A 114,465-nucleotide genomic window follows, 5' to 3' on the forward strand; every position below is an offset into this window, starting at 1 on the left:
CCGAGCGCGATCGGCAGCATGCCGGACGCCAGCGGGTCGAGCGTGCCGGCATGGCCGGCCTTTTCCGCCTGGAACAGCCATTTGATCTTGGAGACGGCTTCAGTCGAGCCCATGCCGACCGGCTTGTCCAGTACCAGCCAGCCCGAGATCGGGCGGCCCTTCTTCTTACCGCGACGCGCCACTATTCGCTGTCCTTCCGGTCGTCTTTGTCTTTGTCGTCGGCGCTGAGATCGCGCGCCACTTCGGGCGAGTGCAGCAATTCGTTGATCTTCTGGAAATTGTCGTAGCTGGTGTCGAGCCGGAAGCGGAATTCCGGCATGTACTTCATCTGCCGCAGCGCGCCGGAGACGCGGCCGCGCACGAACTTCGCATGCTTGTTGAGCGCCTCGATCACCGCCCCGGCATCCTTGGCGCCGAGCGGCGAAACGAAGGCGGTGGCGATCTTGAGATCGGGCGACATGCGCACTTCCGAGACCGAAACCACCGTGTTCTCGATCAGCGGATCGAGGATCTCGCCGCGCTGCAAGGTCTCGGACAGCGCATGGCGCACCTGCTCGCCGACGCGCAGCATGCGCTGGGATGGGCCAGCCGTTGATGGTCTAGGCATGAAAATTCTTCCTTCGCGCGGGTTCGAACCGCCTCAAGCCGCCCACTTAGCGCTGTTGAACTGGCTTGGCTACCCTTGGGAACCTGCGTTAATTGGTCCTCATTCTATGACCGAGCGTCAGCTACCCAGATTTTTATTTTCGCAAGCGCATCGGCGGTAACGACATCTCTCGGGACAAAAACGAAACGGGTGCCGTCGTCAATAACGAAGAATAAATAATCGTGGCTGAGATGCATCCGTTCTATCTTTCGATTCTTTATCGAGCTCTCGTCCAAAAACTGGATAATATACCCGTCGAAAATCTTAACTGATTCAGCGATATTGCCAAGCTTCTTATTACCTGCCTTCCTTTTTAAAGGAACCAAAAAACTACGAGCTATTATTATATATATTGTCCCCATAGCAATTGGGGCCAGAGCGTAAATTGTCTCACTGGAAACCACGCCCTTTGCAAGGTACTCCAGCAGAGCGACGGCCAACGCAGATGTCCAGATAATCAAAAGAATTGCGGCTATCAAAATCAGCCAAGCAAGCCCTGTAAGAATCCAACGCCTGGATCGACCATACCTCAGATCGGAAAACGAACGCGCAGCACGTTTAAGCTGCGTATCATTTGTCTGGAAGGTATACTCCCATAGAGGGAACATACCTTCCAAATTTGGAACGTCCTGGCCCATATCGGTGCCAAGCGCTTTATAGTGTCCTGGTCACCATCTCGACGCGGAAGCACTCGATGACGTCACCGACGCGCATGTCCTCGTAGTTCTGGAAGGCCATGCCGCATTCCTGGCCGCCCGGAACTTCCGAAACCTCGTCCTTGAAGCGCTTCAGGGTCTTCAGCGTGCCTTCGTGGATGACGACGTTGTCGCGGATCAGGCGCACGCCCGCACCACGCTCGACCTTGCCTTCGGTGACACGGCAGCCGGCGATCTTGCCGACCTTGGTGATGTCGAAGATCTCGAGGATCTCGGCATTGCCGATGAAGGTCTCGCGACGCTCCGGCGAGAGCAGGCCGGAGAGCGCCGCTTTCACATCATCGACCAGATTGTAGATGATCGAATAGTAGCGGATCTCGATGCCTGCCGCAGCCGCGGCTGCGCGGGCCTGCGCATTGGCGCGAACGTTGAAGCCGATGATCGCAGCCCCCGAAGTTTCCGCCAGCGACACGTCGCTTTCGGTAATGCCGCCAGCCCCCGCATGGACGATGCGGGCGCGCACCTCGTCGGTGCCGAGATTGTCGAGCGCGGCGTTGATCGCCTCGATCGAGCCCTGCACGTCGCCCTTGATGACCAGCGGGAATTCCTTCAATCCGCTGGTCTGCAACTGCGACATCATCTGTTCAAGCGAGCCGCGCTGGCCGGCATGCCTGGCCACCGCCTTCTCACGCGCCAGACGCTGGCGATATTCGGTGATCTCGCGGGCGCGGGCTTCGTTGTTGACCACGGCGAAGCGGTCGCCGGCCTGCGGCGTGCCTTGCAGGCCGAGCACCTCCACCGGCATTGCCGGCGGCGCTTCCTTGACCTGCTCGCCGCGATCATTGACGAGCGCGCGTACCCGGCCCCATTCGTTGCCGGCGACGAGAATGTCGCCCGGCATCAACGTGCCGGTCTGCACCAGCACGGTAGCGACTGGGCCGCGGCCCTTGTCGAGCTGGGCTTCGATGACCACGCCTTCGGCGGTGCGGTCCGGATTGGCCTTCAGGTCGAGGATTTCGGCCTGCAGCAGGATCGCTTCGAGCAACTTGTCGAGATTGATGCCCTTGGTCGCCGACACCTCGACATCCAGCACCTCGCCGCCCATGGATTCGACGAACACCTCGTGGCGCAGCAGTTCCGAACGCACCTTCTGCGGGTCGGCGTCATGCTTGTCGATCTTGTTGATCGCCACAATGATCGGAACGCCGGCCGCCTTGGCGTGATTGATCGATTCGATCGTCTGCGGCATGACGCTGTCGTCAGCTGCCACCACGAGGATGGCGATATCGGTCGCCTGGGCACCGCGGGCACGCATCGCCGTGAAGGCGGCGTGGCCGGGCGTGTCGATGAAGGTAACCTTGTGACCGTTCTTCTCGACCTGATAGGCGCCGATATGCTGGGTAATGCCGCCGGCCTCGCCGGAGACGACGTTGGCATTGCGGATGGCATCGAGCAACGAGGTCTTGCCGTGATCGACATGGCCCATGATCGTTACCACCGGCGGACGCGGCCGCAGGTCCTCGGGACGATCGGCGATGTTGAACAAGCCCTCTTCGATGTCTGACTCGGCGACGCGGCGGACCGTGTGGCCAAATTCGGTGGCGACGAGTTCGGCCGTGTCGGCGTCGATGACGTCACCAGGCTTCAGGATCTGGCCCTGCTTCATGAAGAACTTGACCACGTCGACAGCGCGCTCGGACATGCGCTGCGCCAGCTCCTGGATGGTGATGGTTTCGGGCAGGATCACTTCACGCATGACTTTCTCGCGTGGCTCGTTATGCAACGCGCGCTTGAATTTCTCCTGACGGCGGCGCATCGACGAGAGCGAGCGGGCGCGCGCATCCTCGTCGGAAAGCGCCGAATTCAGCGTCAGCTTGCCGCGGCGGCGGTCTTCCTCGCCCTTGGTCGGTTTGGCCGGACGCGCCACTTCCGGCGTGACCAGACGGCGCACTGGTGCGCCGGCACCGGTCCGCTTCGGTTTGACCTCTTCCTCGTCATCGACTGTTGCCAGTTCGGCGGCGAGCGGCGCACGGCGGCGCGCCTCTTCCTCGGCACGGCGGCGGGATTCGGCCTCGGCTTGCAGCCGTGCCTCTTCCTCGGCCTGACGGCGAGCCGATTCCTCGCGCTCGCGGCGGCGGCGCTCTTCGTCCTCGCTGCGGCGCTTGGCTTCCTCGATGGCGCGCTGGCGATCCTCGACATCGCGGACCTTCGAGCCCTCGAGAGCCCGGCGGCGCGCTTCCATTTCCTGGCGCGACAACTCGTTCAGCACCATGCCGCCGCGTTCGACCGGCGGCGGAGGGGGAGGCGCCTTGGGAGCTTCCTGCACGGCAGGCGCTGCCGCGACCGGCTTCGGCGTGAAGACGGAAACAGGCGCTGCCGCCGGCTCCGGCTTGTCGCCGGGCAGCGAGAACTTGCGCTTCTTGGTCTCGACGACCACCGACTTGGTGCGGCCGTGCGAGAAGTTCTGGCGCACCGTGCCCTGTTCCATACCGGGGCGCTTCAGCGTCAAGGTCTTCTTCGGCGTAACACTCAGCGTCTTGTCGTCGCCCGATTTCGTATCGCTCATTCCATATCCTCTGCGGCATCATCTTCGTCAGCAACGGCCGCAAGCATTGCCAGATCGTCCGGGGAACCGCCCCGATATCGGTCGAGCGCAACCATGCGCTTCTGGACCGCCCTGCCCGCGTCTCCCGCGAGAACGGCAGCATGTATCACATTTGTACCCCCCAATGCCAAGCTCAACTCGGCCTCGGAGAAAAGTTTGTAAGCGCGGATCGCAGGCCCGCCAAGGTGGACGGTTGCCCGTCGCGCCTGGCTTATCTTGCGGACGCCATCGTCGGAAGCCTCGGTCGCGTGGAGCACGAAAAGTGCAAGTCCGCCGCGCACGGCGCTCTCGACCTTGGTTGCTCCGAGCGCTATGGCGCCCGCCTTGCGGGCCAGGCCAAGCATGCCCAGAGCGGACCTGGAAAGCAGCGCGTCGACCATGCCGCCAAGATCGGCCGGCACGCTCACCTGCGCCTTAAAAGCACGGGCAAACAGGTTTTTGGCCGCTGCCTTTTCTATATGTAGGCGGTCGGCCGTCACCCAGCAACCGCGGCCGGGCAGGTTTCTCTTGATGTCCGGAACGACGGCCGAATCCGGGCCGACGACGAAACGGATCAGTTCATCCGGTTCGGCTTGCCTGCGGGTGACGATGCAGGTGCGATCGTTCATCTCGTCCAAGGGCGGGTTCGGTGCGATGCGGTTTCACCTCACGCACCGACGGTTTCGTCAGCCGGCACGCCCTCGGCGGCAAGCTCGTCTTCGGTGATCCAGCCAGCCTTCAGGCGAGCGGCCAGGACCATCTGCTCGGCATCGGCGCGTGATACGCCGTGGTTGGCGAGCACACCCGGGAATACCTTCGTCTCGCCGTCCTTGCGTTCCTTCCAACCGGTCAGGTCGTCGGCGGCGTAGCCGGCGAAATCCTCGATCGTCTTCACGCCGTCCTCGCCGAGCGTCACCATCATGGCGGTGGTGATGCCGGGAATCTCGCGCAGCTCGTCCTTGACGCCGAGCGCCTTGCGCTTCTCGTCATGCTCGGCTTCGATCTTCTCCAGATATTCGCGGGCGCGGGTCTGGATTTCCGAAGCCGTGTCCTCGTCGAAGCCGTCGATCGACGCGATTTCGCCGGAGTCGACATACGCGACCTCTTCGACGCTGGTGAAGCCTTCGGAAGCGAGCACCTGGCCGACCATCTCGTCGACGTCGAGGGCTTCCATGAACAGCGACGACCGTTCGACGAATTCCTTCTGGCGGCGTTCGCTCTCTTCCTGCTCGGTCAGGATGTCGATATCCCAGCCGGTGAGCTGCGAGGCAAGACGGACGTTCTGGCCGCGGCGGCCGATGGCCAGCGACAGCTGATCGTCGGGAACGACGACCTCGATGCGCTCGGCATCCTCGTCGAGCACGACCTTGGCGACTTCCGCCGGCTGCAATGCATTGACAATGAAGGACGCCGCCGAAGGCGACCAAGGAATGATGTCGATCTTCTCGCCCTGCAATTCACCGACGACCGCCTGGACGCGGCTGCCGCGCATACCGACGCAGGCACCGACCGGATCGATGGAGCTGTCGCGCGAGATGACAGCGATCTTGGCGCGCGAACCCGGATCGCGGGCGACCGACTTGATCTCGATGATGCCGTCGTAGATTTCCGGCACTTCCATGGTGAACAGCTTCGCCATGAACTGCGGATGGGTGCGCGACAGGAATATCTGCGGGCCGCGCTGTTCGCGGCGCACGTCATAGACATAGGCACGGACGCGATCGCCATACTTGTAGTTTTCGCGCGGAATCAGCTCGTCGCGGCGGATGATCGCTTCGCCGCGGCCGAGATCGACGATGACGTTGCCGTATTCGACGCGCTTGACGGTACCGTTGACGATCTCGCCGATACGGTCCTTGTATTCGTCATATTGCCGGTCGCGCTCGGCCTCGCGCACCTTCTGCACGATGACCTGCTTGGCCGACTGGGCGGCGATGCGGCCAAAATCCATCGGCGGTAGCTGTTCGGCAATGAAATCGCCGAGCTGGGCGTCCGGATTGCGCTCGCGCGCCGAGGAAATGGCAATCTGCGTCGCGTAGTCATCGACCTTCTCGACCACTTCCATCAGCCGCTGCAGCTTCATCTCGCCGGTGTTGGCATTGATGTCGGCGCGGATATTGGTTTCCTGGCCGTAGCGCGAGCGCGCGGCCTTCTGGATCGCATCGGCCATGGCGGCGATGACGATCGACTTGTCGATCGACTTTTCACGCGCGACCGCATCGGCGATCTGCAGCAGTTCAAGCCTGTTGGCGCTTACAACCATCTTCTTTCTCCCGAGCTTGTTGCCGACCTTTACGGCCGGCAGCCCAATCACATTTCCTGTTCGGTTTCGTCTTCCGCACCCTCTGGTGCGTCTTCGGGTTCGCCGCGGCGTTTCCTGGCTTCCTTGCGCGCCCGATTGTCCTTCGACAGCGCATCGCGGATAAGGTCGTCGGTCAGAATCAGCCGCGCTTCGGCAATCGCATCGTAGGGAACACGTACCGTCGGCTCCTCGCCGTAAGCGGCCTTGTCACGCTCGATCAGCACACCGTCCGCGTCGCTTTCGGCGATCTTGCCCTTGAAGCGCTTACGGTCGGCGACGAGAACCGACGTTTCCATCTTCACCAGATGGCCGGTCCAGGCTGCAAAGTCCGATTTGCGGACCAGCGGCCGGTCGATGCCCGGCGACGACACTTCGAGATGATAAGCCTTCTCGATCGGATCATCGACATCGAGCGCCGGCGATACCGCCCGGCTGACCTCTTCACAATCCTCGACCGTCATGGTGCCGTCCTCGCGCTCGGCCATGATCTGCAGCGTCAGCCCGTTCTGGCCCGACAGGTGCACACGTACCAAGCGGAAGCCAATGGCGCGCAGTACCGGCTGAACGATCAGCGCGATGCGCGCATCGATGCCGCTTTCGCGGATGATGCGGTCGTCGCCTTCGCTTGCCGTCACTGTCATTCGGTCCTGTCACTCGATTTCTGTCGGTCGGCAGGTAATAAAAAAGAGCGGGACCGGGTGGACCCACTCTTCGTCATACCGACCAAGAATTTGAAGCTGATATAGACGATCGTGGTCCTCGTTTCAAGCCCGTCCTGCATGACGGCAAGGCTCCGAGTCCGCAGCGCTGCTCCAAATGCATGGCGCCCATGCAGTGATCACCGTTTGAGCACCGGCCACGCACGACTATCTACGTTGCATTGCACAATTGGAGCGCTCACTGCGCTCGAAAGGGTCCCATCATGAACAATCGTGGATTTTTTTCAGCCATAGGCGATGTCTTTAGCGTGTTCGGCAGCGCCGTAGCCGCGTCGCGGGCTGTGGAACGCGGTCGCAAGCCGCGTGCGCATGATCTGCGCAATCTCGGCATGGAGCCGGCAGCCTTCAACAAGATCCGTCGCTTCTGAGCCAGGTGGCCGCCGAGAGCCTTCGGCCCGCTCGCCTTGTGCTCAGCTCTAATTTCCCGCTTATTTCCGCACGAAGGTGAGATAGGCGGGCCGTCGGCCTTCGCGAATGGCCTTGGCCTCATAGCGCGTCCCCGGCCAGCCATCATAGGGCCGGTGCCAGTCGGCTGCTTCGCTTGCCTGCCACGTGAAGGCGTCGTGCGCCCGGCAATGCAGGAGCGTCCAGTTCACATAGCTGTCGATATCGGACGCAAAGTGGAACTTTCCGCCGTGCTTCAGGACGCGCGCGAAGCGGTCGAGATTGACCGGGCTGACGAAGCGCCGCTTCCAGTGCTTCTTCTTCGGCCACGGATCCGGATAGAGAAGGTCAATGCCGTCAAGCGAAGCCTGCGGCAGCCAGTCCAGCAGACGTGTGGCGTCGTCGTCATAGACGCGCAGATTGGCAAGCGGCCGCTCCCGGACCGCCATCATCATCTTGGCCATGCCGTTGACGAAAGGCTCGACGCCGATAAAGCCGGTCGCCTGGCTGGCCGTAGCACGGTGCAGAAGATGTTCGCCGCCGCCAAAACCGATTTCGAGCTGGACAGCCGAAACTTCGGCTTCGAAAAGGCTGCGCAAGTCGGCCGGCGGTTCAACCGTCAAATCGAGCCTGTAGGCGGCGAAGCCGCTCTCCAGCGCCGCTGCCTGTTGTGGTCGAATGGTCTTGCCGCGCCGGCGACCGAAAAAGGCCTCGGTCGCACGGCTTGGCCGGTCCTTCGGATCCATAGGCGCCGCGGTTAGGCGGCGACCGCTTCGGCGACCGGTTCGGCGAGAGCGTCCTTGAGCGCCTTGGCGAGGTCGGTCTTCTCCCAGGAGAAGGATCCGTCGCGGCCGGCCTTGCGGCCAAAATGGCCGTAGGACGACGTCTTGGCATAGATCGGCTTGTTGAGATCGAGGTGGCGGCGGATGCCGGACGGCGACAGGTCCATCACGGCGCGCAGTGCACGCTCGAGTTTTGCCTCGTCGACCTTGCCGGTGCCGTGCAGGTCGACGTAGATCGACAGCGGCTGGGCGACACCGATCGCATAGGAAAGCTGGATGGTGCAGCGATCGGCGAGCTTTGCGGCAACCACGTTCTTGGCGAGATAACGCGCGGCATAGGCCGCCGAGCGGTCGACCTTGGTGGTGTCCTTGCCAGAAAAAGCGCCGCCGCCATGAGGCGCAGCCCCGCCATAAGTGTCGACGATGATCTTGCGGCCGGTCAGGCCGGCGTCGCCATCAGGCCCGCCGATGACGAACTTGCCGGTCGGATTGATGTACCAGTTGCAATTGTCGGCAATCTTCAGGTCGCCCAGTGCTTCGCGAATATAGGGCTCGACGACGTTGCGCACCTTCTTCGAATCCCACGTCTCATCGAGATGCTGGGTCGACAGCACGATCTGCGTCACTTCCGCCGCTTTGCCGTCGACATAGCGGACGGTGACCTGGCTCTTGGCATCCGGCCCGAGCCTGCCGGCATCACCGCTGCCTTCATGGCGCGCAGCCGCCAGCAATTCGAGGATCTTGTGGCTGTAATAGATCGGCGCCGGCATCAGGTCCGGGGTTTCGCGGCAGGCATAGCCAAACATAATGCCCTGGTCGCCGGCTCCCTCCTCGCCTTGCCGGTCGGAGGCGTTGTCGACGCCTTGGCCGATATCCGGCGACTGGCCGTGCAGCAGGACCTCGATCTTGGCTGTCTTCCAGTGGAAGCCGGCCTGCTCGTAGCCGATTTCGCGGATCGCCTTGCGAGCGACCGACTTGAACTTGGCCGGGTTGACGATCGGATGGCCGGCCGCATCCTTCAGGACGTTGCCCTCCTTGTCCTTCTTGAGCAGCGTCTCGGGGACGCGCACCTCGCCGGCGATGACAACGCGATTGGTCGTCGCAAGCGTCTCGCAGGCAACGCGGACCTTCCACGGGTCCATGCCGGTCTTTCTGGCTTCGCGATAGACGAGATCGACAATCTCGTCGGAGATGCGGTCGCAGACCTTGTCGGGATGGCCCTCGGCAACGGATTCCGAGGTGAAGAAGTAATTGTGCCGCGTCACGGGTGTCCCCTCTTGAAAAAAATATCGGCAGGCCGCCGATTTTGGCGCGCCAGTTGTTAACGGTGCCGGGCGTCGCTCGTCAAGCCATGCAGCCGTTCTGGCATGAATTTTGACGTCATTATCTTTGCATCCCGAGACGGCGGCAGGGCGCACTGCGATCAGCCCTTGCACCAACAGATAGAGGAAAACGGCTCCCAGGAAGCGAGTCGAGCGAAATCGATCTGCGCTTTAGCGCATCTGCGGAATGAACATCCCTCAATGCGCGCAGCCGCGAGAAATTGCATGCCCAGCTACGACGAGCCCTTCCTTGTTGGACTCTTCACGGGCCAGTCAATCGACTTCGTCGGTGGAAAGCGACTTCACCAACTCGATGATCTTGCGGCGCACTTTCACATCGGCGATCTTGACGAAGGCGCGATTCAGCTGGAGGCCTTCCGGGCTGCCGCAGAATTCGACGGCGGAGGTCATCGAAGCATCCTCGGCAAATCCACGGTTGCCCACGGGCTCCTGACCGGGCGCATCCTCGAAAAAGAAGGCGACGGGGACGCCGAGTATGGAGGCGATTGCCTGCAAACGGCTGGCGCCGACGCGATTGGTGCCCTTTTCGTACTTTTGGATCTGCTGGAACGTTATGCCGAGGTTTTCACCCAGTTTTTCCTGGCTCATTCCCAGCATATTGCGGCGAAGCCGGATGCGGCTTCCGACGTGGATGTCGATCGGATTCGGCTTTTTCTTGTTTTCTTCTGTCATTTTTTCCTCGCCGAATTTTTCCGGCTTTTTCTATTTTGCTGCCCAAACGACGCCGCGGCCCGTGCCCCAACAGAACGACCTTATCGACTTCGAAAATTTTCAGGCGCTTACAGTATGAGTTTCTAATGTGTCGGCTGTCAATTCGCCCGTAGCCTTTGCCTTACGTTCAAAATGCATGCCGCAACGGCAAGCAAAAACATGATCAGCATTCCGTTAATGCGTCGTTGGCCGGAGGAAACCATGGCTTGGTTGGAGATCGGCACACGCACATCGATCGCGCCGCGTGCATCGATTGCCAGCGCGTCGACGATGCGACCGCGCGGGTCGACAACGGCCGAAATGCCGTTATTAGCCGCGCGCAACAGGGGCACCCCATTCTCCACCGCCCGGATCTGCGCCTGCCTGAAGTGCTGGTACGGCCCCGGCGTGTCGCCGAACCAGGCGTCATTGGTGACGTTCACAATAAGCTCGGCTGACGTTGCGTCAACTGCGACCAGATCGGGAAAGATGACCTCATAGCAAATAAACGGCAGCGCCCGGATACCGCCGGGCAGCGCGATCGGATGCCGCTCATTGCCCGCCGCGAAGGTCATTGGACCGGCAACAAGCTGCTCAAGCCCGAAGCGGCCGAGCAGATCGGCGAAAGGCAGGTATTCGCCGAAGGGTACCAGGTGGACCTTGTCGACGGCATCGACGATTTCGCCTTTTTCGTCGATCGCCACCACAGAGTTGTAGTAACGGCTGCCGGCCGCCGAGCCGCCTTCTTCGCGAACGACGCCGGCGACCAGCATCTGGCCATCGCCGAGCATCTCTCCGATCGCAGGCAGGGCATCCGGACGTTCGGTGAACAGAAACGGCACGGAGGTCTCCGGCCACAGGATCAATTGCGGCCTGTCATGGCCGGGTTCCGGCGCCTTGGCCGAAAGCCCCATCATGGTGGCGAAGATACGGTCACGCACCGAGGTATCCCATTTTTCGGTAAGGTCGACGGCAGGCTGCACTATACGGACGTCAAGGCTGCGGGCGGCCGGCTTTTCGGGGGCGGCGAGCCGGATATAGCCGAAGCCGGCATGGGCGGCGACGAGCACGACAAGCAATGCCGCGCCGAGGCGGAGATGCCGGCGCGCCGCAAGCAGCGCCGGCAGCGCAAAGACGAAGACCGCAAGCGCGTCCATGCCGACCATGCCGGTCACCGAGACGCTCTGCATCAGCAAAGGTACCGGCATCGCCGCATAGCCGACGGCATTCCACGGAAAGCCGGTGAACAGGAAGCCGCGCAGCCATTCCGCCAGCGCAAAGCCGAAGGCGAGCGCGGCGATGCGTCCGATGTCGTTGCTCCACAACAGCCGGGCGACCACGGCGGCGAAACCATAGAAGAAGGCGAGCGCGAGGGGGATGCCGACCACCGCGAACGGCAAGGCCCAGGCAAAGCTGTCGGCCTCGACCAGAAGCGCCGAGCCGACCCACCAGAGACCGGCAAGAAAGTAGCCGAAACCGAACCACCAGCCGATGGCGAAGGCCGGACGCAAGCGCCGCAGAAAACCGTCCGAGGCTTCGCCGGTCGCGCCGTCGAGGAGCCACACCAGCAGGGGAAACGAAACGAAACAGACGGCGAAGAAATCGTACGGCGCCTGGGCAAGAACCGCCAGCGCGCCGGCAAGAAACGCCACCAGCGCGCGCTGCCAGCCCCAAAGCAGAATTATCCGGCCGGCCTGGCGCTCCATCTATGCTTCCGAGTCGTGCGAATCAGGAAGCAAGATTTATCAGGCCGCGGCCTTGGCTCCAAATGGCGCCCAGCTGGGGCTGCCGAGCATTAACTTCGGCCTCGACCTTGGCAGACCTTGCCCAGCGATGCGATGATGCTGGTCATCACGGGAGCACAATTCACTTGAGGCGACATTCGCTGCTCAATGGCGTTCTGGCCATGCTGATGGTTTCCGTCCCAAGTGCAGTCCTGCTGTTCGCGCTGGCTCGGCCTTGGAAAGGAACCCTTTCGGTGTCGGATCTTTGGACCGCATTCGCTGCAAGCCATGGTCCAGGGTTGGCTCTAACGGCCAGCTAAGACGCTAACCGGTTTCCACCGCTTGCCGAAACTCGACGTCTAAGCCTGCTCGGTGCGGACGGCGCGGCGGCGGCGCTCGCCCTTCAGGGTCTCGACGATGCGCACGCGCTTGACGCGGCGCGGATCGGCGTCGAGCACATGGAACTCGAAGCCGGGTATGGCCTGCACCACTTCGCCGCGCGCCGGCACCCGGCCAAGCGTGTTGAAGATCATGCCGCCGATCGTGTCGACATATTCGCCGTGCTCGCCGGCGGCGAAATCCTCGCCGATCATCTTGGCGACGTCGTCGATCTCGGCCTTGCCGTCGACGATGAAGACGCCTTCGCCGGCCTGGGTAATCATCGGCTCGTCCTCGTCATGCTCGTCCTCGATGTCGCCGACCACCATCTCGACGATATCCTCGAGCGAGACGAGACCGTCAGTGCCGCCATATTCGTCGATGACCAGCGCCATCTGGGTGCGCGTCGTCTGCATTCGCCCCATCAGGTCGGAGGCGAGCATCGACGGCGGCACGAACAGCACCGGTCGGATCAGGCTGAGATCGCCGATGGTGCGCGCCAGATCGACCTGGGCGAGATCGAGAACCGTCGCGACCGGAGTTTTCCTGGTCGTCCTGCCCTTTCTAACGCGGGCGACCTTGGTGATGTGCGCCAGCACGTCGCGGATATGAACCATGCCGCGCGGATCGTCGAGCGTCTCCGAATAGACTGGCATGCGGGAATGGCCGGACTGCTCGAACAACCCCAGAAGGTCGCCGAGCTTCGTGGTGATCTCGACCGCCTCGATGTCGGCGCGCGGCACCATGACGTCCTCGACCCGCACTTCGCGCAGGCGCAGGATGTTGTTGAGCATGGCGCGTTCGCCGGGCGAGAAGGATTCTGCATCGCTCGCCGTTTCGGCAAGCGCACCGGCAATCTCCTCGCGCAGGCTGGTGCCGTTGCGGTGCCTGAAAAGCCCGAGCACGCGATCGAACAGGGAAGGACCGGCAGGCGATGCCTCGCTGGCGAAGCTGCCGGTCGTGGTACTCGGACTCGAGCCCTCTTCCGTCGTTTCGGAAGGCTTGATCACACTGCCGGCGTCGGAGCGGGCGGCAGTCTCTGGTTTGTCGTTCATCATCGTCCGGTCAATTGGTCTTTTGTAATTACGTGTAGGGATCGGGAATGGCAAGCCTCGCAAGTGCTGCGCGCTCTGTCGCTTCCATCAGTTCCGCTTCGGCATCCGTTTCGTGATCATAGCCCAGCAAATGCAGCAGGCCATGGATGACGAGATGGGAGATATGGTCCTCGATGGGCTTGTCTTCCAGTGCCGCCTCGCGCGCGACAGTCTCGGCGGCCAGCACGATGTCGCCGAGCATCGGCGGCAGAGGCCCTCCCCTGGCAAACGGAAAAGCTGGAAAAGACAGGACGTTGGTCGGCTTGTCCTTGCCGCGCCAGCCGGCATTGAGCGTGCGGATACGGGCATCGTCGGAAAAGACGATGCTGAGCTCGGAACGGCCGTCGGCACCGGTTTCGGCAAAGGCGGCCGAGACGGCGTGGTCGACCAGTCGCATCAGCACCGCCTCGTCGGGCCAGTCGCCCGCCTCGATCGCGATATCGATTTCGACGGGAAGCGGTCCCCCCGCCTTTTGCTCCTCAGCCATGCGGCCGCATAATCGTATCAGCTTTCGACACCCAAACCCCTGGCCAGCTTGCCGTCACGGTCGTAGGCCTTGACGATCTCGGCGACCAGCGGATGCCTGACGACGTCGCCTTCATTGAAGCGTACGGTCACCATGCCGGTGACGCCGTCGAGGATTCTCAGCGCCTCGACCAGGCCGGATTTGGTGTTTGGCGGCAGATCGATCTGGGTCGGATCGCCGGTGACGATCATGCGCGAGTTCTCGCCGAGCCGGGTCAGGAACATCTTCATCTGCATCGGCGTGGTGTTCTGCGCCTCGTCGAGGATGACGGCAGCGTGCGCCAGCGTACGGCCGCGCATGAATGCCAGCGGCGCGATCTCGATGACCTCAGCAGCAATCGCCCGCTCGACCTTGTCGGCCGGCATCATGTCGTAGAGCGCGTCATAGAGCGGCCGCAGATAGGGATCGACCTTCTCCTTCATGTCACCCGGCAGAAAGCCAAGCCGTTCACCGGCCTCGACCGCGGGGCGCGACAGCACGATCCGTTCGACCATGCCACGTTCGAGCAGCATTGCCGCATGCGCCACCGCCAGATAGGTCTTTCCGGTGCCGGCCGGGCCGATGCCGAAGACGAGTTCCGACCGCTCCAGCGCGCGCATATAGGCGTCCTGGTTGAGCGAGCGGGCATAGATGGTCTTCTTGCGCGTCGATATCTGGGCGGCGGACACCTTGCCCTTGCGCTCCAGCGTCGGCAGCGTCAGCTGGTCGTCGGTGGCGATCGCCATGCGCACGGCGCCGTCGACATCGGACTGGCCGATATCGGTGCCTTTCTGCAGAATGCCGTAAAGATTGTCCAAGGCGCGGCGCGCCTGCTCGGCGGCCGAGGAAGAGCCCTTGATGGTCAATTGGTTGCCACGCGAGCGGATATCGACGCCGAGCTTCTGCTCGAGCCTGGCCAGATTCTCGTCGAACTGGCCGTAAAGGGCGCTGGCAAGCTTGTTATTGTCGAAAGTCAGTACGATGTGCGCGATATCCGAGGCCCCGGAGGGTAGGTTCTGGGGCAGGTTCTTGACTTCAGCAGCGCTCAACCGTCTCTCCTCATCTGCCGAGGCCTTCAGGCCAATTCGGCGAACAGGCTGTTGTAGCCCGTCTTCGTGATTCGTACCTGGATAATGTCACCGATTTCGCCGGCCTTTTCATCAACAATAACCGGCTGCAGCCACGGCGAGCGGCCAACCTTCTGGCCGGCCTGGCGGCCCGGCTTTTCGATCAGCGTGTCGATAGTCCTGCCGACCAGGCTTGCGCCGAAATGCTGCTGCTGTTTCAGAAGCAGCGCCTGCAGCCGCTGCAGGCGCTCGTCCTTGACGGCCTCCGGCACGTGATCGCCCATCTCCGCGCCCGGCGTGCCGGGGCGCGGAGAATATTTGAACGAGAAGGCCGAGGCATAGTTGACGTCTTCGACCAACTGCATCGTCGCCTCGAAATCCGCTTCCGTCTCACCGGGAAAGCCGACAATAAAATCGCCGGACAGTGCGATGTCGTTCCGTGCGGCACGGATGCGGTCGATCAACGTCAGATAGTCCTTGGCCATATGCCTGCGGTTCATCGCCTTGAGTATGCGGTCGGAGCCGGATTGCACCGGTAAATGTAGATAGGGCATCAGCGTCGGCAAATCACGATGGGCGGCGATCAATTCATCGTCCATGTCGCGCGGATGGCTGGTCGTGTAGCGCAGCCGCGCCAGACCTGGAATCTCTGCCAGCCTGAACAGCAGCCGGCCAAGGCCCCATTCCTCGCCGTCTTCACCTCTTCCGTGCCAGGCGTTGACGTTCTGGCCGAGCAGCGTCACCTCGCGCACGCCGGCATCCGCCAGGCGCTCGGCCTCGGCGACGATCTGTGCGACCGGCCGCGAGACTTCCGAGCCGCGCGTATAGGGCACGACACAGAAGGTGCAGAACTTGTCGCAGCCTTCCTGAACGGTCAAGAACGCCGTCACGCCGCGCCTGATCAGTTCGGCGCGCTTCGGCTGCGGCAGATGCTCGAACTTGTCCTCGACGGCATAGTCGGTCTCGACGATCTTTTCGCCGCTCCGCGCCCTCGCCAGCACCCCGGGCAGCCGGTGGTAGGTCTGCGGACCGATGACCAGATCGACGGCCGGCGAGCGGCGGATGATCTCGGCACCCTCGGCCTGCGCCACGCAGCCGGCGACGCCGACCAGCATTTCGCGCCCGGCCTTGGCACGTTCCGCCTTCAGCTCACGGATGCGCCCAAGTTCGGAATAGACCTTTTCCGCCGCTTTCTCGCGGATGTGACAGGTGTTGAGCAGCACCAGATCGGCCTCGCCGATGGCGTCTGTCGCGGCATAGCCGTCGGCCGCCAGAGCATCGGTCATGCGCTGCGAATCGTAGACGTTCATCTGGCAGCCATAGGTCTTGACGAAGACCTTTCTGGTCGCGGCAGGCGGAACGACCAGGTTTTCGGCGGCAGCGCCGATGTCGTCACGTTCTATCGTGTTCAATTCCATTTCGCGGCTTCTAGCGCCTTTCCCCGACAAAAAACAGACGAATCTGGCCGGAACCTGCTCAGCCTACCGGCTCGGACGCGGTTCGGCGAGCGCCGCTTGTACCATCTCGCGAACCTGGCGTTCCATCTGCTTTGCCGTCTCCTTGCGGCTCGAGCCCCTGGAGAAAGCAATCGCCTCGCCAAAATGCACCTCGACGTCGACGGCGCCCTCGGCCATCAGCACCTTGAGGTGCGGCATCAGCTCCTCATCGCCGATCCAGGCGGCAACCGGCCGATGCCGACGGCCGAGAGGCACGCCATGCAGGCGCGTATAGACGATCGCCACCGGTTGGATGAAGACCTGTTCGGCCGCCCCTTCCGCAATCGCCATTGTAGCGGCGCCGAACAGCGTGCTCTTGAACGGCAGGATCATGTTGCCGTCGCCGGTCGAGCCTTCGGCGAACAGCACCATGGCGTCGCCCTTGGCCATCCGGCGGGCGATCTCGCTCGCCTGGTCGCCCGACGAGCGTTTGCGCTCACGTTCAATGAAGACGGTGCGTTGCAGCTTCGACAGCATGCCGATCAGCGGCCAGCCTGCCATATCGGCCCTGGCGATGAACGTCACGTCGACCATCGACCCCAGCACCATGATGTCGGTCCAGGAGATGTGGTTGGCAGCAATCAGCAATGGGCGCTGGCCGGACAGCGCTCCCTTGACATGGATGCGCAGCCCCAGCGCCCTGACGATCATTCTGTGCCAGATCTTCAGGATGAAGGTCTCGCGCCAGAGTCCGGTCCTCATCGACAGTATCTGCAAAGGCACAAGCACCAATGAGCCGACGACAACCAGCCCCAGGGCCAGGAAAATCCTGATTTTTCCTATCATCCGCACCACCCCGGCGTTTGGCTAGCGAAGATCGCGGCGCATGACAAGCGCGCCGGTCGGGCCGTGCTCCGGCGACTTGTAATAGTTGGCGCGCTTGCCGACCTCGCGGAAGCCGAACCGCCGGTAGAGCGCGATCGCGGCGACATTGGTCTCGTCGACCTCGAGGAAAAGTGCCTCGGCGCGCTGTGCGTGCAGTTCACGCAGCACCGCATCCATCAATTGCCAGCCGAGCCCCCGGCGCCGATGCGAGCGTGCCACCGCGACCGTCAGGATCTCCCCCTCGCCGGCCGCCAGCCGCGCCAGCACGAAGCCGACCGGCGGCTTGGCACCCTGTCCGGTCTCGCGCGCGGCATAGCCGAACACCGTGTCCTGCTCGAGCAGCGCGGCGAATTCGTCGTCGGTCCACGGCCGCGCGAAATCCTCGCGATGCAGTACCGACATGGCCGCGCTGTCAGCAACCGTCAGCGGCTCGATCGCATAGTCCCTGCGACGCGGCTGGAGGAATGGAATGCGCATCAGTTTTTTTGCCTAGATAGAATAAAGCCGGCCTGCGGCTTGGCGTCGGCGCCGCGCAGATAGAGCGGTTTCGGCTTTTCGCCCTCGCCCTTTTTACCGGCACGTTGGGCGGCGGCCAGCCGGGCATAGACGGCGATGTCGGCGGTGGCCGCCGTCCCGCCGAGATCGAAGCTGCGCCCGGCCGCCGCGGCAATTTGGGTTGCCGCCGTGCCGGCGAGAACCGCAGATCTGTCGACCGCGATGGCGGCTGCTTGCGAGAGCGTGGTCACGGCCGGACCAAAGATCAGAACCGACCTCTCATCGTAAAGTGCCGCATGGATCTCCTCGCGACCTGCATCGAGCGCGGCGAGCACGGCGCGACCGGGAAATGCCGCTCTCGCTTGCGCCGCCAGGGCCTCCAGAGTCGTCACGCCGATCGCCGGGATTTTCAGCGCCAGCGCAAGGCCGCGCGCCGCCGAGACGCCGACGCGCAGACCGGTGAAGGAGCCTGGACCCGTCGAAACGGCAATGGCGCCGAGGCCGGAATAGTCGGTTCTGCTGGTCCCCAACGCCTTTTCGATGACACCCATCAGATGCTCGGCATGACCCTTACCGAGATCGAGCACCGAACGGCCGAGTTCTTTCCCGGCCGCCGCGTCGTAGACGCAGGCGGCGCAGAGATTGGTGGCACAGTCGATGGCAAGCAATTTCATGAAGCGGCCGGTTGAGACAGTTTCGAAAACAGCTTCCCTCTGCCCGCCAGGGCTGATCCCCGCAAGGCAATAATGGATAAATCGTCAGGCGACTTGGCTTCGGCGCGGGTCCAAGAATGTAAGTTCCAACGCACGCAATCGCCACAATAGGTATCGGGACTAGCCGACCTGCTCGATACGCAGCACGTGATTGTCCCAGACATAGTCCGGCTCGGAATGTATCGAGCCACCGGACTCGACGATATCGCCGGCGCCGGTCGTCGCCATGAAGCTTTCCCCATCGGCTGCAACGCCGCAAACCTCGACCAGCGCCTTGGTGGCGACGATGCGGCCGCTGGCCGCGTCGATCACGGCAAGCGAATTGCCCTCAGGCGAAGACACCGCGATGGTGCCGGCGGCAGGGTTGGCGGCGACCGAGCCGATATAGTTCCTGAAAGCCGAGAGCACGTCCTGCGACATGTCGAGTAATTTCAGGTCCATGCCGCGCGCCGCGCGGCCGAGCAGTGGGGGACGATCGGTACCGGGCCCCCTGTATTGACAGCCGAACCAGACGGTGCCGGAGCGGTCGGCATCCATATGGCGGATCGACAGTTGGTGTAGCGCCGGCGGTAATTCGTGCTTTTCGGTGAGATCGCCGGTAAGGCGGTCGACCAGAACATAGGAAGGCTTCATCGTTGCGATATTGAGCTCGGCGCGGCCATAATCCGGATGCGTTTCGATGCCGCCATTGGCGACAGCGATTGTCCTGCCGTCGGAGAGAAGCAGAAGTTCGTGCGGGCCCACGCCGTAGGTCGGGAACTCGCCGATGCGCTTGAATTTCGCATGCGCGTCATAGACGCCGACGACGCCGGCGGCATTGTCGAAATCGTTCTCGGTTGCGTAGAGCAGCGTGCCATCGGCCGAGAACACACCATGGCCGAAGAAATGCCGGCCGGCAACGCTGGCAATGGTGTGCGGTTTATAGCGGCCGGTATGGTCGAAGACGACAGCAAAGGTGCCCGGCTGCCTGGCAAACACCACCGAACGATTGGACACCGGGTCGAAGGTAACGTCGTGGCCCCGATCGGGCAGATCGATCGTGTGCAACAACTTGCCGGCCTCGGACAGGACGGCCGCGCCATAGCTGCCGTCGCGCTTGACGAAAGCGGTGGCGAAGACCGCGTCGGCGTCGATTGTCTTTGCCCAGGCCGACGGCGCCATCGCCGCTACGAAACCAGCGCCTGCGGCCCTCAGGAAATCGCGCCGATCGATCAGCGGCGTCCTCATGATCAGTCACCATCCAATGACGAGAACCCGGCGGTCAGGCCGAATTCGGCGGTCAGCCTGGTGCCGATCAGGGTCGTCAGGCTGGATGTCACCAGCGAGAAATAGTCGAGCTTCTGGCGCAGCGCCGGATCGGCAAGTGCCTTGTCGATCGGTCCCCTGATCGCCTTGGCCGCCTCGATCCCGTTGGTGAGCTGGATGTGGACCGATTCTGCCATCCAGCGCGCATCGGGCGGCAGCGCGTCGCCAAGCTGCGAGGCCTGGAACAGCGTGTCCATGCCCGCCAGATTCCCGGTCAGCGAGCGGGCGGTGTTTTGCGAGCGCCAATAGATCGCCTGTTTCGGTTTGTCGGCCTCCGGCTTGGCGCCCAGGAAGCCTTTCAGGCGTACGTCGCGGACCATTTCCAGCTCGTTGATGAAGACGCCGACCAGTTCGGTCACCGCTTCGGTGCCGTCGTGGTAGAGCGCGTTCTGCGGACCCGGATTGGCCCAGAGCGCGGCAAAGCCGTTGGGCTCGTTCCAGGCATCGCCAACCTCGCCGGCAATCGTCTCGACATTGCCGGCAATGGCCGCACCGTAGGCGCAGCGATAGGCGTCGTCCCTGCCGACCAATTGACCGGCTCCGTTGCCGTAGAGGACGAATTCCAGTGCGCCGAGCCCTTGCATGGCGACGCTCTTTGTAGCCAGCTGGGCCGGATCGGCGGCTGTCGGATCCTTGCCGGCAAGTGCTGCCTGCACCTGCTTCAGGCCGATGCTCTTGCGATCCGGCCAAAACAGCATGCGCTCAAGCCGGTTGTTTTCCGCGATCGGCCCGAAACGGATGATTTCCACCACCGACCAGGCATCCACGACGCCTGAGAATTCGGCGCGTGCCGCATCGAGAGTGTCTCGCGAGGGCGCTTGGCAAAGCGCGTGCATGGTCTTGGCCAAGCTGTCCGCATGGTCATGCAATCTGGCATAGGCCGGGCGGACGAAGCCGTCGATCGCCCGCTGGATCACATCCGAAGCCTTCACCGTCGCGGATGCCGGCAGCGCACCGGCGAGGACCAGCATCAGAGCGAATGCAAGACGCTTCCGCATCAGAGCGACTCCAGAAACTTGATCAGCGCGGCGCGGTCGGCCGCATCGGCAGCGGCAAAGCGGTCACGCGCCTTCTGACCCTCGCCGCCATGCCACAGAATCGCCTCGGCCAGGCTTCGTGCGCGCCCGTCATGCAGGAAGAAGGTGTTGCCGCTGACGGTCTGGGTGAGCCCGATGCCCCACAGTGGCGGCGTGCGCCATTCGCTTCCCGTGGCCTCGCCCACCGCCTGTCCGTCGGCAAGACCGGGTCCCATTTCATGCAGCAGGAAATCGGAATAGGGCCAGATCAGCTGGAAGGCCTGCGCCTTGTTCGGGGTGTCGCGACGGGTGACGAATTTCGGCGTATGGCAGGAGATGCAGCCCATATCGTAGAATAGTTTTTTGCCGGCGAGCACGTCCGGTCTGTCGAGATCGCGCCGGGCCGGCACGGCAAGGTTTTGCGAATAGAAGGTCACGAGGTCCATGACCGGCGGCGGCGCTTCGACCGGACCGAGGCGCTCCTGTACACCGTTAGGTAGGCCAAGGCAGGTCTTTTCCGCGGCGCTGCAATCGCCCCAGTGCTTCGGCACTTCGGGCGTCGAAATGCCAATATCGCCGGCAAAAGCGTCCGCCGATTGCTGGCGGATCGATGCCGCCTGCGCCTTCCAGCCGAAACGGCCGAGCGTCAGTTCACCGCTGCTGGCGTCGCGTATTATGTTTGGCCTGCCGGAAATCCCGTCACCATCGCGGTCGGCCGCATCGGCACGCGTAAGGATGTCGGCGGGAGCGATCTGCTCGACCAGGCCAAGGCCGATCATCGGCGGTGTCATGCGCGGCGACAGCGTGGTGTGCGGATCGAGCGGCCCGTAGGCGAGACCCTCGACCGAATAGCTCGGCTTGCGCAGCGACACGACGCTGCCGTCCGCCAGTTTTACTTTTTGCTCCTGATAATCGACATGCATCCTGCCTTCGCCCTGCAGGCCGGGAACGGCTAGCTCCTGAAGTTGTGTGCCATAGACCGGGTCGGGAAAGTTGAGCACCTTGTGATCGGCGAGCGCGGCTTTCTCCTCCTCGGTACTGGCTTCCCTTGCCAGGCGCAGGAACATCGAGGTGGTGCCGCTGTCGCCTTGGGGCGGATGGCCGCGACCGTCCTTCAGATGACAGTTCTGGCAGGCGCGCTCGTTGAACAACGGACCGAGCCCATCCGAGGCTTGTGTCGAGGATGGCGAGGACACCCAGTTCTTGCGGAAAATGGCATTGCCGAGCTTGAAGGTGCCCTCTTCCTCGAAGCTGATGTTGGCGGAGGATTGCGAGAAGGCGTCCTTGTTGACGTCCTTCTTCGAGGTGCCGGCGCCGCCCTGCATCAGCTCGAATTGCTCGGGCTTGGAGAAATCGCTGGTCGGCCTGGTGATGGCGATGACGCGCGCCAGATCCTTCGGCGTCAGATCCGTGCGGCTGGTGGCAAGCCCCGCCGGTTGCGGCGCCCCGGCCAGCGCCGAGGCTGTGAGCGTCGCCACCACGGCAAGAAAGGCGCCGCGAAGGATACCGTATCGCGGCTTCTTCTGAGGCGGCAGGCCACAATGCTCGGCCGGCCGCAAGCGGCGCATGAAATCTAGGGGGCGCCGCATTCCGGCATATCCTTATTCCGCCTCGTCGGCCGACGCTGCGTTGAGTTGACCGTACTTTTCTTCGCCGATCGAGGCGAGCAGGTCGAGTTGCGTCTCGAGAAAGTCGATGTGACCTTCCTCGTCAGCCAGCAATTCCTCGAACAGCTTCATCGTCACGTAGTCGCCTGCTTCGTTACAAACCTCGCGCGAACGCTTGTAGGCGGTGCGCGCGTCGTATTCGCCGGCAAGATCGGATTCGAGCACTTCCTTGACATTCTGCCCGATGCGCAGCGGCGCCACGGACTGCAGGTTCGGATGGCCCTCGAGGAAGATGATGCGCGCCACGAGCCGGTCGGCATGGTGCATTTCCTCGATCGATTCAGCGCGTTCCTTTTTCGCTAGCTTGGCGTATCCCCAGTCTTCCAGCAGCCGGAAATGCACCCAGTATTGATTGACCGCCCCAAGTTCCAGAAACAGAGCCTCGTTAAGCCGCTCTATGATCTGCTGTTCGCCTTTCATGGGTTCTGCTCCCGTATTGGACGCGCAGGCCTCTGACGCGATCCAGGTGTGAAACGATGTCCACGCCACTCGCCGCCGAGCGGGCATGGTAATTTTCGGTGACCCGAATGATCGTTTCGACCACATTTGGGAAGCAGCCGCAACAGCGACCGCGCTTGTGCATGGCGTGATAGACCTTCGCCGGCACGATCAGCTGCCAGGGGTCCTCATCCAGCAGCCCGACGATCGTCTGCTCTATCTCCTTTTCGGTGATGATGTTGCAATGGCAGATCAGCATTTTGTCGCTCTGGCTAACGGCGCTTCGCTGCGTCGCGTGGCTGGTGGTTTCGATAGTCTATTGGAACACCTTGTCCGGTGAATCGAGGCTGTCCGAGCCCTCGAAGGCTATCGCATTGAGCTTCAGGGTACCGACGGCGCGTTCGATCGATTTGGTCTGATCGACCAGCGCGTCGATCGCCGCCTGCACAGTGGCATTGCCTTCCGTGTTGCCTTCTCCGATCTGCTGGTCATAGGCCTCGCCGGCAAGCGCCCGCGCCTTGATGGCCTCCATCTTGGCGACGGTGACGTCCAGTTTGTCCGACAATTCCTTGGCAACCGCCGGGTCGGCCGCCTTGACCATGTCGGCCACCGACGGCCCCTCGACGACAGTGCCGTCGAGCCGCTTGTAGCTGCCGTGATAGGCGGCACGGATCCCGATCGCATCGTAAAGATGGGAGTTGTAGGTATTGTCGGAGAAGCAATCGTGCTCCTCTTCCGGGTCGTGCAACAAGAGGCCGAGCTTCATCCGCTCTCCGGCGAGCTCGCCATAGGACAGCGAGCCCATGCCGGTGAAGATGGTCGAAATGGCGGCGTTCGGCTCGCCATCGACAAGGTTCTTGCGGGCGGCGCCGCCCTCCTTCCAGTCGTCGACCATATCCTTTAGATCGGAAACCAGAAGGTCGCTCGCCGATTTCAGATACTGTCCGCGGCGGTCGCAATTGCCGCCGGTGCAATTGGCGAGGTCGTAATCGGTGTAGGGCCGTTCGCCGGCGCCCGGACCGGTGCCGTGCAGGTCCTGACCCCAAAGCAGGAATTCGATCGCGTGATAGCCGGTCGCCACATTGGCCTCGATACCGCCGGCCTCCTGCAGGGTGCCGGAGAGGAACTCCGGCGTCAGGTCGGTGGCGTCGACCTTCTTGCCGTTGATCTCGATCGACTTGTTGGCGATCACATTGGCGGTGTAGAGCGCGTTGGCGTCCGACTCGGTGCCGTAGCTCTTGGCGACATAGTCGATCAAGCCTTCGTCGAGCGGCCAGGAGTTCACCTTGCCTTCCCAGTCATCGACGATGGCGTTGCCGAAGCGATAGACCTCGGTCTGCTGATAGGGAACGCGCGATGCCTTCCAGGCCTCGCGGGCGGCGTTCAGCGTTTCGGCAGATGGCTTGGCGAGCAGCGCATCGACAGCCTTGTCGAGCGCCTCGGCCGCGATCAGCGAATCCTCGTATTTGGCGAGTGCAATGTCGGAATAGGTCTTGATGACCGCCTTGGCATCGGTTTGCGCCTTGGCCGGCAGCACGAACACGGCCGCCGTCAGCATCGCGGTGGCGCCGATCGCCGCAAGCCTGCCGCCATACCGCGCGGTGATCATCGTTCTCATGATTGTCTCTCCTCGGGAATCAATGAAATGCCGGCGCCGCGGCGGGCAGTGCCAGCGGGCAAAGAAGGGTCGCGCCATCGCGCGGTTCGCGGAAGAAAGACACCGAAATGCCTCCAATCGAAAGGGTTCAAGGCCCAGACATCAAAGGGATGCGCTGACGCGCGAGCTTCCATAAAACGGCGAAGACGCCGGATGTCAACTGGTGGCGTAGAAAAATTCAATTGAAACAATAGTTTAGAATTATTCTAAACTAGAACTGTCAACTTTAACACCGACATATGAAGAATGCCGGCGCATGACGCAGTTGACAGGCGGCCGTTCCGGGTGCGACCCGGATCGGCGCTCTTGCGGCGGCGCCGGACAATCGCCACCTGGCGAAACGTCCTAGATTTGGATGAGGAATCGGGCTGTTATGAAGAACGGGGTCGTCATTGTCGGTGCGGGTCATGCGGGCGTGCAAGCGGCCGCCAGCCTGCGCGAAGAAGGCTATGACGGCCCGGTGATCCTGGTCGGCAACGAAAACGAATTGCCCTACCACAAGCCGCCGCTGTCGAAGACCTTCATCAAGGATCAGCAAGCAAAGCCGCAGCCGTTGCGCGGCGAGGCTTTTTATACCGGCAGCGCCATCGACTTCCGGCCAGGCATCCGGGTCGAGCGGATCGACGTAGGCGGCCGCAGGCTGGAGATATCGGGCGGCGGTGTGTTGCCGTTTGACCGGCTGATCCTCGCCACCGGCGCGCGGCCGCGCCTGCTGCCGCTGCCGGGTTCGGAGCTTTCTGGCGTTGTGTCGCTGCGCTCGCTCGGCGATGCCCGCCTGATCCGCGAATTGAGCGCGCAAAGCGAGGAGGTCGTCATCCTCGGCGGCGGCTTCATCGGCCTGGAGATTGCCGCGACGCTCACCGCGGCAGGCCGCAAGGTTACGGTGGTCGAGGCGGTCGACCGGCTGCTCGGCCGCGCCGTGGCACCGGTCATCGCCGGCCATGTGCGCCAGCGGCTGGAGGCCTCCGGTGTGCGCATCCTTACCGGCACCACCATCGAACGGCTGGAGGACGAGAACGGCCGTGTTTCGGCTGCAATCACCTCATCCGGCGAGACATTGCCGGCGCAGATGGTCGTCATCGGCATTGGGGTCGTGCCGAATGTCGAACTGGCCGAAGCCGCCGGCATTGCCATCGCCAACGGCATCCGCGTCGACCAGCAGATGCGCACGTCGGTGCCGGAAATCCTCGCCATCGGCGACGCGGCGTCTTACCGGCACTGGTTCACCGGCGGCGACGTGCGGCTGGAATCGGTGCAGAACGCCACTGACCAGGCGCGGCTCGCCGCGCGCACCATCGTCGGCCACACCGACAATTACTCGACGGTGCCGTGGTTCTGGTCCGATATCGGTGACATGAAGCTGCAGATGGTCGGCCTGATTGCGGGTGGCGACAGCCATGTCGTGCTGGGCGACGTGGCCGAGAACAAATTCTCCATCTACCACTATGCCGGAAGCCGGCTGCTCGGCACCGAATCGGTCAACCGGCCGGGCGACCACATGCTTGGCCGCAAGATGCTCGGCGCCGGCTTTTCGCCGTCGCCGCAGATCGTCGCGACCGGGCCCGACGGGCTGAAGGCCGCGCTCGCCGCCTTCCAGGAAGGAGAGCCTGTCCGCGCTGCAGAATAATCGTATCGCTCAGGCGGCGCGGGCTTCGCGGATCGAACTTTCCAGGATGTCGAGCGCCTCGTTCATGACGCCGTCCTGGATGGTGATCGGCGCGAGGAAGCGGATGACGTTGCCGTAGACGCCGCAGGTCAGCAGGATCAGGCCCTTGTCGAGCGCCTTCAGCCGGACCGCATTGGCGAGTTCCGGAGACGGCAGGCCCTTCGCCACATCGTTGAACTCGACCGCGTTCATGAAGCCGGGGCCTCTGATATCGATGATCTCCGGGGCTTCGTCGCGGATCGATTGCAGGCGCTGCTTCAGACGGTTGCCCAGCGTGTTGGCGCGGTCGCAGAGCTTCTCCTCGTCGATGACGTCGAGCACGGCATGCGCCGCGGCGACGCCGATCGGGCTGCCGCCATAGGTGCCGCCGAGTCCGCCGGGGTTCGGGGCATCCATGACCTCGGCCCGCCCGGTGACCGCCGCCAAGGGGAAGCCGCCGGCCAAGCTCTTGGCCATGGTGGTGATGTCGGCCGCCACCTCGTGGTGGTCCATGGCGAACATCTTGCCGGTGCGGGCAAAGCCGGTCTGCACCTCGTCGGCGATCAGCAGCATGCCATGCTGATCGCAGATCTTGCGCAATGCGGTCATGAAATCGCGCGGCGCCTCGTAGAAGCCGCCCTCGCCCTGCACCGGCTCGACGATGATGGCGGCAACGCGGGCCGGATCGACGTCGGCCTTGAACAGCCGGTCGAGCGCAGCCAGCGAATCGGCGACCGACACGCCGTGCAGCGCAACCGGGAACGGCGCATGGAAGACATCCGCCGGCATGGCGCCGAAGCCGACCTTGTAGGGCACGACCTTGCCGGTCAGTGCCATGCCCATGAAGGTGCGGCCGTGAAAGCCGCCGGAAAAAGCGATGACCGCCGGCCGGCCGGTGGCGTTACGGGCAATCTTGATAGCGTTTTCGACCGCCTCGGCGCCGGTCGTGACAAAAATCGTCTTCTTGTCGAACTTGCCGGGCAGCATGCCGTTCAGCCGTTCGGCCAGCCGGATATAGCTCTCATAGGGCACGACCTGGTAGCAGGTATGGGTGAAGCGGTCGAGCTGCGCCTTGACCGCTTCGATCACCCTGGGGTGACGGTGGCCGGTGTTGACGACGGCGATGCCGGACGAGAAGTCGATGTAGCGGCGGCCTTCCACATCCCAGATCTCCGAGTTTTCGGCGCGATCGGCATAGATCTGAGTGGTCATGCCGACGCCGCGCGAAATCGACTGGCTCTTGCGTTCGGAAATGGCTGAATTTGTCATCGTATCCCTCACCGGGCCGGCGCCCGCTCTCGTTTGATGGCTGTTGAGACTCTTCTGGGCTTATTTCAGGTTTTCCTCAAGTTGGCACTGGCGGCGGGCGATTGGGCCTGCGGTCCGGCGGGCGACCTGACACAAAGTTGCCAAGTCCCGTTCCTTCGCGCCCCCCTCTGTCCTGCCGGACATCTCCCCCACAAGGAGGGAGATTGGCAGCTTCGTCGGCAGCGTTCCTTCTATAACGTTGGCGATTGGCGAAATCAGTGGTGACGGCCAATCTCCCCACCCGTGGGGGAGATGGCCGGCAGGCCAGAGGGGGCGCGAAAGAACACGACGCGGGGAATTGAAAGCAAGCCTACTCACGCCGTCCGCACAAATCCCTCGCTGGCCCTCAGCAAATTGCGCGTATAATCCTTGGTGACACGGCGTTCGACAAGATCGTGCGCGGTCAGATTCTCCATCGCCTCGCCGTTCTGCATCACCATCAGCCGTTCGCACATGTGGGTGATGATGGCTAGGTCGTGGCTGACCATCAGGAAGGTCAGCTTGCGGCGGCGCCTGATCTCTTCCAGCAGGTTCAGCACCTCCGCCTGCACCGAAGCGTCGAGCGCCGAGGTCGGCTCGTCGAGCAGCAGGATCGACGGTTCCAGAATCAGGGCGCGGGCGATCGCCACGCGCTGGCGCTGACCGCCGGACAATTGATGCGAATAGCGAAAACGGAACCCGGTGCCGAGGCCGACCTCGTCGAGTGCCCGCTGGATGCGCTTTTCGCCGTCGGCGAAGCCGTGAATGGCGAGCGGCTCCTGCAGCAGGCGGTCGACGGTCTGGCGCGGGTGCAGCGAACCGTACGGGTCCTGGAAGACCATCTGCACCTCGCGGTAAAACGCCTTGTCGCGACGCGCGCCGAGCGTTTTGCCGTTGACCGCGATGGTGCCTGATGCGGCCGGCGCCAGGCCGGCGATTGCCCTGAGCAACGTCGACTTGCCGGAGCCGGACTCGCCGACCAGGCCGAAGGATTCACCGGATTCGACCTCGAGGCTGACGCCTTTCAACGCGCGGAAGCGGTCGAAGACCACCTCCAGCCTATCGATGGAAAGGGCTGCCGTCATGCTGCCCACTCCGGCTTGCGGTCGAGCACCGGCAGCGGGTGACGGTCGGCGCTGATCTTGGGCATGCAGTTGAGCAGGCCGCGCGTATAGGGATGCTGGGCGCGGCCGAGCTCCGAGGCTTTGAGCTGTTCGACCACCTTGCCGGCATACATGACGATGACACGATCGCAGAAGGACGAGACCAGGCGCAGATCGTGCGAGATGAAGATCAGCCCCATGCCGCGCTCGCTGACCAGCCGGTCGAGGATGCCGAGCACGTCGAGCTGGACAGTGACGTCGAGTGCCGAGGTCGGCTCGTCGGCGATCATCATTTCCGGCCCGGCGATCAGCATCATGGCGATCATGGCGCGCTGGCCCATGCCGCCGGAAACCTCGTGCGGATGCAGGTCGAAGACACGGGCCGGATCGCGGATCTGCACCGCCTCCAGCATGGCCAGCGCGCGGTCGCGGGCTTCGGCCTTGGAGACCTTCTCATGCGTGCGCAGCGTCTCGACGATCTGGCGGCCGATGCTCATCACCGGGTCGAGCGAATATTTCGGATCCTGCAGGATCATGGCGATACGCTTGCCGCGCAGCGCGCGGCGCTCGCGCGGCGAGGCGGCCAGCAGGTCGATGCCGTCAAAAGCGAGCGTCTTCGCGGTCACCTCGGCCTGCGGCGGGGTGACGCCCATGATGGCGCGGCCGGTCTGCGACTTGCCCGAACCGCTCTCGCCGACGATGCCGAGCCGCTCGCGGCCGAGCGAGAAGGAAACGCCGCGCCCCGCCTCTTTGCGGCCGGGGCGCGTCGGGAAGGTAACGCGCAGGTCGTCGACTTCGAGAAGCGTGCTCATTGGTCGCCACTCATTGGTCACCGCTTCGGGGATCGAGCGCGTCGCGCAGGCCGTCGCCGAGCAGGTTGAAGCCGAGGCTGACGATGAGGATGGCAAAGCCCGGCGCGCCCGCCACCCACCACTGATCGAGCACGAAGCGGCGGCCCGACGCGATCATCGCGCCCCATTCGGGCAGCGGCGGCTGCGCGCCGAGGCCGAGGAAGCCGAGGCCGGCCGCGGTCAGGATGATGCCGGCCATGTCGAGCGTCACCCTGATGATCAGCGAGGAGATGCAGAGCGGCATGATGTGGCGAAGCACGATGCGAAACGGCGAGGCGCCCATCAATTGCACCGCCTTGATGTAATCGGAATTGCGCACCGTCAGCGTTTCGGCGCGGGCAATGCGGGCATAGGGCGGCCACGAGGTGATGGCGATGGCAAGCACGGCATTTTCGATGCCGGGGCCGAGCGCCGCGACAAAGGCCAGCGCCAGGATCAGCTTCGGAAAGGCGAGAAAGATGTCGGTGATGCGCATCAGGATCGCATCGGTCCAGCCGCCGGCGTAACCGGCGACGGTGCCGACCAGCAAGCCGATGGGCGCGGCGATAATGGCAACCAGAATGACGACGTACAGTGTCCAGCGCGAGCCGAAGATGATGCGCGAATAGATATCGCGGCCGAGATCGTCGGTGCCGAACCAGTGCGCCGCACTGGGCGCCAGGAGCCGCGAGCCCTTGAGGTCGCCGAATGTAGGCGAATAGGGCGCCAGCACATCGGCGAATGCCGCGACCACCAGCAGGGCGACGATGATGAGCAGGCCGGCAAACGCCAGCCGGTTGGCGGAAAAGCGCCGCCACGCCACATAGGCGCGGCCGAGCCTCGCCTGCACGCGCGACGCCGGCCGCTCGCTGAGCAGCCAGTCGCGGCGGGTTTGAATCGCTTCCGTGCTCATCCTGCCTTGGTCCTTATCCTGCCTTGGTCCTTGGATCGAGCAGCCGGTAGAGCAGGTCGGAGAATAGATTGATGGCGATGAAGACCGAGCCGATGATGATCGTGCCGCCAAGCACGGCATTCATGTCGGCGTTCTGCAGCGAGTTGGTGATGTAGAGGCCGATGCCCGGCCACGAAAACACTGTCTCGGTCAGCACTGAGCCTTCGAGCAGCCCGGCATAGGAAAGAGCGATCACCGTGACCATCGGCACCGCGGCGTTGCGCAGCGCGTGACCCCAGATGATGCGCGTTTCCGACAGGCCCTTGGCGCGCGCTGCGACGATGTATTCCTGGGTGAGTTCGTTCAGCATGAACGAGCGCGTCATGCGGCTGATGTAGGCGAGCGAGAAATAGCCGAGTAGCGAGGCCGGCAGGATGATGTGGCGGAAGGCATCGGCAAATACGTCCCACTGCCGCTGCCAGAGCGCATCCAGCAGGTAAAAGCCGGTAATCGGCGTGAAGGTGTATTCGTAGACGACGTCGAGCCGGCCGGGAAAGGCGACCCATTGCAGCTTGGCGTAGAACAGCACCAGCGCCAGCAGCCCCAGCCAGAAGATCGGCACGGAATAACCGACAAGGCCGATGATGCGCACGATCTGGTCGATGACGCTGCCGCGCCGCACGGCGGCCAGCACGCCAAGCGGCACGCCGATCACCGAACCGATCAATGTTCCTAACGTCGCCAGTTCGAGCGTCGCCGGAAAGGCGCGGCGGATATCGGTCATCACCGGATTGGTGGTCAGCACCGAGGTGCCGAAATCACCGTTCAGGGCATGTTTGACATAGATGTAGAACTGCTCGACCAGCGGCAGGTCGAGGCCCATCTCGCGGCGCGTTCGCTCGACGACGTTGGCCGGCGCCCGGTCGCCGAGCACCGCCAGCACCGGGTCGATTGGGATCACGCGGCCGATGAAGAAGGTCACCGCGAGCAGACCGAGATAAGTCGTTATCGCGATGACCAGGAACCGGGCGATCGATGAGGCCACGGCAACGGCGCGGGCGCCGCCGCGCCCTGCCGTCACTTCGCTTTCAACTACGCTCATACGGCGCGTCCGCCGGCATCACTCCCCGGCGTCACTCCTTCGAAACGGGGCCGACGAAGTTGGTGTCGAAGCTCGGGCCGAGCGCAAAGCCCTTGAGGTTCTTGCGCAGGCCGGCCACTTCCAGCTGCTGGTGGATGATGACGAAGGGGCTGGTATCGAGAATCTTCTTCTCGAGATCCTGGTACATTGCGGCGCGCTTGGCCGCGTCCTTCTCGAGCAGGGCGGCTTCGGTCTGCTTGGTCAGGTCCGGAATGTCCCAGGCGTTGCGCCAGGCCAGCGTCTTGGTCTTGCCTTCATCCGAATTGTCCGGGTTGCTGGCAAAGGTCTGGGCATTGGAGTTCGGATCGAAATAATCCTGGCCCCACTGGCCGATATAGATGTCGTGGTTGCGGGCGCGGTATTTGGTCAGCGTCTGCTTGCCGTCGCCGGGGATGATCTCCAGCTTGATGCCGGCCTGTCCCAGCGTCTGCTGGATCGATTCCGCCATGCCCGTCGTCGGCTGCCCGGTACGCACGTCCATGGTGACGGTGAAGCCGTCGGCGAGGCCGGCCTTGGCGAGCAGTTCCTTGGCCTTGGCGACGTCGAGCTTGAACGGATTCTCGTCCAGCTCGCCAAGCACGCCTTTCGGCAGGAAGGTCTGATGGATCTCGCCGATGCCCTTGAGGATGGTCGAGCTCAAGGCGTCGTAGTCGACCAGATATTTGAACGCCTGGCGAACCTCGGGCTTGGCGAGGTTGGCGTTCTTCTGGTTGAGGCTGATGTAATAGACCGTGCCCTTCGGCGCGCTGGTGGTGGTGAGGTCGGCATTCTTGGCGATCGCATCGAGGTCGTTCGGTTCGAGATTGCGGGCAACGTCGATGTCGCCGGCCTCCAGCGCCAGGCGCTGGCCAGAGCTTTCCTTCATGTTGCGATAGATGACGCGGGCAAGCTTGGCCTTCTCGCCGTAGTAATTGTCGTTGCGCTCCAGCACGACGGCCTCGTTGGCGCGCCATTCGCGCAGTTTGAAGGCACCGGAGCCGGCATAGCCGGTCTTTAGCCAGGCATTGCCGAAATCATTGTCCCATTTGTAGTCGGCGCTCGGCGTGACCGCCGCGACATGCTCCTTGACCAGCTTGGCGTCGACGACCGAGGCGACCGTCGCCGACAGGCAGTTCAGCACGAAGCTCGGCGCATAGGCCTTGTCGACCGTGAACTGGAACGTGGTGTCATCAACGGCCTTGGCTTTCTCGGTGACGTTGCCGCCATCGATACCGAACTGGCCGATAATAAAGGCCGGGCTCTTGTCGAGCTTGATGGCGCGCTCGAACGAATAGGCGACGTCCGCCGCTGTGATCGGATTGCCGGAGGCGAATTTGAGGCCGGGCTTGAGCTTGAACGTGTAGGTCAGGCCGTCGTCGGAGACGCTCCAGCTTTCGGCGAGATCGCCCTTGACCTTGGATGTGTCGCTGAGGTCGAGGCGTACCAGAAGATCATAGGTGTTGCCGGTGACCTCTGCGGTCGACAATTCGAATGCTTCGCCCGGATCCATGGTGATGATGTCGTCGATGGCGAAACCCTCGACCAGCGTGTCGGCGGGCGTGACCGCGAAGGCAGGCGCACCGGCCAGAAGCAGCGCGGACATGGCCGCGCCCGCGAGCAAGAAGCGGGAGCGTAGAGCAAACTTTTCCATCATCATTTTAACTGTTCCCTGTTTTTGTTGACCTGAGTTCCCGGCTCAGGGTTGTGGCATTTCTTGCCGCGTCGAACGGTGATCCCCGGACCGTTGTCTTGGCAATTTTTTATGCGGTTCCGGTTCACCATATCCGGCGGTTTCGAGCGCGGCAACGAGCATTTGCAGAACGGTCGATTGGGCCAGACCGGCGGTGCGAAAATCCGGCTATTTCAGCGCGGTAACCAGGTCGGCGTCGGGAAAGCAGGTAGCGGAACGGCCGTTGCTGGCCTGCCATTTGCCGATCGAGCGGCGCGTCTTGAAGCCAGGCAGGCCGTCGGCGCTGCCGACATCGTAGCCCTTGGCTTCCAGCGCCCGCTGCAGGGCGGCGATGTCGGAGCGGTAGAGCCCGCCGACTGCGCCCCAATTGCCCGAGAAATTGCTGTCGCCATGGGCGATGCGATCGGCGCCATGGCCGATGAACAGGGCATAGAGATCGCTGGTGTTATACTGCTTCAGCACATAGAAATTGGGGGTGACGATGAAGGCCGGGCCGCTACGCCCGGCCGGCATCAAAAGAAAGCCCTCGGCTTTCAGTTCGCTCGGCGGGAACGGTTTACCCGACACACGCCTGATGCCCATATCAGCCCATTGGGAAATCTTCTTGCCCTGGTCCGGACCTTCGAGCGAGCACGGGACGCTGTCCGGCACAGTCACCTCGAAGCCCCAGCCGCGGCCCCTGACCCAGCCATAATGGACGAGATAATTGGCGATCGAGGCCAGTATATCGGGCGTCGAATTCCAGATGTCGGTGCGGCCGTCGCCGTCGAAATCGACGGCATGCTTGAGGAACGATGTCGGCATGAACTGCGGCTGGCCAAGCGCGCCTGCCCAAGACGATTTCATCGCGCCGACCGGGGCAAGCCCGCGCTCGACGATCTCGAACGCAGCCAAGAGCTCGGTGCGGAAGAATTCGTTCTTGGTCGACATGAACGCCTTGGTGCCCAGCACCTCGAAGGCGTCATAAGGCATCTTCGCCGCGCCGAAGCCGCTCTCGCGGCCCCAGATCGCCAGCAGCACTTCGCCAGGCACGCCGTAGCGTTTCTCGATCGCGGCAAGCGTCCTGGCGTTGGTCGCCTCGCGGGTGCGGCCGCCGGCGGTCACCGCTCGGACTATCTTTTCAGCGAAATAGGCGCCCGGCGAACCGAATTCGGCCTGATGCTGCTTCTGCGGCGTCGTCGCCTTCTCGCCCGGCTTCACCAGGTCGGGCAGCCTGAGGTTCGGCTTGACGCCGTCGAAAGCGGCATCGAAGGTTTTCCTAGAGATGCCTTTGGCCTTGGCTTCGGGCCAGAGGTCGTTGCTGAGCCAGGCGTGGAACTGGTCGTCGATTTTTGCGGCGGAGGCGGGAGTGGCGAGGAGGAAGGCGAGAAAAAACGCGACGGCCAGCCTGCGAAGTCGGCGTCCTGTCGCGCCCCCCTCTGTCCTGCCGGACATCTCCCCCTCCAGGGGGGAGATTGGCTGTCGCGTCTGTTTTCGCCAATCTTCAACGTCGCAAGCTTGGCGGGGATATCGAGGCTGCCAATCTCCCCCCTTGAGGGGGAGATGTCCGGCAGGACAGAGGGGGGCGCGACAGAATGCAATCATCACAGAAGCACCCTTCCCGCCGCTCGCCTCAAAACACTGTCCGCGACTTCAGTGCTGCGGCCAGCGTACCTTCGTCGAGATAATCGAGTTCGCCGCCGACCGGAACACCGTGCGCCAGGCGCGTCACCTTGATGTCGAAGCCGGAAAGCTGGTCGGTGAGGTAGTGCGCGGTGGTCTGGCCCTCGACCGTGGCGTTGACGGCGAGGATCACTTCCTTGACTTCGCCGCCGGCGACGCGATCGACCAGCGAACGGATGTTGAGCTCATCAGGACCAATGCCGTCGAGCGGCGACAGCGTACCGCCGAGCACATGGTAGCGCACGTTCATGGCTGTCGCCCGCTCCAACGCCCAAAGGTCGGCCACGTCCTCGACGACGATGAGCGTAGTGGGGTCGCGGCGGGGGTCGGTGCAGATCATACATGGATCTGAGGTATCGACATTGCCGCAGGTCGAGCAGATGCGCACCTTGTCGACCGCCTCGCCCATGGCGGCGGCGAGCGGCGCCAGCAGCTGTTCCTTCTTCTTGATGAGGTGGAGCGCGGCACGGCGTGCCGAACGCGGACCGAGCCCCGGCACCTTGGCCAGCAGCTGGATCAGGCGTTCGATCTCGGGACCGGCGATTCGCTTCGACATCGCACCGGTTTAGGATTTTTCCGCGCGCTTTGGAACAGTTGAGCGGCCAGGGGCTCCGCTCTTCCCTTCTCCCCTTGTGGGAGAAGGTGGATTGGCGCGCAGCGCCAAGACGGTTGAGGGGTGTTGGCCGGAGCGCCGTCGATGCCAAGCTGGAGCACCCCTCATCCGACCTCGCTCCGCGAGGCCACCTTCTCCCACAAGGGGAGAAGGGAAGGCCGACGTCGCGGCCAGTGCTGCCGCCCTCAGTTTTCTTCCAGTGGTCGGGTCTGGCCGGCGATCATCGCGCCGATGGCGTCGGTGTTCTCGGGCGTCGCCTCGAACGACATTGTCGGCTCTGCCGGCGCGGCCTGGAAGGAGGCGACAGGCCGCTCGCTCACGGTTCCGCCAAAACGGGCCGCATCCGGCTCCTGCATTGGTTCCTGCAGCGCCACAAGCATCGGCTTCTCCGCCGTCGCCTTCTCCGGGGTCGCCATTCCGGCGGTCACCCTTGTCTGCTTTGCCGGCAGCGATGCGGCGGCGGTAACATAGGTTGCCTTGGCGAATGTCGGCTTGACCTCGCGAGCCGGCTCCGCCGAGGCGACAAGTATGGCCTGAGCGGCAGGCGCTTGCGGCTTGGCCTGGGCCAGGGCGACCACCGGTTCGTCCGGCAGCGGCTGCCAGTTGCGGCCGCGCTTTTCATAGAAGGCATTGCCGCCGGCGACCATGGTGTAGTGCATGTTCCTGTAGGGGAAGCGCAGGCCGGCGGTGTGGAAATACATGGTGTTCTTCAGCTTGGCTTTGCGCTCGCCCTTGAGCACCGCCTCGGCGGCTTCCTCGACGTCGGGCATCGCCTTCGAATTCATCGGCCGTGTCATGACGCCCGGCGCGAACTGCCCGCGCTCGCCGACGACCTGGCAGATGGTGTTGCCGTGATTGCCGGACCGCAGCCGGTTCATCACCACGGTGCCGACCGCAATCATGCCGTCACGGCTGGAGCGGTTGGACTCGAAGAACATCGCCCGCTCCAGGCATTCCTTCTCCTTCGGCGTGGAATTGTAGGAGCGCGAGCTCAGGAAACTCGGCGTAATGGCATCGGTCAGGCTGGACATGCCGTGCGAGGCGGTCTGACTGCAAGCGGCCAAAAACAGCGGCGAGATAACGACGCCGAGCCGCAACGGCGTCTTCCATCGGGTAGAGATCAACAGGTGTCCCCTCAATTCTGCTGCCAGCCCGCCCCTGGTTGCGGCAAGAATGAGACACTTTCAGGCAAAAAGATGGCTAAAGCGTTATTAAGTGTGGGGAGTTGCCCAATAGACACAGTTGGCGGTAGAGCGAGCACTGGGCCGCTGCACTCTTCGGCCACTGTAACGGCATACCGATTGACTAGCGCGTCGCGTTCGACCGGCCTCATGCGACGCGCTTTAGGTTCTTGTTTTGATGCATGTCGTTATCGCAAAACCGCTGCACACTTTTGCGCGACATGCACTAGCCTTAGAACGGCAGTTTCATTCCCGGCGGGATCGGTAGGCCCGCGGTCAGCGCCCTGGTCTTCTCCTGCATGATCTGCTCGACCTTGGTCCTGGCGTCGTTGTGGGCAGCGAGAAGCAGGTCCTCGAGAATCTCGACCTCGTCTTCCTTGAACAGCGCCGGGTCGATCTTCAGCGACTTCATCTCGAATTTGCCGGTCAGCGTCACGCTGACCAGGCCGCCGCCGGCCTGCCCGGTGGCTTCCAGCGTGGCGATCTCATCCTGCATGGCCTGGAACTTGGCCTGCATTTCCTTTGCCTTGCCCATCATGCCGAGAAGGTCTTTCATCGCACTGTCCTTTGCAGCTGGTCCAGGTTGTTCAGGTTTCGTCGTCGTCGGCCGGCGGCTCGACCGGCACTTCGGCCTCGTCGGCTTCCGGCGCATCGGGAATGCGCACGTCGATGATCTTGGCACCGGGAAAGCGCGCCAGGATGGCGGCGACCGTCGGGTCGCTCTTGGCATCGAGGAAGGCGTTTTCGCGCTTTGTCGATTCCATCTCGGCCAAGGTCTGGCCGCCCTCGTCCTTCGACAGCGACACCAGCCAGTTGCGGCCGGTCCAGGCGCGCAGCTTGGCGGTCAAATCATTGAGCAACATCTTCGGCGCATCGTCGGTCAGGCTGACGTCGATACGACCGGGCTCGATGCGCACCAGGCGCACGCAACGCTTCACCAGCACCTTGAAGGCCATGTCGCGCTGGGCGTCGGCAAGGGCGATAATGTCGGCCAGCGATTTCACCGGCACCGGCGACGCCTCGACCGCCGGCTCCGGCGGAGCAACGAAGTTGGTCGGCACGGGCTCGGCCTCGACCAGGCGCATCGTCTCGACCAGGCGCATTGTCTGGGCGCCGCCATTGGACGTCGGCATCCGCGCCTGCGCCACGGCGCCACCGCTTGCAGGCGCGTGGTTTGCGGGGCCGGGGCTTGCCGGCGTGCCATTCACGCGCGGCGCAGCGCCCGGCAGTGTGCCGCCGTTCTCCAGCGATTTCAGCGCCTCGTCCAGCGTCGGCAGGTCGGCGGCATGGGCCAGCCGGATCAGCACCATCTCGGCGGCGCTGACCGGGCGGTTGGAGGTCTGCACCTCGGGAATACCTTTCAAGAGCATCTGCCACGTCCGCGACAGCACCTTGACCGACAGCGTGCTGGCGAAATCGGCGCCGCGCCGGCGCTCGTCCTCGGACAGCGAGGCGTCGTCGATGGCAGCCGGCACGAAACGCAGACGGGTGACCAGATGGTTGAACTCGGCAAGGTCGGTCAGCACCGCGGCAGGATCGGCGCCGGTATCGTACTGGGCACGGAATTCGGCAAGTGCGGCGGCGACGTCGCCCTTCATGACATGTTCGAACAGGTCGACGATGCGGGCACGGTCGGCAAGGCCGAGCATGGCACGCACCGCTTCGGCGCTGACCGCGCCGCCGCCATGGGCGATCGCCTGGTCGAGGATCGACTGCGCATCGCGCATCGAGCCTTCGGCCGCGCGCGCGATCATCGCCAGCGCATCGTCTTCGACTTCGATGCCCTCCAGACCGGCTATCCTGGCAAGGTCGGCCTTGATCATTGCCGCATCGATGCGCCTGAGGTCGAAACGCTGGCAGCGCGACAGGACGGTGATCGGCACCTTGCGGATTTCGGTGGTGGCGAAGATGAACTTGACGTGCGGCGGCGGCTCTTCCAGCGTCTTCAGCAGGCCGTTGAAGGCCTGGTTGGAAAGCATGTGCACTTCGTCGATGATGTAGACCTTGTAGCGCGCCGACACCGGGGCGTAGCGCACACGCTCGATGATGTCCCTGATGTCGTCGATGCCGGTATGCGAGGCGGCGTCCATCTCGATGACATCGACATGCCGGCCTTCCATGATCGCCTGGCAATGCTCGCCGAGCACGGCAAGGTCGACCGACGGCTGGTCGACGGTCGATGTTTTGTAGTTCAGGGCCCGCGCGAGTATGCGCGCGGTCGTCGTCTTGCCGACGCCACGCACGCCGGTCAGCATCCAGGCCTGGGCGATGCGGCCGGTGGCAAAGGCATTGGTCAACGTGCGGACCATCGGCTCCTGGCCGATCAGTTCGGAGAAATTCGACGGTCGGTATTTGCGCGCCAGCACGCGGTAGGCGGCAGGCTTGTCCAATTTCCCGGCCTCGTTTCCGGCTTCGCTCATTCGCCCGTTAAGCTCCAAGGGCTGCCACTGGAGGCGGCCGATTCCTGCGCATAGTTTCGCCCGCACGGCTTGGCGCCGTCAATGTCGGGGCAAAAGGCGAAGAGGCGGGAGGCTGGAACAATGACCCGTTCCGGGCTCGTTAGGGCTGCTTCCTTCCGGACCTGACCCGGTTGGCGAGTGGACCGTCCACCACCAACCTCCCAGCCTCCATATCGGCAATCCGGCGATGAAATGCAAGTGCGGATGATAGGGGCCTTGAGCGACGGCGAAAGCTGAAACCAAAAACCCGCCTTGGCGGGCGGGTCGTTGGTGCGAATAATCACCATAGCGAGATTACTAGCATAGCTGCCGGCACAAAGCAAGAACAAAATGTGGCCGCGATCAAAATCGTCGACCTCGGCGGGGCAGCGCCAACCTGATGCAATTTGCCCGGGCCCTCACTTCTTCGCGCACAATCAGCGCCGCGACGGCCAATGTTGCTTGCTGCCCCTTGCGGCCCCTGGGAAGCCGCTCTAGCGTCGATGGAGTTCAAAAAACGTCAAAAAGTGAGGGAAACGCCGATGTTGCCGGGCCTCAAGGCCGGATTCACGCTTGACGCCCAGCTGGAAGCCGACAGCGAACAGCTGATGTGGCTCGGCCTGTGCGAATTGCGCGTCATGAACGACCGCCGCTGGCCATGGCTGCTGCTGGTGCCGCAGCGGCCGGGCATCGAGGAAATCCACGACATGACGCCGCTCGACCAGGCGATGCTGACCTTCGAGACCAACATGGTGGCGCTGGCGCTGAAGCGGGTGACCGGCTGCACCAAGATCAACACCGGCGCACTCGGCAACATCGTGCGCCAGTTGCATGTACACGTCATTGCCCGCTCGGAAGGCGATCCCGGCTGGCCCGGCCCGGTGTGGGGGCACGGCCTGCGCGAGCCCTATCAGCGCTCCGACCTTCGCAAGTTTGCGGAAAAGATCAAGGCAGCGCTATAAGCCTCTCCCGTGTCCACCTTGAACCTTCCCGAGTCTGCATGAGCTTTCGCCTGTTTGACGCGCCCTTGCGCGAGCCGAGCCAGTTCGTCGGCTTCGCCGGCAACATTATCGACCGGCAGTCCGAAAACCGCGCCGACGATTCCGTCGAAAAGGCACTCGCCGATCCCTCGGCGCGGCTTTTGCTGATGCGTGGCGGCCGGCTCTATTTGAAGCTTGCGCAAGGCGCATTCGACCCTTGGTTCGGCGTGGCCGAATGCCGGCCGCTCGAAGCATCGCTCGAAAACGGCGTCCTGCTCGGTTTTTCCGAAAGCGGCCCGGTGCTGGCGGTGCCGGCCGGGGTCGAGCCCGAGCAGCTTCCCGAGACGATCAAGGCGATCGACTATCGCTCGGTCTATATGCAGGGGCTGATCGACGAAGCGGCGGCCGGCGCGCTGGCGCAAGGGGCGGCGCTGCTCGCCTGGCATGCCAGCCATCGCTTCTGCAGCAAATGCGGCACCGAAGCCGAGATGCGGGCGGGCGGTTACAAGCGGCATTGCCCGGCCTGCGGTACGGAGCACTTTCCGCGCACCGACCCGGTGGCGATCATGCTGACGGCAACACGCGAAAAATGCCTGCTCGGCCGCGGCCGGCATTTCGGGCCCGGCATGTATTCGGCGCTCGCCGGTTTCATCGAGCCGGGCGAGACGATCGAGGCGGCGGTGCGCCGCGAAACGCTGGAGGAAGCCGGCATCAGGCTTGGCCGCGTCGTCTACCACGCCAGCCAGCCCTGGCCGTTTCCCTATTCGCTGATGATCGGCTGCTTCGGCGAACCGCTCAACGACGATATCCACCCCGACCTCAACGAGCTGGAAGATTGCCGCTGGTTCTTTCGCGACGAGGTGCTGTCGATGCTGGCCCGCGAGCATCCGGGCGGCCTGGTGACACCGCCGAAGGGGGCGATCGCCTATAACCTCATCCGCGCCTGGGCTGACAGCGCGTGACACGAAGACATCGCAGGAGCAAAAAATGATCCGTCACACCGTCGTGTTCACGCTGAAACACCCGCCGCATTCGCTCGAGGAAAAACGGTTCCTCGCCGACGCCAAGAGGATTCTTACGGCGATAAAGGGCGTCACACATTTCGAGCAGTTGCGGCAGGTCAGTCCCAAGAACGACTACCGCTTCGGCTTCTCGATGGAGTTCGCCGATCAGCGGGCCTATTCCGGCTACAACGACCATCCCGACCACGTCGCCTTCGTCCGCGACCGCTGGATCCCGGAAGTCGAGGCGTTTATGGAGATCGACTGCGTGCCGCTCGGCTGGGGCTGAGACTGGAAAGCGGCGCTCTAATACCCGGCGTTGCGGTCTACCACATTTTCCAGCGGTTCGCCGCGCTCGAAGGCGTCCATCTGGCGCAGCATGATCGGCGCCAGGTGGACCGGATCGGAAGTTGCCGCCGCATGCGGCGTCACGAACACTTTCGGATGGCTCCATAGCGGGCTGGTCTTCGGCAGCGGCTCGACCTCGAACACGTCGAGGCTGGCCTCCTTCAGCGTGCCGTCGTCCAGTGCGCGCAAAATGTCGGCGTCCTTCTGCAGCCTGCCGCGCCCGGCATTGATCAGCACTGAGCCGCCGAGGCCGTTGCGCTTGCGCAGCTCCTTCAGCACGCTGTGGTTGATGATGCCGTGCGTCTGCGGCGTCAGCGGCAGCAGCACCACCAGGATATCGGTGGCGTTGAGGAACGGGATCAGGCCGGCCTCGCCCGCGTAAGTCGAGACACCTTGCATCGGCCGGTCGCTGCGCGACCAGCCATTGACGGGAAAGCCGAGCGACAACAGCACCGATGCCGCCGCGCGGCCAAGCGTGCCGAGCCCCATAATGCCGACCGAGATGTCGCTGGCCGGCCGCTGCTGCGGTTCATGCCAGATCTTCTTCTGCTGCTGGGCGCGGTAGAGCATGCCCTGGCGATGGTGGTCGAGCACCCGCCAGACGACGTATTCGGTCATGTACTGGGTCAGGTTGTCGGCCACCACCTTGACGACCGGTACGTCGGGCAAGGTGGGATCGGCGAAGATGTGGTCGACGCCGGCGCCGATCGAGAAGATGGCGCGCAGATTGGGCAGCGACGACAACAGGTTCGGCCGCTGTTTCCACACCACCGCATAGGTGATCGAGGGATCGCCGGCGCCGTTCGGCTCGAGCACCACCTCGCGCTCCGCCGACAGCAGTTCGCGCCAGCGCAGCGGATGAATACCGGTGAGGGCAAGCAGGATGCGGCCTTTTTCCATTGCGGATTGTTTTTCCCTTTTTACCAACAGCGTTCGCGTCCCGACGCGCAAGGCGCGGCAGCGTTTTGATTTTGTGCATGATCTCTGGCGAAAATCTACTCGCTGACGATGCCGACCGGCGCCGTTTCGATCTTGAAGGCGGCCGAGATCAACGCCTTTGTATAGTCGGTCCGCGGTTTGCCGAAAATCTGTTCGGAAGGACCGGCCTCGACGATCCTGCCATTGCGCATGACGATGACTTCGTTGGCGAGCGCGCGGATGACCCTCAGATCGTGGCTGATGAAGAGGTAGGCGAGGTCGTGCTTGGCCTGCAGGCTGCGCAAGAGGTCGACGACCTGCGCCTGCACGCTCATGTCGAGCGCCGAGGTCGGCTCGTCCAGCATGACGAAACGCGGGTTGAGCACCATGGCGCGCGCGATGGCGACGCGCTGGCGCTGGCCGCCGGAGAATTCGTGCGGATAGCGGTTGCGCGTCGCCGGATCGAGGCCGACTTCCTTCAGCACGTCGACGACACGCTCGTCGCGCGCATCAGGCGACAGCTTCGGCTCATGGATCTTCAACCCTTCCTCGATGATCTCGGCGACCGACATGCGTGGACTGAGCGAACCGAACGGATCCTGGAAGACGATCTGCAACTCGCGCCGCAACGGCCGCATTTCGTTGAAGGACAGCTGATCGATGCCGCGTCCGTTGAACTGGATGGTCCCGGTCGACGAGATCATCCTGGCCAGCGCCAGGCCGAGCGTCGTCTTGCCTGAGCCGGATTCGCCGACGACGCCAAGCGTCTGGCCGGCCCGCACGGCGACGTCGATGCCGTCGACCGCCTTCACATTGTCGACGGTGCGCCGGAAGAAGCCCTTCTTGATCGGAAACCAGACCTTGACGTCCTTGCCGACCATCACCGGCTTGGCGGTCTGGTTGGCCGCCGGCGGCTTGCCTTTCGGCTCGGCGGCAAGCAGATGCCGCGTGTAGGCGTGCTGCGGATTGGCGAATATCTCCTTGGTCGGGCCGGTCTCGACGATCTTGCCCTTGGTCATCACGCAGACCCGGTCGGCGATCTTCCTGACGATGCCGAGATCGTGGGTGATGAACAGCATCGACATGTTCTTGCGGCTTTTCAGGCCGGCCAGCAATTCGAGGATCTGCGCCTGGACGGTGACGTCGAGCGCCGTCGTCGGCTCGTCGGCGATCAAAAGTTCAGGCTCGTTGGCCAGCGCCATGGCGATCATGACGCGCTGGCGCTGGCCGCCGGATAGCTGGTGCGGATAGGCGTCGAGCCGTTTTTCCGGTTCGCGGATGCCGACCTCGTGCAGAAGTTCCAGCGTGCGCGCCTTGGCTTTGCGATCCCCCAGGCCCTGATGCAGCTTCAATACCTCGACGATCTGCTGCTCGATCGTATGCAGCGGGTTGAGCGAGGTCATCGGCTCCTGGAAGATCATGGTGATCTTGTTGCCGCGCACGCGGCGCAGGTCTCTCTCGTCGGCGGCAAGCAGGTCGGCGCCGAGGAACAGGATCTTTCCCGACGGGTGGCTGGCGGTCGGATAGGGCAGCAGCTTCAGAACCGACAGCGCGGTGACCGACTTGCCGGAGCCGGATTCGCCGACCAGCGCCACCGTCTCGCCCTTGGCAAGGTCGAAGGAAATATGGTCGACGGCCATCGACTGGTCGCCGGCTTGCGTGAAGGCGACGCTGAGATCCTGGACCGAAAGCAGCGGGGTGTCGCTCATCTGAACGTCTTGCGCGGATCGAAGGCGTCGCGCGTGGCCTCGCCGACGAAGACCAGCAGCGACAGCATCAGCGAGATGACGACGAAGCCGGAAATGCCGAGCCAAGGGGCGTTGAGGTTGCGCTGCGCCTGCTTCAACAGCTCACCCAGCGACGCGGCGCCGGGCGGCAGGCCGAAGCCGAGATAGTCGAGCGAGGTCAGCGTCGAGATCGAGCCGCTGAGCAGGAAGGGCAGGAAGGTCAGCGTCGCCACCATGGCGTTGGGCAGCAGATGCCGGAACATGATGGTGACGTTGGACACGCCGAGCGCGCGCGCCGCATTGACATATTCGAAGTTACGGGCGCGCAGGAACTCGGCCCGCACCACGCCAACCAGTGCCACCCAGGAGAACAGCAGCATCAATCCGAGCAGGATGAAGAAGCCAGGCGGCAGGATGGCGGCGACGATCAAGAGCAGGTATAGCACCGGGATGGCCGACCAGATCTCGATGAAACGCTGGAACAGGAGGTCGGTCCAGCCGCCGAAATAGCCCTGCAGAGCGCCGGCCGCCACGCCGATCAGCGCCGAGCCGGCAGTCAGGATCAGGCCAAACAGCACCGAGATCCTGAAGCCGTAGATGACGCGCGCCAGCACGTCGCGGGCCTGGTCATCGGTGCCCAGCCAGTTCCAGTTGCCGACGTTGCAATTGGGGTCTGCCTCGCCTTTCGGATACTGGTTGCAGCGCGTCTTCTTGTCGTAGAGCCAGGACGGCTTGGTCGGTGCTGCTTCGGGAATAGCGTTGTTGACGGTCTGGTAGGAGTAGCGCACCGGCGGCCAGACCATCCAGCCATTGGCGTTGATCTCGTCCTGGATCACCGGGTCGCGGTAGTCGGTGACCGCATAGAAGCCGCCGAACTTCTCCTCGGGATAGGCGACCAGGACCGGAAACAGGATCTCGCCCTTGTAGGAGGCGATGATCGGCTTGTCGTTGGCGACCAATTCCGAAACCAGCGACAGCACGAACAGGAACAGGAAAATCCACAACGACCAGTAGCCGCGCCGGTTGGACTTGAAGTTCTGCAGGCGCCGCTGGTTGAGCGGCGACAGAAAGGGCCGCGCGATTCGAGGCGGCGCCGTTTCGGCCATGGTCCGCGCCATCAGACGTCTCTCCGCTCGAAATCGATGCGCGGATCGACCCAGGTATAGATCAGGTCGGACAAAAGCCCGACGAACAGGCCAAGCAGCGAGAATATGTAGAGATTGGCGAACACTACCGGATAGTCGCGCTGCACCACCGAGTTGAAGCCGAGCAGGCCGAGGCCGTCGAGCGAAAAGATGTTCTCGATCAGCAGCGAGCCGGTGAAGAAGGCCGAGATGAAGGCGCCGGGGAAACCGGCGATGACGATCAGCATGGCGTTGCGGAAGACGTGGCCATAGAGCACCTGCCGCTCCGACAGGCCCTTGGCGCGGGCGGTGACCACATATTGCTTGCGGATTTCCTCGAGGAAGGAATTCTTGGTCAAAAGCGTCGTCGTGGCGAAGGCCGACAGCACCAGCGCGGTCAGCGGCAGGGTCATATGCCAGAAATAGTCGACGATCCGCTGCGGCCAGGACAGCTGGTCCCAATTGTCGGAGGTGATGCCGCGCAGCGGAAACCAGTCCCAGAACGAGCCGCCGGCAAACAGCACCATCAGCAAGATGCCGAACAGGAAGCCCGGAATCGCGTAGCCGACGATGACGACGCCGCTGGTCCAGACGTCGAAAGTGGAGCCGTCCTTGACCGCCTTGCGGATGCCGAGCGGGATCGAGATCAGATAGGACAAGAGCGTGATCCACAGCCCGATCGAGATCGACACCGGCATCTTTTCCAGGATCAGGTCGAGCACCGATATGTCGCGGAAATAGCTGTCGCCGAAATCGAAGCGGAGATAGTTCCACAGCATCATGCCGAAGCGCTCGAGCGGCGGCTTGTCGAAGCCGAACTGCTTCTCCAGCTTCTTGATGAATTCCGGATCGAGCCCTTGCGCGCCGCGGTATTTCGAGCCGACGTCGCCGGCGACATCGACATTGGCGCCGCCGGCATCACCCCCGCCGCCGCCGAGGCGATCGCTGCCGCCCTGGTTGGTCAGCCTGGCGATGACCTGCTCGACCGGCCCGCCCGGAGCAAACTGGATGACGGCAAACGACACCGCCATGATGCCGAACAGCGTCGGGATCATCAAAAGGATGCGGCGCAGTATGTAGGCGCCCATCAGGCTTTACCCTCCTTGAGGACGACCATTGTGTCTGAAGGTGCACCTAAGGCAATCGCCCCAGGCCAATTGCCGAAGACGGTGCCGCCCTTCATTGTCCTGCCGGACATTTCTCCCCGTATAGTGACGGGGAGAAAGGGGCTGGCCGTAGTCTCGGCGCTTCTATTGCGACGCTTATGATCGGCGAAACCATCGATGAAAGCGCCCCTCTCCCCGTCGCTATACGGGGAGAGGATGCCGGCAGGCAGGTGAGGGGCGGCGCCAGCGCTCGCAAGAAATTCAGGCTTTGCCAATTTTTGCCGCCTTGTCTTTGTCGAACCACCACAGCGTCTCGACCGGAAAGTCGTAATCCGGCTTTTGAGCGGGAAAGCCGAACATGTCCCAGAAGGCAGCCCGGTGATTCGCCAGATGGTATGTTGGAATCCAGTCTAGCCGCGCGCGCAAGACCCGATCGAGCGCGTTGAGCGCGGTGACGAGTTCGATCCGGCTCTGCGCCTTGCCGGCTGCCTCGATCAGCGCGTCGATGGCTTTGCTTTCCGTGCCCGGATAGTTGCGCATCCCCGGCGTTTTCGCCATCCGGGAAGCATAGAGGATCTCCAAACCATCGGCGGTTGGCGTCGCTCCGATCGACCATGCGAGCATGTTGAAGTCGAAGTCGAAATTGCTCTGCCGCGCTTCAAACTGCGCCGAATCGACTTGGCGGACCGAAGCGTCGATGCCGATCGCCTTCATATTCTCGGACCACGGAAGGAAGATGCGAACGAGGCCATCGTCCTCGGCCAGCATTTCCACCCGCAGCCGGTCGCCCTTGTCATTGACGACGAAATTGCCCGTTCGCTTCCAGCCGGCTTCGGCAAGCAGTCTCGAAGCCTCGCGCAGCAGCTTGCGGTCGTGGCCCGAACCGTCGGAGACGGGTTGCATCACCGGATCGCCGAAGGTCTCCGGCGGCAACTCGGCTCGAAACGGCTCCAGCAGTTTCAATTCCTGGGGTGAGGGTAGGCCCTTGGCCTTGTAGTCCGACCGCTCGAAGTTCGATTGCGAACGCTCGTAGGAGTCGAAAAACAGAACCCGCCTGGTCCATTCGAAGTCGAAGCAATAGGCGATTGCCTGTCTCACGCGAATGTCGCGGAACTGCGGACGGCGCTGATTGAGTGCGACAGCCTGCATGGATGGCGTTTTCTCGCCGGGAAATTCGCGTTTGACGACCCTGCCATCCTTCAGCGCTGGAAAGTCGTAGCCGGTCGCCCATACCCGCGCGGTGAACTCCTCGCGAAAATGCGTATCCCCTTTCTTGAACGCTTCAAACGCTGCCTGGCGATCAAGGTAGAAATCGATACGGATACGGTCGAAATTATTAAGCCCGCGGTTCACGGCCAGATCGCGGCCCCAATAATCGGCGACGCGTTCATATTCGACAGTCTGCCCGGCCACCACCCGCCCCACTCTGTACGGTCCGGAACTGAGCGGTGGGATCATCGTCGAGGCGTCGAAATCATTGGCCGTGTAGAAGGCTTTGGACACGACCGGCATTACGACGATGGCGAGGATATTCTGCGCGGACTGCTGGCCGTTGAAGGTAAGGCTGACTGTAAGCGGATCGATTGCGACCGCATCCGTCATATGCCGCAGTGCTTGGGATAGGTTCGGATGTCCCCGGTCTTTGTAGAGGTTCAAGGCGAAGACAACGTCCTCAGCCGTCAGCGGCGAGCCGTCATGAAAGCGCGCTTGTGGCCGCAGGCTGAAGCGGAAGCCGTTGCGGTCCTGCGACAAGGTGACGGATTCGGCAAGCAGGCCGTAGACCGCATCCGGCTCATCGACTGCCCTTGCCATCAGGGAATCGAAGCAGAGCTCGGTGCGCGGCGGCGAATCCCCTTTCAACACCAGCGAGTTCAGCGTGTTGAAAGTCAGGAAGCTCTGATTGAGGGTGGAGTTCGGCGGGGCGAAATTCATCCGGCCGCCCTTGGGAGCGTCTGGATTGACATAGTCGAAATGCGCGAAATCCGGCCCGTATTTGAGATCGCCAAAAGCCGACAACCCGTGCAGTTTCACGCCGGTCGGAATGGCCGCGAAAGCTCGGCCTGGCAGCAGTGCCGCAGCGGCGGCGGCACCGCCCAGGGCGAGGAAGTCGCGACGGGGCAGCGCCGTCATCAATTGCCACTCTTGTATTTGGCCGCCAGTGCCTTTTCCTTGACCGGGTCGATCCACCAGGAATTCTGGTCGACGCCGCTATAGGCGGGCTGCTTCTCCGGCATACCGAACTTGTTCCAGTAGGCCAGCCAAACCACGGCGCGGTAATATTGCGGCACGACATAGTAGTTCCACAGCAGCACCCGGTCGAGCGCATGGGTGGCGGCAACCAGATCGTCGCGGTCGGTGGCAAAGATGATGCGGTCGACCAGCGCATCGACGACCGGATTCTTGATGCCGGCGTAATTGCGTGATCCCGGCGTATCGGCGGCTTTGGAGCTCCAGAAATCGCGCTGTTCATTGCCGGGAGAGTCCGACTGCCCGAGTATCGAAGTGACCACGTCAAAGTCGAAGTGGGTGACTCGGTTGATATACTGGGTCTGGTCGATCAGGCGCAGCGTTGCGTCGACGCCGATTTTGCGCAGATTGGCGATATACGGGCTGGCGATGACCTGGTCGGTGTCGTTCCAGCCGAGGATCTCGAATTTGAACGGTTCGCCGGTCTTGGCGTTGACCATCTTGCCGCCCTTGATGATCCAGCCTGCCTTGGCGAACAGATCGACCGCGGTCTTCAGGTATTTGCGCTCAGCCTGCGGGTTGTCGTAGACCGGCAGCTTGAATTCCTGGGTAAAGACTTCAGGCGGCAGCTTGTCACGGTACTGCTCGAGGATTTCGAGTTCCTTGCCTTGCGGCAGGCCGCTCGACGCCAGTTCGGTGCCCTGGAAATAGCTGCTGGTGCGGGTGTTGGAACCGAAGAACAGGGTCCGGTTCATCGTCTCGAAGTCGAAAGGATACATCAATGCGGCGCGCACCAGGCGATCCCTAAACAGCGGGCGCCTGGTGTTGAGCATGAAGGCCTGCATCGGTTCGGGCGACGCGGTCTTGAATTCCTTCTTGATGACGTCGCCGGCCTGAACTGCCGGGAAGTCATAGGCCGTGTTCCAGCGCCTCGAACTGTTCTCCGGCTTGATGTCGTCCAGCCCGCCCTTGGTGAAGGCCTGCCAGGCGGCATTGTCGTCGAGAAAATAGGTGAAACGCTGCCTGTCGAAATTCTCACGGCCAACTTTCACCGGCAGCTTGGCCGCCCAGTAGTCCGGCACGCGCTGCCAGATGATTTCGGACCCCGGCTTGAAGCTGGCGATCTTGTAGGCGGCGGAGCCGAGCGGCGGCTCCTGCGTCGGCTTTGTGACGTCGCGCTTCTTGCCGTTGGCGTCGGTGCCCTCCCACCAGTGCTTGGGCAGCACGACGAGACCGCCGAGGATTTGAGGTAACTCCCGATTGCCCTTCTGGTTGAAATGGAACTCCACCTCGCGATCGGAGATCGCAACCGCGTCGGTGACGTTCTCGAAATAGCGGCTGTACATCGGGCTGTTGGCCTTCAGCACCTGGAACGACCAGATCACATCGTCGGTCGTTATCGGCTGGCCGTCATGCCATTTCGCGCGCGGATCGAGCCTGTAGGTCGCCGAGGAATAGTCGGCCGGGTATTTGTAGGCATCGGCGATCAGCGGATGGTTGACGCTGCCCTCATCCGTCGCCTGCTCCATCAGCGTGTCGTAGAGCAGGCCGCCGCCGAACTGCGCGAAGCCGGCGGCCGGCGAACCCTGCACGATATAGGGGTTGAAGCTGTCGAACGTGCCGAGCACGACTGAGTTCACTGTGCCGCCCTTCGGCGCATCCGGATTGACGTAGTCGTAGTGCTGGAAATTGTCGCCGTATTTGGATTCGCCGATCAGCGACGAGGTCGTGCGCCATTCGTCCGCGAAGGCCGCCTGCAGGCCGCCGGCAAAAGCAGCCACAAACAGCACTGATTTCAGAAGCGCCCGCGCTCGGCCAACCGTCATGCGTTCTCCTCTTCGCGATATAGCGCCGTCACCATAGCGTCTGGGCCCAATCTAGATCATTTGGCGGCGCTGAAAACCGCAACCGAGCGGCTTTGTCGTCGCATATGCATTTTTCCTAACGAAAAAGCCGGGCTGAACCCGGCTTTTTCAAGGATAATGTCATTACAGTTTTGTTATTTTGCGGGTGCCGCCGGGGCGGCTGGCGCCGCGCCTTCTGCCGGCTTGGCAGGGACTGCACCTTCGGCCGGCTTGGCGGGGGCGTTTTCGGCCGAGGCGCCGGGCGCCGGCAGCGGCTTCGGATTGTCCGACAGCGTGCGCAGATAGGCGATGACGTTGGCGCGGTCCTCATCCTTCGGCAGGCCGGCGAAGCCCATCGCCGTGCCCTTCACGAACTTCTTCGGCGAGGTGATGAAGTGGTTGAGATTGTCGTAGGTCCACTTCTCGCTGCCGCCCTTGGAGAACTCCTTCATGCCGGCCGAATAGGCAAAGCCCTCATGCTCGGCGACCGGACGGTCGACGATGTCCCAGAGGTCGGGCCCAACCTTGTTGGGGCCACCCTTTTCGCCGGAGTGGCAAGCCTGGCATTTCTTGAAGATGGCGGCGCCCGCTTCGGCGTTGGCAGTGGTCAGCAGCTCGGCGATCGGCTTCACGGCCGCGGCGGGAGCGGCCGGGCCGCCTTCGGCGGGCTCGGTCGCCTCGATGGCGAAGCCGGGCTTTTCCGGCGCCGGCGAGGCAAACAGCGCGTCGGATACGATGCCAACGGAAAAGACGATGAACACCGTGCCGAGAAAGCCGGCGAGCAGCTTGTTGACTTCGTTGGAATCCATACGCCCCAGGCTCCCTTTTCCGGCGGACCGATCCGTCCACTCCGTCCGTCGGTATCGTGAACCACCCTGCGAGGCGGTCAAATCGCGCGGAAACTAGGTCTTTTGCTCCGGCGTTGCAACACCTATAAGGGCGCTGCCAGTGAGACCTTTTGCCACTTTTGTCCCCCTCTTTTTCGAGCCCCTGCCCGCCTCATGTCCACGCTCATCCTGATCCCGGCCCGCATGGCCTCGACGCGCCTGCCGGGCAAGCCGCTGGCCGACATTGCCGGCACTCCGATGATCGTCCACGTCGCCCGCCGTGCTGCCGAGGCCGGGCTCGGCCGGGTCGTCGTCGCCACCGACACGCAAGGCGTTGCGGAGGCGGTGCGCGCGCATGGTTTCGAGGCGGTGATGACGCGGGCGGACCACGAAACCGGTTCCGACCGCATCTTCGAAGCGCTGACCATCCTCGACCCTGGCAACAGCGTCGAGACGATCGTCAATGTGCAGGGCGATCTGCCGACCATCGACCCCCTTGTTATCGGCGCCGTGCTGAAGCCTTTCGAGAACGCAGCGGTGGATATCGCCACGCTCTGCGTCGAGATCGTACGCGACGAGGAAAAGACCAATCCGAACGTCGTCAAGCTGGTCGGCTCGCCACTCTCGACGACGCGGCTCAGGGCGCTCTATTTCACCCGCGCCACCGCCCCTTGGGGCGAAGGCCCGCTCTACCATCATATCGGCCTCTATGCCTATCGCCGCGCCGCGCTCGAACGCTTCGTTGCGCTGAGGCCGTCGCCGCTGGAGCGCCGCGAGCGGCTGGAGCAGTTGCGGGCGCTGGAGGCCGGCATGCGCATCGATGCGGAGATCGTGCAGTCGGTGCCGCTTGGCGTCGATACGCCGGACGATCTCGAACGCGCCAGGGCGCACCTTTCCAGCTAAGAAATTCTTCCCCCAATTCCCGAGACTCTGCGCATGCCTGAAAAGACCAACAAAATATCCTTCCAGGGCGAGCCGGGCGCCAATTCCGACACCGCCTGCCGCAACATGTTCCCGTCAATGGAGCCGTTGCCGTGCCCGACCTTCGAGGACGCCTTCAACGCCGTCGAGACCGGCAAGGCCGATCTGGCGATGATCCCGATCGAGAACACCATTGCCGGCCGAGTCGCCGACATCCATCACCTCTTGCCGGAATCGAAGCTGCACATCATCGGCGAATACTTTCTGCCGATCCACTTCCAGCTGATGGTGCTGCCCGGCGTCAGGCGCGACGAGATCAGGACCGTGCACAGCCACATCCACGCGCTCGGCCAATGCCGCAAATACATCCGCAAGAACGGCTGGAAGGCGACGGTTGCCGGCGACACAGCGGGCGCCGCCAAGATGGTCGCCGCGATGAAGGACCGCACCATGGCCGCGCTGGCGCCGGCGCTGGCCTCGACCCTCTACGGGCTCGACATCATCGAGGAGAATGTCGAGGACACCGACAGCAACGTCACCCGCTTCGTCGTGCTGACCAAGAACAAGCAATGGGCCGAACGTCCCTCGGCCGACGCCAGGATGATGACGACCTTCATCTTCCGCGTCCGCAATGTGCCGGCGGCGCTCTACAAGGCGATGGGCGGCTTCGCCACCAACGGCATCAACATGACCAAGCTGGAAAGCTACCAGCTCGGCGCGTTTACAGCGACGCTGTTCTACGCCGATATCGAGGGTCATCCCGACGATCCGCTGGTGAAGCTGGCACTCGACGAGTTGCGCTTTTTCTCGCGCGAAATGCGCATTCTCGGCGTCTATCCCGCCAGCGCCTCACGCGAGCAGTGGAAGGTGGCGGATTAGGATCCGGTCAGGTCAGGCCGAGCTTGTTCTGTTTGGCCGGCTTGCCGCATTCGCGCCGGCTGATCGACCGGTTCATGGCGTCGATCTTGCCGCTTGCCTGGTCGGCGTCGCGTTTGGCTTTTGAGCGCATATCCGGCGTGAACGGGCCAAAGCCCGTCGCCGGGTTGGAGAACGACGGCTTGGCGTCCACCGGCAGATGATATTGCTGCGCCAGGCCGTTTCGTTGCGCCAGCAATTGATCGCAAGGCACCTTGTCATATAGCAGCGAGGACTGGACGTTTTCGTCCTGCCGTTCGGACATCGAATTGCCGACGCAGCCGGCCATCGCCAGGCAAGATGCCAAGACCGTCATGTTCCAGCGCATGAACGTGCTCCTTGTCTTTCGCAGCTGCGGCTTCTCATGCGCAGCGGCAGAAGTCTTAGCCAGATTTTACGCTGCCGGAAAGCAAGCTTGCCACTACGGCCAGCCCTTCGACCGGTTCGCGGCGATCCTGCCGGATGATCGTTGCCTGCAGCGACAGGATCGAAAAGCCGTCGGCATCCAGAACCCGCTCTACATAGCCTTGCGAATGCGCGTAGCGGCGCGACGGCTGCAGGGCGAAGCCGGCGCTGTCAGACGATTCTCCGCCCGGGAGCGTCTCGACGGAGAACGCAAACAGACCGCCGCCGGCAAGCATTCCGGCAATCTTGTTCACCACCCTGTCGAGCGCGCCGGCATAGATGAACACATCGGCCGCCGTCACCAGATCGGCTTTCGGGCCAGAATAGCAAAAATCCTGCAGGTCCGTCTTGACGAGCAGATCGTAGACGCCTTTGGCGCGCGCCTGCCTCAGCATGCCGGCCGAGATGTCGTAACCCTCCAGCCGATCGGCGATCGGCCGCAGCCTCTGGCCCATGAGGCCGGTACCGCAGCCGAGATCGAGCGCCAGCGAAAACCGGCCCGGCCGTGCTGCCCGGATGGCGCGGTCGAGGCATTCGGGCAGACGGTAGCCGAGCGTGTCGACAAGCTCAGCCTCGAAGCTCCCGGCATAGTAGTCGTAAAGCGTCTCGACAAAGGCGCTGGGCGGCGCCTGGGCCGCCGCTGCCCTGCCGATCAATTGCAGCTTGAGCACCGCGCCGAGCCTGTCCGCCGGGTCGAGCCGCAGTGCCGCCGTCCAGGCCTGCGCGGCACGATCGCGCGCGCCCGCCGCTTCCTGCATCTCGCCGAGGCGGAACCAGCCGGCTGGCCATTGCGGCGCCAGTTCGAGCGCGCCGAGCAGCAATTCCGCCGCTGCCGCATGATCGCCGGATGCATAGAGCATTTCGGCATAGTCGGCACGGCGGTCGGCGGTCAAATCGCCGGACGAGGTCTGGAGCGGTTTCATGCGATCGGGTTCCGCCGGGTGTTGCAGTCGGCTTGCGCTCTATGCTGGAGTCAGCAGTGACTTACAACAGGCTTCCCGCGCCGGAATTAGCGCCTATCTTGGGGCCATGCGCGCCAGCGACCTGCTTCATCCCCGGCCGGAAGGGCTGTATTGCCCGCCCGGCGATTTCTTCATCGACCCGGTGCGGCCGGTCAACCGGGCGCTGATCACACATGGCCATTCCGACCATGCCCGCTCCGGCCACCGCTCGGTGATGGCGACGCAGCAGACGCTCGACATCATGGGGCTGCGCTACGGCGACAGTTTTGCCGGAACGACGCAAGCCGCCGTGCTCGGCGAGACGATTGCGCTCGGCGGCGTCACCGTCAGCTTTCACCCGGCCGGCCATGTGCTGGGCTCGGCGCAGATCAAGGTCGCGCATCAGGGCACGTGCATCGTCGCGTCCGGCGACTATAAACGCCAGAAGGACGCGACCTGCGAGCCGTTCGAGCCGCTCAAATGCGATGTCTTCATCACCGAGGCGACGTTCGGCCTGCCGGTGTTTCGGCATCCGCCCGATACCGAAGAGATCGCCCGGTTGCTGAAATCGACCGAACAGTTTCCCGAGCGCACGCATCTGGTCGGCGCTTATGCGCTGGGCAAGGCGCAGCGTGTCATGCGGCTGCTGCGCGATGCCGGCTACGAAAAGCCGATCTACATCCATGGTGCGCTGGCCAAGCTCAGCGAATATTACCAGAGCCAGGGCATCGATCTCGGCACATTGGAACCGGCGACCGTCGAGACCGGCCAAAAAAGCGACTTTGCCGGCGCCATCGTCGTCGGCCCGCCATCCGCCTTCGCCGATCGCTGGGCGCGGCGTTTTCTCGATCCGATGTCGTGCTTCGCCTCAGGCTGGATGCGCATCCGCCAGCGCGCCAAGCAGGGCGGCGTCGAGCTGCCGCTGATCATCTCCGATCACTCCGACTGGGACGAGCTGACAGCAACGATCAAGGAGACCGGCGCCGAAGAAATCTGGGTAACGCATGGCCGCGAGGAGGCGCTGGTGCGCTGGTGCGAACTCGAAGGCATCGCCGCCAGGCCGCTGCATCTGGTTGGTTATGAGGACGAGGGCGATTGATGGTGTTTTTGGATCCAGCAATCGCCGGTATGGCGCTCTGCGGCAAGCCTTTCTCATTGGCGTCGCCCCTTCCATGAACCGCTTCGCCGAGCTTCTCGACCGGCTGGTGCTGACGCCGTCGCGCAACGGCAAGCTGACGCTGTTGACCGACTATTTTCGCAGCGTCGAGGATCCGGACCGCGGGCTGGCGCTGGCGGCCATTACCGGCGATCTGTCCATCGCCGCGGTCAAGCCGGCGATGCTGCGCACTCTGGTGATCGAGCGCATGGATCCGGTGCTGTTCGGCTATTCCTATGATTATGTCGGCGATCTGGCCGAGACCGTGTCGCTGGTCTGGCCGCAATCGCCTCTCGATATCGCGAACCACGAGCCGACGCTGGCCGAGGTGGTGGCCAAGCTGCAGGCGGCGAGCCGTTCCGACGGGCCGCAGGTGCTGGCCCGGCTGCTCGACAGCGCCAGCACGTCGGCGCGCTTCGCCATCATAAAGCTGGTCACCGGCGGCCTGCGCATCGGCGTCTCGGCGCGGCTGGCCAAGCATGCACTGGCCGATTTCGGCAAGGTCGATATCGCCGAGATCGAGGAACTCTGGCACGGGCTGACGCCGCCCTATATCGGGCTGTTCGCCTGGCTGGAGGGTAAAGCGGAAAAGCCCAGGAAAACGGCGCTGGCGCTGTTCAGGCCGGTGATGCTGTCGAATGCCGTCGGCGACGGCGACCTCGAAAGGCTCGACCCGGCCGACTACGCGGCCGAATGGAAATGGGACGGCATCCGCGTCCAGGCGGCTTGCGAAGGCGGCATTCGCCGGCTCTATTCGCGCACCGGTGACGACGTCTCCGGCGCCTTTCCGGATCTTGCCGAGGCGATGGATTTTTCAGGCGCCCTCGACGGCGAGCTTCTGGTCGGAGACCCCAGGCAGGCGACGGGCACGTTCTCGGACCTGCAGCAACGGCTGAACCGCAAGAGCGTGTCGCCCAAGATCCAGCAGCAATACCCCGCCTTCATGCGGTGCTACGATGCGCTGCAGATTGGTGACGAGGATTTGCGCGGACTTCCCTTCCGCGAACGGCGCGGCCGGCTCGAGGCCTTCGTCAGGACGCTCGATCCGAGCCGCTTCGATCTGTCGCCGCTGGTCGAATTCACCAACTGGCAGGCACTCGAGGAATTGCGCCGCAAGCCGCTGCATCCGGTCATCGAAGGCGTCATGCTGAAGCGCTGGGATTCGCCCTATGTGGCCGGGCGGCCGAAGGGCCCGTGGTTCAAATGGAAGCGCGATCCGCACACGGTCGACGCCGTGCTGATGTACGCCCAGCGCGGCCACGGCAAACGCTCGAGCTTCTATTCCGACTACACATTCGGCGTCTGGTCCGGGCCGGAAGGATCGGAGGAGCTAGTCCCGGTGGGAAAAGCCTATTTCGGCTTCACCGACGAGGAACTGAGGCAGATCGACAAATATGTCCGCGACAATACGATCGAGCGCTTTGGCCCGGTCCGCTCGGTGCGTGCCGACCGCAGGAACGGGCTGGTGCTTGAGGTAGCATTCGAAGGGCTCAACCGCTCGACGCGGCACAAATCCGGCGTCGCCATGCGCTTTCCGCGCATTTCGCGGCTGCGCTGGGACAAGCCGGCGGCCGAAGCCGACCGCATCGAGACGCTGCAGGCGCTGCTCGATAGTTAATGCATGTCGCGCAAAAAAGAGTGCAGCGGTTTTGCGGTAACGACATGCATCAAAACAAGAACCTGAAGCGCGTCGCATGAGGCCGGAACGCGACGTGCTTTAGGGAACGACAGAAACGCGGATCTCGTAGATGTCGACCGACTTGCCCTGCTTGTCGAAGTCGGACTTAATGGCGATGGTGCCGGCAGCGCCCGGACGCTTGTTGGGAAAGCGCACGTCGAACAGATATTCATTGCGCTCGCGACCGACGGCATAGCGCTTGCGGCCGCAGTCGCCGAGTTCGCCGAAATTGCAATCGACGGAAATCTGCGTCTCCTGGCCCTCCTCGGAGCGCGCGATGATGTCGAATGTGGCATGCTTGCCGGCCAGTTTTTCCAGCACGCCTTGTCCGACGTCGAAGCTGATGGCCGAGCCGGATGCCCCCGAGCGGATGCGCAGGAAGGAACCGCTTTCGTCCTGGATGACGTCGGCCTTGGTGTCCGACGGTGCATTGACCTGCGTCGGGTCACCCGGCGAAAAGACGTTGATCCAGTCGTGCGCCTGATCCGCCTCGCCCTGCTTCGGCGGCGAAGCGGTGTCGTCCGGCGTGAAATCATCGCCGTCGACCGTTGGCGGCGCTTCCGGCGGCGCCGTGTCGAGCTCGGTCGCCGATTTGAAGACGCCGGTCTGGTTGGCGAAATAAAGGCCGATGCCGGCGGCTGCGAGCAGCGTCACACCGAAGAAGATCGCGGTCAAGGGCAGGCGCCGCCGCCTCGCCCGCCGGTCGTCGCGGTCGGGCGTCACTTCCGCGTCGTCGGTTTCGGCGTCGGCTTCGGTCGGAACCGAGGCCCCCATGTCGATCACCGGCGCCTCGGCAACAGGCGCATCGGGCATGATGTCGGGAACGACCGGCAGGACGCGCGACCGCGGCGCATCGGATTCGGGCGGCTGCGCCGGACCGTCAACGACGACATCGGGCGACGGCGGGGCTTCAGCTTCGGCCGGGGGCTCCACCTCCGGTGCTGCCTCCAAACTGTCGGTCGGCGCGGCGACGTCGGCAACCGCCGGCAGGAATTCCGATTCGATTTCGGTGATCTTCGCCTGGACCGCCTTGCGCCGCTTGATGGCGACTTCCACGGTGACGTTTGGATTGGCCTGTAGGGCACGGTCGAGTGCCGCGAAAGCCGATCGATAGACCCGCTCGCGAAATGCCCGGTCGTCGGCATTGCCTTTCTCGAAGGCGTTGCGGATCGCTTTTTCGATCGCGTCCAAGCGAATTCCCTCTGCAATTTCACTCACATTGCCATGATCGTTAGCCGCAGGCGACCAATCAATCAACAAGCGAGCGGCCGCATTCTGCCTTGCCGAGGGGCACAAAGCTCATTTCGGCGGTTTTCGGTAAAGGAATCAACATTTTTCGCTGATTTTCCTGCCACCGCCAACGTGGCGGACGGGACGGCATCACGCGGCCAACGGCAGATCCGCGCGGCGGCTGCCCTTGCGCCCGGCCGGAGGCGGCACCAATTGCCTCGTCCTGAAATCGCGACTGCCATCTTGAATTCGCGGCCGGTTGCGTCTATCACGCAGCCCATCTTGGAAGCTCGGCTTCCCGGGCCGCTTTAGCTCAGTTGGTAGAGCACATCATTCGTAATGATGGGGTCAGGTGTTCGAGTCACCTAAGCGGCACCAAACGGCCTATCCCGCGCGCCTGCTTCAACCAGCGCTCAGCCGAGTGGAAAAGCTGACGCCGCCGAGACGAGGGCGAGCATTGCCAGCACGATCCCCGCCGCCCGACAGATGGCGCGATGATGCCGCACCGCGGCAGCGCGCACGAGCGGACGCGAAAGCGCGACGGCCAGGAATCCGTACCAGCCTATGTCGATGATGGCGACGATGGCCGCGACCATCAGCATCTCGTTCGAGGTCCGGATCGGCAGCATCAGCCCCATGAAGGCGACGGCGAAGAAAGTGGCGGTTTCAGGCGAGAGAATGCTGATGAGAAACCCTCCGGCAAACAATCCGGCCTGCCGAGGCGCTTCGCCGATGGCCGGCGGCGCCGTTCTGGCGATGCGCAGGGCCATCCAGCCAAGGACGGCCGCACCGGCGATCTTGACCGCCGGCACCGACAGCGACCCGGAAAGATGAACGGCGCCAAACGCCACCAGGACCGCCAGCACGGCGGTGCCGGCGCCGATCCCGGCCACCAGCGGGATCGTCCTGCCAAAGCCGTGCAAGGAGGCAAGGCTGCCGGTCGCGAGGCCAATAGGGCCTGGCGTGATCATGATCACCGTATATGCCGCCAGGAATTGCAGCATCGCCGTCGACAGAATAAGCGAACTTGACATGCCAGTCTCCCGTTTGCTGCGCCGGTTACAGATTAGAGAAGAATCACCGTCGCGCTCCCACTCCCTATTTCTCACCATGCGACGCTAAAATGCTTAGATGTTTTCGGATTTACTTTCCAAATAGAAGAATATCCCCGCGCGCCCAAAGCAGGTAACAGACGAGAAGCGTCGCAGGCATTGCGAGAGCCTGGATCTGATCGGTGCGAGCGTCAGCAATGACGCGGGCGACTTCGGTCGCGGTGACGATGATTGCCGGAAAGCGGCTGAGCAGTACCGAAAGGCGGAAGAGCTCCGGCACTTTAAGGCCGAAGAGCACCACACCATGCGCGCCGAGCCTGAAGGCGCTGCCGAACTTGCCCACGGCATGGAGCAACCCCGATGTCACGACCAGGATTGGATTGCCGACGAGCAGCAGACTTGACCCGAGCACCAATGACCCGGTGCCGGACAGAAAATCTGCGCGCTGTATTGCCGACGGGTCGAGATGTCCGTTGCTGAGGGCGCGATGATACTCCTCGCCGCTGCGCAAGAAGATGGCGCTCGCCACCAGCAGCGCCAGTGAGTTCCAGCCGCCGGCGAGGTCGTGGCCGAAAATTAGAGGCGCGGCGAAAGTGCTGCTCGCCTCGGTTAACGCCAGCCGAATCTGCATGAACATGGCCATGCCGAGGCCCAGCACATTGCCGGCAATATAACAGCCTCCGGGTCCTGAAAGCCGCACCGCGACCGCTTGTGCCAATCGTTGTCCTGGCCAGCGCCGCTGGGCATCCGCTTTTTCGCTTGCCGACATCGCCCCTGCTCCTGGTACGATCCGCCCCAGCGACGGACGCCGGCGGCGGCCCCCGTTCCGCCGCCGTTGCCCGCCTTCTCCCCCGGATCGTGAAGGCGTCGTGGTGTTGGGAGGTCCATCCACGCTGCGAGCAGAAGCCTACGCGGAGCGGCGGGCGTGCAAATCGGTACCGCCACCCATTTTTAGGCGGTCGATTTCCCAGTTTTCGCGGAAATTTTGCTGCGGGAACTACCCAGAGCCTGTTCCATCCCGACAGAATCGGCTGGAATCATGATCCAGTCTGGTGCGGTTCCAGCGGATGGGTGCCCGTCAGCAGCCACGGCTCGCCGCGCAGGCGCAGGAGGATTTCCATGCGGTTTGCGGCATTGAGCTTGCCGAGCAGCGAGGAGACGTGATGCTCGATCGTGCGGGGCGAGCGCGACAAATGTCGCGCGACCTCCTTGTTGCTGATGCCCTGGGCGATCAGGGCGAGCACCTTCTGCTCGTGCCGTGTCAGGCCGAGCGGATGGCGGCGGGCTGCCGCATAGGGTCCGCGCTGCACCTTCGGCAGCAGGCCTGACAGGCCCTGACGCTGCGCAAGCTTGCGCGCGAGCGCCGCGGCCGCGGGCGCGTCGATCTGGTCGAGCATCGCCACGGCGCGAGCGAGCGCCGCCCCCGCATCCGCCCCACGAACCTGCATGAGGGAAAGCGCTGCCTCGTAGGGCAGCGACAAACGCGTCCACTCCGCCGCGGCGGCCTGCGGATCGCCGAGAAGCTCGGCGGACCAGGGCGAGGGAATCGGCGCCGATTGCGCCGGCAGCGACCCGGGCATTCCGCATCGACGCCACCAGACCGACAATTCGCCAAGGTCCCGGGGGCGGAAATTGTCGAGGTTCATAGCCGCCAGCTCGGTAAGCTGCGCGTGGCTGGCGCCGACATCCTCGGCAAGCCAGGCCGCCTCCGCCAGCGCCAGGCGAACCGGGACGATACGCTGCGGCTCGCCGGTCGTCTGGCCCTCCACAAGCGCGCGCTGCAAAAGGTCGACGCCGTCGGTCTCGCCCAGCCTTACGCGGACCGTGCCAAGCACGGTGAGCGCCGGCAAGTGCATCACCATCGGCAGGCGTTCCACATTCATGACGCCCTGAGCGATGGTTGCGGCCTCGCGAAACCGGCCCTGTTCCATGCAAAGCTGCGCCTGCCGGCCGAGCAGGTATTGCGCCGCCGAATCGAGGTCGTGCCTGGTGCAGAATGCGATGCCTTCGGCCAGCAGCCGCTCCGCCAGCTCGAAGTCCTTGGCCACCACCGCGCATTCCGCAAAGTTCGTATAGGCCCGCGCCGCATGGTCGTGGAGCCCGTGCTCGAGCGCCAGGGCAAGGCTTTCCTCCAGCCGCTCAACGCCGCCGGGGCGGTTGGCAAACATGAGCGCGGTTCCGACATTGTTGAGGGCGTGAACACGCGTCTCGACCTCGCCCAGCCGATCGGCCAGACTGATCGCGCGCTCGCCCCATTCGATCGCCTCATCGAAACGATAGTGCAGCATGTGGAGCTGCGAGCGCGTGCTGTAGGCCATTGCCACCTCGGGACCGGGCGGCAGGCTTTCCACCTCACGCACGGCCTGGTCCGCATATTCCTCCGCCTGCGGGCCTTCGCCGCGCCGCCAGTGCAGCCGCGACAGCCAGCGTAGATTAAGGCCTACCTTGTCGATCCGGCCCAGCTGCCGCCAGATAGCGATGGCGCGATGCCGGGCCTCGATGATGGCGTCATAGACAAGCAGCGCCAACCCGGCCTCGTATGCCCAGTCCTCATGGAGCTGCGCGGCCAGCTCCGGCGGGGCCTGGTCGACATATCTGAGTGCGGTCGCCAGATGCGAGGCCGCCTCCCGATGCGCCCCCAGGCGCGCGGCTTGGCTGGCGGCGAGCGGCGCAAGTTCGAGCACGCGTTCGCCATTGTCGGCGCCGCCGGCGTGGTGCACGCGGCGCGAAAGCAGAGCGCTTGCCTGCGAGGCCGGAACTTCCGAGAGTGCCGCTTCGACCTTCGCATGGAGCGAGCGTTGCACAGAGGGGGAGAGCCGGTCGAGCGTCGCTTCCCTGGCAAGCTCGTGACGAAATGTCAGCGCGCCCTGGTCGTCCCGCCGCAGCAATCCGCGCACGACACATCGATCGACGAGCACTTCGGCCTCGGCCCCGAGAAGGGCCCGGATCAGCCACGGCTCAACGCTGCCCGGCATGATGCTCATGACCTCCAGGACGTCGCGCTCTCCAGGCGTCAGGCGCGACAGGCGCGACCACACCGCGTCGCGTATGGAATCGGGCACACGCGCCGATTCGGTCTCGCTGCTGGACAGGAGCTCGGTAACGAAGAAGGGATTGCCCTCGGTAATGCGATAAAGCCCGTCGGCGGAACGGCCGGCCTGTTCGGCCAGCATTGTCACCGCCTGGGGAGACAGCGGTCTAAGCGTCACGCGGCGTACGGAGGCGGCGGGAAGATCGCCGAGCACGTGGGTCAGCGGGTGATCGGCGTTCAAATCCTCTCTGCGCATGCTCAGCACCAGCATGGTGCGGAGCAGAGAGACGCGGCGCCCGAGATATCTTACGAGGTCGAGCGTCGCATTGTCCGCCCAATGCATGTCCTCGAAGATGAGCACGGTCGTGCCCTTGGCGCGCTGCAGCGCATTCAGCAATGCCGGGAAAAGCCGCTCCGGCGCAGCGGTCTCCTCAAGCAGCGCCGCCACGCGCGGGTCGAGCAAGTGGGCCATGTCCTGGAGAGGGCCCAATGGGCGTGGCGTGATGAGCGCCTCGCACCAGCCCCACAGCACCCGGCAGTCCCGGTCGGCGTTTTCCGCGAATTCGCGCAGCAGAGAGGTCTTGCCCAGGCCCGCCTCGCCGTGCACCAGCACGGTCCCACCATGTCCGGCAGCAGCTCTCTCGGCCGCGGCCAACAAAGCTCCAAGTGGGTCCTCTCGCTCAAGCAGCATCAAGCCCGCGCCTCCAGAATATTGAAGGTACAACAGCAGGCAATGAGTGCAACACAGTCGTTTCACATGGCCGGGAATGTTTGGCAAATAGCCGCTCGGAACCGGGCGTCATTTGTCCTGGAGCAGATATGTTTGCCGCTGCCGTAGGCACGAAGGCCACAGAACAGGCAGACCGCCACGGCGGGCGTTGACAGCCCAGGCGAAGCGGACTGTAGTTCTGCGAAGCAACCACTGCCCCGAGCCTCGAAAAAGGCCGCTCACTTCACCGGATTGTCGCCCAGCGACGCCACAGTCTTCAGCGCGCCGTCGAGCATGTCGCCCTTTTCGTCCTTCAGCGCCGCTTCGCGCAGGCGCCGGATCCAGTCTGCGGCGTCCGGGCGGCCCTTGAGCTGGTCGAGCGCCGACAGCACCCGGTCGAATTTCGACTGGGCGCGGGCGTGGGTGTCGCTGTAACCCTTGATCAGCCGGCGGCAGTTGAGGATCTCCGTACCAAGCGCGTAGTCCTGGCCGACTTGGCCCAGCGCCAGCGCATACCAGCGCTCGAGATGCGCGGTCTCGGCCTTGTGGCGCAGCAGGCGGCGGCGCCAGCGGCGCAGGCCGGCGATGAACCACAAAGCGGCAAAGCCGGCGAAACTGTCGGTGCGGATGCGGCGGCCGCGATTGATGCGGCGGTCGAGAAAGGCGGCGAGCTTCGGCCGGTCCTCGATGTAGCTGCCGAGCCCGGCCGGCAGCGTGCCGCAGAATTCCTCGATGCGCGGATGGAAATATTCGGTCACCTGCAGGACCGAGCCGTCCCTGACGCCGACCTCGCGGCGTACGCGTCGGTCGCGGCTAGAGCGCGTCTTCAGGTCGGCGACGCGGATCATGTCGTCGTAGCACATGGCGTTGGCCAGATGCTTGGCGGCGGCGATCGACAGCGCGTAGGCGTGTTCGACATCGTCCAGCGCGACGGCCTTGTCGAGCCTATCGAGATACTCGCCGCCATAAGCAACGTCCTGATAGTCAACCACTTTTTTCAGGCCGCGAAGCGCCATGTCGCGGACCGGAGCCGGCAAAGCATCGACCCGGGCGGCCAGCGATTGCCAGCCTTTTAACAGGCTTTCCGGACCGCTGACTTTTGTCGTCGCGGCTAAGCCGGTTTCGGCGGCCGCCGGCCCTGCAGTCTTGTCGCCCGAAGGCGCACTCGCGATGCCGCGCGCCCGATCGTAGGCGGCGCCGAAGGCGGCTAGGCTGGCCTTGACACCACGGCCGCCGGCACTGACCGCCTGCTCATAGCTTTCGCGACTGAACGGCAAGGCGTCGGAGCCGGCCAGCGCGCCGAGCAGGCTGGCCGAGATCATCGAGCCATTGTCGGCGGCGATCTTCTCCATGTCGAAGGCAATGAAGCGCTTGGCCGCGGCTTCCGCCGTGGCATGCACCTTGGAGGACGAGGCGCGGCCGTCGCCGGGCTCGATCTTCTCCGAGACCGCGGCGATGCGGTGCGACGAGGCGATCAGCGTGGTGCGCTCGGGCGTGACGAAGCCGCGGATGATGGCGCGGCCGGCCTCCATCAGTTCGGCGGCAATCAGGATGTCGACGTCGCCCTGCGACGGCGACAGCGCGAAGACCGGCAGGCGGCCGGTGTCGCGGCACATTTCGACATAATAGATGGTGGCGCCGGTGCGCTGGGCAACGCCGGCAACGGAGGTCGATTGCGCGACGTAGCCGTTGCGCTCGGCGACGTCGGTGATCCAGTCGGCCAGCACGCCACCGCCCTGGCCGCCGACCGCCAGCACGGCAAGCTTGATGACGCGCTCGTCTTCGGGGGCGCCGGCTTTCGAGCGCGATGAGGGCACGGCGTCAAGCATCGGCGAATGTCAGGCGCCGGTTTTCACGGCGCCGCTGCAAGAGACCGATCATGGCGCGACGCGCGGCTTCAAGGAAACGGTCCCAGCGGCTCGGATTGTGGACGACATCGGCGCGGTAGAAGGACGGGCAGAGCACCGCCGCATCGGCGACCTCGCCGCAATTGCCGCAACCGACGCAGCTTTGGTCGATATGCGCCACCGGATCGTCGCGCAACGGATCGTCGAGCGACTTCACCGAAAGCGACGGACAGCCGGACAGCCGCATGCAGGCATGGTCGCCGGTGCAGATATCTTCGTCGACACCGAATTTCGGCTTGACTATGCGCGTCCCGCCCTTGATCGCCTTGTCGACCAGCGGCTTTTCGCGGCGCTGCCGGTTGAGCATGCATTCGGACGACGCGACAATGACTTTCGGGCCCTTCTCGTCCGTCGTCAGCGCCTCGCGCAGCGTGTCTTGCATTCTGGTTACGTCGTAGGTGCGGTCGATGTGGCGCAGCCATTTGACGCCCATGCCCTTCACCGCCTCGGTGATCGGGTGCTTGGTCGACTTGGTCTTGTTGCCGGCGCGGGACGACAGGATGTCCTGCCCTCCGGTCGCGGCCGAATAGAAATTGTCGACGATGACGATGACGCCGTCATTCTTGTTGAACACGGCATTGCCGACCGAGGAGGTCAGGCCGTTGTGCCAGAAGCCGCCGTCGCCGACGAAGGAGATCGAGCGGCGCTTGGCATCGGGCGAATTGAACGCCGAAGCCGAGGCCGGCCCCAGCCCGTAGCCCATGGTAGTGGCACCTAGCTCGAAAGGCGGCATGATCGAGAACAGATGGCAGCCAATGTCGGAGGCGATGTGGTGCTTGCCCAGCTCCTGCTCGACCAGCTTGGTGGCGGCGAAGATCGGCCGCTCCGGGCAGCCGACGCAGAAGCCGGGCGGCCGGCCCGGGACGACGTTGATCAGGTCGGCGGTGTCGAGCCCGTCGCCGATCTTGTTCGGCGCGCGGACCTCGCTTGGCAGCAGATGCGGGATGGTGGCACGCAGGAACGATCCGATGCCGTCGAGCATCACCTGGCCGGTATATTCGCCGGCCATAGGCAGATGTTCCTTGCCGACGAGCCTGGTGCCGCGGCCGGCCTTGTGCAGCATCGCGGCAAAGGCCTGTTCGATGTAGTTGGGCTGGCCTTCCTCGACGACGAGAACGGCGTCCTTGCCTTCGCAGAAGGACAGGAACTCGTCATCGACCAGCGGGTATACGGCGTTCAGCACATAGAGCGGCACGTCGGTGTCGCCATAAGTGTCGGCGAGGCCGAGCCGCTGCAGCGCCCGGATGACCGAATTGTACATGCCGCCCTGCATGACGATGCCGACCGAGCCATGCTCCGGGCCGAAAAACTCGTTGATCTTGTTGGCGCGGATGAAATCCACCGCCGCCGGCCAGCGTTTCTGCACCTTTTCCTTCTCGTGCAGGAAGGACGCGGGCGGCAGCACGATGCGGCCGGTGTCGCGGCGCGGCGCCTCGAGCGCATCGGCCACAGTCATTGCCGGGCGCTTGTTGTCCTTGGCGATGAAATGGCCGTGGACATGGCAGCAGCGAATACGGACCTGCAGCATGACCGGCGTGTTGGAAACCTCGGACAGCTCGAAGCCGTCCTCCACCGCCTTGACGATCGACGGCAGGTTCGGTCGCGGGTCGAGCAGCCAGACCTGGCTCTTCATGGCAAAGGCGTGGCTGCGCTCCTGCATGATCGAGGAGCCTTCGCCGTAATCCTCGCCGACGATAATCAATGCACCGCCGGTGACGCCGCCGGAAGCGAGATTGGCGAGCGCGTCGGAGGCGACATTGGTGCCGACCGTCGACTTGAAGGTCGCCGCGCCGCGGATAGGATAATGCACGGATGCCGCAAGCATAGCGGTGGCGGTCGCCTCCGAGGCGCTCGCCTCGAAATGCACGCCGAGCTCGCCCAGGATATCCTGCGCGTCGGCCAGCACGTCCATCAAATGGCTGATCGGCGCGCCCTGATAGCCGCCGACATAGCCTACGCCGCATTGCAGCAGCGCCTTGGTGATGGCGAGAATGCCTTCGCCGGAAAACTCCTCGCCGGCGCCGAGCCTGAGCTTTTCGACTTCCTTGGCAAAAGACCGTTCGGCCATTTTGGGCTCCTTCCGTTACCGCCCCGATGGCGGCGCGTAAGATCAGATGTCGTGCTTGCGAATGTTCTTCAGCATCTTCTGCAATGTCGCGATCAGCGCCGCGTATTCGGCATCCTCGACATCGTCGAACATTGCCTCGAAAGCGTCGTGCATGGCCGGCCAGGCGCGCGCGAACTCGGCGCGGCCATCGTCGGTCAGGAACACATGGCGGATACGGCTGTCGGTGACCCCCTGCTCGCGCCGCACAAACCCTTGCCCCTCCAGCGTGTCGAGCGTGCGGCTCAAGGTCGACTGCTCGATGACGGTATAGACCGAGAGATCGTTGACGGTGACGCCATCGGTGACCGACAACACGGCCAGCGTACGCACCTGCGGAATGGTCAGGCCCTGCTTGCGGAAATTGTCACGCAAGGTGGCGTTGTAGCGGCCCATGATGCGGTTCATCAGATAGGGCGCGAATTGCTGCAGGCCGATCTGGCCCAAAGTCGAGATGCGCTGGCGCTTTTCAACCTTCTGTTCCATCACAGCCTCCCCGCCAGGAGAAAGCCGGAGCCGCCGCCCAAGCCAGCACCCGGATGGGTCGAGGCACCGATGTGGTAGAGACCCCTGACCCCGGTGGCGTGATTGCGGCTCGTCTTGAACGGCCGCCACAGAAACGACTGGTCGATAGCCGAGGAACCGCCATAGGGGTCGCCGCCGACCAGATTGATGTTCATCGCTTCCAGGTCGGCCGGCGAACAGGCGCGGCGTGCGATGACGCTGTCCTTGAACCCATCGATATGGCTGGCAAGGATCGCTTCGGCGCGGTCGGCATAGGCTTCGCGCAGCGCCTCGGTCCAGCGACCGTCTGCCGGTGTTTGCAGTTTGCCGGCGGCATCGCCCTTGATATGCCGTGGCGCCTCGGGCAGTTGCAGCCACAGGACCGCCTTGCCGTCCGGGCAGCGCGATGGGTCGAGCGCGTGCGGCTGGCCGATGCACATGGTCGGCACCTCCGGCAGCATGCCGCGCACGGCTTCGTTGCAGGCCTTCGAGACGCCGTCGAGCCCCGGCGTCAGATGCAGCAGCGCGACCTTGTCCAGGCCCTCGCCGCGCCATGCCGGCGGCTTATCCAAGGCATAGTGGATCTGGAAATTGCCCTTGCCGTAGCGGTATTTTTGCGCTGCCTCGACGTCTGCTTTCGGCGCCGCGTCGCCGAGCAGCCGCTCGTAGAGCTGGGTCGGCGTGACCGAGCAGATGACGCTCTTGTTCACGTTGATCGTTTCGCCCGAAGCCAGCCGCACGCCGGCGGCGCGGCCTCCGCTTTGGACAATAGCCGCGACGTCGGCGCCGGTGCGGATTTCGCCGCCACGTTCCCTGATCAGGGCCTCGAAGGCGGCCAGCAGATTCCTGGCACCGCCCTTGACGATCGGCGCGCCGGCCGCCTCAAGCGCGAAGGCGATGACCTTGGCGATCTGGCCGGAGAACGCGTCCTCAGGCCCGAGGCCGGCATGCAGCACCCAGGGCGCCCACAGCGCGCGCATGGTTTCCGACTGATAGGTGCTTTCCAGCCAACCGCGCGCCGGCACCAGCGCGCTGCCGAGAAAGGCGGCAAGGCCACGCGGGCCGCGCCGCCAGGCTTCACCCGCCAGCAGCCTGGCCGTCGGGTAGGACCACAGGCTGCCACCGAGCAGTCCGAACAGCAGACCGGCGTTGCGCTCGATCTCGCCGACATCGTTTGCGTGCCGGTCGCCGTCGCCCGCGGCAAGCGCATTGATCGCCGCTACATTGGCGATACGGTCGGTGCGCAGGACGGCATGGCTGCCGTCCGGGCGCAGCACACCGGTCGGCGTGGAGCTGTTGCAAAACTCCAGGCCGTGCCGCGCCAGATCCTTGCCCAGCGCCGCATAGGCCGGCGAGGTGATGAACAGGACAAAGGTCGTCGCCATCACGTCGTGGATGAAGCCGGGCGCGGTGATTTCTTCGGTGCGCATGCAGCCGCCGATGCGGTCGTTGCGCTCGAGCACCAGCACCTTCGCCCCCTTGCCGCCAAGCATCGCCGAGCAGACCAGCGCGTTGATGCCGCTGCCGACGACGATGTGATCGGGAGCGCTCATCGATGCGTGCTCCTAGCAGAGATTGGCGCTCTACGGCGCCGTAGAGCCGCAGCTTTGCAAGGCTGCCGCTCCCACTCCGTCACCACCGTGCCACTTCCGCACATGATCTTCTCCCGAAGACCGCAGCTACCCTATTGCCTTGGCACCAACGCCAACGCACGGATCGGGCTGCCGGTGCCGTGCTCGATCTTGAGCGGCGCCGCGATCAGGATCGCGCCTTTCGGCGGCAGCCGGTCGAGGTTGCAAAGGCTGGCGAGACCGTAGCGGTTAACCTTGTGCATCAGGCTATGCGCCGGGAACGGCGGCTCCATTCCCCCTGCTTTTCCAGCATCCGTGCCGATCGTCTCGCTGCCCCAGCCCTTGATGTCCTTGCTAATCAGATACTGGATGGCTTCGGCGGTCGGGCCAGGCGTGTGCGGTCCGGTCTCATTGGCGTTGAGGAACTCGGCTTCCGAGCCGTTGCGCTTATACCAGTCGGTGCGCATCACCACCCACTCGCCGGGGTTGATAGCGCCATGTTCGGCTTCCCATGCCTTGATGTGATCGACGGTGAGCAGGAAATCGTGATCGGCTGCCGCTTGCTTGGAACAGTCGATGACGTTGACGGGTCCGACGAAGTTCTGCGCCGGAATGGTGTCGGTGGCGCCGTCCGGATAATCCTTGCCGGTGATCCAGTGGTTGGGCGCGTCGAAATGCGTGCCCGAATGCTCCCCGAGCTTGAGCCAGTTCCACGCCCACCACGGACCGTTCTTGTCATAGGCGGAGATGGCGTGGATCTCGATCTTCGGCGTGTCGACCGCCAGTTCCGGCGGCAGCTTGATCAGCGGTGTGTCGGGCCCGAGCGGCGCCGTCAGGTCGACCACCTGAATGGCGCCTGAAAGCAGCTGGCCGGCGACTTCGCCTAAAAGTTGTTGTGTGTCCATGGTCTCTGTTCCCTCTTTCTCGATGGTGCTGAAGGCTCTCGCGGCCCTTAATATCCTACTAGACGAAAACATATGCATCTGCAATTATCTTTAAGCATAAAGGAAATGGGACGGGGCGTGAGCGAGTTCGACGCCATATTTGTCGGGGCAGGCCACAACAGTCTGGCATGCGCCGCGCATCTGGCGCTCAAAGGCTGGAAAACCGCAGTTTTCGAGCGTAATGCAACGATCGGCGGCGCCGTTCAGACGCGCGAATTGACGCTTCCGGGCTTCCGGCACGATTTCGGCGCGATGAATCTCAGCCTGTTCGCCGGCTCGGCCTTTCACAAGAAATATGCAAATGAATTGAAAACCCACGGGCTGGAATTCGTGCCGGTGGCCGACTGTTTTGCCAGCGCCTTCCCCGACGGTCGCTGGTTCGGCGTCAGCAGCGACCTGGAAGTGACCGCCTCGCGCATGGCCGCTTTTTCCGACGCCGACGCACAGACATGGCGCCGTCTGGTTGCGGCATTCCCGGCGGAGGCCGAGCATCTGTTCCGGCTGCTGGGCTCGCCGATGAGCGGCCGTGCGCTCGCCGGCACCGCCTGGAACCTCTGGCGCAAGAAGGGTTTTGCCGGCGCGCTCGATACAGGTCGGTTGCTGCTTTCGTCACCCCGCGCCTGGCTCGAGGATACTTTCGAGTCACCGCATGTCAGGGCGACGCTGGCCACCTGGGGCATGCATCTCGATTTCGCGCCTGACATCGCCGGCGGCGCGGTGTTCCCTTACCTCGAATCCATGGCCAACCAGTGCTTCGGCATGGTGCTCGGCAGAGGCGGCGCCGACACGATTATCCGCGCTTTGTCGGGCATGCTCACGGCCGCCGGCGGCAAGATCGTCACTGGGGCTGATGTCGCCGAGATCACGGTTTCGGCCGGCAAAGCGACCGGCGTGCGGCTCACTTCCGGCGAGACCCACACCGCCACCAAGGCCGTCATCGCCGGTGTCGCGCCCAAGGCGCTGGCCGGGAAACTGTTGCCTAACGGATCCGGCGACACCGGCTTCGACACGGCCGTGAAAAAATTCCGCCACGCGCCGGGGACGTTGATGATCCATCTGGCGCTCGACGACCTGCCGGACTGGCGCGCCGGTGCCGAGCTTCGGCAGTTCGCCTATGTGCATCTGTCGCCGTCGCTCGATGCCATGTCCTGGACCTATCAGCAGGCGATGTCAGGGGTGCTGCCGGACGAACCGGTGCTGGTCGTCGGCCAGCCGACGGCCGTCGATCCCTCGCGCGCGCCGGACGGCAAGCACGTACTTTGGGTGCAGGTGCGCATGCTGCCAGCCGAGATTGCAGGCGATGCGGCGGGCACGATCGCGGTGGCTCACTGGGACGAGGCTAGGGAGCACTACGCCGAGCGCGTCCTCGACATTATCGAGCGCTATGCGCCCGGCCTTCGTCGGAAGATCCTCGGCCGCGCCGTGTTCTCGCCCATCGACCTCGAACGCGAGAACCCGAACCTTGTCGGCGGCGACCAGATCTGCGGCAGCCATCATCTGGCGCAGAATTTCCTGTTCCGGCCGGCGCGCGGTTACGCTGGCTGGAACACGCCGGTCGGCAATCTGCACCTGACCGGGGCGGCAACATGGCCCGGCGCCGGCACCGGGGCGGCGTCGGGCTTCATGCTCGCGCAACAACTTGGCGGGAGGTAGGCTCCATTTTTCATCTAGGGTGAAGGAGGACAAGGCGCGGTTGCCCAAGGAGCCTGAACCCACCGATTGACAACGACACCGCGCATAAAAGCAACAGGGGAACGACCATGACAATCAACAGACGAGAATTGCTCGGATATGGCGCGGCCGCACTTGGCGCCACGGCGCTCGGCCTGCCGCAAATCGCCAGGGCTGCCGGCGAACTGACCATCGCCTACAATGTCAATTTGCCGTCCTGGGACCCGACCACCGGGCCTTCAGCGGTCAACCCGACCATCCAGGGTCTGTACCAGTCGGTGTTCGACCAGTTCATCCCGCAGAAGCCGGATCTTTCTTTCGCGCCCGGCCTGCTCACCGAATGGGGCTGGAACGAGGGTCGCAGCAAGATCATGATGACGGTGCGCGAGGGCGTCACCTGGCATGACGGCTCGCCATTCACGGCCGAAGACGTGGTCTGGTCGCTGCAGCGGGCGGGCGATGAAAAAACCGGCAACCCGATCCAGTTCGTCTGGAAGAACGTCAACAACTTCAAGATCGACGGCGACAAGATCACCGGCGACGTCGTGCAATTCGACCCGGTGTATTTCAAGTGGATGTCGTTCCTGACCGGCTACATCATGCCGAAGGCCTATTACGAAAAGGTCGGCGCCGAGGGTTTTGAGAAAGCCCCGATCGGCACCGGGCCCTACATGGTCGACAAATTCGAGCGCAACGCCTTCCTGCGGCTCAAGGCCAACCCGAACTACTGGGGCAGCAAGCCGGCCTTCGAGAACGTAACCATCAAGTTCGTTACCGATGCGGCGAGCCGCGTCGCCGAGATCGAGTCCGGTTCCTCGCAGGTGACCCTCGAGGTCCCCTATGAGGAATATGACCGCCTGATCGCCAAGGATGGACTTGCCGGCTCATGCAAGAACGTTTCCGACATCGGCATGATCTTCTTCAACGACATCGACGTGATGCTGGACAAGAACGTGCGCCAGGCGGCGGTGATGGCGGTCGACAAAAAGCTTTTGGTCGACCGGCTGCTGCGCGGTTACGGCCAGCCCATCGATACGCTGGAGACGCCGGAATACGCGGCCTACGATGCGTCGATCAAGGTGGAGCACAATCCGGACAAGGCCAAGGAACTGCTGGCCGCCTCCGGCTATTCGCCGGAAAAGCCGGTCAAGTTCACGATACAGACGACGAAGGGCTTCAAGCCCAAGGATTACGAGATGATCCAGGCGATCGTCGGCATGTGGCGCAAGGTCGGCATCGAGGCGACGATCGAGGTCTACGAGATCGCCAAGCACTACGAGCTGCGCGCCGCCGACAAGCTGGCGCCGGCGGCCTTCTACAATTGGGGCAATGCCATCGGCGATCCCACCACGTCGACCGGCTTTGCCATGTATGGCCCGAGCCCGCATTCGGTGTGGGACAGCCAGGACCTGATCGACATGATCAACCCGCTGTGGGGCGAGAAGGACGAGGCCAAGCGCATTGCCGGCTGGAAGGCCGTCGACAAATATATCGCCGAACAGGCCTATGTGCTGCCGCTGATCCAGTATGCGCAGCCGATCGTGCATGCCAAGGGCGTCAATGTGGTGCAGCATGTGTCCGGCGCGCTGTTGCCGGCGCTGATGAGCCCGGCCTGAGATCAGCCCAGGACTAACGCGCGCCGTCTGCAACCACGGCGCGCCTTTTCCGCCAGGCATACAGGCGACCATGCTGCTGCAAAGATTCCTGATCCGTCTTCTGACCATGGCGATCACGCTGTTCGGCGTGGCGATCGTCGTCTTCATCGTCATCCGTGTCGCGCCGGGCGACCCGATCGCGATGATGCTGCCGCCCGGCGCGACCGATGCCGACATCGCTCGGCTGCGCGCGCTTTACGGGCTGGACAAGACCATCGTCCAGCAATTCTTCATCTGGCTGGCCGGTGTCGTCAGGGGCGATTTCGGCACGTCGATCTCACTGCGGCAGGACGTGCTTGGGCTGGTCTTCAATCGCCTCCCGGCGACGCTGGAACTCGCCATCGTCGCGCTTGTGATGGCGCTGGCGATCGGTGGCACGACGGCGATCCTCGGCGCGCGCGAACGCGGCACCGCGGTCGAAGCTGGCATCGACATCGCCAGCGGTGCGGCGCTCTCGATTCCCGATTTCCTGTGGGGTTTGGTGCTGATCCTTTTGTTTGGCGTGCTGGTGCCTATCTTCGACATTTCTGGCCGGGTGTCGCCGCAGCTCGACCTGCCCTTCGCCACGCAATTCTATCTGTTCGAAAGCATTGTACGGCTGCGCTTCGACCTGACCAGGGACCTGCTGGCACACATGCTGATGCCGGCGATTGCGCTGGCGCTGCCACTGGCCGCGATCATCTCGCAGCTGCTGAAACAGTCGCTGAAGGAAGTGCTCGACCTCGACTACGTCGTGCTGGCGCGGGTAAAGGGCTTTTCGGAAACGCAGGTCATCCTGCGCGAGGCGCTGAAGAACGCGGCCCTGCCGACGCTGACGCTGGTCGGCGTGCAGTTCACCTTCCTGATCGGCGGCACGGTCATCGTCGAACGACTGTTTTCCTATGAAGGTCTCGGCAACATGGCGATCGATGCCGTCATCAACCGCGACCTGCCGCTGATCCAGGGCATCGTGCTGGTCTTCGCGCTGCTGTTCGTGCTGATCAACCTTGTCGTCGACATGATGTACGCCCTGCTCAATCCGAGGCTGCGCCATGGATGAGGCCCGCATTTCGAGACATGGCTCGCGGGCACGCCTGTGGCTGGCCGGCGGCTGGCTGCTGATTGCGCTGCTGGCCGCGATTTTTGCGCCGTTGGTCGCACCGCAGGACCCGCTGGCGCAGGATTTGATGCTGGAGCGGCTGCCGCCTTTCTGGATTGATGGCGCCGAGCCCGGCTACTGGCTCGGCACCGACAGCCTCGGCCGCGATCTTCTGTCACGGCTGATCTTCGGTGCCCGCATCGCCTTCATCGTCGCCTTCGCGGCAGCCTTTGCCGCCTGCCTGGTCGGCTCGACGCTGGGGCTGGTCGCCGGCTATTTCGGCGGCTGGGCCGACCGCATCATCTCGCGCATCGTCGATGTCTGGATGGCGTTTCCGCCGGTGCTGTTCGCCATCCTGCTGGTCGCCGTGCTCGGCACGGGCTTAAGCTCAGTCATCATTGCCATTGCCGTCATCGACTGGACGCGCTTCTGCCGGGTGATCCGCGCCGAGACGATGGGCCAGTCGCGCATGGACTATGTCGAGAACGCCCGCATCGCCGGCTACGGCCGCATCGGCATCATGCTGCGCGAGGTGCTGCCCAATGTGGTGCCGTCGATCGTCGCGCTGCTGTCGCTGGAGATGGGCATTGCCGTGATCGTCGAGGCGATCCTGTCCTTCGTCAATCTGTCGATCTCGACGGATGACCCGACCTGGGGCGGCATCATCGCCGAGGGCCGCCTGTCGATCCATCAGGCCTGGTGGGTGCTGGTGTTCCCGCTGGTGACGCTGATCCTGACGGTGCTGTCGTTCAGCCAGTTTGGCGAGGGCCTCAGGGCACGTTTCGATCCGGTGCTGCGATGAACGCGCTGGCGAAACCCTGCCTCGACATCCGCAGCCTTAGCGCGGTGCTGCCTAATGGCTTGCGCGTGCTGCGCTCGGTGTCGTTCGCCGTCGAGCCCGGCGAGGTGCGCGCGCTGGTCGGCGAGAGCGGCGCCGGCAAGACGATGATCGGCAAGGCGGTGCTCGGCGTGCTGCCGCCGAGCGTGCGCATTGTCGAAGGCGACATGCTGCTTGAGGGCGAAGACCTCGGCAAGCTGCAGCCCAAGGCGCGGCGCACGCTGATCGGCGCGCGCACCGCGCTGATCCCGCAGGATCCGCTGACCGCGCTCAACCCGTCACGGCGAATCGGCCCGCAGATGACCGACCGGCTGGTGCGCATCCTCGGCTGGAGCGGTGAGAAGGCCGATACACGCATTCGCCAATTGCTGGACGAGGTGCAGATCCGCGACCCCGAGCGTGTCCTCAAATGCTATCCGCACGAGCTGTCCGGCGGCATGCGCCAGCGCGTGCTGATCGCCGCGGCGTTTGCGGCCGAACCAAGGCTGATCGTCGCCGACGAGCCGACTACGGCGCTCGACGTGACCGTGCAGAAGCAGATCCTGCGGCTGATCGCGCAGCTGCAGCGCGAGCACGGCACGGCGATCCTGTTCGTCACCCATGATCTCGGCGTCGTCGCCAAGATCAGCCAGAAAGTTTCGGTGCTCTATGCCGGCAAGGTGGTGGAGGAGGCCGAGACGGCTGCTCTCTTCGCTGCCCCGCAGCACCCCTACACGCGAGCTCTGATGGCCGCGACGCCACACTACACCGACCCCTTCGCCTCGCTGAAGCCGGTGGACGAGGCGGTGCTGGCCGGGCTTGCTTCGGAGATCGCCGCCGCCGACCAGGCCTGGAGTCGGCCGCATGGCTGAGCCGCTGTTTTCCGTGCGCGGGTTGAAGGTTGCGTTGCCCGATATGACGCGCAAGCCGCTGATTGGCCGGGCGCCGCTGGCCGAGATCCTGAAAGGGCTGGATTTCGACCTGCCAAGGGGATCGGTGACCGGCATCGTCGGCGAATCCGGCTCCGGCAAATCGACGCTTGGCCGCGCGTTGGTGCGGCTTCTGGAGCCGAGCGCCGGCAAGGTCATCTTCGACGGCCGCGACATCACACATCTGCCTGAGGCCGAGCTCCGGCCGCTGCGCCGCAATCTGCAGATGATCTTCCAGGATCCGATGTCGTCGCTCAACCCGCGCCGCACCATCTTCAGCATCATCGCAGCACCGCTCAAGCAGAACGGGCTTGGCGACAACCTCAGGGATCGTGTCGCGGAGGCGCTTCAGCGCGTCGGCCTGCCGCAAGGCTTCGCCAGCCGCTATCGTCATGAATTGTCGGGCGGCCAGCGCCAGCGCGTCGGCATTGCCCGCGCGCTGGCGCTGTCGCCGAAATTCGTGCTGGCCGACGAAATCGTCTCAGGCCTCGATGTGTCGACGCAGGCACAGATCCTGACGCTGCTGGAAAAACTCGCCGCCGGAATGGGCCTGACCGTTGCCTTCATCAGCCATGACCTGTCGGTGATCCGGCGGCTCTGCCGGCAAGTGATCGTCATGCGCGAAGGCGCGATCGTCGAAGCCAGCGCGACCGACGCTTTGTTCGAGCAGCCGCAGCAGGGCTACACGCGCGATCTGCTCGCCGCCATTCCGCTGCCCGAGATCGATGATGCCTGGCTACTTCCCGCCGCAAAGGCGCCGGCATGAAACACAATCCTATTCGCACGCTAAAGAGGGGGCCTCAGGCGTGCACCCGGCAAAATGTCCCGCGATGGAGGATGACTGACATGAAGAATGCAATCCGCTACGCAGTGCTCACCGCCACCGTGCTGGGAGGCATCGGCACGGCTTACGCCAGTTCCATTCCCGGCATGCGTGGCCACGACCACACCGGCGTCACCGTCCCCGACATGGAGCAGGCGGTCGATTTCTTCACCGAGGTGGTTGGCTGCAAGAAGGCGATGTCGTTCGGCCCGTTCGCCGACGACAAGGGCACATTCATGCAGGATCTGCTGGGCGTCGATCCCAAGGCGGTGATCGAGGAGATCACCCTGGTCCGCTGCGGACACGGGTCGAACATCGAGCTGTTCAAATACACCGCGCCGGACCAGAAGGACCTGACGCCTCGCAACAGCGACATAGGCGGCTTCCATATCGCCTTCTATGTCGACGACATCGCCGCCGCAAAAGCCTATCTTGACGACAAGGGCGTCAAGACGCGGATGGGACCGCTGCCGGTTTCCGAAGGCCCGGCCGCCGGCCAGACCATCCTCTACTTCCAGGCGCCCTGGGGCTTGCAGTTGGAAGCGATCAGCTATCCCAATGGCATGGCCTATGAAAAAGATGCGGAGACGGTGCTGTGGAGCCCGAAGAACCCGGAAAAATAGCCCGGGGCGTCCCTGGCCTGCGCAAGCCGACTGCCGGCAAGCTGGGTTTCTGGGGCGGATTGTTTCAATCCTGAAACTTCAAGCTTGAATTAATCCGTCCCAGGCGTAAACTCGACAAACAGAAGCGAAGAGGAGATCGCACGATGAAAGTTGCGGTTCTCGGCGGCGGACCAGCCGGGCTCTACTTTGCAATCTCGCTGAAGCTCAGGGATGCCGCGCATGAGGTCACGGTGTTCGAGCGCAACCGTGCCGATGATACGTTTGGCTGGGGCGTCGTGCTGTCGGCCGAAACGCTGGAGAATCTGACCAAAAACGACCCGGTCAGCGCCGTCTGGATCCGCAAGCATTTCGCCTATTGGGACGATATCGCCGTCATCCATGACGGCGTGCGCACGGTCTCGACCGGTCACGGCTTTTGCGGCATTGGCCGCAAGCGGCTGCTCACGTTGCTGCAGCGGCGGGCGCGTGAACTCGGCGTCAAGCTGGTCTTCGAAACCGACATCGCCGATCCCAAGCCATATATGGAGACGCACGACCTGGTTGTCGCCGCCGACGGGTTGAACTCGAAAGCGCGGAGCGCCTTCGCCGACGTGTTCAAGCCCGATATCGACATCCGTAGATGCAAGTTCGTCTGGCTCGGCACCCACCAGAAATTCGACGACGCCTTCACCTTCATCTTCGAAAAGACCGAGCATGGCTGGGTGTGGGCGCATGCCTACCAGTTCGACAGCGATACCGCGACCTTCATCGTCGAATGCAGCGAGCAGACCTGGCAGCGCTTCGGCTTCGGCGCGATGTCGCAGCAGGAATCGATTGCCGTCTGCGAGCGCATCTTTGCCCACCATCTCGGCGGCCACGCGCTGATGACCAACGCCAATCATATCCGCGGCTCGGCGTGGATCAATTTCCCGCGCGTCTTGTGCGAACGCTGGTCCTACAAGAACCTGGCGCTGATGGGCGACGCGGCGGCGAGCGCGCATTTCTCGATCGGTTCCGGCACCAAGCTGGCGCTGGAAAGCGCGGTGGCGCTGGCCGACTATGTCGAGTCCGAGCCAGACCTCGAGGCCGCCTTTAGCAAATATGAGGACGCCCGCCGCACCGAAGTGCTGAAGCTGCAGTCGGCGGCGCGCAATTCGCTCGAATGGTTCGAGGAGGTCGAGCGCTATCTCGGCCTCGATCCGGTGCAGTTCAACTATTCGCTGCTGACGCGTTCGCAACGCATCAGTCACGAGAATTTGCGGCTGCGCGATGCCGAATGGCTGGCCGGCGCCGAGGAGTGGTTCCAGCGCCAGGCCGGCGCCGGGGGCAACAATCTGCGTCGCGCGCCGATGTTCGCGCCGTTCCGGTTGCGCGGCATGGCGCTGCAGAACCGCGTCGTCGTCTCGCCGATGGCGCAGTACAAAGCGGTCGACGGCTGTCCGACCGATTGGCATTTCGCCCATTACGCCGAACGGGCCAAGGGCGGCGCCGGTCTCCTCTATATCGAGATGACGTGCGTCAGCGCGGAGGGCCGCATCACGCCTGGCTGCCCCGGTTTCTATGCGCCCGACCATGAGGTCGCCTGGAAGCGGCTGGTCGAGTTCGTCCATGCCGAAACCGAGGCCAAGATCTGCGCCCAGATCGGCCATTCCGGTGCCAAGGGGTCGACCAGGCTCGGCTGGCAGGGAACCGACGTGCCGCTGCCCTCAGGCAATTGGCCCGTCATGGCAGCGTCTTCCGTGCCGTGGTCGCGGGAAAACCAGGTGCCGAAGGCGATGGACCGCGCCGACATGGATATGGTGCGCGACCAGTTTGTCGCTTCGGCCGAGATGGCGGCGCGCTGCGGCTTCGACATGCTCGAAATCCACGCCGCGCACGGCTATCTCCTGTCCTCCTTCATCACGCCCTTGACCAACCGGCGCACCGACTCCTATGGCGGCTCGCTGGAAAACCGCATGCGCTACCCCTTGGAAATCTTTCATGCGGTGCGCGCCGCGTGGCCGGCCGAGAAGCCGATCTCGATGCGCATCTCCGCTAATGACTGGCTGGGCATCGAAGGCGTGACGCCGGCCGATGCCGTAGAGATCGCGCGGCTGCTGCATGAGGCCGGCGTAGACATCTGCGACGTATCGGCCGGCCAGACTTCGGCCGTGGCAAGACCGGTCTATGGCCGCATGTTCCAGACGCCGTTTTCCGATCGCATCCGCAACGAGGTCGGCATGGCGACGATGGCGGTCGGCAATATCTATGAGCCGGACCACGTCAACTCGATCCTGATGGCGGGCCGCGCCGATCTCGTCGCACTGGCTAGGCCGCATCTTGCCGATCCGTATTGGACGCTGCACGCGGCCGTCACGCTTGGCGATCGCGGCGTCAAATGGCCGGATCCCTATCTGCCCGGCCGCGACCAGCTCTACCGGCTGGCCGAACGCGAAGCGGCAGCGGGGTTGAAAGTATGAGTGCCGCGGCAACGATTTCGCGGCGTCATGCGCTGGTCACCGGCGGCGGCTCCGGCGTCGGCCGCGCGATCGCGCTGGCGCTGGCCGGCGCGGGCATTGACGTGACCATCTGCGGCCGGCGCGTGGGGCCGCTTGCCGAGGTCGCCGCGGAGAACAAGTCCATCTTCGCCATTGCCGCCGACGTCACCGACGAGACGTCGATGGCGTCGCTCTACGAGGCCGCGGAAGCGGCACGCGGAGCGTTCGACATCGTCGTTGCCAATGCCGGTATGTCCGGCAGTGCCCCGGCGCAGCGGACCTCGCTGGCAGACTGGCAGCGCACGCTCGACGTCAACTTGACCGGTGCGTTCCTGACGGTGAAGCCGGCGTTGGCCGGCATGGCAGTGCGCAAGACTGGCCGTATCATCTTCGTCGCTTCCACCGCCGGACTGAAAGGCTATCCCTATGTCGCAGCGTACGTTGCCGCCAAGCATGGCGTCGTCGGCCTGATGCGGGCACTCGCCGTCGAGACCGCTAAGTCCGGCATAACAGTGAATGCCGTGTGCCCAGGGTTTGTCGAAACCGAGATGCTGGAGAGCACCGTCCAGCGCATCGTCCAAACGACCGGCCGCTCGTCCGAGCAGGCACGGACAAGCCTAGCCGCGACCAACCCGCAAGGCCGCTTCATCCAGCCGGAAGAAATTGCGGCCGCGGTACTTTATCTGTGTGGCGACGCCGCCCGGTCGATTACCGGACAGACGATTTCGATCTCCGGAGGTGAGACATGGTAGCCGGTCCCCTGCCCGCCCCGTCCGGACCCGGCAAGGACCGCCTGCGGCTGTGGATACGCCTGCTGCGCGCCTCGCGCACCATCGAGGCCGAGCTGCGCGAACGACTGCGGCAAGAGTTCAACACAACGCTGCCACGCTTCGACGTGATGGCCGCGCTCTACCGCGCGCCGGAGGGCATGCTGATGAGCGATCTTTCGCGCTTCCTGCTGGTGTCCAACGGCAATGTCACCGGCATCATCGACCGGCTGGTCTCGGAAGGGTTGGTGATGCGGGCCCGACGCAATGGCGACCGCCGCACCTCGATGGTGCGGCTGACGGAAGAGGGATCGAAGATTTTCGCCGTGATCGCCGCCGCGCATGAGAAATGGGTCGGCGAGTTGCTGGGCAATGTGAGCGAGGATGAGGCGCGCCGGCTGACCGGCATGCTGACCTCCTTCCGCAGCAATTGGGAGGGACGGGAATGACGAAGCTGGCCGGCCGCAAGCCGAAGCATTTCCTCTGGCAGGTCGAAGGCAAGATCGCAAAGATCCGGCTCGATCGACCGGAGCGCAAGAACCCGCTGACCTTCGACAGCTATGCCGAATTGCGCGACATATTTCGCGATCTCGTCTATGCCGACGATGTCGACGCGGTGGTGTTCCTTCCCAATGGCAGCAATTTCTGCTCGGGCGGCGATGTCCACGAAATCATCGGCCCACTGGTCAAGATGGACATGAAGGCGCTGCTCGCCTTCACCCGCATGACGGGCGATTTCGTCAAGGCGATGCTGAATTGCGGCAAGCCGATTATTGCGGCGGTCGATGGCGTGGCGGTCGGCGCCGGCGCGATTATCGCCATGGCCTCCGATATCCGCATCGCCACGCCTCAAGCCAAGACAGCATTCCTTTTTGCGCGCGTCGGCCTTGCCGGCTGCGACATGGGGGCCTGCGCGATCCTGCCGCGCATCATTGGCCAGGGCCGCGCCGCCGAGCTGCTCTATACCGGCCGCACGATGAGTGCCGAGGAAGGCGAGCGCTGGGGCTTCTACAACCGGCTGGTCGATACCGCAACGCTTGAGGCCGACGCGCTCGACATGGCCGCGCGCATCGTTTCCGGCCCGACCTTCGCCCATGGCATGACCAAGACGCAGCTGAACCAGGAATGGTCGATGGGTCTCGACCAGGCGATCGAAGCGGAAGCACAGGCGCAGGCGATCTGCATGCAGACCCGCGATTTCGAGCGGGCGTACACGGCTTTCGTGGCTAAGGAGAAGCCGGTGTTCGAGGGAAATTGAGATGATCGCTTCCACGCTGGCGGGACAGCACCCCCCTCTGGCCTGCCGGCCATCTCCCCCTCAAGGGGGGAGATTGGATATCAGGCCCGCTTTCGCCAATCTCCAACATCGCAGGGAGAGCCGTGGCAGCGAAGCCGCGAATCTCCCCCCTAGAGGGGGAGATGTCCAGCAGGACAGAGGGGGGCGCCGTGGAGCGCCAGGGCCGGAGAATTGTGGAGGCAGCAATGCCTGACCGTTCCTTCCTCTCCTGGCCGTTCTTCGAGGATCGCCACCGCGATCTGGCGGAGCGGCTGGAGGCATGGTGCGCCAAGAACCTGCCGGTCGCGCATCACGATGTCGACGCGGCCTGCCGCGAGCTGGTGGCCAAGCTCGGCCAGGACGGCTGGCTGAAGCCGACGGCGCTCGACACCGAAAACCCCTCGCCGCTCGACGTGCGCACGCTCTGCCTCACGCGCGAGACGCTGGCCCGGCATGATGGGCTGGCCGATTTCGCCTTCGCGATGCAAGGGCTCGGCACTGGCGCGCTCAGCCTGTTCGGCTCGCCCGACCAGCAGCACTGGCTGGCGAAGACACGGGCCGGCAAGGCGATTTCGGCTTTCGCGCTGTCGGAGCCGCGCTCGGGCTCGGACGTTGCCAATATGGAAATGACCGCCGCGCGTGACGGCGACAGCTATCTCCTATCCGGCGAAAAGACCTGGATCTCCAACGGCGGTATCGCTGACTTTTATGTTGTCTTTGCCCGTACCGGCGAGGCGCCCGGCGCCAAGGGGCTTTCCGCCTTTATCGTGCCTTCCGAAACCGAAAGGCTGATCGTTGCCGAGCGGCTGGAGGTGATTGCGCCGCACCCGCTCGCCCGGCTGTCCTTCGACAATGCACGCATTCCAGCCTCGGCGCTGATCGGCAGACCCGGGGACGGTTTTCGCATCGCCATGTCCGTGCTCGACGTGTTCCGTTCGACCGTCGGCGCAGCGGCGCTCGGCTTTGCCCGGCGCGCGCTGGACGAAAGCATCACAAGAGTGGCCGAGCGCAGGCTGTTCGGTGCGCCGATGGCCGAGCTGCAGATGGTGCAGGGCCACATCGCCGACATGGCGCTGGATGTCGATGCCGCCGCGTTGCTGGTCTATCGCGCCGCCTGGACCAAGGACATGGGCGCGGCTCGGGTTACCCGCGAAGCCGCCATGGCCAAGCTGTTCGCTACCGACAAAGCGCAGGAGGTGATCGACAAGGCTGTGCAGCTGCATGGCGGCGACGGCGTCCGCAAGGGCCATATCGTCGAAAGCCTGTATCGCGAGATCCGGGCGCTGCGCATCTACGAGGGAGCGTCCGACGTGCAGAAGGTGGTGATTGCACGGCAAGTGATGGGAGCGGCCTGAGACGGGAGTTTGCGTGAAATTATTGTCTTCGAGTTTTGAGCGACCGGATTTGAGCATTGGGAGGTTTTGACATGCACACCATCCTGCAGCCGGAAGGCTGGGCGAAACCCGTCGGCTACGCCAATGGCGTCGCCGCGCGCGGGCAGCTTGTCTTCGTCGGCGGGCAGGTCGGCTGGAACGGACAGGGCCGCTTCGAGACCGATGATCTTGTCGGCCAGGTGCGGCAGACGCTGGCCAATATTGTTGCTGTGCTCGCCGAGGCCGGCGCCAAGCCGGAACATATCACCTCTATGACCTGGTACTTTACCGACAAGGCGGAATATCTGACCAATCTCAAGGGGATCGGCGAGGTTTATCGCGAGGTGATCGGCCGGCATTTTCCGGCGATGGCCGCCATGCAGGTGATGGCGCTGGTCGAGGATCGCGCCAAGGTTGAGATCCAGGCCACGGCGGTTATTCCGGAGTGACGGCAACACGCGGAAATTTTTTAAGCTTAAAACTTTCGCCTTGAAAAGCGCGGTACTTTGGATAGCATTCGATGTCTTGCGACTGCCGTGCCGGGAGGGCTTTCCGGCAGTCCCGTCACTTGACGCATCAAAACCGTGCGGGGCCAAACCCGTCCGATCACAACCAGAGGGAACGAAAATGAACTTCACCCGTCGCAACCTGCTGCTTCTTGCTGCTGCCATCGGCATCGCCGGCGGCCCGGCCTACGCCGAAGGCACGCTGAATGTCGGCGCCTATCCGACCAATCCGCCTTTTGAATACAAGAACGAAAGCGGCACGTTCGAGGGTTTCGAAGTCGACATCATCAATGAGGCGGCAAAGCGTATCGGCATGACCACTGATATCGCCGATCTCGGTTTCCAGGCGCTGTTCGCCGCCACCACCTCGAAGCGCATCGACGTCGCCATTTCGTCGATCACCATCACGCCGGAGCGGCTGAAGTCTCAGTCGTTCACGCAGCCCTACTATGATTCCGACATGGGCATCGCCGCGAAGGCCGACAGCCCGATCAAGGCCGAGGCCGACCTCAAGGGCAAGATCGTCGGCGTGCTGTCCGGCTCGACCGGCGAAGCCTGGGTCAAGGCCCACCAGGAAGCGGACGGGTTCAGTGACGTCAAGGGCTACGACACGCAGCAGAATTTGCTGCTCGATCTCAGCTCCGGCCGCGTCGATGCGGCGGTCAGCGATATTCCGGGCCTGGAATATTCTTTCACCAGGATGAAGGATCTCGCCGTAAAAGAGCGCATCAAGACCGGCGAGCAGTACGGTCTGATGATGACCAAGGACCACCCGCTGCTCGGCAAGCTGAACGACGCGCTGACCGCGATGAAGAAGGACGGCACGCTGGCCGCGATCCACAAGAAGTGGTTCGGCAGCGACGCACCTGCCGATTCCTCGACCGTCAAGGAAACTCCTATGCCGAAGGCCTGAGCGGCAGTTCACGCTTAAATGTCGTGCCGGTTTTCGATGCCGGCACGATTTCGGATTTCGGGCTCGGGCTCGAGCGTCGCGGGACGCCAAACGTTTCGGAAATGCTGCGATGTCGCTGCTGGACACCTTCTTCAACGCCGACGTCATGGTCTCCAGCCTGCCGGCGCTGTTGCGCGGCTTCCTGAACACCCTGCTGCTCGGAATCATGAGCATCGGCATCGGTATTCCCGTCGGCCTCGCGATCAGCCTGGTGCGGCTCTATGCGCCAAAGCCGCTTCGGCTGCTGGCTGTCGGCTACATTGACATTTTCCGGGCGATGCCGGTGCTGGTCGTGCTGATCCTGATCTACTATGCGCTGCCGTTCCTCGGCATTCGCCTGTCATCGTGGACGTCCGCGGTGATGGCCTTCGCCATCATCATGGCGGCCTATTCGGCCGAGGTGTTCCGCTCCGGTATAGAGAGCATTCCGCGCGGCCAGTTCGAGGCGGCGCAGGCGCTCGGCCTGCCGTTCTTGCTGACCTTGCGCAAGGTAGTGCTGCCGCAGGCGATCCGCGTCGTCATTCCGCCAATGACCAGCAATTGCGTTTCGATGTTCAAGGATACTTCGCTCGCTTCCACCGTGGCGCTGCCCGAACTGCTGAAAGAAGCGACCAACGCGCAATCGCTCTATGCCAATCCTTCACCGCTGATCGGCGCGGCGCTGGTCTATCTCATCTTTCTCTGGCCGATGGTCCGTCTCGTCAGCCTCCTTGAACGCCGCTTTCAAACCGAAAAGACCCGCTAATCTGTCAGCGCACTTCGCAGGAGACGACCTTGAACCAGCATCAGATTTCGAAAACCGGCGATGCCGCAGCTTTCCCGGTCGAGACGATCCGCGCCATGTTTCCCGCCTTGCAGCAAGCCGGGGACTTCGTCTTCATGGACAATGCCGCCGGCGCGCAGATCCCGCAAAGCGTGCTCGATGCGGTCACCAACCATTTGGTCGCGCATAATGTGCAGCGCGGCGGCCGCTATGGCCGCAGCGTCACCGTCGACCAAGCCGTCGCCGGCGCTCGCGAAAGTGTGGCCTTGCTGATCAACGCCACCAACCCGGCGGAGATCTGCTTCGGCATGAACGCCACTTCGTTCATCCGCCTGGTCAGCCTCGGCATCGGCCAGATGCTTTCCGAGCGCCCAAACGGGGAGCGTGACGAGTTCGTCATCACCGATATGGATCACGACGCCAATATCGCGACGTGGCTGGCGCTGGCGCCCGCCGGCGCCAAGTTCAAATGGTGGCGGATGCGCGACGACGGCAATCTGCATGTCGACGATTTGCGCCCGCTGGTCTCAGAGCGCACCCGGCTCGTCGCCTGCACGGTAACGGCGCATTCGATCGGCTCGATTGTCGACGTTGCCTCCGTGGCTGGGATTGCGCATGCGGCAGGCGCCGAAGTGTTCCTCGACTGCGTGCATTACGGGCCGCACGGGCTGATTGATGTGCAGGCCTGGGATTGCGATTATCTGGTCTGCTCCGGCTACAAGAATTTCTCGCCGCATATGGGCTTCCTGTGGGGCCGCTTCGAAACACTGAAGCGCCTGCCGACCTTCCGCGAGGATTTCATCCCCGACGAGCCGCCCCACAAAATCGAAGCCGGCACGTTCATCTACGAGAACGTCTCCGGCATGGATGCCGCGGTGCGCTACCTCGAATCGATCGGCCGCAATTTCTTGTCAGAGAATAACCGGTCGCGCCGCGACAACATCGTCGCCGGCATGAATGCCATCCGCGACTACGAACAGGTGCTGGCGCGCGAAATGCTGGCGGTGCTCAAAGATTGCGGCGCGACGATCTACGGCGTGGCCGACGAGGCACGCCTCAGCGAGCGCGTGCCGACCTTCTGCTTCAATGTCGGCACGCTGTCGCCGCAGAGGATCGTCGAGGAAATGGCCGAGATGCAGATCGGCATTCGCGACGGCCACATGTATGCGCCGCGCCTGATGAAGCGGCTCAACCTCAGCATGGACAGCGGCGCCGTGCGCGCCTCGCTGGTGCATTACAATACGATCGAGGAAGTCCGGCGCTTCGGCGAGGCGCTGCGCACCATCATCGCCCGGCTGTCCTGATCGGACTGGGCGGCGGCGCCGGCGCGATCCTCGTGAAGCGCAAAGGCGGTCGCACCCGGGTTCTCCAAGCCGGGGCGCAATTGCATGCTTGGGATCAGGTAATCGCCGCCATTCTGCTGCCGATAACGAATGGGCCGGATTGTCTCGAGCGTTCGCATCCTTTCGCGCAGTCGCTCCGCGACAGGCTCGAAATCCGCCTCCCCGAAACGGTCCACCCTGTAAACCACGAACGGCGGAAGCACGTCGTAGCCCGGATAGTATAGAATCCCGTGATTGATCGGGAACAGCAGGTCGTCGATCGGGCCGTTGACGCCGCGGGCGGAGTAATGCTCTTCCCAGCCGCCTGCGGTCACGATCAGCATTGCGCGCTTGCCGGCGAGCGTTCCCTCACCAAAGCGGTCACCCCACCGCTTGTCGCTGTGCTCGCCAACGCCATAGGCGAAGCCGTAGGCGTACACGCGATCGACCCAGCCCTTGAGGATCGCCGGCATGGCGTACCACCACAGCGGGAACTGGAGGATCAGGGTGTCGGCCCATAGCAGCTTGTCGATCTCCACTTTGACGTCATCGGTCAGAGTGTTGGTCGCAAAAGCCTTTTTGGAGGCGCCGGCCGGCAGGAAGCGTGCTTCGGGCGGCCACGACGGAAAGTCGGCACGGTCCACCTCGGCTTTCCAGCCATCGGCGTAGAGGTCAGACACCCGCACCTCGTGGCCCTGGGCCTCGAGTTCCCTGATGGCGACGTCACGCAGCGCGCCGTTGAGCGAACGCGGTTCAGGATGAGCAAAAACAAGCAGGACTTTCATGGGTCTACTCCGAAGAAGGACGATAGACACCAAAGGTAGCCAGCCGCGGGCTGATCCACTACATGTAGGAAATGTATAAGATAATGCCGAATAATGGATAGATCGGACGTCACTCTCGAGCGCATGCGCACCTTCGTTCGCGTCGCCGAGCGCGGCAGCCTCTCGGCGGTGGCGCGCGAGCTCGGAGTTGGGCAGTCGACGGTCACACGGCATTTGCGAGAACTCGAGGAGGCCGTCGGAGTGCCCTTGCTCAGCAGGACCACCCGGCGCGTCACGATGACCGATGAAGGCAGCCGTTACTATGCCGACAGCGTCCAGATCCTGCGCCTCGTCGAGCAGGCCGGCGATGAGGCGCGGGGCACGCGCGGCGCGTCGGCCGGCACGATCCGGATATCCTGCACGGCGGCGCTCGGGGTCTTGCATGTCAGCCGGCTGATCTTCGCCTTTCAGGACCGCTATCCCTACATCGGCATCGATCTCAGCCTTACCGACGAGCGCATCAACCTTGTGCGGGAGGGCGTCGACATCGCGCTTCGCCTCGGCCCGCTCACCGACAGCTCAATGAAACTGCGGGCGCTCGGCCAGTCCCGGCGTCTGCTGGTGGCGGCGCCGGCCTATCTGGCGGCGCGGGGCAGACCCGCTGTCCCGCAGGATCTGCCTGGCCATGAAGGCATCCGGATGTCGAACATCGCGGGAAGCGACACGCTCACCTTACAGGGGCCGGGCGGCGAGACCTTTGCGGTGCCCTTTGGCGGCAGATTTCTGGTCGACCATGGGCTTGCTGCGCGCGAAGCCCTTGTCGCCGGACGCGGCATCGCACCCGCCCACCACTGGCTTGTCGACGATCTTCTGGCGGCCGACCGGCTGGAAGTGGTCCTGCCGGGCTATTTTCCGCCTCCCGTCCCGCTGAGCATGCTGATCGTTCCGGAGCGTGCGGGCATTGCCCGGGTGCGGCTGCTGGTCGACTTTCTCGCCGAGCAGATCTCCGGCATTCCGGGGATCGAGAAGCGGTAGCCGGCCGGCAAACCTCGCCGGATCAGGCGGCCTTCTTTTTCGCCAACCTTGCCTTGATGCTGGCAACGTCGGCACGCGGCGTCGCCGCGAATAGCGTCCTGGTGTAGCTGTGCTTGGGGTCGGCGAAGACCTCGTCGCGCGAGCCGTATTCGACCGCCTCGCCGAAATACATTACCATCACGTCGTCGGCGATGTAGCGTACCACCGACAGGTCGTGGCTGATGAAAACATAGGTCAGCTGAAACTCGTCCTGCAGGTCGGCGAGCAGGTTCAGCACCTGCGCCTGCACCGAAAGATCAAGTGCCGAGACCGGCTCGTCCAGCACCAGAAGGCTGGGGTTGAGCATCAGCGCGCGGGCGATGGCGATCCGCTGGCGCTGGCCGCCCGAAAACATATGCGGGTAGCGATTAAAGTGCTCGGGGCCGAGACCGACCTTCTTTAGCATCTTCATGGCAAGATCGCGCCGCTCGTCGGCCGTGCTGTCGGTGTTGATGAGCAGCGGCTCGCCAAGCACGTCGCCGATCTTCTGGCGTGGATTGAGCGAACCATAAGGGTTCTGGAAGACGATCTGGACCTTGCGGCGCATTTCCTTCGACAGGCCGTTCCTGCCGATGTCTACCTTCTTGCCGTCGATGAAAAGCTCGCCGGAGGTCGCCGGGTCGATCAGGGTGATGATGCGGGCGAGTGTTGACTTGCCGCAGCCGCTCTCGCCGACGATGGCCAGCGTCTTGCCCTTGTCGACGCTGAACGAAACACCCTTGACCGCATGAACCGTACGGGAGGGGCGGAAAAGCCCGCCACCGACATGATAGTCGCGCACGATGTTCTTGCCTTCGACTACCGTCACGCTCATGAGGCGGTTCCTCTTGCGGACCGGGCTGCGACTACAGATGGGGCCGGCTCAAACAGCATGTCGGAAACAGTAGGCAACCGGTCTCCGACGGCGTTTTCGGGCAGCGCCGACAGGAGCGCGCGCGTGTAGTTGCTCTTGGGGGACTCGAACAGCGACAGCACGTCGGCCTCTTCCATCTTGCGGCCCTTGTACTGAACGATGACACGGTCGGCGGTCTCGGCAACCACCCCCATATTGTGGGTGATCATGATCAGGCCCATGCCATATTTGACCTGCAGGCCGACCAGCAGATCGAGGATCTGCTTCTGGATGGTGACATCGAGCGCCGTGGTTGGCTCGTCGGCGATCAAAAGCTTGGGATTGCAGGCGATGGCGATGGCGATCATGACGCGCTGACACTGACCACCCGACATCTGGTGCGGGAAGGAGCCCAGCCGTTCCTCGGGGTCGGCGATGCCGACCAACTTCATCAATTCGATGGCACGCGCCCGGCGCTGGGCGCGGTCCATGCCCATATGGAAGCGCAGCACCTCCTCGATCTGGAAGCCGACGGTGAAGCACGGGTTGAGGCTGGCGACCGGCTCCTGGAAGATCATCGAAATGTCCTTGCCGACGATCTTGCGCCGCTCGGATGGGCCGAGCTTGAGCAGGTCGATGCCGTCGAAGGCCATGCGGTCGGCCCTCACCGTCGCGGTGTTGGGCAAAAGCCCCATCACCGCCAGCATCGCCACCGACTTGCCCGAACCGGATTCGCCGACGATCGCCAGCACCTCGCGCGGTTCGACCGACAGGTCGATGCCTTGTACCGCCATGAATGGTCCAGCGGCGGTGTCGAAGGAAACGGTCAGGTTCTTGATCTCGAGAAGAGGCATTGGATTATGACCTCTTCAGCTTGGGATCGAAGGCATCGCGCAAGCCGTCGCCGATCAGATTGATGGCAAGCACAGTGATCAGGATGGCAAGTCCGGGGAAGGTCACCACCCAAGGCGCGCGCAGGATGAACTCGCGCGCCGAGGCGAGCATCGTGCCCCATTCCGGCGTCGGCGGCTGCGCACCGACACCGAGGAAGCCGAGCGCCGCAGCTTCGAGAATAGCGTTGGAGAAGGACAATGTCGCCTGCACGATCAGCGGTGCCAGGCAGTTCGGCAGGATCGTCCTCACCATCAAGCGAAGATGACCGGCACCAGCCACCTTGGCGGAGATGACATATTCGCGGTTCTTTTCGGCCATCACGGCGGCGCGGGTGAGGCGCGCGAAATGCGGCTGCAGCACCAGCGCGATCGCCAGCATGGCATTGAACAGGCCCGGGCCGAGGATCGCCACCAGCACCAGCGCCAGAAGCAGCGACGGGAAGGCCAGGATGATATCCATGATGCGCATGATCAGAGTGTCGACCCAGCCGCGGAAATAGCCGGCGAGCACGCCAAGCACGATGCCGCTGGTGAGCGAGAAGACAACGACCACCAGACCGATGAACAGCGAGAAACGCGCCCCGAAGATCAACCGTGAAAGCATGTCGCGGCCGACCGCGTCGGTGCCGAGCAGGAACATCGATTTGCCGCCTTCCTGCCAGGCAGGGGGTGCCAGCAGCGCATCGCGAAACTGCTCGTCGGGCGAATGTGGGGCGACGAACGGCGCAAAGATCGCCACCAGCACCAGCGCCGAAAACACGACAAGGCCGATGACCGCGCCGGTGTTCATCGAGAAGTAGTGCCAGAACTCGGCGAAAGCCCGTTGCCTGCCGCCTGTCGGGATGGAGGCGGCGGTAGCTTCGGCGGCGGATTCGTCGGTCATCTCACTGCACCCGGATGCGCGGATTGATGACGGCGTAGAGCACGTCGACGATCAGGTTCACCGCCATGACGATCAGCGCGATGATCAGCAATCCGCTCTGGACGACGACATAGTCGCGCTTGCCGATGGCATCGATCATCCATTTGCCGATGCCCGGCCAGGAAAAAATGGTCTCGGTCAGAATGGCGCCCGCCATCAAGGTGCCGACCTGCAGTCCAATGGTGGTGACTACCGGGATCAGCGCGTTGCGAAAAGCGTGCAGACCGATGACGCGGCGAGGCGCCAGGCCCTTGGCGCGCGCGGTGCGGACATAGTCCTCGCCCAGCACCTCGAGCATCGCCGAGCGCGTCTGGCGCGCTATGACGGCAAGCGGGATCGTCGCCAGCACGATCGACGGCAGGATCAAATGGCTGACGGCAGATTTGAAAGCGCCGCTCCTGCCGGAGATCAGGCTGTCGATGAGCATGAACCCGGTCGTCGGCCTGAAGAAATACTGCAGGCCGATGCGGCCGGAAACCGGCGTCCAGCCGAGATAGCCGGAGAAGAAGATAATGAGCAGCAACCCCCACCAGAAGATCGGCATCGAATAGCCGGTCAGCGCGACACCCATCGTCGCTTGGTCGAACCACGAGCCGCGCTTGACCGCGGCGAAGATACCGGCAGGAATGCCGAGCAGGACGGCGATGATCAACGCCACTGTCGCCAGTTCCAGCGTGGCTGGAAACAGCGCCTGGAATTCGCCGAGCACTGGCCGCTTGGTGGCAATAGATATGCCGAAATCGCCGGTCAGGACCCTGCCGATATATTCCAGGTATTGGATGACATAGGGCCGGTTGTAGCCAAACTGCTCGATGAGCTGGGCGTAGCGCTCGGGGCTGACGCCGCGCTCGCCCGCCAGGGCCAGGATAGGATCGCCGGGCAGAAGCCGGACGAAAGCAAACGCCGCCAGCGATATGCCGAACACGGTCGGGATGATCAAAGCGAGCTTGTGGAGGAGATAACGGAGCATCTTGCTTCATAGAACGGCGGCGCGGGAAGTCCAGCGCCGCCGTTCAATTTCTCAGGACTTATTCGGTGACGTCGACGCCGTCAAACCGATGAATGCCGAGCGGGTCCATAACGAAGCCCGACACCTTCTTGTTCATCGGCATGAAGACCTTGGAGTGGGCGATGGTCAGCCACGGAGCCTCACGCTTGAACACCACCTGAGCTTCCTCGTAGATCTTGGTGCGCTCGGCGACGTCCGTCGTCGCCTTGCCTTTTTTCAGCAGGGCTTCGAATTCCTGGTTGCACCAGATCGCATAATTGGACTGGCCGATGGCATCGCAACCGAGCAGGAAAAAGAAGTTGTCCGGATCGCCATTGTCACCGGTCCAGCCCAGTTGGAAGGCGCCATCGCGATCCTTAGCCTTGCCGCGCTGGCGATACTCAGTCCATTCGTAACTGACGATCTCCGCCTTGACCCCGACGGCGGCATAGTCGGCCTGGATCAACTCGGCGACGCGCTGGGCGTTCGGGTTGTAGGGGCGGCTGACCGGCATAGCCCAGATCTTCATCGACAGATCCTTGACGCCTGCATCGGCCAGCATCTTCTTGGCCGCCTCCGGATCATAGGGATCGTCCTTGATGTCCTTGTTATAGGACCACATGGTCGGCGGGATCGGGTTGATGGCCGGCGCGCCGGCGCCCTGATAGACCGCGTCGATGATCGCCTTCTTGTTTACCGCCATGTTGAGGGCCTTGCGGACCTCGACCTTGTCGAAGGGCGGCTGCGTCGTGTTGTAAGCCATGTAGCCGATGTTCAGGCCTTCCTGCTCGTCGACCTTGAGGTTCGCGTCAGCCTGCAGTCCGGCAATGTCGGCCGGCGCCGGGTATGACATGATATCGCACTCGCCCGCCTTCAGCTTCTGCGCGCGTACGGCCGGATCGGGCGTGATGGCGAAGATCAGATCGTCGATCTTCTGTCGCCCGCCATAGTAGCCGTCCCATGCTGCATAGCGCACGACCGCATCGACCTGATAGTCGACGAACTGGAACGGACCAGTGCCGACCGGCTTCTGGGTGAACTGCTGCCTGGTGCCGGCCTTGTCGAGTTGGTCGGCATATTCCTTGGAGACGATCGAGGCGAAATCCATGCCGAGGTCCGGCAGGAACGCGACTTCAGGCTTGTTCAGCACGAATTTCACCGTCAGGTCGTCGACCTTGACGATTTCCTTCAGGAGATCGGGAAAGCCCATGCCGGTGAAATATTCCCAGCCGGTGCCTTCCAGATAGCTGTACCACGGGCTTTCTTTCTTCCACTGGCGTTCGAAGGAAAAGATCACGTCGTCGGCGTTGAGGTCGCGCGTCGGCGTGAAATAATCGGTCGTCTGGAATTTCACACCCGGGCGAAGCTTGAAGGTGTATTCGAGACCGTCGTCGGAAACCGTCCAGCTCTCGGCCAGGCCGGGCGAGATGGTGGTCTTGCCATGCTCGAACTCGACCAGGCGCGAATAGATGGTGCGCGACGAGGCGTCGAAGTCGTTGCCGCCGCTCCATGGCGACGGGTCGAAGCCGGCCGGCGAAGCCTCCGAGCAATAGACCAGTTGTTTTGCATTGGCCATGCCGCCGAGGACGCTTGCAGCCAGCAACGCGGCTGCAAAAGTCAGTTTCTTTTTCATTGAGCACTCCCTGATGTTCTTCCAAGCCCCTCTATCAGGCTCGCGAAGGCCGCATATAAGCACCGTTTTTCTAGCTTTGGAACTGCTTGTTTGCCTAACCCACGGGAAGCAGAAAAAAATTCCGGCACGCGGCAAATTGTGGAAAAAACGAGCCGAATCCGCAGATCACGACATTATTAGCGACTTCAATTTTTTGTTGATCGGCGATGCCGCCAATTGTGGGAATCGAGCCGTTCGGTTCAAGAGATGCGCATCCGAAAACCGGTCGCGGCCGAGAGGTTTGACGGCAAGTCTTACCGCACTCCAGGTGGCGAGGCTTGCACGGCCGTCGCTTGTGGCAATACATAGATAGGTGGGCAGCGTGCCGGATTTTCCCACGTTCCGGACATTGCGGCAAGCGTGGGATATCTTTGTTGATCAGGGCGGTGGTGGCGCGCAAGCATGCCGAAACAATAAGAACGATTGAGGGAGCGACAGGTGGCAAAACCGGCAAAGACAACCAACGCGGCGAAAGCAAAGGCCGAGGCAACATCGAAAGCGGCCAAGCCAAAAGCGGCCGCCGCCAAGCCGACGGCTACCGCGAAGGCAAGCGCGAAGCCGGCGGCGAAGACCACGGCTGGAGCGGCTGCTAAACCGGCAACCGGCAAGACGGCGCCTGCTGCAAAGTCTGCCGCCAAGCCGGCGGCGAAGGCAGTGCCGACAGCGCCACGACTGCCGGCAGGTCCGGCCAAGAGATTACCAAAGGCGATCACGTCGCTGGCCGCCGGCCTGCCGGAAAAACCGTGGCTCAAGAGTTATCCAAAGATCGTGCCGGCCGAGATCGGCGCCCTGCCCTCCAGCTCGATCGGCGACTTTCTCGTCACCGTGTGCAAGCAGTTTGCGAATCGGCCGGCCTTCGTCTGCATGGGCAAATCGATCACCTATGCCGACCTCGAGCGACAGTCGGCCGCCTTCGGCGCCTATCTGCAATCAACGGGGCTGCAGAAGGGCGCGCGCGTCGCGCTGATGATGCCGAATGTGCTGCAATATCCGGTGGCGATGATGGCAGTGCTTCGCGCCGGCTATGTCGTGGTAAACATCAATCCGCTCTACACGCCGCGCGAGCTGGAGCACCAGCTCAAGGATTCCGGCGCTCAAGCCATTGTCATCCTCGAAAATTTTGCCTGCACCCTGCAAGCGGTGATCGCCAGGACCGCGGTCAAGCATGTCGTGGTTGCCTCGATGGGCGACATGCTCGGCGGGCTCAAGGGAACGATCGTCAACTTCGTTGTACGCCGCGTCAAGAAGATGGTGCCGGCATGGTCGCTGCCCGGCCATGTCAAGTTCAACGCCGCGCTGAAGGCGGGCACCGGCAAGGCCTTCAGGCCCGCAAGGGTCACGGCCGACGACATCGCCTTCCTGCAATACACGGGCGGCACGACCGGCATCTCCAAGGGCGCGATGCTTTTGCACAGCAACATTTTGGCGAACGTCGCGCAGAACGCGCTGTGGGCCGAAGACGCTTTTACCGTCAAGCCGAAGCCGGCGCATCTGAACTTCCTCTGCGCGCTGCCGCTCTATCACATTTTTGCGCTGACGGCGAACGTGCTGGTAGGCATGCAGCAAGGCGCGCAGAATGTCCTCATCCCCAATCCGCGCGACATTCCCGGCTTCGTCAAGGAGCTGCAGAAATACCCGATCCACATCTTTCCGGGCCTCAACACGCTGTTCAATGCGCTGCTCAATAATGAGGATTTTCGCAAGCTCGATTTCAAGCCGCTGATCCTGACGCTGGGTGGCGGCATGCCGGTGCAGAGGGCCATCGCCGAACGCTGGAAGGTGCTGACCGGCTGCCCGATCAGCGAGGCCTACGGGCTCACCGAGACCTCGCCGGGAGCAACGATCAACAAATTCAGCGACGGCGTTTACACCGGCACGATCGGCCTGCCGCTGCCCTCGACCGAGATCGCCATCCGCGACGACGACGGCAACAATTTGCCGCTCGGCGAAGTCGGCGAAATCTGCATCCGCGGACCGCAGGTGATGGCCGGCTACTGGAACCGGCCGGACGAGACCGCCAAGGTGATGACCGAGGACGGCTTCTTCAAATCGGGCGACATGGGCTTCATGGACGAGCTTGGCTACACCAAGATCGTCGACCGCAAGAAGGACATGATCCTGGTTTCCGGCTTCAACGTCTATCCGAACGAACTCGAGGAAGTGGTGGCGCGGCATCCAGGCGTACTCGAAGTTGCCGCGATCGGCGTGCCGGACGAGCATTCGGGTGAAGTGCCGAAGCTGTTCGTCGTCAAGAAGGACCCGGCACTGACCGCCGACATGCTGACGGCTTATTGCCGTGAGAACCTGACCGGCTACAAGCGTCCCAGGTATATTGAGTTCCGCACCGAGCTGCCGAAGACACCGGTCGGCAAGATCCTGCGACGGGCGTTGCGGGGCTAGGCGCAGCTTGAGCGATTGCATCGCCGGCGCCAACGCCGTGAGCATAGGTTCGCGCCCGGACCCGGCACAGTTCATCCGGGCGAACATGCGGATCGCTCCCGTGCCCGCGCTTCCCGAAATTCGGCTTTACACCGCCCATCCGGGAAGCGGGCTCAGGCGGCTTCTCGAATGGAACCAACATGCGACCGAAGAAGACGGACCTGAACCGGAGCCACCGTACTGGGCCTATGTCTGGGCCGGCGGCGCGGTGCTCGCCCGCTACATATTCGACCGGCCGGAGACCGTGGCCGGCCGTCGCGTGCTCGACCTCGGCGCCGGTTCGGGTCTCGTCGGCATTGCAGCGGCAAAAGCCGGGGCAAGCGCGGTCGTCGCGGCCGAGATCGATCGCAACGGTGTGGTTGCGCTCGGCCTCAACGCGACTGCGAACGGCGTCGCTATCATGATCATTGGCGAAGACATCACCAGCGGTCCGCCGCCACCGGTGGATGTCGTGGTGGTCGGCGACCTGTTTTACGCCCATGATCTTGCCGGCCGGGTCGTCCCCTTCCTCGACCGCTGCCTTGCAGCCGGCATCGCCGTGTTGATCGGCGATCCGGGCCGCGCCTATCTGCCCCGCTCGCGGCTTCGCCTGCTGGCCGAATACGAGGTGCCGGATGTCGGCGAAGGCAGGAATGCGGCGATGAAACCGAGCGGCGTGTTCTCGTTCGGACCAGCTAGCTGCGAGTCTAGACTGTCTCGCTGACCCGCGCCGAAAGAAAATCAGGCAGGTCGGCCACCGAATCCAGAATGACGTCGGCTATCTGCGACAGCGATTCACGTGTGCCGGTGCCGGACAGCACGCCAATCGCCAGGCCGCAGCCGCCGGCGCGCGCCATCTCCAGATCGTGACGATTGTCGCCGACCATTGCGATCGTCGCCGGCCTGAGCCCTGTCAGATCCGAAAAGGCAAGGATCGTATCCGGCGCCGGTTTTGGATTGGCCACCGCGTCGTAACCATAGGCGGCTTCGAAAAGCTGCGCGACGCCCAGCGTGACCAAGGTCTTTTCCGCGCCGCTGGTCGAGTCGTTGGTGGCGACGCCAAGCCGGTAGGATTTTCTGTGAAGCAGGCCAAGCGTCTCGACCACACCCGGCAGCGCCACGGCCATCGCCGATCCTTGCGCCGAAGTGATGGCGTTGAAACGGGCGACGGCAAGCATCTGGTCCTCGTCGGACAGCCGCGGAAACCACAGCTCGACGACGTCCATGTTGGTGCCGGAGGCAAAAATCGAATCCGGCTTGAAGCGCTTGTTGGCGAAGTCGAAGCCCGCCGCCGCAAGCAGCCTGTCTGCCCTCCAGCGATCGCCTTCGGCCGCATCCATCGCCATGAAGTCGGCGATGCCCAGCCATGTCGCGTTGAAATCTACGAGCGTGCCGTCCTTGTCGAACAATATTCCCTTGATGTCCGCCAAGCTTTTCACTCCAGGCCGCGCAAGCGGTGAATGTATTCCACCAGTCCGGCAGTCGAGGCATCCCGATTTGCGGCGTTCTCCTTGCCTTCAACGACGGGCAGCAGCCCGGTCGCCAGTTCCTTGCCGAGTTCGACGCCCCATTGGTCGAAGGAGTTGATGTTGAACAGCGTGCCTTCGACGAAGACGCGGTGTTCGTAAAGCGCAATCAGCCGTCCGAACGTGTGGGGGTCGAGTTTCCTGTAGAGGATCGTCACTGAGGGGCGGTCGCCGGAGAAGACACGGTGCGGAGCAATCCTGTCGACATCGGCCGGCTTCATGCCTTTCGCCAGCATCTGCGCTCGGGCTTCCTCAAGCGTGCGGCCCTTCATGAAGGCTTCCGACTGCGCCAGGCAATTGGCAAGCAGAAGGTCGTGGTGATGCTTCAGTTCCGGCTCGTGGCCGACGGCAGCGGCAAGGAATTCGACCGGAATGAAATCGGTGCCCTGATGCAGAAGTTGGAAGAAGGCATGCTGGCCATTGGTGCCGGGCTCGCCCCAGACCAGCGGGCCGGTCGGCGTCGTTACAGCGCCGCCGTCCAGGGTGACGCTCTTGCCGTTCGATTCCATGTCGAGCTGCTGCAGATAGGCCGGTAGCCTGGACAGACGCTGATCGTAGGGGATGACGGCGCGAGCGGGGTATTTGCAGATCACGCGGTGCCACCAGCCAATCAGCCCCATCAGCGCCGGCAGGTTCTTCGCCAGCGGCGCGGTGCGGAAATGCTCGTCCATCTCATGGGCGCCGTCGAGAAAGGCGCGAAAATCCTTCGGGCCGATGGCGATCATCACCGGCAGACCAATCGCACCCCAGACGGAATAGCGGCCGCCGACCCAGTCCCAGAAGCCGAAGACGCGATCGGGCGCGATGCCGAATTTGGCGACCAGGTCGAGCGCCGTCGAGACGGCGGCGAAATGCTTGCCGACCGCTTCCTTGCCGAGCGCCTTCTCGACCCATCTGCGCGCGGTTTCGGCATTGGTCATCGTCTCGACCGTGGTGAAGGTCTTGGAGGCGATGATGAACAGGGTGGTTTCGGCGGAAAGACCCTTCAGCGTGTCGTGGATATGGGCACCGTCGATATTGGATACGTAATGCGCGCGCGGCCCGTCATGATAGGGTGCCAGCGCCAGCGTCGCCATGGCCGGGCCGAGATCGGAGCCGCCGATGCCGATGTTGACGATGTCGGTGATCTTCTTGCCGGTCGCGCCCGCCGCCTTGCCGGAACGCACCGCGTCGGCGAAGGCACCCATCGCGTCGAGTACGGCAAGGACTTCCGCCTTCACGTCCTGGCCGTCGAGCACGATGCCCTTGCCGGTCAGGTTGCGCAGCGCCGTGTGCAGCACGGCGCGGCCTTCAGTGACGTTGATCTTCTTGCCGGCAAACATCGCGTCGCGCCGGCCTTCGAGGTCAGCGGCCTCAGCCAGTTTCTCCAGCAACTCCATAGTCCGCGCATCGACCGCGCATTTCGACCAGTCGAGCAGCAGGTCGCCGTCACTGGCGGAGAATTTCTCGAAGCGCTGCGGATCGGCAGCGAAAGCCTCGCGCATCGAGCCCGATTTGGCCGCACGGTGATCGCGCAATGCGTCGAGCTGCTTTTGAAAGGACGATTGATCCACTGCTTCGCTCCGGTCTCTTGAGATGCATCTTATCAGGCCGGATGTTTCCGGCGCGTGTCGTCGCGGCAAACTATCGGGTCGAATCCCATCTGTTTCAATGCGCAGCGATGCCGCAGCGCAGCGTGGGCCGGCTCAAAGGATCACTGGCATAAATCCCAGCGATCAGAAAAATTGATTGGCGTAACACCTTGTGCCACCGGTACATTCGACTGGTCCAGCCATGTGAAAAAAGCTGGCCATCGAGGAACATCTCCCATGCCACAGCGAAACGACACGGCCATTTGGTCCGGCCTGTTCCGGATTTCGGCGGAATCCGGTCAGACCCTGCAGGCGCAGATCCGCCAGGCGATCGTCGCCGCCATCCTCGACCGGCAGATCGCGGCTTCCATGCCGCTTCCGTCCTGCCGGATTCTTGCCGAAAAACTCGGCGTGGCGCGCGGCACCGTGGTGCTGGCCTTCCAGCAACTGGTCGACCAGGGCTTCCTGGTGGCGCGCGAGCGCCGCGGCCATTTCGTCAATCCCGAAGTGCTGGCGACGCCGGCCAAGCCGCATCAGAAGGCGCCCGACCAGGCCAACGAGATCGACTGGAAGGCGCGTCGGCAGATCGCGGCGAGCGACATGCCGCCGCCGGCCAAGCACGACAACTGGATCAAGTCGTCATACCCCTTCGTCTATGGCCAATTCGACCCGGCGCTGTTCCCGACCGCCGAATGGCGCGAGTGCAACCGCATGGCGTTGGCGGTGCTCGAAATCCGCAACTGGGCATCCGACATGGTCGACCGCGACGATCCGCTCCTGATCGAGCAGATCCAGGCACGGCTGCTGCCGCGACGCGGCATCTTCGCCAATCCGGACGAGATCATCGTGACGTTGGGCGCGCAGAACGCGCTTTACATGCTGGCGACGCTGTTGATGACCAAGGGCTCCAAGGTGGCGATGGAGGACCCGGGCTATCCCGATGCACGTTCGATCTTCCGGCTGGCCGGCGCCGAGATCCAGCCGGTTCCGGTCGACCACTCCGGCATCGTAACCTCGGCCATTCCCAATGATTCCGGCTTCGTCTTCGTCACGCCCAGCCACCATTGCCCGACCATGGTGCCGCTGTCGGCGGAGCGGCGGCAGGAGCTTTTGGCGCGCGCCAACCGGCACAACCAGATCATCATCGAGGACGGATATGACAGCCAGCTCCTGGACGAGGCGCCGCAGCAGGCGCTGAAGAGCCTCGATCGCTCCGGCCGCGTCGTCTATGTCGGCTCGATGTCGAAGACGCTGGCTCCCGGCCTCAGGCTCGGCTACATCGTCGCCTCGGCCGGGCTGATCTCCGAGCTTCGGGCGCTACGCCGCTTCATGCTGCGCCATCCGCCGGCGAACAACCAGCGCGCCGTGGCGCTCTTCCTGTCGCTCGGCCATCACGAGGCGCTGGTGCGGCGGCTGTCGAGCGCCTTCGACGAGAGGCGCAAGCGTCTGGTCCATGCGATTTCCGCCTTCCTACCGGAGTGGCGCTCGACCGATTCGGCCGGCGGCACGTCGCTCTGGCTCGAGGGGCCGCGCGGCACCGATTCGCGCGGACTGGCGGAGGCCGCGGCCTCGCGCAGCGTCATCATCGAGCCTGGCGACCGCTTCTTCGACCGCACCGAAAAGCCATCGCGTTTCATGCGCTTGGGCATTTCCTCGATCGCGTTGCAGCACATCGAACCCGGCATCCGCGAACTGGCGACGGCAGCTGGACGCAGGCCGGCAGCGGCCTGATCTCCCTTCCCCGACCGGAGCCTGGCGCATGTGGTGCGGCTCCGGTTCTTTAGCTCCTTGGCATATTCGACGGGACCGGCTGGCACATAGGCTGTGCCAATGCCGGCGGCATAGTCGCTGTGTAGAGGGACGAAGCAGGCCGATGGTGGACCAACCGCCGCGAGTTCCTGCCGATGAAGGTGGAGTGCTTCCATGCCAGTGGCTGTCGAACAGCAGGACACGTCGGCGAACCGTCGTCCACAGCGCTCCGGTCTTCGCGAAACAGGACATGCCATGCGATCAGCTCCTCTGATGGAGGACACCGGACCACGACACCAGGCCATCGAGAGCGGCAGCTACGGGCCGCTGCGCGGGGATGACTGCGAGCGCATCCACGAGGGCGTGCTGACGCTCCTGGAGACGGTGGGTTTCGCCAATGCCATCCCTTCCTGCATAAAGGTGCTGACCAAGGCGGGGGCGGTCCATGGCGACGACGACCGTGTGCGCTTTCCGCGCGCGCTAGTGCTCGACACCATCAAGCGGGCGGCACGACATTTCACACTTCATGGCCAGGACGCCAGGCACGACATGGTGGTCCAGGGCAAGCGCGTGCACTACGGCACGGCAGGTATCGCCGTGCACCTGGTGGATCTGGAGAAGCGCGAGTACCGCGAATCCAAGCTGCAGGACATTTATGATGCTGCCCGCATCGTCGATGGGTTGGACAACATCCATTTCTTCCAGCGGCCGATGGTGGCGCGCGACATCGCCGATCCGCTCGAGATGGATTTCAACACGCTCTATGCCTGTGTGATGGGGACATCGAAGCACGTCGGAACATCCTTCACCGTGCGTGAGAACGTGAAGCCGGCGCTTGAAATGCTGTACGCCATCGCCGGCGGCGAGGAGAATTTCCGCGCCCGGCCATTCGTTTCTAACTCTAACTCATTCGTCGTGCCGCCGATGAAGTTCGCCGAGGATGCCTGCGGCGTGCTCGAGGCTTGCGTTGAAGGCGGCATCCCGATCCTGCTGCTCTCGACCGGCCAGTCCGGCACCACAGCACCCGCGGCGATGGCCGGCGCCGTCGTGCAAGCGGTGGCCGAAGTACTGGCCGGCCTGGTCTATGTCAATGCGCTCAAGCCGGGCCATCCGGCGATCTTCGGCGCCTGGCCGTTCATGTCGGACCTGCGTACCGGCGCCATGGCCGGCGGGTCGGCCGAGCAGTCGGTGGCAACGGCGGCCTGCGCCCAGATGGCGCAATTCTACGATCTGCCCGGCGGCTCGGCCGCTGGCATGACGGATTCGAAACTGCCCGACATTCAATCCGGCTACGAAAAGGGCATCACCAATGTGATGGCCGGCCTCTCCGGCCTCAACCTCGTCTACGAGGCGGCCGGCATGCATGCCTCGCTGCTCGGCTTCTGCCTGGAGAGCCTGGTCATCGACAACGACATGCTCGGTCATTGCCTGGGCTGCGCACGTGGCATCGACGTGACCGACGAGGCCCTGTCGATCGACAGCATCACCGAGGTCTGCCTCAAAGGCCCAGGCCACTATCTCGACAGCGAACAAACGCTCAAGCTGATGCAGACCGATCATCTCTATCCCGCCTTCGCCGATCGTTCCTCACCGAAGGAATGGAACGAAAAAGGCCGACCTGATATACTGCTGCGTGCGATCACCGAGAAGAAACGCATTCTTGCCGAACGATTTCCGCGCCACGTGCCAAAACAGGTCGACGACAGATTGCGTGCCCGCTTCGGCAGCCTGATCCACCTGCCGCGCACGCATATGGGCGGCTGACCGGAGACGAGTTCGTGCAGCCATACAGCCACCACCCAGAGCCAATTCCGGACGGAAAACCGCTTCACAGTTTTCCTGGAATTGCCCCAGGACCAACCATCGGGCAGAACGACAAATGACTGCGCATCCTATCCTGCAAGCCCACACCGACGGCGACGCGATCGATCGGCTGGTGGCGTCTCACCGGCCCGGCCACGGCCTGGTGCGTGCCTTCTATCATGACCCGGCGATCTTCGAGCGCGACATGGAACGTGTCTTTCGCCGCCACTGGCATTGCCTGGCCCATGCCAGCGTTATCCCGAACCCCGGCGATTTCGAGCTGTTCAAACTGGGCGACGAGGCGGTCATCCTGACGCGCGGCATGGATGGCACGGTGCATGCCATGCTCAATGTCTGCCGCCACCGCGGCGCCGAGGTCTGCACCAAGGAGAAGGGCAACGCGAAGATGTTCGTGTGTCCCTACCACGCCTGGACCTATTCCAATGACGGGTCGTTGCGCGCTGCCCGCCTGATGCCGAAGGATTTCGACCGCACGGCGCACGGGCTGAAGAAGCTTCATGTCCGCGTTGCCTCCGGGCTGGTTTTCATTTCCTTCGCGGAGACGCCGCTCGATTTCGATCCAATCGAACAGTCGCTGCGCACAAGCTGCGGCCAGTATGGCTGGGGCGACGCCAAGGTGGCGTATCGCCAGTCCTATCCGCTCGACGCCAACTGGAAGCTCGCCGTCGAGAACTATGTCGAATGCTACCATTGCGGGCCGGCGCATCCGGAATATTCGCAGACGCATGCGCTGGAAAAGCCGGCCGAGATGATCGAGCAGCTCAACGCGGCGATGGAGCAGCGCACCTGCGCGCTTGGCATCGAGATCGGCAGCGCCAACCGCTGGCAGAACTCGGCGGCCGGTCAGGAAGCAATCCATACCTTCCGCTATGCGCTCTATGATGGCGTTTCGAGCGGCAGCCAGGATGGCTCGCCGGTGGCCCCGCTGATGGGCCGATTCACCGACTATGACGGTGGCGTCACCTCTATCCATCTCGGCGGCACGACCTTCCTCGTCTGCTATCCCGATCACGGCATGATCTACCGCTTCATCCCGAAAACGGCGGGCACCTGCGAGATGGAGCTGATCTGGCTGGTGCGCGGCGACGCGGTCGAGGGCCAGGACTACGATCTGGAGAAGCTGACCTGGCTGTGGAAGGTCACCACCCAAGAGGACAAGAAGATCATCGAGCACACAGCGCGTGGCGTGCGCTCGCACTATTTCGTGCCGGGGCCGATCGCGCCGATGGAATACAACGAATTGCGCTACATCGGCTGGTATCTTGAGGAGATCAGCCGGGCTTGATCGACTCGGCTGCCGCGGGGGGATCCGGCAGATCTTGCCTATCGCGTCATTCCGCGCTGAGCCCGTATCGGTCGACGACTTCGGCGTTGATCAGCTTGGCATGCAGCGTCATCAGCACGATCTGTGCGTCGAAGCTGTCGCCGGCCTCAAGTGCCGCCTCGATGCGGCGCTCGGCTTCCAGCGTCCGTTGATGGCCATTGGCTTGCTCGAAGGTTTCGGGACCCGCGATGCAATAGCTGCACAATTGTGCCACCGACGCATAGATGCCCGGCGGCGGCTCGTCGGTCCAGTGATCCTTCATCAGATTGACGATCGTGAGTTTTACCCCCTCCGGCACAAGGGCGGGATGCAGATCGGCGCCGCGCAATGCATCGTCGAGCTGCCTCAAGTCGCCCGAGCGACCGAACATGCCAAGGAAGCCAAGGGAAGAACGCCGTTGCGCCATAATGGTCCAACCGTTCCCAACCAGTTAGGTGGTTCACAAGCGGAATACAAACGCAGCGGCATTCAAAGCGTCGCGTTTAAGTAGATTCAGGCGATGCGCTTCAAGTCCTTGCAGGCATCAGCTACTTACCGCCAGCAACAAGACACCGGCCAGCGCCGATCCGGCAAGCGTCGGCAGCATACCGATCTTCAGCTTCAGAATGGCGATCATCGAGGCACAGGAAAGCAGCGCCGCGCGCCAGTCGATCGATGAAAGCACCGGCACGTCCATTCCAAGCCCGACATTGCGCACTTCGCCGAAGATGACGTGCAAGCCGAACCATAGAGCGAGATTCATGATGACGCCGACGACGGCGGCGGTGATCGCACCGAGCGCCGCCGACAGCGCCTTGTTGCCGCGCAGCGCTTCGATGTAAGGCGCGCCAAGGAATATCCATAGGAAACATGGGGTAAACGTCGCCCACAGCGTGAACAGCCCGCCAAACAGTCCGGCAACCAGCGGCGCCAGCAAGCCCGGCTGGCGGAACGCGGCAACGAAGCCGACGAACTGCAAGACCAGGATGAGCGGACCCGGCGTGGTTTCGGCAAGTCCAAGGCCGTCGACCATTTCACCGGGTGCCAGCCAGCCGAAGTACTCGACCGCTGCCTGCGCGACATAGGCAAGGGCTGCGTAGGCGCCGCCGAAGGTGACGACCGCCATGATACTGAAGAAGCCACCGATTTGAGTCCAAACGCTGGCAGGGCCGGTGAAAGCCCAGACCAGCAGAACAGGCCCCAGCCAGATCGGCAGCCAGATCGCCAAAGTGCGCGGCGCGTGCCATCGCGTCGGCCTGACGTGGGTCAGTTCACCGCGCTCGAACATCAGATCCACCGCGCCCTTGATGTCGGGAACATCGCCCTTGCCCTGCGATGCGGCTGAAAAAAATGCCGGCGCACTACGGTTGCCGATCCAGCCTGTCAGGCCGGCAAGCAGGACGATCAGCGGAAACGGCACGTTCAACGCGTAGATGGCGATGAAGGCGGCGAGTGCGATCGACACCATGATCGGGTTTTTCAGCGCGCGTCTGCCGATCCGGATCACCGCCTCGATGACAATGGCGAGCACGGTCGCCTTGACCCCGAAAAACAGCGCCGCGACGAGTGGTACATCGCCATAGAGCGCATAGAGGCTGCTCAGGACGAGCATGACAAGCGCGCCCGGCACGACGAAGAGAATGCCGGCAACAAGGCCGCCGGCCGTTTTGTGAAGCAACCAGCCGATATAGATGGCGAGCTGCTGGGCCTCGGGGCCAGGCAGCAACATGCAGTAGTTCAACGCATGCAGGAAGCGCTGTTCGCCGATCCAGCGCCGTTCCTCGACCAGTTCCTTGTGCATGAGCGCGATCTGCCCGGCCGGCCCGCCAAAGCTGAGCACGCCGATTTTCGCCCAGACCTTCACGGCCTGCCGGAAGCTCGGCACAGCGGGCTCCTGAATCTCCGCCGGCTTTTTCGATAGGACGGCGCTCACGATGGTTTGCCCGCGCTGACTGCGCCGGCGGCCGGCCAGTTATGCGTCTCCTCGGTGGCATCGCGGCACCAGCGGAAGAACATATCATAGAGCAGCATGCCGGCCTCGAGCTGCTCCAGATCGTTGCGAAACATCCGTGACAGGCCAAGCGAGGCGGCCAGGAACCCGGCCGCCTGTGGAACAAGATCGAGGCTCGCAGTATCGGCGGCGCGTATGATCGTGGCCAAGCGATCGAGTGCTTCGGATTTAAGCCCGAACTCCTCGATCATGGTGTCGAAGGTGCAGCGTTCGCCGCGATGGCTCCAGAACACGTTCTCAATGTCGAAAGGCACGGCCTGAAAGCGATCGGCGACGGCCGACACTTCGGCCGGCTCGACGAAGAGAAAGACCGCGTGAGGATCGATGAAGCGCCGAATCAGCCAGGGGCAGGCGATGCGGTCGACCTTCGGGCGCGTACGCGTCACCCAAACGGTGCGGCCCTTGGCATCGCGGGGCGGTATCTTGCGGGCGTCAACGAGAAGCCCCTTGGCATCGCGCCAGTCTTCAAACCCGCCGTCGAGCGATTCGGCGGCAATGCCCTCGTGGCGCAGCCATGCGGCCACGCCTTGCGAGAGCTTTTTTCCCTGTTGGCAGACGACTGTCACTTGCCAGCCGGCGAAGTCGGCAGCCCAGTTCGAGACAGTCCTGAAATCACGCCGATCCGACGCCGGCAGCAGGCGCGGGTCGGCGTTGTAGTCATCGTCGATGCGGACATCGATGATCGCGGGTGCACCCGGCAGACCAATCAGACGGGATAGTTGCGGTACGGTGATGGTTGTTGTCGACGGCATGGCGTCCACCTCCTGGAAAGAGAAGCTTGGACGCGAACATTGGGCTGACGCCTCACGGGGTCGTCGCGATGCACCCCTTGCGATGATCGTGGATTTGTCGCGCTCGCTTGTCAAGCATTGCCGTTCTCGCGGGAGCAATCGCTGTTGACAAATGACCGCGTCCAACCCTGTGCCGGGCATTTCTGCCCATTATCGGCAGGCTATCGCAGGTGGAAAGCCGAGGCTTTCGCTCTACGATGTACCCCCACCCCTACCCCTCCTGGCGCTGACCTCGGCAAATTGCCTGCACCGGCGGCTGGCTCGTGCGACGGACCCTGGTCAGTGATTGTCCCTCGGCACGCCGCTTGTATGAGCCACATCCTGGTATTTCACCGCCGGCTTCAGCACCATGCCTTCGGAAAACTGGTCGACCATGCCGCGCTGGATTTCCTGCCAGGGCGTCTGGTGCTTCGGATACTGATAGCCGCCATTGTTCTGCAGCTCGGTGCGCCGCCGCGTGATCTCGTCGTCGCTGACGAGGATGTCGGCGGTGCCCTTGCGCAGATCGACGCGGACGCGGTCACCGGTCTTCAGCAGCGCCAGCCCGCCGCCGATGGCGGCTTCCGGCGAGGCGTTGAGGATCGAGGGCGAACCCGACGTGCCCGACTGGCGGCCGTCGCCGATACAGGCCAGCGCGTGGATGCCCTTTTTGATCAGATAGGCCGGCGGCTGCATGTTGACGACTTCGGCGCCGCCCGGATAGCCGATCGGGCCGGCGCCGCGCATGAACAGGATGGTGTGCTCGTCGATGCCTTGTGCCGGATCGTCGATGCGGGCGTGGTAATCCTCGGGCCCGTCGAACACCATGGCGTTGCCCTCGAAGGCTTCGGGGTCCTTCGGGTTCGACAGATAGCGCTCGCGGAACTCGGGCGAGATGCCGCTGGTCTTCATGATCGCCGAATCGAACAGATTGCCCTTGAGATTGATGAAGCCGGCATTGGCTTTCAGCGGCTCGGCAACCGTGCGGATGACGTCGAGGTTCTCGTTGACGGCGCCCCTGCAATTGTCGCCGATGGTCTTGCCGTTAGCTGTCATGGCTTCCGGATAGGGCAGCAGGCCGCCCTTCATCAGTTCGGCGACCACGGCCGGCACGCCGCCGGCATGGTGATAGTCCTCGCCGAGATATTCGCCCGTCGGCTGCAGATTGACGATGAGCGGTATGTTGAGGCCGACCTTCTGCCAATCGTCATTGTCGAGCGGCACGCCGAGATGGCGGGCGATGGCATTGAGGTGGATCGGCGCATTGGTCGAGCCGCCGATCGCCGAGTTGACGACGATGGCGTTCTCGAAGGCCTTACGGGTCATGATGTCGGAGGGCTTCAGATCCTCATGCACCATGTCGACGATGCGCTTTCCGGTCTCGTAGGCGATCTGGCCGCGCTCGCGATAGGGGGCGGGGATAGCGGCCGAGCCCGGCAATTGCATGCCGAGCGCCTCGGCCAGCGAATTCATCGTGGTGGCGGTACCCATCGTGTTGCAATAGCCGGTCGACGGCGCCGAGGAGGCAACGATATCCATGAACTCGTCATAGCCAATCTCGCCGGCCGACAGGCGCTGGCGCGATTCCCAGACGATGGTGCCGGAGCCGGTGCGCTTGCCCTTGTGCCAGCCGTTGAGCATCGGGCCGACCGAAAGCGCGATAGCCGGAATGTTGACGGTGGCCGCGGCCATCAGCATGGCCGGCGTCGTCTTGTCGCAGCCGATGGTGAGGACCACGCCGTCGAGCGGATAGCCGTAGAGCACCTCTACCAGGCTGAGATAGGCAAGGTTGCGGTCAAGTGCAGCAGTGGGCCGCTTGCCGGTCTCCTGGATCGGGTGGCAAGGGAACTCGAAAGGGATGCCACCCATCGAGACGATGCCTTCGCGCACGCGCTTGGCCAGTTCGATGTGATGGCGGTTGCAGGGCGACAGGTCCGAGCCGGTCTGGGCGATGCCGATCAGCGGCTTGCCGGACATCAGTTCGGCCCGCGTCAGCCCGTAATTCAGGTAGCGCTCCAGATAGAGTGCCGTCATGCCCGGATTGTCGGGATTGTCGAACCACTCCTGCGAGCGAAATTTCTTCTTGTGGGTGGGGGCGCCTGCCATCGTGGTCTCCGTATTTGTATGACAAATCGATATGACAACGCGCGGGAGCAGGCAAGGGGCACGCGCCATCCGAATCCGCTCTTTGGTACGAAAGACATACATCTGCCTCCGCGCCAGACGGGATCGTGGTTTGTCAGCCCGCTATCCCGGAGAGTTGGAGCGCGTCGCCGCGGACCCTACCTGACCCTTCCGGCCACCCTCCCCCTCAAGGGGCCCACTTGGGGAGGGACATCCGCATCACTCGAACACGATGCTCGGCACTGCAGCCTCGGCCGCGCCGCGCTCTTCATTGACGCGGTCCCAGACCTTGGCGGCGATGTCGCGATAGATTTTCGCCTCAGCGCCATCCGGCTTGGAGACCACCACCGGCGTGCCGGCATCGGAGCTTTCGCGGATGCCCATCTCGAGCGGCACTTCGCCAAGGAAGGTGACGCCGAGACGCTCGGCCTCGCGGCGGGCGCCGCCATGGCCGAAGATGTCGTAGCGTTTTCCCGTATCGGGGGCGAGAAAATAGCTCATGTTTTCGACGATACCCAATAGCGGCACGTCGACCTTTCTGAACATATTGAGGCCTTTGCGCGCATCGATCAGGGCCAGGTCCTGTGGCGTCGAGACGATGACGGCGCCGGCCAGCGGCACCTGTTGGGCCATGGTCAGCTGGGCGTCACCGGTGCCGGGCGGCATGTCGACGACGAGCACATCAAGCGGTCCCCATTCGACCTCGCGCAGCATCTGCGTCAATGCCGACATCACCATCGGCCCGCGCCAGATCATCGGCGTCTCCTCATCGACGAGGAAGCCCATCGACATGACCTTGAGGCCATAATTCTGCATCGGCTTCAGGATCTTGCCGTCGACGGTCTGCGGCCTGCCACGAATGTTGAGCAGACGCGGCATGGAAGGGCCATAAATGTCGGCATCGAGCACCCCGACCCGCAGCCCGTTGGCGGCAAGCCCAAGGGCGATATTGACGGCGGTGGTCGACTTGCCGACGCCGCCCTTGCCGGAAGCGACGGCGATGATCGCTTCGATGCCGGGTACGCCGCGCTTGCCCTGGCTGTGCGAGGCGGGCGCCTGCGGCGTGGGACGCGCAGGTGCGGCCGGCGGAGCGGGCCTCTGAGCCGGTCTTTGCGGAACCGGCGCCTCCATGCCGCCGCCCTTCTTTTCCGCCGTCAGCGCGACCACGGCGCCGGCAACACCGGGGATCGCCTTGACGACACGTTCGGCCGCCGCACGCAGCGGTTCCATCTCCTGGGCACGGGCAGCGGGAACGGTTATCGAAAAGAACACCTTGGCATCGGCAATGAAAATCTCGGAAACCAGGCCGAGGTCGACGATATTGCCGGTGAAATCCGGCCCATTGACCGTCTTCAGGCGCTCGATAACGATTTCCTTGGTCACGTTTTCATTGGCGGCGGGCATGAGTTTTTCCTCTACTTTTCCGCTCCAGATAATGCAGTTCCGGAACAGAACCAAGCGATGGACCACCAATTGCAGCGGCGTATCGGGGAGGCAGCGAGCATATGACGGCATTTCCAGTGGGAGCAGCCGTCGCCAAATCGTCAGCGCAGCCTATTTCATGAGCATGGAATGACAGCCAGGGAAGGAGACGAATCATGCTCGCAAACAGCAACGCGACGGCCAATCTCGCCGTGAAGGACCTGGCCAAGGCCAGGGCATTCTACGAAGGGGTCCTTGGCCTGAAAGAGGTGCACAATGAAGGTGGCGAACTGATCGTCTATAAAAGCGGCGACACCAGCATCAACGTCTACCGTTCGAACTTCGCTGGGACCAACAAGGCGACGGCTGTGACATGGACGGTCGGCGACGAACTCGGCAAGATCGTTGAGGCATTGAAATCGAAGGGCGTGACCTTCGAGCATTACGACATGCCCGGGCTGACGCTTGAGGGTGACATCCATGTCGGTCACGGCATGAAGGTCGCATGGTTCAGGGATCCGGACGGCAACATCCTGAATCTTGTGGACCGGTAGTCGCCGCGCCAGAGGCGGCTCCAGGCGCCATGATGCTCACATCACCTTGCCAGACCGACCGCGAAGTAGGTGAGAGCCGCGATCGCCGCGGTTGCCGGCAAGGTGACGATCCATGCGACCACGATGTTGCCGGCAATGCCCCAGCGAACGGCGGAGACGCGGCGGGCGGCGCCGACGCCGATGATAGCGCCGGTGATCGTGTGCGTGGTCGATACCGGAATACCGAGCCAGGTGGCGGCGAACAGGGTGATCGCTCCGCCGGTCTCGGCGCAGAAACCCTGCATCGGGTTCAGCCGGGTGATCTTCGAGCCCATGGTGTGGACGATGCGCCAGCCGCCGAGCAACGTGCCCAGCGCCAGCGCCGACTGACAGGTGATGACGACCCACAGCGGCACGTAAAAATTCGCGCCGAGCATGCCTTGCGAATAGAGCAGCACGGCGATGATGCCCATGGTCTTCTGCGCGTCGTTGCCGCCATGGCCGAGCGAATAGAGCGAGGCGGAAAAGAACTGCATAACGCGGAAGGTGCTGTCGACGGCGAACGGCGTCTGCCGCACGAACAGCCACGAGACCGCGAGGATCAAGACAAGCGCCAGCAGAAAGCCTGCCGCCGGCGACAGCACGATGGCCGCCGTCGTCTTGCCCAACCCGGCCCAGACGATGGCACCGGTGCCTGCCTTGGCAACGCCGGCGCCGACCAAACCGCCGATCAGAGCGTGCGAGCTGCTGGACGGGATTCCGACGAGCCAGGTGACGACATTCCAGACGATGGCGCCGACAAGTGCTGCGAAGATTACTGCCGGCGTGACGATGCTGGCGTCGATGATGCCGGTTCCGAGCGTCTCCGCTACGTGAAGACCGAAGAACATGAAGGCGATGAAATTGAAGAAGGCCGCCCAGAACACCGCATAATGCGGCCGCAGCACCCGGGTGGAGACGATGGTGGCGATGGAGTTGGCGGCATCGTGCAGGCCGTTGAGGAAATCGAAGAACAGCGCGACGACGACAAGGCCGACCAGCACGGGAAAGGCTATTGCGGCTTCTGACACTATACGTTCTCGATGACGATGCCGCTGATTTCGTTGGCGACGTCCTCGAAGCGATCGACCACCTTTTCCAGCTGGCCGTAAATCTCGCTGCCGATCAGATAGGCCATCGGATCGCTGCGGCCGTGCCGCTTGAACAGGTCCTTCAGGCCCTGCTCGTGCAGGTCGTCGGCCCGGCCTTCGGCGCGCATGACCTCCTCGGCGATGGCGTTGAGGCGCACCGTATGCGCCCCGACCTTGCCGAGCAGCGGGATCGCCTCGGCCACCAACTTGGCGGCCTCGACGATGACACCTCCCATTTCCTGCATCAGCGGGTCGAATTCCTTCTTCTCGAACAGCCTTACCGTCTTGACGGTTTTGTGCATCATATCGATGGCATCATCCATCGACTGGATCAGGTCCTTGATGTCGCCGCGGTCGAAGGGCGTGATGAAGGAGCGGCGCACGGCCAGCAGCACTTCCGCGGTGATCTGATCGGCTTCGTTCTCGAGATCGATGATCGTCTGACACCAGCGGTCGATGTCGTTGCCCTGCAAAAGCTGCTGCAGTGCCTCGGCGCCACCGACCACGGTGCGGGAATGCCGCTCGAACAGGTCGAAGAAGCGATCTTCGCGCGGCAAAAGCTTGCGGAACCAGCCCAGCATGTTCGGTACTCCCGTCGTGTCCAGTCCACGACCCCGTCTCATCCACATAGCGCCGCATTCCATCGCGGGAAACAGTAAGCCGGCTGAAAGATGTGGATGCGGACGATTTACACAGGCGGCTTGCGGCCGAAGGCGATTTCCCCGACCTTGCGCGCTAAGATCGGACACAGCGTCCGTGACAGGCTCCCGACGGCATGATCGATAAGCTGGAATTCTTCATAGCACTTGCCAAGGAAGAACATTTCGGCCGGGCGGCGGAGGTGTGCGGCGTCACCCAACCGACGCTTTCGGCCGGCATCAAGCAGCTGGAGGGTCAGCTCGGCGTGATGCTGGTGCTGCGCGGCTCGCGCTTCCAGGGGCTGACGCCGGAAGGCAAGCAGGTGTTGGTGTGGGCGCGCCGCATCGTCGGCGATAGCAGGACCATGCGCGAGGAGATGCGGGCGGCGCGCCACGGCCTGTCGGGGCGCATCCGCATCGCCGCGATCCCGACGGCGCTGGCCATGGTGGCGCGACTGACGACGCCGTTTCGGGCAAAGCATCCCGGCGTCACCTTCTCGGTGCTGTCGCGCACCTCGATTGAGGTGCTATCGCTGCTCGGCAATTTCGACATCGACGCCGGCATCACCTATCTCGACAACGAGCCGCTCGGACGCGTCACTAGCGTGCCGCTCTATGACGAGCGCTATCAGCTGATCACCGCGGTCGGGAACCCCTATTTCGACCGCGACAAAGTGACATGGGCGGAACTCAGCCAGCTGCCGCTCTGCCTGCTGACGCCGGACATGCAGAACCGCCGCATCATCGACCAGCATCTGGCCGAAGCCGGCGTGCAGGTGCGGCCGACATTGGAATCCAACTCGATGATCGTGCTGTTTTCGCATATCCGCACCGGCAAATGGTCGTCGATCATGCCGCTTAACCTTGCGGAAACCTTCGGTTTTTCCGAGCCGATCCGGGCGATCCCGATCGTCGAGCCGGATGCCAGCCACACGGTCGGGCTGGTGGCGGCGCGGCGCGAACCGCACACGCCGCTGGTCTCGGCGCTGTTGGACGAGGCAATGGCGCTGGCGGACGATTTCCACGGCCGCCGCTAGTCTAGACAATGCTGGTGAACGCGAACGATAGAAAATTTCTATCGAGCAACGGATCGGCTTTATTGATTTGGCGGGTTTCCTCTGATTTCCTAACCACTTAGCGGAAGACCGCCACGACCAGGGAGGGCGCTGCATGACGATGCAGCTAGCAAGTACCGAGATCGCATCGCGCACGG

Annotated in this window: 102 protein-coding genes, 1 tRNA gene and 1 other RNA gene (2 of these 104 only partly in view); 35 read left to right on the forward strand and 69 right to left on the reverse strand. The window is 63.5% G+C overall.

Annotated features, from left to right (window positions below; genetic code table 11):
* The 7 genes from truB to rimP all read right to left on the reverse strand — a co-directional run.
* Positions 1–182, reverse strand: the beginning of a protein-coding gene (truB, locus tag NKH04_RS00510; RefSeq protein ID WP_352770775.1) for a tRNA pseudouridine(55) synthase TruB. It extends 772 nt beyond the left edge of the window; 182 of the gene's 954 nt are visible here — the first part of the coding sequence; it begins with the start codon at positions 180–182; its stop codon lies off the left edge, out of view.
* Positions 182–607: a 30S ribosome-binding factor RbfA gene (gene rbfA / locus NKH04_RS00515; RefSeq protein ID WP_352613883.1), complete on the reverse strand. Its 426-nt coding sequence runs from the start codon at positions 605–607 to the stop codon at positions 182–184. Before rbfA ends, truB begins: the two co-directional genes overlap by 1 nt.
* Positions 608–711: 104 nt before the next feature.
* Positions 712–1,284 carry a hypothetical protein gene (locus tag NKH04_RS00520; RefSeq protein WP_352681238.1) on the reverse strand — a complete coding sequence of 191 codons (573 nt, stop codon included), beginning with the start codon at positions 1,282–1,284 and terminating at the stop codon, positions 712–714.
* 16 nt (positions 1,285–1,300) lie between these two features.
* Positions 1,301–3,868, reverse strand: a complete 2,568-nt coding sequence (infB, locus tag NKH04_RS00525) for a translation initiation factor IF-2 (RefSeq protein ID WP_352613882.1) — start codon at positions 3,866–3,868, stop codon at positions 1,301–1,303.
* Positions 3,865–4,515 carry an RNA-binding protein gene (locus NKH04_RS00530; RefSeq protein WP_352455116.1) on the reverse strand — a complete coding sequence of 217 codons (651 nt, stop codon included), beginning with the start codon at positions 4,513–4,515 and terminating at the stop codon, positions 3,865–3,867. Before NKH04_RS00530 ends, infB begins: the two co-directional genes overlap by 4 nt.
* A 38-nt stretch (positions 4,516–4,553) precedes the next feature.
* The gene (gene nusA / locus NKH04_RS00535) at positions 4,554–6,149 is read right to left on the reverse strand and encodes a transcription termination factor NusA (RefSeq protein WP_023676901.1); all 1,596 of its coding nucleotides are present in this window, start codon (positions 6,147–6,149) and stop codon (positions 4,554–4,556) included.
* A 47-nt stretch (positions 6,150–6,196) separates the two neighbouring features.
* A complete protein-coding gene (gene rimP / locus NKH04_RS00540; protein WP_023676900.1) occupies positions 6,197–6,829 on the reverse strand; it encodes a ribosome maturation factor RimP in 633 nt (210 codons plus the stop codon).
* A gap of 281 nt (positions 6,830–7,110) precedes the next feature.
* Between rimP and NKH04_RS00545 the strand changes: the two genes are divergently transcribed.
* Positions 7,111–7,275: a hypothetical protein gene (locus NKH04_RS00545; RefSeq protein WP_352470065.1), complete on the forward strand. Its 165-nt coding sequence runs from the start codon at positions 7,111–7,113 to the stop codon at positions 7,273–7,275.
* Between the two features lie 60 nt (positions 7,276–7,335).
* Here NKH04_RS00545 and trmB read toward each other — a convergent pair whose 3' ends face one another.
* The 17 genes from trmB to NKH04_RS00630 all read right to left on the reverse strand — a co-directional run bounded on the left by trmB (position 7,336) and on the right by NKH04_RS00630 (position 24,438).
* Complete coding sequence (trmB, locus tag NKH04_RS00550; RefSeq protein ID WP_352614602.1) at positions 7,336–8,037, reverse strand: tRNA (guanine(46)-N(7))-methyltransferase TrmB; 702 nt, start codon at positions 8,035–8,037, stop codon at positions 7,336–7,338.
* Positions 8,038–8,048: 11 nt separating this feature from the next.
* Complete coding sequence (gene metK / locus NKH04_RS00555; RefSeq protein WP_023676896.1) at positions 8,049–9,338, reverse strand: methionine adenosyltransferase; 1,290 nt, start codon at positions 9,336–9,338, stop codon at positions 8,049–8,051.
* Between the two features lie 330 nt (positions 9,339–9,668).
* Entirely contained in the window at positions 9,669–10,088 is a 420-nt protein-coding gene (locus NKH04_RS00560; RefSeq protein ID WP_023676895.1) for a helix-turn-helix domain-containing protein, read from the reverse strand.
* A gap of 137 nt (positions 10,089–10,225) precedes the next feature.
* Entirely contained in the window at positions 10,226–11,812 is a 1,587-nt protein-coding gene (gene lnt / locus NKH04_RS00565) for an apolipoprotein N-acyltransferase (RefSeq protein WP_353043914.1), read from the reverse strand.
* Between the two features lie 377 nt (positions 11,813–12,189).
* Positions 12,190–13,263, reverse strand: a complete 1,074-nt coding sequence (locus tag NKH04_RS00570) for a hemolysin family protein (RefSeq protein ID WP_352613880.1) — start codon at positions 13,261–13,263, stop codon at positions 12,190–12,192.
* Positions 13,264–13,291: 28 nt separating this feature from the next.
* Positions 13,292–13,789 carry an rRNA maturation RNase YbeY gene (ybeY, locus tag NKH04_RS00575; protein WP_352541254.1) on the reverse strand — a complete coding sequence of 166 codons (498 nt, stop codon included), beginning with the start codon at positions 13,787–13,789 and terminating at the stop codon, positions 13,292–13,294.
* A gap of 17 nt (positions 13,790–13,806) precedes the next feature.
* Positions 13,807–14,856: a PhoH family protein gene (locus NKH04_RS00580; RefSeq protein ID WP_352541253.1), complete on the reverse strand. Its 1,050-nt coding sequence runs from the start codon at positions 14,854–14,856 to the stop codon at positions 13,807–13,809.
* A gap of 26 nt (positions 14,857–14,882) precedes the next feature.
* Positions 14,883–16,292 (reverse strand): tRNA (N6-isopentenyl adenosine(37)-C2)-methylthiotransferase MiaB, encoded by a 1,410-nt coding sequence (gene miaB / locus NKH04_RS00585; RefSeq protein WP_352541252.1) that lies wholly within the window; start codon positions 16,290–16,292, stop codon positions 14,883–14,885.
* 63 nt (positions 16,293–16,355) lie between these two features.
* Positions 16,356–17,156, reverse strand: a complete 801-nt coding sequence (gene olsA, locus NKH04_RS00590) for a lyso-ornithine lipid O-acyltransferase (protein WP_353043915.1) — start codon at positions 17,154–17,156, stop codon at positions 16,356–16,358.
* A gap of 21 nt (positions 17,157–17,177) precedes the next feature.
* Positions 17,178–17,672, reverse strand: a complete 495-nt coding sequence (rimI, locus tag NKH04_RS00595; protein ID WP_352470057.1) for a ribosomal protein S18-alanine N-acetyltransferase — start codon at positions 17,670–17,672, stop codon at positions 17,178–17,180.
* A complete protein-coding gene (gene tsaB / locus NKH04_RS00600) occupies positions 17,672–18,364 on the reverse strand; it encodes a tRNA (adenosine(37)-N6)-threonylcarbamoyltransferase complex dimerization subunit type 1 TsaB (protein ID WP_353024140.1) in 693 nt (230 codons plus the stop codon). Before tsaB ends, rimI begins: the two co-directional genes overlap by 1 nt.
* A 159-nt stretch (positions 18,365–18,523) precedes the next feature.
* Positions 18,524–19,630, reverse strand: a complete 1,107-nt coding sequence (locus NKH04_RS00605; RefSeq protein WP_352470055.1) for a DUF1513 domain-containing protein — start codon at positions 19,628–19,630, stop codon at positions 18,524–18,526.
* 2 nt (positions 19,631–19,632) lie between these two features.
* Positions 19,633–20,706, reverse strand: coding sequence for an imelysin family protein (locus NKH04_RS00610; RefSeq protein ID WP_353043916.1), 1,074 nt, complete (start codon positions 20,704–20,706; stop codon positions 19,633–19,635).
* The gene (locus tag NKH04_RS00615) at positions 20,706–22,313 is read right to left on the reverse strand and encodes a di-heme oxidoreductase family protein (RefSeq protein ID WP_352470052.1); all 1,608 of its coding nucleotides are present in this window, start codon (positions 22,311–22,313) and stop codon (positions 20,706–20,708) included. The genes NKH04_RS00610 and NKH04_RS00615 overlap by 1 nt, the downstream gene beginning before the upstream one ends.
* Before the next feature lie 12 nt (positions 22,314–22,325).
* A complete protein-coding gene (bfr, locus tag NKH04_RS00620) occupies positions 22,326–22,811 on the reverse strand; it encodes a bacterioferritin (RefSeq protein ID WP_023676883.1) in 486 nt (161 codons plus the stop codon).
* A complete protein-coding gene (locus NKH04_RS00625) occupies positions 22,777–23,088 on the reverse strand; it encodes a (2Fe-2S)-binding protein (RefSeq protein WP_023676882.1) in 312 nt (103 codons plus the stop codon). The genes bfr and NKH04_RS00625 overlap by 35 nt, the downstream gene beginning before the upstream one ends.
* 57 nt (positions 23,089–23,145) lie before the next feature.
* Positions 23,146–24,438 carry an imelysin family protein gene (locus NKH04_RS00630; protein WP_502895699.1) on the reverse strand — a complete coding sequence of 431 codons (1,293 nt, stop codon included), beginning with the start codon at positions 24,436–24,438 and terminating at the stop codon, positions 23,146–23,148.
* Between the two features lie 421 nt (positions 24,439–24,859).
* Between NKH04_RS00630 and NKH04_RS00635 the strand changes: the two genes are divergently transcribed.
* Positions 24,860–26,113 carry an NAD(P)/FAD-dependent oxidoreductase gene (locus tag NKH04_RS00635; protein ID WP_353043917.1) on the forward strand — a complete coding sequence of 418 codons (1,254 nt, stop codon included), beginning with the start codon at positions 24,860–24,862 and terminating at the stop codon, positions 26,111–26,113.
* Between the two features lie 9 nt (positions 26,114–26,122).
* Here NKH04_RS00635 and NKH04_RS00640 read toward each other — a convergent pair whose 3' ends face one another.
* The 12 genes from NKH04_RS00640 to ffs all read right to left on the reverse strand — a co-directional run bounded on the left by NKH04_RS00640 (position 26,123) and on the right by ffs (position 39,130).
* Positions 26,123–27,400, reverse strand: a complete 1,278-nt coding sequence (locus NKH04_RS00640; protein ID WP_353011919.1) for a 4-aminobutyrate--2-oxoglutarate transaminase — start codon at positions 27,398–27,400, stop codon at positions 26,123–26,125.
* 353 nt (positions 27,401–27,753) lie between these two features.
* Positions 27,754–28,503: an ABC transporter ATP-binding protein gene (locus NKH04_RS00645; RefSeq protein ID WP_353043918.1), complete on the reverse strand. Its 750-nt coding sequence runs from the start codon at positions 28,501–28,503 to the stop codon at positions 27,754–27,756.
* The gene (locus tag NKH04_RS00650) at positions 28,500–29,333 is read right to left on the reverse strand and encodes an ABC transporter ATP-binding protein (RefSeq protein ID WP_353043919.1); all 834 of its coding nucleotides are present in this window, start codon (positions 29,331–29,333) and stop codon (positions 28,500–28,502) included. The genes NKH04_RS00645 and NKH04_RS00650 overlap by 4 nt, the downstream gene beginning before the upstream one ends.
* Before the next feature lie 10 nt (positions 29,334–29,343).
* Positions 29,344–30,264, reverse strand: coding sequence for a nickel transporter permease (nikC, locus tag NKH04_RS00655; RefSeq protein WP_352448584.1), 921 nt, complete (start codon positions 30,262–30,264; stop codon positions 29,344–29,346).
* A gap of 13 nt (positions 30,265–30,277) precedes the next feature.
* Positions 30,278–31,345 (reverse strand): ABC transporter permease, encoded by a 1,068-nt coding sequence (locus NKH04_RS00660; RefSeq protein WP_352448583.1) that lies wholly within the window; start codon positions 31,343–31,345, stop codon positions 30,278–30,280.
* 31 nt (positions 31,346–31,376) lie between these two features.
* On the reverse strand, positions 31,377–33,020 hold the full coding sequence (locus tag NKH04_RS00665; protein ID WP_352681266.1) for an ABC transporter substrate-binding protein: 1,644 nt from the start codon (positions 33,018–33,020) through the stop codon (positions 31,377–31,379).
* Between the two features lie 201 nt (positions 33,021–33,221).
* Positions 33,222–34,487 (reverse strand): lytic murein transglycosylase, encoded by a 1,266-nt coding sequence (locus NKH04_RS00670; protein ID WP_353011927.1) that lies wholly within the window; start codon positions 34,485–34,487, stop codon positions 33,222–33,224.
* A gap of 178 nt (positions 34,488–34,665) precedes the next feature.
* Positions 34,666–35,271, reverse strand: coding sequence for a recombination mediator RecR (gene recR, locus NKH04_RS00675; RefSeq protein WP_023676872.1), 606 nt, complete (start codon positions 35,269–35,271; stop codon positions 34,666–34,668).
* Between the two features lie 242 nt (positions 35,272–35,513).
* Complete coding sequence (locus NKH04_RS00680) at positions 35,514–36,452, reverse strand: cell wall hydrolase (protein WP_353043920.1); 939 nt, start codon at positions 36,450–36,452, stop codon at positions 35,514–35,516.
* Positions 36,453–36,741: 289 nt separating this feature from the next.
* Positions 36,742–37,065: a YbaB/EbfC family nucleoid-associated protein gene (locus tag NKH04_RS00685; protein ID WP_352470044.1), complete on the reverse strand. Its 324-nt coding sequence runs from the start codon at positions 37,063–37,065 to the stop codon at positions 36,742–36,744.
* A gap of 31 nt (positions 37,066–37,096) precedes the next feature.
* Positions 37,097–38,929, reverse strand: coding sequence for a DNA polymerase III subunit gamma/tau (locus NKH04_RS00690; RefSeq protein ID WP_353043921.1), 1,833 nt, complete (start codon positions 38,927–38,929; stop codon positions 37,097–37,099).
* Between the two features lie 104 nt (positions 38,930–39,033).
* Positions 39,034–39,130, reverse strand: an RNA gene (gene ffs, locus NKH04_RS00695) — signal recognition particle sRNA small type.
* 359 nt (positions 39,131–39,489) lie between these two features.
* Here ffs and NKH04_RS00700 point away from each other — a divergent pair.
* From NKH04_RS00700 to NKH04_RS00710, 3 genes are read left to right on the forward strand one after another with little or no spacing between them, the layout of a single operon-like run.
* Positions 39,490–39,909 carry an HIT family protein gene (locus NKH04_RS00700; protein ID WP_023676868.1) on the forward strand — a complete coding sequence of 140 codons (420 nt, stop codon included), beginning with the start codon at positions 39,490–39,492 and terminating at the stop codon, positions 39,907–39,909.
* 38 nt (positions 39,910–39,947) lie between these two features.
* Complete coding sequence (gene nudC, locus NKH04_RS00705) at positions 39,948–40,889, forward strand: NAD(+) diphosphatase (RefSeq protein ID WP_352899557.1); 942 nt, start codon at positions 39,948–39,950, stop codon at positions 40,887–40,889.
* Positions 40,890–40,914: 25 nt separating this feature from the next.
* Positions 40,915–41,217 carry a Dabb family protein gene (locus NKH04_RS00710; protein WP_353043922.1) on the forward strand — a complete coding sequence of 101 codons (303 nt, stop codon included), beginning with the start codon at positions 40,915–40,917 and terminating at the stop codon, positions 41,215–41,217.
* A gap of 17 nt (positions 41,218–41,234) precedes the next feature.
* On the opposite strand, the gene NKH04_RS00715 is transcribed toward NKH04_RS00710, so the two are convergent.
* The 7 genes from NKH04_RS00715 to NKH04_RS00745 form a co-directional block, all read right to left on the reverse strand.
* A complete protein-coding gene (locus NKH04_RS00715) occupies positions 41,235–42,176 on the reverse strand; it encodes a 2-hydroxyacid dehydrogenase (protein ID WP_353043923.1) in 942 nt (313 codons plus the stop codon).
* 95 nt (positions 42,177–42,271) lie between these two features.
* The gene (locus NKH04_RS00720) at positions 42,272–43,903 is read right to left on the reverse strand and encodes an ABC transporter ATP-binding protein (RefSeq protein ID WP_353043924.1); all 1,632 of its coding nucleotides are present in this window, start codon (positions 43,901–43,903) and stop codon (positions 42,272–42,274) included.
* Complete coding sequence (locus NKH04_RS00725; protein WP_353043925.1) at positions 43,900–45,039, reverse strand: ABC transporter permease; 1,140 nt, start codon at positions 45,037–45,039, stop codon at positions 43,900–43,902. Before NKH04_RS00725 ends, NKH04_RS00720 begins: the two co-directional genes overlap by 4 nt.
* Entirely contained in the window at positions 45,039–46,133 is a 1,095-nt protein-coding gene (locus NKH04_RS00730; protein WP_352448571.1) for a microcin C ABC transporter permease YejB, read from the reverse strand. Before NKH04_RS00730 ends, NKH04_RS00725 begins: the two co-directional genes overlap by 1 nt.
* Positions 46,134–46,412: 279 nt before the next feature.
* A complete protein-coding gene (locus tag NKH04_RS00735; RefSeq protein WP_353043926.1) occupies positions 46,413–48,281 on the reverse strand; it encodes an extracellular solute-binding protein in 1,869 nt (622 codons plus the stop codon).
* Positions 48,281–50,164 carry an extracellular solute-binding protein gene (locus NKH04_RS00740; protein WP_353043927.1) on the reverse strand — a complete coding sequence of 628 codons (1,884 nt, stop codon included), beginning with the start codon at positions 50,162–50,164 and terminating at the stop codon, positions 48,281–48,283. Before NKH04_RS00740 ends, NKH04_RS00735 begins: the two co-directional genes overlap by 1 nt.
* A 173-nt stretch (positions 50,165–50,337) precedes the next feature.
* Complete coding sequence (locus NKH04_RS00745; protein WP_353031034.1) at positions 50,338–50,991, reverse strand: c-type cytochrome; 654 nt, start codon at positions 50,989–50,991, stop codon at positions 50,338–50,340.
* A gap of 192 nt (positions 50,992–51,183) precedes the next feature.
* On the opposite strand from NKH04_RS00745, the gene NKH04_RS00750 reads away from it, so the two are divergent.
* Positions 51,184–51,912 carry a 3-deoxy-manno-octulosonate cytidylyltransferase gene (locus tag NKH04_RS00750; RefSeq protein WP_353031036.1) on the forward strand — a complete coding sequence of 243 codons (729 nt, stop codon included), beginning with the start codon at positions 51,184–51,186 and terminating at the stop codon, positions 51,910–51,912.
* Positions 51,913–51,945: 33 nt separating this feature from the next.
* The gene (locus NKH04_RS00755; protein WP_023717847.1) at positions 51,946–52,809 is read left to right on the forward strand and encodes a prephenate dehydratase; all 864 of its coding nucleotides are present in this window, start codon (positions 51,946–51,948) and stop codon (positions 52,807–52,809) included.
* Positions 52,810–52,816: 7 nt separating this feature from the next.
* On the opposite strand, the gene NKH04_RS00760 is transcribed toward NKH04_RS00755, so the two are convergent.
* Together NKH04_RS00760 and NKH04_RS00765 are read right to left on the reverse strand one after the other, a co-directional pair.
* Positions 52,817–53,173, reverse strand: coding sequence for a hypothetical protein (locus NKH04_RS00760; protein ID WP_352681286.1), 357 nt, complete (start codon positions 53,171–53,173; stop codon positions 52,817–52,819).
* 55 nt (positions 53,174–53,228) lie between these two features.
* On the reverse strand, positions 53,229–54,173 hold the full coding sequence (locus NKH04_RS00765; RefSeq protein WP_353031038.1) for a methyltransferase domain-containing protein: 945 nt from the start codon (positions 54,171–54,173) through the stop codon (positions 53,229–53,231).
* Between the two features lie 106 nt (positions 54,174–54,279).
* On the opposite strand from NKH04_RS00765, the gene NKH04_RS00770 reads away from it, so the two are divergent.
* Complete coding sequence (locus tag NKH04_RS00770) at positions 54,280–55,290, forward strand: ligase-associated DNA damage response exonuclease (RefSeq protein WP_353031040.1); 1,011 nt, start codon at positions 54,280–54,282, stop codon at positions 55,288–55,290.
* A gap of 73 nt (positions 55,291–55,363) precedes the next feature.
* Positions 55,364–56,965, forward strand: a complete 1,602-nt coding sequence (locus NKH04_RS00775; RefSeq protein WP_353043928.1) for a cisplatin damage response ATP-dependent DNA ligase — start codon at positions 55,364–55,366, stop codon at positions 56,963–56,965.
* 99 nt (positions 56,966–57,064) lie between these two features.
* On the opposite strand, the gene NKH04_RS00780 is transcribed toward NKH04_RS00775, so the two are convergent.
* A complete protein-coding gene (locus tag NKH04_RS00780; RefSeq protein WP_353043929.1) occupies positions 57,065–58,216 on the reverse strand; it encodes a hypothetical protein in 1,152 nt (383 codons plus the stop codon).
* Positions 58,217–58,557: 341 nt separating this feature from the next.
* Between NKH04_RS00780 and NKH04_RS00785 the strand changes: the two genes are divergently transcribed.
* Positions 58,558–58,633, forward strand: a tRNA-Thr gene (locus NKH04_RS00785).
* A gap of 35 nt (positions 58,634–58,668) precedes the next feature.
* Here NKH04_RS00785 and NKH04_RS00790 read toward each other — a convergent pair.
* The 8 genes from NKH04_RS00790 to NKH04_RS00825 all read right to left on the reverse strand — a co-directional run bounded on the left by NKH04_RS00790 (position 58,669) and on the right by NKH04_RS00825 (position 70,038).
* Positions 58,669–59,289 (reverse strand): LysE family translocator, encoded by a 621-nt coding sequence (locus NKH04_RS00790; protein ID WP_353031044.1) that lies wholly within the window; start codon positions 59,287–59,289, stop codon positions 58,669–58,671.
* Positions 59,290–59,398: 109 nt separating this feature from the next.
* Positions 59,399–60,076, reverse strand: a complete 678-nt coding sequence (locus NKH04_RS00795; RefSeq protein WP_353022877.1) for a hypothetical protein — start codon at positions 60,074–60,076, stop codon at positions 59,399–59,401.
* A 268-nt stretch (positions 60,077–60,344) separates the two neighbouring features.
* Entirely contained in the window at positions 60,345–63,029 is a 2,685-nt protein-coding gene (locus tag NKH04_RS00800; RefSeq protein ID WP_353043930.1) for an ATP-binding protein, read from the reverse strand.
* Positions 63,030–63,286: 257 nt separating this feature from the next.
* The gene (locus NKH04_RS00805) at positions 63,287–64,876 is read right to left on the reverse strand and encodes an indolepyruvate oxidoreductase subunit beta family protein (RefSeq protein WP_353043931.1); all 1,590 of its coding nucleotides are present in this window, start codon (positions 64,874–64,876) and stop codon (positions 63,287–63,289) included.
* A complete protein-coding gene (locus NKH04_RS00810) occupies positions 64,869–67,022 on the reverse strand; it encodes a thiamine pyrophosphate-dependent enzyme (RefSeq protein WP_352681303.1) in 2,154 nt (717 codons plus the stop codon). The genes NKH04_RS00805 and NKH04_RS00810 overlap by 8 nt, the downstream gene beginning before the upstream one ends.
* Positions 67,023–67,064: 42 nt before the next feature.
* Positions 67,065–67,544 (reverse strand): MarR family winged helix-turn-helix transcriptional regulator, encoded by a 480-nt coding sequence (locus NKH04_RS00815; RefSeq protein ID WP_353022871.1) that lies wholly within the window; start codon positions 67,542–67,544, stop codon positions 67,065–67,067.
* Positions 67,544–69,115: a phytoene desaturase family protein gene (locus NKH04_RS00820; protein ID WP_352501691.1), complete on the reverse strand. Its 1,572-nt coding sequence runs from the start codon at positions 69,113–69,115 to the stop codon at positions 67,544–67,546. The genes NKH04_RS00815 and NKH04_RS00820 overlap by 1 nt, the downstream gene beginning before the upstream one ends.
* 131 nt (positions 69,116–69,246) lie before the next feature.
* Complete coding sequence (locus NKH04_RS00825; protein ID WP_353043932.1) at positions 69,247–70,038, reverse strand: cyclase family protein; 792 nt, start codon at positions 70,036–70,038, stop codon at positions 69,247–69,249.
* 117 nt (positions 70,039–70,155) lie between these two features.
* Between NKH04_RS00825 and NKH04_RS00830 the strand changes: the two genes are divergently transcribed.
* The 16 genes from NKH04_RS00830 (at position 70,156) to NKH04_RS00905 (ending at position 87,070) form a co-directional block, all read left to right on the forward strand.
* Positions 70,156–71,730, forward strand: a complete 1,575-nt coding sequence (locus tag NKH04_RS00830; RefSeq protein ID WP_353043933.1) for a phytoene desaturase family protein — start codon at positions 70,156–70,158, stop codon at positions 71,728–71,730.
* Between the two features lie 107 nt (positions 71,731–71,837).
* Positions 71,838–73,364 (forward strand): ABC transporter substrate-binding protein, encoded by a 1,527-nt coding sequence (locus NKH04_RS00835; protein ID WP_352540478.1) that lies wholly within the window; start codon positions 71,838–71,840, stop codon positions 73,362–73,364.
* A gap of 70 nt (positions 73,365–73,434) precedes the next feature.
* A complete protein-coding gene (locus NKH04_RS00840; RefSeq protein WP_352769213.1) occupies positions 73,435–74,442 on the forward strand; it encodes an ABC transporter permease in 1,008 nt (335 codons plus the stop codon).
* Positions 74,435–75,283, forward strand: coding sequence for an ABC transporter permease (locus tag NKH04_RS00845; RefSeq protein WP_352470013.1), 849 nt, complete (start codon positions 74,435–74,437; stop codon positions 75,281–75,283). The genes NKH04_RS00840 and NKH04_RS00845 overlap by 8 nt, the downstream gene beginning before the upstream one ends.
* Positions 75,280–76,170, forward strand: coding sequence for an ABC transporter ATP-binding protein (locus tag NKH04_RS00850; RefSeq protein WP_353022867.1), 891 nt, complete (start codon positions 75,280–75,282; stop codon positions 76,168–76,170). The genes NKH04_RS00845 and NKH04_RS00850 overlap by 4 nt, the downstream gene beginning before the upstream one ends.
* On the forward strand, positions 76,163–76,993 hold the full coding sequence (locus tag NKH04_RS00855; protein WP_353043934.1) for an ATP-binding cassette domain-containing protein: 831 nt from the start codon (positions 76,163–76,165) through the stop codon (positions 76,991–76,993). The genes NKH04_RS00850 and NKH04_RS00855 overlap by 8 nt, the downstream gene beginning before the upstream one ends.
* 80 nt (positions 76,994–77,073) lie before the next feature.
* Entirely contained in the window at positions 77,074–77,673 is a 600-nt protein-coding gene (locus NKH04_RS00860; RefSeq protein WP_353043935.1) for a VOC family protein, read from the forward strand.
* A 143-nt stretch (positions 77,674–77,816) separates the two neighbouring features.
* Positions 77,817–80,111 (forward strand): bifunctional salicylyl-CoA 5-hydroxylase/oxidoreductase, encoded by a 2,295-nt coding sequence (locus NKH04_RS00865; RefSeq protein ID WP_353043936.1) that lies wholly within the window; start codon positions 77,817–77,819, stop codon positions 80,109–80,111.
* Positions 80,108–80,881 (forward strand): SDR family NAD(P)-dependent oxidoreductase, encoded by a 774-nt coding sequence (locus tag NKH04_RS00870; protein WP_353043937.1) that lies wholly within the window; start codon positions 80,108–80,110, stop codon positions 80,879–80,881. The genes NKH04_RS00865 and NKH04_RS00870 overlap by 4 nt, the downstream gene beginning before the upstream one ends.
* Entirely contained in the window at positions 80,875–81,345 is a 471-nt protein-coding gene (locus NKH04_RS00875) for a MarR family winged helix-turn-helix transcriptional regulator (RefSeq protein ID WP_023676834.1), read from the forward strand. The genes NKH04_RS00870 and NKH04_RS00875 overlap by 7 nt, the downstream gene beginning before the upstream one ends.
* Positions 81,342–82,154, forward strand: coding sequence for an enoyl-CoA hydratase family protein (locus NKH04_RS00880; protein ID WP_352977653.1), 813 nt, complete (start codon positions 81,342–81,344; stop codon positions 82,152–82,154). Before NKH04_RS00875 ends, NKH04_RS00880 begins: the two co-directional genes overlap by 4 nt.
* A 224-nt stretch (positions 82,155–82,378) precedes the next feature.
* Positions 82,379–83,527: an acyl-CoA dehydrogenase family protein gene (locus NKH04_RS00885; RefSeq protein WP_352470006.1), complete on the forward strand. Its 1,149-nt coding sequence runs from the start codon at positions 82,379–82,381 to the stop codon at positions 83,525–83,527.
* A gap of 71 nt (positions 83,528–83,598) precedes the next feature.
* Positions 83,599–83,994 (forward strand): RidA family protein, encoded by a 396-nt coding sequence (locus NKH04_RS00890; RefSeq protein WP_352448544.1) that lies wholly within the window; start codon positions 83,599–83,601, stop codon positions 83,992–83,994.
* 178 nt (positions 83,995–84,172) lie between these two features.
* Positions 84,173–84,964 carry an ABC transporter substrate-binding protein gene (locus NKH04_RS00895; protein WP_352613846.1) on the forward strand — a complete coding sequence of 264 codons (792 nt, stop codon included), beginning with the start codon at positions 84,173–84,175 and terminating at the stop codon, positions 84,962–84,964.
* A 109-nt stretch (positions 84,965–85,073) separates the two neighbouring features.
* Positions 85,074–85,748: an amino acid ABC transporter permease gene (locus NKH04_RS00900; RefSeq protein ID WP_292656040.1), complete on the forward strand. Its 675-nt coding sequence runs from the start codon at positions 85,074–85,076 to the stop codon at positions 85,746–85,748.
* A gap of 29 nt (positions 85,749–85,777) precedes the next feature.
* Complete coding sequence (locus NKH04_RS00905; protein ID WP_352681323.1) at positions 85,778–87,070, forward strand: cysteine desulfurase-like protein; 1,293 nt, start codon at positions 85,778–85,780, stop codon at positions 87,068–87,070.
* On the opposite strand, the gene NKH04_RS00910 is transcribed toward NKH04_RS00905, so the two are convergent.
* Positions 87,001–87,873, reverse strand: a complete 873-nt coding sequence (locus NKH04_RS00910; protein WP_353043938.1) for an NAD(P)H-dependent oxidoreductase — start codon at positions 87,871–87,873, stop codon at positions 87,001–87,003. The two genes, NKH04_RS00905 and NKH04_RS00910, sit on opposite strands and share 70 nt — an antisense overlap.
* Before the next feature lie 93 nt (positions 87,874–87,966).
* Here NKH04_RS00910 and NKH04_RS00915 point away from each other — a divergent pair, with 93 nt between their 5' ends.
* Entirely contained in the window at positions 87,967–88,887 is a 921-nt protein-coding gene (locus NKH04_RS00915; RefSeq protein WP_352455059.1) for a LysR family transcriptional regulator, read from the forward strand.
* 22 nt (positions 88,888–88,909) lie between these two features.
* On the opposite strand, the gene NKH04_RS00920 is transcribed toward NKH04_RS00915, so the two are convergent.
* Genes NKH04_RS00920 through NKH04_RS00940 form a run of 5 tightly spaced genes read right to left on the reverse strand, consistent with a single transcriptional unit; the run spans position 88,910 to position 94,194 of the window.
* Positions 88,910–89,740: a dipeptide ABC transporter ATP-binding protein gene (locus NKH04_RS00920; RefSeq protein ID WP_023676825.1), complete on the reverse strand. Its 831-nt coding sequence runs from the start codon at positions 89,738–89,740 to the stop codon at positions 88,910–88,912.
* Positions 89,737–90,612 carry an ABC transporter ATP-binding protein gene (locus NKH04_RS00925; RefSeq protein WP_353043939.1) on the reverse strand — a complete coding sequence of 292 codons (876 nt, stop codon included), beginning with the start codon at positions 90,610–90,612 and terminating at the stop codon, positions 89,737–89,739. The genes NKH04_RS00920 and NKH04_RS00925 overlap by 4 nt, the downstream gene beginning before the upstream one ends.
* 4 nt (positions 90,613–90,616) lie before the next feature.
* Positions 90,617–91,534 carry an ABC transporter permease subunit gene (locus NKH04_RS00930; RefSeq protein ID WP_023676823.1) on the reverse strand — a complete coding sequence of 306 codons (918 nt, stop codon included), beginning with the start codon at positions 91,532–91,534 and terminating at the stop codon, positions 90,617–90,619.
* 1 nt (position 91,535) lies between these two features.
* Positions 91,536–92,543, reverse strand: a complete 1,008-nt coding sequence (locus NKH04_RS00935; protein WP_023676822.1) for an ABC transporter permease subunit — start codon at positions 92,541–92,543, stop codon at positions 91,536–91,538.
* Between the two features lie 58 nt (positions 92,544–92,601).
* Positions 92,602–94,194: an ABC transporter substrate-binding protein gene (locus NKH04_RS00940; protein WP_352448537.1), complete on the reverse strand. Its 1,593-nt coding sequence runs from the start codon at positions 94,192–94,194 to the stop codon at positions 92,602–92,604.
* Positions 94,195–94,671: 477 nt separating this feature from the next.
* Here NKH04_RS00940 and NKH04_RS00945 point away from each other — a divergent pair, with 477 nt between their 5' ends.
* Positions 94,672–96,633, forward strand: coding sequence for a long-chain fatty acid--CoA ligase (locus NKH04_RS00945; protein ID WP_353043940.1), 1,962 nt, complete (start codon positions 94,672–94,674; stop codon positions 96,631–96,633).
* Between the two features lie 7 nt (positions 96,634–96,640).
* A complete protein-coding gene (locus NKH04_RS00950) occupies positions 96,641–97,375 on the forward strand; it encodes a class I SAM-dependent methyltransferase (protein WP_352830379.1) in 735 nt (244 codons plus the stop codon).
* Here the strand turns inward: NKH04_RS00950 and NKH04_RS00955 are convergent.
* Positions 97,359–98,081 carry an HAD family hydrolase gene (locus NKH04_RS00955; RefSeq protein WP_353043941.1) on the reverse strand — a complete coding sequence of 241 codons (723 nt, stop codon included), beginning with the start codon at positions 98,079–98,081 and terminating at the stop codon, positions 97,359–97,361. The genes NKH04_RS00950 and NKH04_RS00955 overlap by 17 nt on opposite strands.
* Before the next feature lie 5 nt (positions 98,082–98,086).
* Positions 98,087–99,730 (reverse strand): glucose-6-phosphate isomerase, encoded by a 1,644-nt coding sequence (gene pgi / locus NKH04_RS00960; protein WP_352755997.1) that lies wholly within the window; start codon positions 99,728–99,730, stop codon positions 98,087–98,089.
* Positions 99,731–99,985: 255 nt separating this feature from the next.
* On the opposite strand from pgi, the gene pdxR reads away from it, so the two are divergent.
* The 3 genes from pdxR (at position 99,986) to NKH04_RS00975 (ending at position 104,606) form a co-directional block, all read left to right on the forward strand.
* Positions 99,986–101,479, forward strand: a complete 1,494-nt coding sequence (pdxR, locus tag NKH04_RS00965) for a MocR-like pyridoxine biosynthesis transcription factor PdxR (protein ID WP_023676815.1) — start codon at positions 99,986–99,988, stop codon at positions 101,477–101,479.
* Between the two features lie 192 nt (positions 101,480–101,671).
* A complete protein-coding gene (locus tag NKH04_RS00970) occupies positions 101,672–103,261 on the forward strand; it encodes a trimethylamine methyltransferase family protein (protein ID WP_352681333.1) in 1,590 nt (529 codons plus the stop codon).
* Between the two features lie 115 nt (positions 103,262–103,376).
* Entirely contained in the window at positions 103,377–104,606 is a 1,230-nt protein-coding gene (locus NKH04_RS00975) for an aromatic ring-hydroxylating oxygenase subunit alpha (protein ID WP_352681335.1), read from the forward strand.
* A 46-nt stretch (positions 104,607–104,652) separates the two neighbouring features.
* Here NKH04_RS00975 and NKH04_RS00980 read toward each other — a convergent pair whose 3' ends face one another.
* The 5 genes from NKH04_RS00980 to NKH04_RS01000 all read right to left on the reverse strand — a co-directional run bounded on the left by NKH04_RS00980 (position 104,653) and on the right by NKH04_RS01000 (position 110,933).
* On the reverse strand, positions 104,653–105,051 hold the full coding sequence (locus NKH04_RS00980) for a hypothetical protein (protein ID WP_353043942.1): 399 nt from the start codon (positions 105,049–105,051) through the stop codon (positions 104,653–104,655).
* 117 nt (positions 105,052–105,168) lie between these two features.
* Complete coding sequence (gene chrA / locus NKH04_RS00985) at positions 105,169–106,557, reverse strand: chromate efflux transporter (protein WP_352818465.1); 1,389 nt, start codon at positions 106,555–106,557, stop codon at positions 105,169–105,171.
* A complete protein-coding gene (locus NKH04_RS00990; protein ID WP_352469994.1) occupies positions 106,554–107,387 on the reverse strand; it encodes a chromate resistance protein ChrB domain-containing protein in 834 nt (277 codons plus the stop codon). The genes chrA and NKH04_RS00990 overlap by 4 nt, the downstream gene beginning before the upstream one ends.
* A 318-nt stretch (positions 107,388–107,705) precedes the next feature.
* Positions 107,706–109,511 (reverse strand): IlvD/Edd family dehydratase, encoded by a 1,806-nt coding sequence (locus NKH04_RS00995; RefSeq protein WP_352769176.1) that lies wholly within the window; start codon positions 109,509–109,511, stop codon positions 107,706–107,708.
* 237 nt (positions 109,512–109,748) lie between these two features.
* Complete coding sequence (locus tag NKH04_RS01000; RefSeq protein WP_352469992.1) at positions 109,749–110,933, reverse strand: Mrp/NBP35 family ATP-binding protein; 1,185 nt, start codon at positions 110,931–110,933, stop codon at positions 109,749–109,751.
* A gap of 194 nt (positions 110,934–111,127) precedes the next feature.
* On the opposite strand from NKH04_RS01000, the gene NKH04_RS01005 reads away from it, so the two are divergent.
* Positions 111,128–111,505 carry a VOC family protein gene (locus NKH04_RS01005; RefSeq protein ID WP_352469991.1) on the forward strand — a complete coding sequence of 126 codons (378 nt, stop codon included), beginning with the start codon at positions 111,128–111,130 and terminating at the stop codon, positions 111,503–111,505.
* 41 nt (positions 111,506–111,546) lie between these two features.
* Here the strand turns inward: NKH04_RS01005 and NKH04_RS01010 are convergent, their stop codons facing one another.
* Positions 111,547–112,554: an inorganic phosphate transporter gene (locus tag NKH04_RS01010; RefSeq protein ID WP_352469990.1), complete on the reverse strand. Its 1,008-nt coding sequence runs from the start codon at positions 112,552–112,554 to the stop codon at positions 111,547–111,549.
* Positions 112,554–113,195 (reverse strand): DUF47 family protein, encoded by a 642-nt coding sequence (locus NKH04_RS01015; RefSeq protein ID WP_352613837.1) that lies wholly within the window; start codon positions 113,193–113,195, stop codon positions 112,554–112,556. Before NKH04_RS01015 ends, NKH04_RS01010 begins: the two co-directional genes overlap by 1 nt.
* 194 nt (positions 113,196–113,389) lie before the next feature.
* On the opposite strand from NKH04_RS01015, the gene NKH04_RS01020 reads away from it, so the two are divergent.
* Positions 113,390–114,289, forward strand: coding sequence for a LysR family transcriptional regulator (locus tag NKH04_RS01020; RefSeq protein WP_352613836.1), 900 nt, complete (start codon positions 113,390–113,392; stop codon positions 114,287–114,289).
* A 133-nt stretch (positions 114,290–114,422) separates the two neighbouring features.
* Positions 114,423–114,465, forward strand: partial view of a formate dehydrogenase subunit gamma gene (locus tag NKH04_RS01025; protein ID WP_352469988.1) — the 5' end (the start) only. 437 nt of this gene lie beyond the right edge of the window; the window shows 43 of its 480 coding nt (coding positions 1–43); it begins with the start codon at positions 114,423–114,425; the stop codon falls past the right edge of the window.

Source organism: Mesorhizobium sp. M1365 (assembly GCF_040317865.1).
Classification (GTDB): domain Bacteria; phylum Pseudomonadota; class Alphaproteobacteria; order Rhizobiales; family Rhizobiaceae; genus Mesorhizobium.

What these genes read in the sequence shown, in the direction of transcription:
- NKH04_RS00745 (WP_353031034.1), bottom strand. Translation starts at nt 50,991, where the DNA reads ATGGATTCCAACGAAGTCAACAAGCTGCTCGCCGGCTTTCTCGGCACG.
- NKH04_RS00765 (WP_353031038.1), bottom strand. Translation starts at nt 54,173, where the DNA reads ATGAAACCGCTCCAGACCTCGTCCGGCGATTTGACCGCCGACCGCCGT.
- NKH04_RS00990 (WP_352469994.1), bottom strand. Translation starts at nt 107,387, where the DNA reads ATGCCGTCGACAACAACCATCACCGTACCGCAACTATCCCGTCTGATT.
- NKH04_RS00860 (WP_353043935.1), top strand. Translation starts at nt 77,074, where the DNA reads ATGAAGAATGCAATCCGCTACGCAGTGCTCACCGCCACCGTGCTGGGA.
- NKH04_RS00720 (WP_353043924.1), bottom strand. Translation starts at nt 43,903, where the DNA reads ATGAGCGACACCCCGCTGCTTTCGGTCCAGGATCTCAGCGTCGCCTTC.
- NKH04_RS00995 (WP_352769176.1), bottom strand. Translation starts at nt 109,511, where the DNA reads ATGGCAGGCGCCCCCACCCACAAGAAGAAATTTCGCTCGCAGGAGTGG.
- NKH04_RS00770 (WP_353031040.1), top strand. Translation starts at nt 54,280, where the DNA reads ATGCGCGCCAGCGACCTGCTTCATCCCCGGCCGGAAGGGCTGTATTGC.
- NKH04_RS00790 (WP_353031044.1), bottom strand. Translation starts at nt 59,289, where the DNA reads ATGTCAAGTTCGCTTATTCTGTCGACGGCGATGCTGCAATTCCTGGCG.
- NKH04_RS00865 (WP_353043936.1), top strand. Translation starts at nt 77,817, where the DNA reads ATGAAAGTTGCGGTTCTCGGCGGCGGACCAGCCGGGCTCTACTTTGCA.
- NKH04_RS00980 (WP_353043942.1), bottom strand. Translation starts at nt 105,051, where the DNA reads ATGGCGCAACGGCGTTCTTCCCTTGGCTTCCTTGGCATGTTCGGTCGC.
- NKH04_RS00530 (WP_352455116.1), bottom strand. Translation starts at nt 4,515, where the DNA reads ATGAACGATCGCACCTGCATCGTCACCCGCAGGCAAGCCGAACCGGAT.
- NKH04_RS00845 (WP_352470013.1), top strand. Translation starts at nt 74,435, where the DNA reads ATGGATGAGGCCCGCATTTCGAGACATGGCTCGCGGGCACGCCTGTGG.
- NKH04_RS00615 (WP_352470052.1), bottom strand. Translation starts at nt 22,313, where the DNA reads ATGCGGCGCCCCCTAGATTTCATGCGCCGCTTGCGGCCGGCCGAGCAT.
- nudC (WP_352899557.1), top strand. Translation starts at nt 39,948, where the DNA reads ATGAGCTTTCGCCTGTTTGACGCGCCCTTGCGCGAGCCGAGCCAGTTC.
- rbfA (WP_352613883.1), bottom strand. Translation starts at nt 607, where the DNA reads ATGCCTAGACCATCAACGGCTGGCCCATCCCAGCGCATGCTGCGCGTC.
- NKH04_RS01020 (WP_352613836.1), top strand. Translation starts at nt 113,390, where the DNA reads ATGATCGATAAGCTGGAATTCTTCATAGCACTTGCCAAGGAAGAACAT.
- NKH04_RS00925 (WP_353043939.1), bottom strand. Translation starts at nt 90,612, where the DNA reads ATGCCTCTTCTCGAGATCAAGAACCTGACCGTTTCCTTCGACACCGCC.
- NKH04_RS00890 (WP_352448544.1), top strand. Translation starts at nt 83,599, where the DNA reads ATGCACACCATCCTGCAGCCGGAAGGCTGGGCGAAACCCGTCGGCTAC.
- NKH04_RS00750 (WP_353031036.1), top strand. Translation starts at nt 51,184, where the DNA reads ATGTCCACGCTCATCCTGATCCCGGCCCGCATGGCCTCGACGCGCCTG.
- nikC (WP_352448584.1), bottom strand. Translation starts at nt 30,264, where the DNA reads ATGAGCACGGAAGCGATTCAAACCCGCCGCGACTGGCTGCTCAGCGAG.
- NKH04_RS00835 (WP_352540478.1), top strand. Translation starts at nt 71,838, where the DNA reads ATGACAATCAACAGACGAGAATTGCTCGGATATGGCGCGGCCGCACTT.
- NKH04_RS00690 (WP_353043921.1), bottom strand. Translation starts at nt 38,929, where the DNA reads ATGAGCGAAGCCGGAAACGAGGCCGGGAAATTGGACAAGCCTGCCGCC.
- NKH04_RS00730 (WP_352448571.1), bottom strand. Translation starts at nt 46,133, where the DNA reads ATGGGCGCCTACATACTGCGCCGCATCCTTTTGATGATCCCGACGCTG.
- NKH04_RS00850 (WP_353022867.1), top strand. Translation starts at nt 75,280, where the DNA reads ATGAACGCGCTGGCGAAACCCTGCCTCGACATCCGCAGCCTTAGCGCG.
- NKH04_RS00645 (WP_353043918.1), bottom strand. Translation starts at nt 28,503, where the DNA reads ATGACGGCAGCCCTTTCCATCGATAGGCTGGAGGTGGTCTTCGACCGC.
- NKH04_RS00940 (WP_352448537.1), bottom strand. Translation starts at nt 94,194, where the DNA reads ATGAAAAAGAAACTGACTTTTGCAGCCGCGTTGCTGGCTGCAAGCGTC.
- NKH04_RS00800 (WP_353043930.1), bottom strand. Translation starts at nt 63,029, where the DNA reads ATGCTGCTTGAGCGAGAGGACCCACTTGGAGCTTTGTTGGCCGCGGCC.
- NKH04_RS00715 (WP_353043923.1), bottom strand. Translation starts at nt 42,176, where the DNA reads ATGGAAAAAGGCCGCATCCTGCTTGCCCTCACCGGTATTCATCCGCTG.
- nusA (WP_023676901.1), bottom strand. Translation starts at nt 6,149, where the DNA reads ATGGTTGTAAGCGCCAACAGGCTTGAACTGCTGCAGATCGCCGATGCG.
- NKH04_RS00795 (WP_353022877.1), bottom strand. Translation starts at nt 60,076, where the DNA reads ATGTCGGCAAGCGAAAAAGCGGATGCCCAGCGGCGCTGGCCAGGACAA.
- NKH04_RS00880 (WP_352977653.1), top strand. Translation starts at nt 81,342, where the DNA reads ATGACGAAGCTGGCCGGCCGCAAGCCGAAGCATTTCCTCTGGCAGGTC.
- NKH04_RS00915 (WP_352455059.1), top strand. Translation starts at nt 87,967, where the DNA reads ATGGATAGATCGGACGTCACTCTCGAGCGCATGCGCACCTTCGTTCGC.
- NKH04_RS00665 (WP_352681266.1), bottom strand. Translation starts at nt 33,020, where the DNA reads ATGATGATGGAAAAGTTTGCTCTACGCTCCCGCTTCTTGCTCGCGGGC.
- NKH04_RS00900 (WP_292656040.1), top strand. Translation starts at nt 85,074, where the DNA reads ATGTCGCTGCTGGACACCTTCTTCAACGCCGACGTCATGGTCTCCAGC.
- NKH04_RS00710 (WP_353043922.1), top strand. Translation starts at nt 40,915, where the DNA reads ATGATCCGTCACACCGTCGTGTTCACGCTGAAACACCCGCCGCATTCG.
- NKH04_RS00930 (WP_023676823.1), bottom strand. Translation starts at nt 91,534, where the DNA reads ATGACCGACGAATCCGCCGCCGAAGCTACCGCCGCCTCCATCCCGACA.
- NKH04_RS00760 (WP_352681286.1), bottom strand. Translation starts at nt 53,173, where the DNA reads ATGCGCTGGAACATGACGGTCTTGGCATCTTGCCTGGCGATGGCCGGC.
- recR (WP_023676872.1), bottom strand. Translation starts at nt 35,271, where the DNA reads ATGTCGAAGCGAATCGCCGGTCCCGAGATCGAACGCCTGATCCAGCTG.
- NKH04_RS00885 (WP_352470006.1), top strand. Translation starts at nt 82,379, where the DNA reads ATGCCTGACCGTTCCTTCCTCTCCTGGCCGTTCTTCGAGGATCGCCAC.
- NKH04_RS00815 (WP_353022871.1), bottom strand. Translation starts at nt 67,544, where the DNA reads ATGGAACAGAAGGTTGAAAAGCGCCAGCGCATCTCGACTTTGGGCCAG.
- NKH04_RS00975 (WP_352681335.1), top strand. Translation starts at nt 103,377, where the DNA reads ATGACTGCGCATCCTATCCTGCAAGCCCACACCGACGGCGACGCGATC.
- NKH04_RS00670 (WP_353011927.1), bottom strand. Translation starts at nt 34,487, where the DNA reads ATGTCCGGCAGGACAGAGGGGGGCGCGACAGGACGCCGACTTCGCAGG.
- NKH04_RS00610 (WP_353043916.1), bottom strand. Translation starts at nt 20,706, where the DNA reads ATGCGGAAGCGTCTTGCATTCGCTCTGATGCTGGTCCTCGCCGGTGCG.
- pdxR (WP_023676815.1), top strand. Translation starts at nt 99,986, where the DNA reads ATGCCACAGCGAAACGACACGGCCATTTGGTCCGGCCTGTTCCGGATT.
- NKH04_RS00545 (WP_352470065.1), top strand. Translation starts at nt 7,111, where the DNA reads ATGAACAATCGTGGATTTTTTTCAGCCATAGGCGATGTCTTTAGCGTG.
- NKH04_RS00970 (WP_352681333.1), top strand. Translation starts at nt 101,672, where the DNA reads ATGCCAGTGGCTGTCGAACAGCAGGACACGTCGGCGAACCGTCGTCCA.
- NKH04_RS00570 (WP_352613880.1), bottom strand. Translation starts at nt 13,263, where the DNA reads ATGAACGACAAACCAGAGACTGCCGCCCGCTCCGACGCCGGCAGTGTG.
- NKH04_RS00820 (WP_352501691.1), bottom strand. Translation starts at nt 69,115, where the DNA reads ATGAGCGCTCCCGATCACATCGTCGTCGGCAGCGGCATCAACGCGCTG.
- NKH04_RS00840 (WP_352769213.1), top strand. Translation starts at nt 73,435, where the DNA reads ATGCTGCTGCAAAGATTCCTGATCCGTCTTCTGACCATGGCGATCACG.
- NKH04_RS01005 (WP_352469991.1), top strand. Translation starts at nt 111,128, where the DNA reads ATGCTCGCAAACAGCAACGCGACGGCCAATCTCGCCGTGAAGGACCTG.
- lnt (WP_353043914.1), bottom strand. Translation starts at nt 11,812, where the DNA reads ATGGAGCGCCAGGCCGGCCGGATAATTCTGCTTTGGGGCTGGCAGCGC.
- bfr (WP_023676883.1), bottom strand. Translation starts at nt 22,811, where the DNA reads ATGAAAGGCGAACAGCAGATCATAGAGCGGCTTAACGAGGCTCTGTTT.
- rimP (WP_023676900.1), bottom strand. Translation starts at nt 6,829, where the DNA reads ATGACAGTGACGGCAAGCGAAGGCGACGACCGCATCATCCGCGAAAGC.
- NKH04_RS00825 (WP_353043932.1), bottom strand. Translation starts at nt 70,038, where the DNA reads ATGGACACACAACAACTTTTAGGCGAAGTCGCCGGCCAGCTGCTTTCA.
- NKH04_RS01000 (WP_352469992.1), bottom strand. Translation starts at nt 110,933, where the DNA reads ATGCCCGCCGCCAATGAAAACGTGACCAAGGAAATCGTTATCGAGCGC.
- NKH04_RS01015 (WP_352613837.1), bottom strand. Translation starts at nt 113,195, where the DNA reads ATGCTGGGCTGGTTCCGCAAGCTTTTGCCGCGCGAAGATCGCTTCTTC.
- NKH04_RS00920 (WP_023676825.1), bottom strand. Translation starts at nt 89,740, where the DNA reads ATGAGCGTGACGGTAGTCGAAGGCAAGAACATCGTGCGCGACTATCAT.
- NKH04_RS00520 (WP_352681238.1), bottom strand. Translation starts at nt 1,284, where the DNA reads ATGGGCCAGGACGTTCCAAATTTGGAAGGTATGTTCCCTCTATGGGAG.
- olsA (WP_353043915.1), bottom strand. Translation starts at nt 17,156, where the DNA reads ATGATAGGAAAAATCAGGATTTTCCTGGCCCTGGGGCTGGTTGTCGTC.
- rimI (WP_352470057.1), bottom strand. Translation starts at nt 17,672, where the DNA reads ATGCGCATTCCATTCCTCCAGCCGCGTCGCAGGGACTATGCGATCGAG.
- NKH04_RS00685 (WP_352470044.1), bottom strand. Translation starts at nt 37,065, where the DNA reads ATGAAAGACCTTCTCGGCATGATGGGCAAGGCAAAGGAAATGCAGGCC.
- NKH04_RS00775 (WP_353043928.1), top strand. Translation starts at nt 55,364, where the DNA reads ATGAACCGCTTCGCCGAGCTTCTCGACCGGCTGGTGCTGACGCCGTCG.
- NKH04_RS00875 (WP_023676834.1), top strand. Translation starts at nt 80,875, where the DNA reads ATGGTAGCCGGTCCCCTGCCCGCCCCGTCCGGACCCGGCAAGGACCGC.
- NKH04_RS00650 (WP_353043919.1), bottom strand. Translation starts at nt 29,333, where the DNA reads ATGAGCACGCTTCTCGAAGTCGACGACCTGCGCGTTACCTTCCCGACG.
- NKH04_RS00855 (WP_353043934.1), top strand. Translation starts at nt 76,163, where the DNA reads ATGGCTGAGCCGCTGTTTTCCGTGCGCGGGTTGAAGGTTGCGTTGCCC.
- trmB (WP_352614602.1), bottom strand. Translation starts at nt 8,037, where the DNA reads ATGGATCCGAAGGACCGGCCAAGCCGTGCGACCGAGGCCTTTTTCGGT.
- NKH04_RS00725 (WP_353043925.1), bottom strand. Translation starts at nt 45,039, where the DNA reads ATGGCGCGGACCATGGCCGAAACGGCGCCGCCTCGAATCGCGCGGCCC.
- NKH04_RS00625 (WP_023676882.1), bottom strand. Translation starts at nt 23,088, where the DNA reads ATGCTGATCTGCCATTGCAACATCATCACCGAAAAGGAGATAGAGCAG.
- NKH04_RS00605 (WP_352470055.1), bottom strand. Translation starts at nt 19,630, where the DNA reads ATGAGGACGCCGCTGATCGATCGGCGCGATTTCCTGAGGGCCGCAGGC.
- NKH04_RS00805 (WP_353043931.1), bottom strand. Translation starts at nt 64,876, where the DNA reads ATGCTTGACGCCGTGCCCTCATCGCGCTCGAAAGCCGGCGCCCCCGAA.
- NKH04_RS00810 (WP_352681303.1), bottom strand. Translation starts at nt 67,022, where the DNA reads ATGGCCGAACGGTCTTTTGCCAAGGAAGTCGAAAAGCTCAGGCTCGGC.
- NKH04_RS00755 (WP_023717847.1), top strand. Translation starts at nt 51,946, where the DNA reads ATGCCTGAAAAGACCAACAAAATATCCTTCCAGGGCGAGCCGGGCGCC.
- NKH04_RS00630 (WP_502895699.1), bottom strand. Translation starts at nt 24,438, where the DNA reads ATGATCACCGCGCGGTATGGCGGCAGGCTTGCGGCGATCGGCGCCACC.
- miaB (WP_352541252.1), bottom strand. Translation starts at nt 16,292, where the DNA reads ATGGAATTGAACACGATAGAACGTGACGACATCGGCGCTGCCGCCGAA.
- NKH04_RS00735 (WP_353043926.1), bottom strand. Translation starts at nt 48,281, where the DNA reads ATGACGGCGCTGCCCCGTCGCGACTTCCTCGCCCTGGGCGGTGCCGCC.
- NKH04_RS00935 (WP_023676822.1), bottom strand. Translation starts at nt 92,543, where the DNA reads ATGCTCCGTTATCTCCTCCACAAGCTCGCTTTGATCATCCCGACCGTG.
- NKH04_RS00700 (WP_023676868.1), top strand. Translation starts at nt 39,490, where the DNA reads ATGTTGCCGGGCCTCAAGGCCGGATTCACGCTTGACGCCCAGCTGGAA.
- NKH04_RS00640 (WP_353011919.1), bottom strand. Translation starts at nt 27,400, where the DNA reads ATGACAAATTCAGCCATTTCCGAACGCAAGAGCCAGTCGATTTCGCGC.
- NKH04_RS00660 (WP_352448583.1), bottom strand. Translation starts at nt 31,345, where the DNA reads ATGAGCGTAGTTGAAAGCGAAGTGACGGCAGGGCGCGGCGGCGCCCGC.
- NKH04_RS00910 (WP_353043938.1), bottom strand. Translation starts at nt 87,873, where the DNA reads ATGAAAGTCCTGCTTGTTTTTGCTCATCCTGAACCGCGTTCGCTCAAC.
- infB (WP_352613882.1), bottom strand. Translation starts at nt 3,868, where the DNA reads ATGAGCGATACGAAATCGGGCGACGACAAGACGCTGAGTGTTACGCCG.
- NKH04_RS00635 (WP_353043917.1), top strand. Translation starts at nt 24,860, where the DNA reads ATGAAGAACGGGGTCGTCATTGTCGGTGCGGGTCATGCGGGCGTGCAA.
- ybeY (WP_352541254.1), bottom strand. Translation starts at nt 13,789, where the DNA reads ATGGCTGAGGAGCAAAAGGCGGGGGGACCGCTTCCCGTCGAAATCGAT.
- NKH04_RS00740 (WP_353043927.1), bottom strand. Translation starts at nt 50,164, where the DNA reads ATGACGGTTGGCCGAGCGCGGGCGCTTCTGAAATCAGTGCTGTTTGTG.
- NKH04_RS00895 (WP_352613846.1), top strand. Translation starts at nt 84,173, where the DNA reads ATGAACTTCACCCGTCGCAACCTGCTGCTTCTTGCTGCTGCCATCGGC.
- NKH04_RS00560 (WP_023676895.1), bottom strand. Translation starts at nt 10,088, where the DNA reads ATGACAGAAGAAAACAAGAAAAAGCCGAATCCGATCGACATCCACGTC.
- NKH04_RS00870 (WP_353043937.1), top strand. Translation starts at nt 80,108, where the DNA reads ATGAGTGCCGCGGCAACGATTTCGCGGCGTCATGCGCTGGTCACCGGC.
- tsaB (WP_353024140.1), bottom strand. Translation starts at nt 18,364, where the DNA reads ATGAAATTGCTTGCCATCGACTGTGCCACCAATCTCTGCGCCGCCTGC.